The organism is Clostridium sp. 29_15 (assembly GCF_001916075.1).
Lineage (GTDB): Bacteria > Bacillota > Clostridia > Clostridiales > Clostridiaceae > Clostridium > Clostridium lentum.
Genome location: NZ_MNRT01000042.1, coordinates 1 through 112,890, shown reverse-complemented (window position 1 = coordinate 112,890; position 112,890 = coordinate 1). Strand labels below are relative to the sequence as shown.

Below are 112,890 nucleotides of genomic sequence, written 5' to 3'. Positions count from 1 at the left end.
GGGTTTTTCAACAAACTGTAAATAATAACAAGCTCCGTAGTGGAGCTTGTTATTATTTTCTTAAATCACTAAGTATTTTAGTTTTATTTTTTGTTTTGTCATCTACAGATTTAACAATCTTTGCAGGGCTTCCAGCAACGACAACTCCAGAAGGTACATCACTTATAACCACAGAACCAGCAGCTACTACAGAGCCATTACCAATTTTAACACCTTCTAATATTACTGAATTAGCACCTATCATTACATCATCACCAATTTCACAAGGAGATTTGCTTGGTGGTTCTAATACACCAGCTACGACGGCACCAGCACCTAAGTGAACTCTTTTACCAATCTTTCCTCTAGCTCCAATAACAGCATTCATATCAACCATAGAGCCTTCACCGATTTCTGCACCTATATTAATAACGGCACCCATCATTATGACAGCATTTTTACCAATAACAACTTTATCTCTAATAATTGCACCAGGTTCAATTCTTGCATCGATAGCCAGCAAATCAAGCATAGGAATAGCTGAATTTCTTCTATCATTTTCTACTCTGAAATTTTTAATTCGATCTTTGTTATTCAATATAAGTTCAGATATTTTTTCAGATTCACCATATAGTACATAAAAATTATTAGAACTATATACTTCGATATTTTCAAAATTTACATCATCTAAATTACCATTAATATAAACCTTCACAGGAGTAGATTTCTTAGATTCTTTTATAAATCTTGCAATTTCATATGGATCAGTTAAATTATAATTCATATTATCATCCTTTCTTCTTGTGAATTTGAATTAAATAGATATTATTAATTATAATAGACAAAAAAGGTAATTTAAAGAGTAAATAGAAAAAATATGAAAAAACTTTACGAATCATTGTATGTTAATGTACAATGATTTAAAGGAGATGATTTAATGAAATTAAAGAAAGGATTAGTACAAATTTATACTGGTGACGGAAAAGGAAAGACAACAGCAGCAATAGGGCAAGGGATAAGAAGTGCAGGATATGGATTAAATGTTGTAATGGTCCAATTTTTAAAGGGAGGATATACAGGAGAACTTTCAACAATAGATAAAATTGATAATTTTAATATTTTTAGATTTGAAAAAGAAAGGGATTTCGTATGGAATTTATCAAAAGCTGAAATTGAGGAATTAAAAAAAGAAATTAGAACAGGATATGAATTTATTAAGAAAATAGTTGATGAAGGTTCTTGTGATGTTCTTATTATAGATGAGATAATGGGAGCTCATTATAATAAATTTATAAGTACTGATGAGATAATATATTTAATTAAGAATAAAAAGGAATCAATGGAAATTGTTTTAACAGGGAGAAATGTTCCAATGGAAGTTATTGATTTAGCAGATTTAGTGACTGAAATGAAGATGATTAAACATCCTTTTGAAAAAGGAATAGGTGCCAGAGAAGGTATAGAGTATTAAAAGATGGTATAAACATTGGGGGAGAATTTAATGAATTTAAACTTAAAAAATGTTCAAATTTCTGGGATAAGGAAATTTTATAATGAGGTAAAGAAAATAGATGGTGCTATATCGTTAACTTTAGGGCAACCGGATTTTCCAGTACCAAAGGTAGTAAAAGAGGCATTAATAAATGCTGTAAATGAAGATAAGACAGTGTATACAGAAAATGCTGGAATATTACCACTAAGAAAAGAAATAAGCCAATATTTAATGAAGAGAGGTATTGATTATTCAGCAGATGAGATATGTATTACTGTAGGAGGTAGTGAAGCTATTTTTACTATTTTGACAGCACTTATAAATGAAGGCGATAATGTGCTTATTCCAACTCCAGCATATCCGGCATATGAAAACATTGTTAATATATTAGGTGGAAATGTTGTAAGTTATGGTTTGAATGATGATTTTTCAATTAATATTGAAAATTTAAAAGCGCTTATTAAAGAAAATCAAATAAAGGTTCTAGTCTTATCACTTCCTTCTAATCCTTTAGGAACAATATTAACAAAAGAGGAAAAAGATGAACTTATTAAAATTATTGCTAATAATAATATTTTTGTTGTTACTGATGAAATATATGAATCACTTATATATGAAGAATACTATAGTGTTGCTGAAGAAAAGGAAATATTAGATAAGGTGATATATATAAGTGGATTTTCTAAGATGTTTTCTATGACAGGGCTAAGAGTTGGATATTTTGCAGCTCAAAAGCAATTGATGGATGAAATAATGAAGGTACATCAATATAATGTATCTTGTGCAACATCTATATGTCAATGGGCCGCCTTAGAAGGTCTTAGAAATGGGTTAGATGATGTAGAGAATATGAGAAATGTCCTTAGAGAAAGAAAGGATTATGTAATTTCTGAACTCAGAAATATGGGACTTGAAGTAAATGAGCCTAAAGGTGCATTTTATGTATTCCCGTCTATTAAAAAATTTAATATGTCTTCAGAAGAGTTTTGTTTAAAGCTATTAAATGAAGAAAAGATTGCTTGTGTGCCAGGGAGTTCTTTTGGAATAGGTGGCGAAGGATATATTAGAATATCATATTGTTATTCAATGGAAGAGCTAAAAAAAGCTCTTTTGGGATTAAAAAAGTTCATTAACAAAATATGATAATAAGCGCTGCACAAATTCATTTGCAGCGCTTATTAATTAATTACCAGCAGGATTAAAATTATCGCTTGATACACCTTGTCTCTTTACTGATTTATGCTTTCTATTTGGATTGTGGTTTAAACCTTCTTCAGTTATTGGAGTCTGATAATTACATTTTTCCATACGGGCCTTTTTGTTATCAGGTTGGCTATCTTTTGTCATAATAAAACCTCCTATAAGTCTAATCAATTCCTTCAGAAAATAGTATAACCAATAAAGATACATTAATACTAAACTAGGTATTTATAAATTAAACATATACAATAAGAATATTAAATTAAAATTGTGTATTTTTAATAATATCTATAAGCCTAATACATCATCCATGTTATATAAGCCTGCTTTAGTTACATTAGCCATAAATGAACAAGCTTTTAAAGCACCGACGGCAAATACTTCTCTGGAAATTGCTTTGTGACTTAGTTCTATTACTTCACCAGATCCAGCAAAGATGATTTCATGGTCTCCAACAATTGAACCCCCTCTAACAGCGTGTATTCCTATTTCTGCTTTTTCACGTTTCTTTTCTCCATTTCTTCCATGAACATAGTAGGTATCATCAGAAATAGATTCCTTGATGGTGTCAGCCAGTAGTAGAGCAGTTCCACTTGGTGAGTCCACTTTTTGGTTATGGTGTTTTTCAATTATTTCTATATCATAATTTTGATATAGTAGAGGTGAAATTTTCCTTAGTAAAGAATTTATTAAATTAATACCTAATGACATATTGGCAGATTTAAAAATTGGAAGAGTTTTACTAGAATCTTCAATTAACTTTAAATCTTCATCAGTGTAACCAGTGGAACATAATACTAAAGGCTTTTTTGTACTAGTTGTTAAAGCTAGTAAGTCTTTTAAAGCATCAGCTCTAGAAAAATCAAGAAGAACATCGTAATGAATATTTACGTCTTCAGTATTTTTAAAAATTTTAAACTCAGATTCTTTAGGAAATTTATCAATTCCAGCAACTATTTTTAAAGATGGAAATTCGCTTATAACATTTTGTATTACATTTCCCATTTTTCCGGAACATCCACTTAATAAAATTTTAACCATTTAAAAACTCCATTCTATATTAAGCCGTAATTTTTTAAAGTACTGCATAATATTGTTTTATTTTTTTCGTCCATTTCATAAAGAGGCAATCTTAATTCTCCAACTTCTTTTCCCATCAAGTTAAGAGCAGTTTTTACTGGTATAGGATTTGTCTCCATAAATAAATCATTTGTTAGTTTGAGATATTTTAACTGCAAAGCTAAAGATTTGTTAATATCACCAGTTAAATATGACATTACCATTTCATGAACAGCTTTAGGAACTATATTTGCTAGTACAGATATAACTCCAATACCACCTAGTGCTAGAATTGCAGTAACTTGATCATCATTACCAGAATAAATATCTAATTTATCACCACATAAAGCTTTTATCTTTGCAATTTGGCTTATATTGCCACTGGCTTCTTTTACAGCTGTCATATTGGAAAGTTCAGATAATTCTAGTAAAGCTTCAGGTGTGATATTCATATTCGTTCTTGAAGGAACATTATAAAGGATTATTGGTGTGTTTACAGCATTGTTAATAGCTTCAAAGTGTTTAAATAATCCTTTTTTATTTGTTTTATTATAATAAGGAGTTATAACAAGAAGTCCATCTACACCAACAGATTCTGCAAACTTACTCATTTCAATTGAAGCAGCTGTATTATTTGAACCAGTTCCTGCAATTACAGGTATTCGTCTATTTACAGTATTTATAACAAATTGGATAGCATCTTTTCTTTCAGATTCACTCATTGTTGTAGCTTCACCGGTAGTACCACAAACTATTATTGCATCAGTACCTTCAGCAATCTGCCATTCAATTAGTTCTTTAAACTTAGGAAAGTCTATTCCATTTTCATTGAAAGGTGTTATTATAGCAACACCAGAACCTTTAAAAACTGTCATATTAACCTCCGTATAAAATAATTATTTAATTATTTCTTCTGCAATTTGTATTGCATTAAGAGCAGCACCTTTTCTTATGTTATCCCCTACAACCCATATATTTAATCCGTTATCAATGCTGAAATCTCGTCTTATTCTTCCAACATAAATTTCATCTTTTCCTGAAACTTGAAGTTGTGTAGGGTATTTAAGTTCTTTAGTATCATCATATACCACTATGCCTTTAGTTGATTCTAAAAGTTTAACTACATCGTCAAGTTCATATGGTTTTTCTAATTCTATATTTATGCTTTCGGCATGACAGTTTAGTACTGGAACTCTTACGGCAGTAGCTGTAATCCTTATGGAATCATCATGAAGAATCTTTTTAGTTTCGTTAATCATCTTTATTTCTTCTTTTGTATATCCATTATCTAAAAATACATCAATATGAGGAAGACAATTTTCTGCAATAGGGTAAGGGAATTTTTTAGGTTCTACTCCTTTTAATCCATCTTTTAAATCAGCAATACCTTGCATACCTGCACCAGATACCGCTTGATAAGTTGAATAAACGACTCTTTTAATACCGTAGGCATCTTTTAATGCTTTTAAAGGTAGCATAGCTTGAATAGTAGAACAATTTGGATTGGCAATTATACCATTGTTCCATTTAATGTCTTCCGGATTTACTTCAGGAACTACTAAAGGAACATCTTTAGCCATTCTCCATGCACTGGAATTATCAATTACTGTTGCACCATACCTTACAAAGATTGGTGCAAATTTTAAACTTGCATCTCTGCCAGCTGAAAATAATGCCAAATCTATTTTTTTATCTTTTATATTTTCTTCAGAAGTTTCATTTACTATATATTCTTTATCTCTGAACTTTAGATATTTTCCAGCTGAACGTTTTGAAGCAAAAAGATATAACTCATTTATTGGAAAATTTCTTTGTTCAAGAATTTCTAAAAATTTTCTTCCAACATTACCTGTTGCACCAACAACTGCTACATTATACATGTAAATTCCCCCTTAAATTTAAACGCTTATTAGCGTATTAATAATAAAAAATTAGAAGCTTTGAGCAAAATCACTCAAAGCTTCTAATTTTTTTATATTTTATATAAATATTTATTAGATTTCTTTAAATGATAGCTCTCCACAAAAATGTGACAGGAATACATATATTATATGAACCCCCAGTAAATAGCTGTAAAGCATAGGCTATTTACTTCGGCGATAAATCCTTTCCCATTAAATCATTGTGCTTAGCTCTTTAATAGTACTGATAAGTATCGCGCCTCTATCTTGCAATTATTTATTAGATTAGTTTGATTATATATGTTATTTATAAACAATGCAAGATTAAAATTGAAATAAATATATATAATACAATATATGTATAAAAATGTAATTTAATCTTTGAATATTTTATATTTTTATGGAGAAAATACATATATTACTTTGTAGGGGGAATAGTTATGAGCAAGACACCGCTAAAAAAAATTATAAAATCTAAAATTAAAACTAATAAAGAGCTTACAGCACAAGAACTTTTAAGAGAAAAAATCAAATATGAAATTGCTGACGAATTAGGATTAAAAGAAAAAGTTGATCAATATGGATGGGGAGGACTCACAGCTGAAGAAACAGGAAGAATAGGAGGTATTATGACCCGTAGAAAAAAAGAACTAAAAATTCCAACTAATGATGAGATACTAGGAAGAAAATAATGGATTGACTAATTAGTGGAATACATATATTATAATTCTTAGAAATTATAGATTAATGTAGAAGAAATATTTCTTCTACATTAATTTTTAAGTAGCTGTAAAATTTATAGCAAGGGGGAATAGTATGGCTTATGGAGAATTTGCTAAAATTTATGATGATTTAATCAATGAAGATATTAATTATGACAATATGATTAGCAGAATAATTGAAATATGCAATGAATATAATATTGAATACAAAGATTATCTTGATGTTGCTTGTGGTACTGGAAATGTTACTGTAAGACTAGCAAAGTATTTTAAAGATGTATATGCCGTAGATTTATCTGAAGATATGCTGAGAGAAGCTTTTAATAAATTTAAGGAAAATAGAATTAAAGGTAGGATAATTTGTCAAGATATGACTGAAATGCAGCTAAATAGGAAGTTCGATTTAATTACATCAGTTTTAGATTCTACAAATTATATTACTGACGAAGATGATTTGAAAAAATATTTCAGTTCTGTTAAAGAGCATTTAAAAGATGACGGGATTTTTATTTTTGATGTTAATTCATATTATAAGTTATCAGAAATATTAGGTAACAATATTTATACATATAGTGAAGAAGATGTTTTCTACATATGGGAAAATGTTTTTGAAGATGATATGGTTTCAATGTTTCTTACCTTCTTTGTAAAGCAAGGAGAACTTTATGAAAGATTTGAAGAGGAGCATTTTGAAAGAGCATATAGGGAAGAAGAGCTTGAAAGTGCTCTATCAAATTGTGGATTAGAGATAATAAATAAGTTTGATGGATATAGTAATAATAAGGTTCAAGCAAGTAGTGAAAGAATAGTATATGTAGTTAAAAAAATATAACTATATTAAATTTAGGAGGAAGTATAGATGGAAGATAAGATTATTAATGCGGTAGCTATGGATGGAACTGTTAGAATAATAGCAGGAACAACTACAAATTTAGTAGAAAAAGTAAGAGAAATTCATGAATGTACACCAGTAGCAGCTGCAGCACTTGGAAGAATGATTACTGCAGGAGCATTATTAGGTACTACTTTAAAATCTGATAAAGAAATTATGACATTAAGAATTAATGGTGGTGGAGAAGCAGAAGGAATTACTGTAACAGCTCATGAAAATGCTGTTGTTAAAGGATTTATTGGAAATCCTTATGGAGATAGACCATTAAACGAAAAAGGTAAGCTCGATGTAGGTGGATATGTAGGCAAAAATGGTAACCTTATAATCATAAAAGATTTAGGAATGAAAGATCCATATGTAGGCCAAGTTCCAATATTCTCAGGAGAAATTGCAGAAGATTTAGCATATTATTATACTGTATCAGAACAAACTCCATCAGCAGTATCTTTAGGTGTATTAGTAGATACTGATTATTCAATAAAGGTTGCAGGTGGATTAATAATTCAAATGCTACCAGGTGCTGAAGAACATATTGCAGATATAGTAACATTTAGATTGGAAGAAATTCCTACTTTAACTGAAATGTTAAGTGAAGGAAAGACTATAGAAGATATCTTAAACTATTTATTTGATGATATGGGATTAAAGATATTAAAAGAAACTAAGCCTGAATTTAAATGTAATTGTTCAAGAGAAAGAGTGGAAAAAGCATTAATATCAATTGGTGAAAAAGATTTAAAAGAGATATATGAAGAAGGTAAGGATGAAGAAATCAAATGCCACTTCTGTAATACTAAATATGTATTTACTAAGGAACAAATTGGAGAGTTATTAACTAAGATTAAATAATGAAAAAGGCTGCTATATTGTAGCCTTTTTCATTATTTTTTAAGAAAGATGTTTTAAGTATTTTATGCAACAAATGTTAGGGATATACGTACTATATTATAGATTATAAAACAAAGAGACTTCCTCTATCAGTAAGCTTTCCGCTTTTTAAGTAAATAGGTGTGATATTGTGATTATTAAGAAAATTTAACACTTCTTTGCCATAAGAATAATGATTTAAGTCTCCAAATAGTGCTAATTTATCGTGAGAAATCATTCCTCCAACACCACCTATAAATCCATATTCAAAACCTTCTAAGATAATATCTCCATAAGGCAATAAAAGAACATGAAAATCATCATTTGAAAGAGTCTTATATATTCCAGGATCATTAGTAATTAAAACTTTTTCTCGCAAGGGAAGAATGGAACACTTTGTATAGCCTTGCTTTACATTAATAATTTTTTTGTGAGTAATATATTTTTTAAAAGCATCATCAGAATACTTTAGGTTATGTATGAAATACTCCTTGCTATTTAGTGCGTTTATAGATATATTTTCAGGGTATTTATGGCCAAGGGTGCTAGAACTTTCAATATATTTTATATTATTTTCTTCCAGTTGTTTTTTAAACTCATCAGGCATATGCTTATTTATTAAGATTAATCTATTTTCTTTATGAAGAATATTTATTTGTATATCTACATGGCCATCAATTGCATTATACAAAGCTTTAGATTGAGGAATTTTAATTATTTTAAGCCCTAGCTTGTTTAAATTATTACATTCTTCATCTGTAGTTTTATAATCAACAAAACAAATCATTAAATTAACTCCTTTTATTTATAATATATATAAAATAAACAAAATTTATCTAAAAATCAATAAATTTAAACAGTTACTATTTATAAATGTTGAATATAGAAAACTTTTTAATACATACTATTATTAAGGAAGGAGTGAAATCCATGCTGGTAATGAAGTTAGTACACAATAATGACTTAGATTTTGTAAAAGAGTTACAAGAGTTACGACAGTTATTAAAAAAGAAGAATATAACAATGGGAATTGTTGAAAGCGGAGAGGGAAGCTCTAATATAATTAAGATAATATGTAATAATGAAAGTTATAATGATAGGATTAGAAACACTATTTATTTATATATAAGTAATATTTTGTATTCGGTAGTGGTTAAGGAATATAGAAAAAAAGAATTGTTTAATTATTTAATGGAAAACTATTTTTTCTTGAAGCAAAATGAGGTTATGGAAGTGGAAGAAAAAATAGTTAGGGTATTACAAAATGAAGAAAAAGTTACCGATGAAAAAATGTTTTATTGCATTAATAAGATAAATTGTATAATTGAAAAGATAAAGGAATGCTTAGAGGAAAATGAAGTTATAAATATTAAAGGTTTTATAACCTTTAGAATGAAAGAGCTTAGGGAAGATATTGAGTGTATCATTGATAAAATAGTTGAAGATTATATGATTGAAAAGGAATACAAAGAGTTTATAAAATTATTAAAATATTTTGTAGATATTCAGGAAAGTAAAATAGAAAAGATTGATATATATATACAAAGTGATGGGGGATATGTATTAAAAGATGGCCTTGATAATGATGTTTTTGAAGAGTTTGTCAAGGAAATATATGAATGTAAGATTGATACGGAAGCTAATGTAGAAGATATAATTATTAGTGGTCTTATTACAAATGCACCAAAAGAAGTAGTAATTCATAATAAAGACAAAGCCTTAAACTTAGAGTTTATTGATACTATTAAAAATGTATTCGGTGAGAGGGTAACTTTTTGTAATGGCTGTAGTAAGTGCTTGGCAAGTAAGTTGAAAATTTAAAAAATTAATAATTGACAACTAAAAGATAGCATGATAGAATTTAAAATGTTAAGAAGGAACTGCCGTTTCTCACCTTACGGCAAAGCTTAGTAAGGTAATACGTATGAAATTTGTATCTAGTAATATATTATTATGTCTAGATTTAGTTTGATAATAATGGATGGCAGTAATGTCATCCATTTATTATATAAAAATGCTTTTTTCATTGGTACATTTTATCGGAGGTGAACGATATCAGTAAAAATTTTACTTGTAACGAAAGTATAAAAGAAAAGGAAGTAAGAGTTATTGATGCAGAAGGTAATCAATTGGGAATACTTCAAACAAAAGAAGCTCAAAGAATGGCAGATGAGAGTGAATTAGATTTAGTTATGATCTCGCCAAATGCAAAACCACCAGTATGTAAAATAATGGATTTAGGTAAATATATTTATGAGCAAGCAAAAAAGGAAAAAGAAGCAAAAAAGAAGCAAAAAGTAACAGTAATTAAAGAAATCAGATGTGGAATCACAATTGAGGAAAATGATATTGCTATTAAAGCTAAAAATGCTAGAAAATTCCTAGTGGATGGGGATAAAGTTAAAATAACTATAAGATTTAAAGGTAGAGAAGCAGCATTATCTCATTTAGGTGTTAAAATACTTGATAATTTTGTTTCTAAACTTGAAGATGTTTGTGTAGTAGAAAAACCTGCTAAACAAGATGGAAGAAACATGACTATGGTTTTAGCCCCAAAAAAAGCATAATCTGAGAGGAGGATATTTATCATGCCAAAAATGAAAACTCACAAAGGTGCAGCAAAAAGATTTAGAAAAACAGGTACAGGAAAGTTAAAGAGAGCAAAGGCTTTCAAGAGCCACATCTTAACTAAGAAAAGCCTAAGAAAAGCGCTAAGAGAAAGAGAAACTTAAGAAAAGGTGCTTATGTTTCAACTACTCAAGAAAAAGCAATGAAGAAATTATTACCATACCTATAATTTAAGAAGGTTTAGGAGGACTAAAGAATGGCAAGAGTTAAAAGAGCGGTAAATTCACGTAAGAATCATAAAAAAGTATTAAAGCTTGCTAAAGGTTACTACGGTGGAAAGAGCAGATTATTCAAAACTGCTAACGAAACTGTAATAAGAGCTTTAAGAAATGCATATGTAGGAAGAAGATTAAAGAAGAGAGATTTCAGAAGATTATGGATAGCAAGAATAAATGCTGCTTCAAGAATGAATGGACTTTCTTATTCAAAATTCATGAATGGAATAAAATTAGCTGGTGTTGATATCAACAGAAAGATGTTATCTGAAATAGCTATAAATGATCCAAAATCATTTGCTGAATTAGTTGAATTAGCTAAGAAAAACTTAAATGCTTAATTAATACATAATGCGACTTATGTCGCATTTTTATTATATAAAAAAGTAGCATCTTTATTTATTAAGAGAGATGCTGCTTTTTTGTAATTAAAGTTTTCATTAGATAAATTAAAAAAATATACTTATACTTTTAGGAGGATAGTGTATAATAATTTGGTAAAGTATTATTTTGGTATTTAAAATTTTTGTTTAGCAGAGGTGTATATATGCAGTATAGGTTAAATAAAGGTTCTAAACTTAATCCAATGCAGATCCTTTCACTGGGATTTTTAGCAATAATACTGGTAGGTGGAATATTGCTATCATTACCTATTTCATCATCTACTGGAGAATATACTAGCTTTATTGATGCTGTATTTACTTCGACTTCAGCAGTATGTGTAACAGGACTAATAACTGTAGATACAGGAACTCATTGGAATTTGTTTGGTAAAACTGTAATTATGATATTGATTGAAATTGGTGGATTAGGATTTATGTCTTTTACTACTTTAATAGCAATTTTACTTGGTAAGAAGATAACCCTTAGAGAAAGATTGATTTTACAAAATGCAATGAATACCTTTAATATTCAAGGAGTAGTAAAAATGGTTAAATATATACTGTTATTCACCACTTCAATTCAATTAATTGGTGCACTTATATTTTGCACACAATTAATACCTGAATATGGATTAAGTAAAGGGTTATTTTATAGTATATTTCATTCTATTTCAGCATTTTGTAATGCAGGCTTTGATATTTTTGGTGGCGGGGTGAGTTTAACGACTCACAATACAAATACTGTGGTAATACTAACAGCAGCAGCACTTATAATTATAGGTGGATTAGGTTTTAGTGTATGGACAGAACTATATAATGTAAGAAGGATAAGAAGGTTTTCAGTACATACAAAAATAGTTCTACTGGTTACTGGATTCCTGGTAATAGGAGGCACTGTTTTAATGCTTTTATTTGAATATAATAATCCTGAAACCTTAGCATATATGGATGGTGGAGAAAAGGTTTTAAATTCTTTCTTTTCAGCTGTAACACCTAGAACAGCAGGATTTAATAGTATATCTACATCTGGCATGACTGGTGCTGGTAAGTTTTTAACAATGATTTTGATGATAATTGGAGGTTCACCTGGATCAACTGCTGGTGGAATAAAAACAACAACTGTAGGTGTATTAATATTAACAGTAATTTGTGTTATAAAAAGAAGAGAAGATACAGAGGTTTTTTCAAAGAAAATATCAAAAGATCTTGTTTATAAAGCATTTACCTTATTCTTTATAGGCTCAGGTCTTGTTATAGTGGTAAGTTTAATATTATCATTTACTGAAGCGGGGGCATCTTTTACAGCTATTTTATATGAAACTGTTTCTGCTTTTGGTACAGCAGGTTTGACTATTGGTCTTACACCAAATTTAAGCATCATTGGAAAAGTGTTAATTATGATGATGATGTATATTGGAAGAGTAGGACCTTTAACTGTAGTATTATCATTGACTAAAGAAAAAGTTAGAAGTGGAATTAAATATCCAGAAGGAAAAATATTAATAGGTTAGGAGAAAGTAATAATGGCAAGTGGAAAACAATTTGTAGTTATAGGTCTTGGTAGATTTGGTCAATCTGTGGCAAAAACATTATATGATCTAGGCCATGATGTATTAGCTATAGATATAGATGAAGAAGCAGTAAGAGAAATTTCAGAAAATGTAACTCATGCTGTGCAGTTAGATGCAACAGATGAAACATCTATAAAAAGCTTAGGACTTAGAAATTTTGATGTTGCAGTAATTACTATTGGTTCAAATATACAAGCGAGCGTAATGATTACACTTTTAGTTAAAGAACTTGGAATTAAATACATTATAGCAAAGGGGCAAAGTGAACTTCATGCTAAGGTATTATACAAAATTGGTGCTGATAGAGTAGTGCTTCCAGAAAAAGATATGGGTATAAGAGTAGCTCATAATTTAGTGTCTTCCAGTATAGTGGATTATATAGAATTATCATCTGATTATAGCATTTTAGAAATTAAGCCACTAAAGGTATGGGACAATAAAACTTTAAATGAACTAAATTTAAGAAGTAAATATGGAATTAATGTTATTGCCATAAAAAAAGGTGAGGAAATTGATATAACACCAAGTGCAAATGCTGTTATAGAAAGTGAAGATGTTCTGGTAGTTATTGGACCAACAAATAACTTAGGTAATTTAGAAGAAATAATTGTTAAACAGAAGTAAGAGGTGCTGCACTTTGATAGTCATTGAAAGTAAAGAAAATTCTTTATTTAAGAATATTAAAAAGCTTAAAGAAAGAAAAAATAGATCTAAAGAAAAGAAATATATTATAGAAGGTTTTAGGTTGGTAGAAGAAGGGTTTAAAGCTGGTGCAGATATTGAATGCTTAGTTATAGAAGAAGGAAATGAGCAGAAAGCAAATGAATTCTTAAAAGAATACTTAACAGTATCTAAAATTTATTTAATGAAAAAAAGTTTGTTTGGTCAGCTTATTGCTACAGAAAATACTCAAGGTGTATTAGCTGTTGTGAAGATGAATGATAGTACAGAAGAAATAAAAGGAGATTTTTATCTTTTATGTGATAAAGTTCAAGATCCAGGAAATTTGGGAACTATTATTAGAACTGCCCATGCAGCTGGTGCTTCAGGAATAATTTTAACAAAGGGTACAGTTGATATATATAATGATAAGACTATAAGGTCAACAATGGGATCAGTTTTTTATCTGCCAATTATATATGATAATGACCTTAGCTTCTTAAAGAAACTTAAAGAGGATGGTTTTAGCTTAGTTACTACATCACTTCAGGAATCAAAGGATTTCTTTCAAGAGGATTTAAGAGGTAAGGTAATATTAGGTGTTGGTAATGAAGGTAATGGCATCAGTGATGAGATATTTGCTATGGCAGATAAAAAGGTTAAGATACCTATGCCAGGTGGTGCAGAAAGTTTAAATGTGGCAGTGGCTTCATCAATAATACTTTTTGAGAAAGTTAGACAAGGAATGCTATAAAAGTATTTTTTAATAAATACTTGAAAAAAATAATCTTTATTTGTATAATAAGTTGAAAAGAATATGTAAATACTGTGAATGAGAGAGTAATTATAAGGAATATTTCAGGGAGAAAAAGTCTAAGACTGGAAGCTTTTTTAATAAAAATTATAATGAAGTTCGCTCAGGAGTACTAGTTGTGAAGTAATAGTAGTAACTAGCGGTTTAACCGTTATTTTAATTAAGAGGATATTGTACCATTTGTATAATATCAACTAGGGTGGTAACGCGGATATTCCGTCCCTTTTGGGATGAATATCCTTTTTTTTATTTACAAATTATTTTAGTTGCATAGCAATTAAATTAAAAGTATTTAATATTCGTAAGATACTGATTAAAAAAGAAGGGAGTAATATTATGGAAGAAAAATTAACCGCCATTAAAGAAGCAGCACTTAATGAAATAGCTTCAGTAGAAAATAGTGCAGCTTTAGAAGAAATTAGAGTTAAATATTTAGGAAAAAAAGGTGAACTTACTACTATATTAAGAGGAATGGGTTCTTTATCACCAGAAGAAAGACCAGTAGTTGGTAAGTTAGTTAATATAGCTAAAAATGAAGTTGAAACTAAACTTGAAGAAGTAGGAAGCAAAATAAAGGAAAAAGAAAAAAAAGCTAAACTAGCTAGTGAAGTTATCGATATAACTTTACCAGGAAAGAAACAAGTAATAGGAAAGAGACATCCATTAGATCAAACATTAGAAAGTATGAAGAACATCTTCATTTCTATGGGATTTACAATAGAAGAGGGGCCAGAAGTAGAATTAGATCATTACAATTTTGAGGCTTTAAACATTCCTAAAAACCATCCTGCAAGAAGTGAACAAGATACTTTATATATTAATGATAGTTTAGTTTTAAGAACTCAAACTTCACCAGTTCAAGTAAGAACAATGGAAAAGCAAAGCTTACCAATTAAAATGATCTCACCAGGTAAGGTTTATAGATCAGATGATGTTGATGCAACACATTCACCAATATTCTATCAAATGGAAGGATTAGTTGTAGATAAAGGAGTAACTTTTGCAGATCTTAAAGGTACCTTAGAATTATTTGCTAAGAAAATGTTTGGGGATAAAGTTAAGACTAAATTTAGACCTCACCACTTCCCATTCACTGAACCTTCAGCAGAAATGGATGCAACTTGTTTCGTTTGTGAAGGTAAGGGATGTAAAGTCTGTAAAAATAGTGGATGGATTGAAATTTTAGGATGCGGTATGGTTCACCCAGATGTACTTAGAAATTGTGGTATTGATCCAGAAATATATAGCGGATTTGCCTTTGGGTTCGGTGTAGATAGAATGGTTATGCTTAAGTATGGAATAGACGATATTAGATTATTATACGAAAGTGATATGAGATTCTTAAATCAATTCTAATAATTATAGTTATTGTAGGAGGTAAAATGCAATGAAAATACCATATAATTGGTTAAAAGATTATGCAGAAATAAATGTTGATGCATATGAATTAGCAGATAAATTAACTCTTTCTGGTTCTCAAGCAGAAGAGGTTATAATGCAGGGAGATACAATTAAGAATGTTGTAACTGGAAAAATTACAAAAATTGAAAAGCATCCTGATGCAGATAGATTAAATGTTTGTCAAGTAAATATTGGAGCTGAAGAAGAAATTCAAATTGTTACAGCTGCTACAAACATGAAGGAACAAGATATAGTACCTGTAGCTCTTCATAAATCAATATTAGCTGATGGTACCGAAATTAAAAAAGGTAAGATGAGAGGCGTAGTATCTAATGGTATGTTCTGTTCTGAAGAAGAATTAGGAATTGCTGGAGATAAACCAGTTCATGGATTAATGATTCTTCCAGAAGATGCACCATTAGGAATGGATATAAAGGAATATTTAAAATTAAATAAAGCAATAATTGATTTTGAAATAACTTCAAATAGACCGGACTGTTTAAGTATTGTTGGTATGGCAAGAGAAGCAGCAGCAACTCTTGGAACATCTTATAAAATGCCTAGCTTCAAATATGAAGTTAAAAATTCAGATAATATCAATGATGAATTAAAAGTTGAAGTTAGAGATGAATTATGTAATAGATATATGTCTAGAGGGGTTAAGAATGTTAAGATAGCTCCATCACCTTCATGGATGCAAGAAAGATTATTAGAAGCTGGAGTTAAACCAATAAATAATATGGTTGATATAACTAACTTTGTAATGCTTGAACTTGGTCAACCAATGCATGCTTTTGATGCAAGAGAAATTGAATCTGGAAAAATAGTTGTGGAAAGAGCTAAAGGCGGTGAAAAGTTCACAACTTTAGATGAAGTAGAAAGAACTTTAGATTCAGAATGCTTATGTATAAAAGATAAAGATAAGACTATTGCTTTAGCTGGTATCATGGGTGGATTAAATTCTGAAATAAAAGAAGATACAACAGAAGTATATTTTGAATCAGCAAATTTTGATGGTACAAACATTAGAGTAAATTCTAAAAAGGTTGGACTAAGAACTGAAAGTTCTTCTAGATTTGAAAAGGATATAGATCCTAATTTAGCAAAGCTTGCTATAGATAGAGCTTGTAGCTTAGTATGTGAGCTTGGTTGCGGAGAAGTTATGGAAGGAACTATCGATGTATACAACAATGTTAAAGAAGAAGGTCACTTAACTGTTGATACTAATTGGATAAATGCTTTCTTAGGAACTGATATATCAAAAGAAGAAATAAAGAAATCTTTAGATTCTTTAGATATAAAGACTGAAATAAATGGGGATATGTTAGAAATTACTACACCTACATTTAGAATTGATTTAACTATTAGAGAAGATATTGCAGAAGAAGTTGCAAGAATTTATGGATATGATAAAATTCCTACAACTGTATTTAGCGTATCTACTGAGAGAGAGCCTAAGTATAAGAAAAATATTTTAGAAGATAAAGTTATTGAAATAATGATAGGAAACGGATTAAATCAATCAATAAGCTACTCATTTGTTTCTCCTAAGGTATTTGACAAAGTTAATATACCAGCAGATAGCCAATTAAGAAATGTTGTTAAGATTAAGAATCCTTTAGGCGAAGATTTTAGTGTGATGAGAACAACAACAATTCCTTCAATGATGGAATGTTTATCTAGAAATTATTCAAGAAATAATGATTATGTTAGATTATTTGAAATTGGTAAAGTATATATTCCAAATGAAGACGAAAATCAAGTTCCAACTGAAAAAAATATATTAACTATAGGTATTTACGGAGATTGTGATTACTTAGATATGAAGGGAATTATTGAAAATCTAGTAGATGGTCTTGGAGTTGAAAAAGCCAAATATGTAAGGGAAAGTGAAAATGCTAGTTACCATCCAGGTAAGACAGCTGCATTATTAGTAAGAAATAAAAAGACTGCAGTTCTTGGAGAAGTGCATCCAGATGTAACTGAAAATTATGGTATAGATATTGATTGCTATATAGCTGAAATAGATTTAGATCAATTATTTGAAGCAGCTAAAATGACAAAATCATATAAAGCATTACCAAAATTCCCAGCTGTAACAAGAGATATAGCATTACTAGTGGATGATTCTGTATTAGTTGCAGATATAGAGGAAGCTATAAGAAAAGCTGGTGGAAATTTAGTTGAAAAAGTTCAATTATTTGATATTTACAAAGGTGAACAAATTCCAGCTGATAAAAAATCAATAGCTTATGCAATAGCATATAGAGATGAAAATAAAACATTAAATGAAAAAGATATTACGAAAGTTCATGATAAGATATTAAAAGCTTTAGAGCATAAGCTAGGTGCTGTGTTAAGATAATATTTAAACAATTATAAAAATCAAAAGCAGATTTAATTTGCTTTTGATTTTTTATTTTATTAGGTGATAATTTTAATCAGTAATTTTTATAAAACATTTTTTTATATAACCAATAGGGTGATATGATACTTTAGATTTTCGTAGTCCTAAATCACCACAGTCTTCTTGTCTATTTACATATAAAGTATCACTAAAATACATATCTAAAAATGTTCTATTTAAAAAAGAATAAATACCTTTAAAAGAAATATCACAGCGCTCAATGTGGATTATAGCTGTATCACCATATTTTTCTCCAATAGAAAAGCCTGCAAGAGTATCATTAACATAAATTGTTATGGATTTTAAATCTAATTTTTGAAAGTTTATTAATACATCCCTAATGACATCGTATTCTATTTTTAGTTCAGTACAGAGAGAGTTTTTTGATTTTTCCCATTTTTTTATTAAGTCTAAGCAGTCGTTGATTATTTTAGGGCTATTTATTTCAGATATTTTGAAAGAATAGTTTTTATTAAAGAAGTTATATAGATTTTTTTTAGCATGATACCTTTTTCCACTTAAGTTAATTAAATCTTTGGTAAGATATATATATTCATAATCTTCCGGTGTATAAACAATTTCAAATTTATGAGCACAATATTTCTTTAAATCATTAATAAAAAAGTTTTCTACATCTCCAAAAAGATAGAGTTCATGGGTGTTATTAGATAAGAAATTAGATTGCGAATTATTATTATTGTTTTTTTTATATGATAGTAATAATTCGATGATTGAATTTAGTTTATTGGGAGTGTAATTATATGGAATCATAAAAAAATCGCCATAATATTCTTCACTTTTCTTAACAATTAAGGTATTATCTATTATAGCAAAAGTGGTTTTTGATAAATTTCTCCATAAATATAATGAAGCAAAAGTGTATTCATATGAAGAAAAGTTACTTTTATAACAATAATCATTAAATGTTTCTTTATCTTGGAGAGTTAAGGTATGGAATATATCCAAGATATCATCTCCTTTGTAAAAAATAAGCCATATATTATATTTTATTAAAAAAAGATAATACGGTTAATTGAAAAGAACTTTTATAGAAAAAATCCTATGTCTAATAAGAATTTATCAAGACATAGGATTACCAAAAGCTAATATTTGAATTTTATTAATACTTCTTTAATTTCACCTTTAGAATTTTTTCTTATGCTAAAGTTTTTAATATCGCTAAATTCATGATTTAGCTGATATGTTAATTCATTGATTGTTGCTTTACATTTTTTTGAAAGTTCATTATCTTCAATAATTTCAAATCTTGATTTTTTACAAGTAGTTTCGTTTTGCTCATCATCAATTATTACATAATAATCAGAACTTTCTTCTAATACATAGTATTCTTTATTTAAAGTTAAAGTAGAACACAAATCATTATTTATACATTTTAATAACATTTTACCATACCTCCCTTTATAAATTACATTATACATTTATTTAATAAATGTTAAAATTGTAAGAATATATAAAAATATAATTATTTTCGTATATTTAATTAATTTTTTAATAATTTAATTTTTGCAACACTGTATAAAATCTTGTATAATTTATATGAATTTATTAGAACTAATGAAGTACTTATATAAATAAGGGAGATAAAAATGAGTAAATTTAAAAATAATAAACTGATAGAAAAATGTAATCAATTAAATAAAGCTATAGAGATAGTTGGTGGAAAAGAGTTTTTAAATACGAAAATAACAGATGATATTGATATGGCAGAATACATAATAAGCAGTGTTTTTGAAGGAGAAGAAGTGAAGTTTAATTTTGCTGGTGAGGAGTATAGTATTCCTGCATTATTTAAAGCAAAGCTTGAATATGAAAAAAATTTTCTAAGAAATAAAGGTAAGGCAATTGATTCAATCGTATACAAGATAAAAAAATATGATACAAGCTTAGATTCGGAAATAAGAAAATATAAGAAAAGCAGTGGAATTGAAGAATATAATAAAATATATGATATAGTAGAAAAGAGATATAGAAGAGATATCAATATGTTAGTATTAAATTCTATGGATAGTAACCTAGTAGAGAAGCTTTCAGCAGAAGAAGAGGATAAATACTATGGAGAGTATCTTACTCAAAAGAAAAAACAAATAATATATGGCGTATTTAGCAAAATGGGTATAGTTTAATCTATGCCCATTTTTAATGTTAATTAAACGCCTTCGTTTTTAAAGGATGGTACAAAATCTGTGGTGTTGGCTCCTTCTCCTTGAATAAAGCCATTTTTTACACCAATGGACAATGCATAATCTATGATAGAATCGTAATGTTTAGGATTTAATTTGCTGTTTATCTTTGGATATTTATAAGCATTATGCATAGGTACATATTGATTCATTAATGAGATATAGATATCATCATGAAATGTATTGTATAAAAGGTCAATAACTTTCTTAGAATCAAATAAAAGTCCAGGTAATAATAAGTGACGTACAATTACACCTTTTTGTATTATTCCATTATCATTAAAGGAAGGAGCACCTACTTGACGTACCATTTCCTTAATTACATTTAAAGCATTTTCACGGTAGTTGTTAATTTTTGAATATGCTAAAGCATATTTATCATCAAAATATTTAAAATCTGGTAGATAAACATCCACAAGTCCATCAAGAGCTTTAATAGTTTCTAAAGAGTCTATTGAATTAGTATTATATAGTATTGGTAAAGTTAAATTATTATTTCTTGCAATTTTAATGGATTTAATGATTTGAGGTACATAATGAGTAGGAGTAACTAGATTTATATTGTTAGCACCTTGTTTTTCAAGTTCTAGGAATATTGCAGCCAATCTTTCAATGGAAATGGTTTTACCGTTGAATTCTTGTGATATGCAATGGTTTTGGCAAAATACACATTTAAGATTGCAATGAGAAAAGAAAACAGTTCCTGAGCCATTTTTGCCAGAAACACAGGGTTCCTCCCAAAAGTGTAATTGAGCCCTGGCTACTTTTAAATGATTATCTGCTTGGCATACACCAAGATTTATATCTCTGTCAACATTACAATTTCTTATACATAAGTTGCATTTTTTTGTTTCTAAATTTATTATCAATTTTAAACACCTCATAAAAGTATATCTTTTATTAAGATTCTATCAAATTTAAATATATTTTCAATAAATTTAAAATAACTAATATAAAAATAGACAATATATGTGGCAGAATATAGTTATTCAAAGATAAATATGATATAATATCAGTAATTATAATATAATTTAGAGGTGTATTAAATGAATACTGTAACAGTTAAAATAAATGGGATGGAGTATAATTTAAAGGGAAAAGAAGATGATGAATATTTACTAAAGGTTTCAGAATATGTTGATGGTAAATTTAAAGAAGTATCAAGTAATAATAACAAATTAAGCATTAGTTCAGTTGCAGTATTAAGTGCATTAAATATAGCAGATGAACTTTTTAAATGTAATAATGAAGTTGAGGATTTACTTAAGGAAAAAAATTCTTTAGAAGAAAGAAACCTAACTTTAAAGGAAAGAATACGAGAAATAAAGCAGGAAGTTGAAGAAACTATTAAAAATAAAAATCAAGAAATGGCTTCTTTAAAAGAGATGTTGTACTCAATGGAGCAAAAGTCAAGAGAAGCTGAAATTTTAAATGATAAGGTTGCTGATTTAACTGAAGAGTTAGAAGAAAAGAGCAAATTAGAAGAATTAGTAGTGCTATTAAAGGAAAATATGGCAGTTTTAAAAAAGGAAAATGAAAATTTAGTCAAGAAAATTGAAGTACTAGAATCAAATCTTACATCTTCAGATGAAAATAATAAAAAACTAAGCATGAGCCTTCTAAATACACAAGATGAATTTTTAAAGGAAAAGAAGGAAAATAAAAAATTAAATGCGAAAATATTTGAATTAAATGAAGATATAGCTAATAAAGTTTCACTTGAAGAGTATAATAATGTATTGGATAGTTATAATGCTTTAAAGGAAAACGTTGAACAAATATCGGTGGAAAAAAGTGGAATTGAAAACATGTTAGAAGAGTTTAAAATAAATATAAATTATATTGAACTTGAAAATAAAAACCTAAAGGATAGCGAAAATGTATTAAAAGAAGTTATTTCATCAAAAGAAGATGAAATTGAGGAATATAAGAGTAAAGCATCTGTAGATGAAGAAGAGGCTAAAATTTTGAAAGATAAGATACTTGAACTTGAAGCTGTAATTGCTAAGGGAAAAGAGCAAAGAAAGGCTTTATTAAATAGGGATAAAGCTATAAAATTCCAATTACAAAACTTTAAATATAAGGTTTTAGATTTAGAGAAAAAGCTTATTGATCTACAAGTTGAATTGGCAGTGGAAAGAAGAAAAGCAAATCCATTATTAAAATAGAGTCTGTTCAGAGTGGAACAGGCTTTTAACATAAGATGAAGAATATACAAAAAAAGGAGACGTAAAAATGGAAAAGGTGGAAATACTTGCACCAGCAGGTACCATGGAAAGTTTGGTTGCAGCAATAAATAAAGGCGCTGATGCAGTATATTTAGGAGGAAATAAATTTTCGGCAAGAGCATATGCATCTAACTTCGATAATGACAATATGTTAAAAGCTGTTGATTATGCTCATAGCTATGATGTGAAAATATACGTAACATTAAACACAATTTTAAAAGAAAATGAAATTGAAGAAGCAGTAAGATATGTAGGATATCTATATGAAATTGGTGTTGATGCCTTAATTATTCAAGATTTAGGTTTATTAAAAAGAATTAAAGAAGAGTTCCCATTGATGGAAGTGCATGCATCTACTCAAATGACTATACATAATGGTGAAGCAGCAGTATATTTTAAAGATAAGGGGTTTCACAGAATAGTATTATCACGTGAGATGACATTAGAGGAAATAAAGTATATATCTAAGGATTTAGCTATTGAAACAGAAATGTTTGTTCATGGAGCTATTTGTGTGGCATATTCAGGACAATGCTTAATGAGTTCTATGATTGGTGGAAGAAGTGGAAATAGAGGAAGATGTGCTCAGCCATGTAGAATGGAATATACTTTAAAAGGGGAACACAGTGGGGAAACAAAAGGACATTTATTAAGTCCTAAAGATATGTGTACTATTGAAGATGTAGAAGACATTGTAGATACAGGAGTATACTCTTTAAAGATAGAAGGTAGAATGAAGAGAGCTGAATATGTTGCTGGAGTGGTAGATAACTATAAAAAGGCTGTAGATAAAGTATTATATAATAATAAATATGATGATCAAGCTGGAAAGAGGCAACTTTTACAATTATTTAATAGAAGTGGATTCACTAATGCATATTTAAAGAAAAATACTGGTAAAGATATGATGAGTTTTAATTCACCCAAAAACTCAGGAATATCACTGGGAGTAGTTGATAAAAATGGTGATATAGTAATAAAAGAAGATTTAAATGTAGGTGATGGTATCAGATATAGAGATAAAGGATTTACATTAAGTAAGATACTATATAAAGGTAATGAAGTAAAGAGTGCTAAAAGAGGTGATAAAGTAAAACTTTATCCAATTGATTATAAAAAAGGTGATGAACTATTTAAGAGTCTTAATAAACAATTATTTGATGAACTTGAAGAATACTTAAAGTCATACACTAAAAAGATTGCTTTAAATGCTATAGTAGATTTTTCTGTAGATAAACCTGTAACTATCAGAATAAATTATAAAGGAAATTTTTATGAAGTACAGGGAGAAGTAGTTCAAAAAGCAGAAAAGAGACCATTAGATCAGGAAAGAATTAAAGAAGCTTTAAAGAAATCAGGGGATGTTGCTTTTAAAATTGAAAATATAGAATTTGAAAACTTTGAAGATGGATTTATGAGAGTTTCTGACTTAAATAATTTAAGAAGAGATATAATTGAGAAAATAACAAAAGAAGTATGTAGAAAACATAGAAGAAAGATACCAGCTAAAGGAGAGAAGCATAAACCATCTTATGAAAAGACAAAAGTTGACGTTATTTGTAGCTGTATAACAAAAGAGCAAGTTGAAGCATTAGTAGAAATGAAGTGTCAAAATATAGCTGTAGATTTATTTAGCAGGGAAAGAAATTCCATTAAGAAGAAAGATTTAATTGAACTAGCTGAAAAATATAGAGATATTAATTTTTATCTTAAGACTTCTACAATTGTTAAAGGAGAATTTAAGAAGGTGGTTAAGACTATTGAAGAAGTTTCTTCTTATATCAAGGGTATTATAACATCTAATGTTGGTATAATAAGTGAGTTTAAAGATAAATTGTACATCATTGGTGATTATAAATTAAATATAGTTAACTCACAATCTTTAGCTTTCTATCAGGAAGATGTGGATGTTCCTACTTTAAGTTTAGAACTTAATAGAGTAGAAATCAAAAATCTAATGAAGAATGCTAATGGAAACGCTGGAGTGGTTGTGTATGGTAAGCCAGAGCTTATGATTAGTGAATACTGTCCAATTGGAAGTACATTTGGTGGAAGAACTAAGGATAGCGGATGTAATGGAATATGCTCAAAAGATAAGTTCAAATTAATAGATAGAGTAAATGAAGAGCTTAGGGTAATGACAGATTTATATTGTAGAAGTTATATTTTAAATCCAGTACCTTTAAATATAATTGATGAAATTGAAGAGTTAAAAGGATTTGGTATAACTACTTTCAGATTTGATTTTAGAGATGAAACATATAAAGAAGTTAAGAATGTAATATCAATATTAAAAAATGGTGATGATTTTGATAGTAAAGAATATACTAAAGGACATTATAGAAGAGGAGTAGAATAAAATTTATATGGTTATAATAGCAATTGTAGTTTTACTTGCAGTTTTTATTTATGGAATATTAGAAATGAATAAAAGTAGCAAAAAAATAAGTAAAGACAAAATTAGAGAATTAACCACTGCAGAGAAAAATGCTGCAGTGGGCATAGTAAAGAGTTATTGGAGAGTATCAATGATTTTATTAGCAATAATAATTGGATTTATCGTTATTATGATTTCACAGATTATTGGTAAAACAGTTATATATAGTAATGCAGTAAGCGTTATAACAATGGTATATTCTTTGATAGCTTATGTTATTATTACAATTAATAAGAAAAAAATGGAAAATGAATTTAATAAAATTATGAAATAGCAAGAGGGAGAGAGTGATGAAAGAAAGAACTCTAAGAATTTTAGAATTTAATAAAATTAAAGATAAAGTTGAAAAATATGCAATTACCTCAAGCGGAAAAGAAATGGTACATTCTCTAAAACCTTGTAAATCAATTTATGAGGTTGAAAAGAAACTTGAAGAAACAAATGAGGCATTGGAATTATTAATTACTAAAGGTGCACCTCCTTTTGAAGGATTATATGATACGAGAGAGGCCATTGAAAGAGCAGGAAAGGGAGGAGTTCTTACACCTGAGCAATTATTAAAGATTGGTGGTATGCTTAGAGTTTCACGCAGGTTTAAAGAATACATGAATAGGAAAGATGATGAAATTGCATATAAGAACTTAGAGGATTTAGCTTATATATTAACTCCTGTAAAATCTCTTGAAAATGATATTGAAACAGCAATAATATCTGAGGAAGAAATAAGTGATAAGGCAAGTGCCACACTTTATAATATAAGACGAAGCTTAAAAGAGAAAAATTCTTCTGTTAGAGAAAAGATAAATTCTATTGTAAGATCTAATTCTAAGTATTTACAAGATGCAATTTATACTATGAGAGGTGAAAGGTATGTACTTCCAGTTAAGGCTGAATATAAAGGTGCTGTTCAGGGACTTGTACATGACCAAAGTTCTACAGGAGCTACGTTGTTTATAGAACCACTGAGCCTTGTTAATCTAAATAATGAAATAAAAGAGTTAATGTTAAAAGAAAAAGCAGAAATTGAAAGAATTTTAACAGCATTGTCAGCAAAGGTTACAGAACATATAAATGAATGCGTAAATAATTCAAAGATATTAACAGAGCTAGATTTTATTTTTGCAAAAGGTAAATATGCTTCTGCTATAAATGCATTAAAGCCTAATGTTTCAAAGGATAGAAGTTTCGAAATATTTGGTGCTAAGCATCCACTGATCAATCCTAAGGAAGTAGTACCATCAGATGTATTTCTAGGTAGGGATTTTACCACATTAATGATTACAGGGCCTAATACAGGGGGAAAAACAGTAACATTAAAGACGGTAGGGCTTCTGCATTTAATGGCTTTAAGTGGCCTTTTAATTCCTGCAAAAGATGGATCTACCATAGGATTTTTTAAAGAAATATACGCTGATATTGGTGATGAACAAAGTATAGAGCAATCATTATCAACTTTCTCATCTCATATGACTAATATAGTTTCTATATTAGAAAAGGCTGATAGAGATTCACTGATAATTATTGATGAGTTAGGTTCAGGAACAGATCCGGCTGAAGGAGCTGCTTTAGCAATTTCAATTATTGAAGAGCTAAACAGTAGAGATTCAAGAGTTATGGTCACAACTCACTATAGTGAGTTAAAAGGATATGCTCTAAATACTGAAGGTGTGGAAAATGCATCAGTAGAATTTGATGTTGAAACATTAAGACCAACTTATAGACTACTTATAGGAATACCAGGAAAGTCTAATGCCTTTGAAATATCAAGACGATTAGGTTTAAATGATGATGTAATATTTAAAGCAAAGGAATATATGTCAAAGGATAATCTTCAATTTGAAGATCTTATAAGAGACTTACAAGAAAAAAGTATTATTGCTAATAATAATGCTCGAGAAGCAAGGATTTTAAAGGAACAGGCAGAAAAGTTAAAGATAGAATATGATCAAAAACTTGCTAATATAAATAAAGTACGGGAAAAAGCTTATGAGGAAGCTAGGCAAGAAGCTAAAAATATCATAAGTAATGCTAAGGATGAAGCAGATGAAATTGTAAAAGCTATTCGAGAACTAGAAAGAATGGGTATAGCTGAAGGTGGAAGAAATAGACTTGAAGAAGAAAGAAAGAAGCTTAAGGATAGTCTTGAAGCTAAGGAAGCTGCACTAAGAATTGCTAGAGAAGAAAAAGGTGAGGCAATAACAAAGGTTACATTAGGTATGGAAGCTATGTTACCTTCTTTAAATCAAAGGGTAGTCATTATATCTATGCCTGATAATAAAGGTGAAGTTCAAGTTGAAGCAGGGATTATGAAGATAAATGTTAAGCTTAAGGACCTAAGAAAAGTTGATGATGTACCTGTTAAAAAGGAAAAGAAAAAGAGAGAACTTAAATTAAATACTAAATCTATTGAAAGTAGAATTGATTTAAGGGGAATGGATTCAGAAGAAGCTTGTTATAGAACAGACAAATATCTAGATGAAGCCTATATGTGTAATTTAGGTGAAGTTACAGTAGTACATGGAAAAGGTACTGGTGTTTTAAGAAAAGCAATTAACGATATGTTAAAAAGACACCCACATGTTAAATCATATAGACTTGGTGTATATGGCGAAGGTGGAGACGGAGTTACAATTGTTGAATTAAAATAATATAAATTATTTAAAAGGCCTCTCTACTATGCTATAATTATGCATAGTAGGGAGGTCTTAGCTATGTATTTGATAAGTGCATGTTTATGTGGAGTTAACTGTAAATATGATGGTGCAAACAATTATAATGAAAAATGCAATGAATTATTTATCAGTGGGAAAGCAATATTAATATGTCCAGAACAATTAGGGGGACTTACTACGCCAAGAGTGCCAAGTGAACTTCAGGCAAAGGCAAAAGATATTCTGGAAGGCAATGGTAAAATTGTTACCAAAGAAGGAATGGATGTCACAAAGCAATTTATTAAAGGGGCAAAGGAAGTGGTGGAAATTGCAAAAAAGCTTTCTATTTCAACAGCTATATTAAAAGAGAGAAGCCCGTCTTGTGGAGTTAATTTTGTATATGATGGAAGTTTTAATGGAAATAAAGTTAAAGGAAAAGGCATTACTGCCGAAATGCTAAATGAAATAGGAATTAAGACACTAAGTGAAAAAGATTTGGAGGTACAGGGTTTAAATGTTTGATTTTTTTAAGAAAAAAAAGAAAAAAGAAAATGTTAAAATAGATGAGCAATTGAAAGCAAAGGATATTTCTGAAGCAGAGAAATCTAGTGAAAATAGCGAAAAATATATGTATGATTTTAAGGTTGCAAATACAGATTTTTATGAAAGTATTTCAGAGAAGAGTGAACAAAATTCATATATTGAAGTAAAGGAAAAAAGCTATACAGAAGAAGAAATTCATAAAATAATTGTACAGCAAATTTTAAGAGTAATAGATAGTGGCCAAGACTTTAATTCTATGCAAAGCGCTGCAGAAGAGGCTTGTAAAATTATCGGTAAAGAACATATTCAACTGATAAGCACATATATAAAAGATAAAGTATCAAAACCTACATATATGAAAGGAAAATTTGATGAATTAGGTCAATGGCCAATAGCTGTTGAAAATTCAGTATTATCGATTTTATATAGTTTTAAAGAAGATGGTGTAGATGAGTTACTAAAAATTGTTGATAATGGAGGTAACTCTTGTTTAAAAGCAATTAATTTATTATGTAAACTTGCAGGTAAAGGAATAGAAATAGAAAAGATAGTTGATTCATTAATTTATTTAATGAAGTCATTTAATGAAGAAGATAAGTATAAAGTTTTAGGATATTTTTCACAAATTAAGGGTTATGGAAAAATAGAGAGACTATATGAATTATATTATAAAAAGTTTATTTTAGAAGGTAATTTAGATGCTGCTTATGATATAATATTAAACTTAATAAATATTAGAGAAAGATACACAAGAGAACAGCTTATATTTATAAAGGCACTAGCATTATTTGATAGTGAATTAGATATGGAGATGATTTTAAAGGGTGAAAATGGAAGAGTTAGCTTTGAAAATATTGATGAGAAACTAAGAATTAAAGCAGCTATAAGTTTCTATTCACTAAACAAAATGGATAGTGAAATAAATGATAGATTATATTATTTAAAAAATAACTCTTTAGATTCTGAACTTAGAGCTTTTTTAAGTGAAACATTAGAATAATAATAAAGGATTAAGTGAAATGAATCACTTAATCCTTTATTATTTTATTCAACAGTAACTGATTTAGCTAAATTTCTTGGTTTATCAACATCACAACCTTTAAGTTTTGCAATATAGTAGGATAATAATTGAAGAGGTATTACACTTAAGAGAGGAGTTAATAAATCAATAGTCTTTGGAATATATATGACATCATCTGTGATGTTTTTTGCAGATTCATCACCATCATTAACAATGGCAAGAATATTACCACCTCTAGTGGTTACTTCTTTTACATTACTAATCATTTTATCTTTTAATCTTTCTTGAGTTAATAAGGTAATAACAGAAGTACCCTTTTCAATTAAGGCAATTGGTCCATGTTTAAGTTCGCCACCAGCATATGCTTCAGAATTAATATAAGAAATTTCTTTAAGCTTTAAGGAGCCTTCAAGAGCTACAGCGAAATCTAATCCACGTCCTAGGAAAAACAAATCTTTTTGATTAAAATGATAAGATGCATATTTTTGAATATTATCTTTATTTTTTAATAATTCATTAATCTTATTAGGAATAGCTATAAGTTCCTTCTTAATGGATTCTATTTCTGATGAAGCTAAAGTTCCTTTCACTTCTGCAAAGTGTAATGCTAATATATAGAATGCTACTAGCTGAGTTATATAAGCTTTGGTAGAAGCCACAGCAATTTCAGGCCCAGCTAAGGTGTAAAATACATCATCAGCTTCTCTTGCAACAGAAGAACCTACTACATTTGTAATGGCAAGAACTTTGGCTCCTTGTTTTTTAGATACTCTAAGAACGGCTAAAGTATCAGCTGTTTCGCCAGATTGAGATACTACAATTACTAAAGTTTTATCTGTAATTATAGGCTCTCTATATCTAAATTCTGAGGCAATATCAGTTTCAACAGATATATTTGCAAGTTTTTCTATAGCGTATTTACCTACAAGGCCAGCATGATAGGCTGTTCCGCAAGCAACAATATATATTTTATCAAATTTATCTAAGTCATTTTTTGTAAATTTAATGTTATCAAAAGAAATCTCTTTATTTAAGATAATTTTACCAGCTAAAGTATCTCTGACAGCTTTTGGTTGTTCATGAATTTCTTTTAGCATGAAATCTTCATAACCACCTTTTTCAGCAGCATCAACATTCCATGTTACATGGAAAATTTCTTTTTTGATAATTTCTTTGTTTCTAGTACGTATATCGACACCATCTTTTGTTAATATTACAAATTCATTGTCATTTAGTAAATATACATCTTTAGTATGACTTAAAACAGCAGGAATATCTGAGGCTATAAAGTATTCATTCTGTCCAATGCCTACGATTAAAGGACTATCCTTCTTTACAGCTATAAGTTTATCAGGTTCATTCTTACTTATAACTCCAATGGCAAAACTTCCTTCAAGTTTGGCTGTAGCTTTAATAACTGAATCTAATAAATCACCATTATAATAATAATCAATTAAATTTGGAATAACTTCAGTATCAGTTTCGGAATAAAAGTTATATCCTTTTAAAATTAACCATTCTCTTAGCTTTAAGTAGTTTTCGATGATACCATTATGAACTACGCTAAAAGTTATCTTTTCGTTAGAATGAGGATGAGCATTTACATCAGAAGGCTCACCATGAGTAGCCCATCTTGTATGTCCAATTCCAACTGTTCCTTTAATAGGATTAGCATTTAAACTTTGGGCTAAATTAAGTAATCTTCCTTTAAATTTACGAACTTCAATTTTATCATTTAAGATTGCTACTCCAGCAGAGTCGTAGCCTCTATATTCTAATTTATTAAGTCCTTCTAATAGTATATCAGATGCTTGGTTATATCCTATATAGCCAACAATTCCACACATATTATTCTTCCTTTCAAAAATATATTTTAGCTTTGGGAAAATAAGGTGCATTCACTTCTAAATATTGTATAATGAATTATTTTAACATTATCTAAAAAATAAATCTACTTTATTAATATAAGTATATAAATAATATATTGATATTGATACAAGGTAATACAAGATAACCTAAAATATTGATGATATTTTAGGTTATCTATATTCAAATATTTAAAATTTTTATATTTTCTACAGTAGGATCTTCAGTACCTTGAACATAGAGATTTGCTTTCTTTAAATCGTTAACATAATCTATTATGTGGGAGGTAATGATTTCACCAGGACAAAGTAGCGGAATTCCAGGGGGATATGCAAGTAAGAATTCGCCAGAAATTTTTCCAAGACTTTCGGAAAGTGGTACTGATTTTTTATCAGCATAAAATGCTTCACGAGGGTTAATAATTTTGGTAGGAATAGGGGGAATATCTAAGAAATCAGCAATAGGTTTGTTTACCCCATAGTATTCTTTGGATATTTCTTTTAAAGCTGTAAGTAATCTATCCATACCTTCTTTTGTATCACCAAAAGAACCAACAGCAAGCACATTATAAAAATCAGATAGTTCCATCTGAATAGCATATTTTTCATAAAGTATCATATCTAGTTGAAATCCAGTGATTCCCAAATTCCTACAACAAATAGTTATTTTAGTAGGATCAAAGGCAAATGAACCGGGTTTTCCAAGAATTTCTTTGCCAAAACAATAGAATCCTGGTATTTTATTAATTTCATTTCTAGTATAGTTAGCTAATTCAATGGCTTTATTTAATAAATTTTCACCATGTAATGCTATTTGCCTACGAGCGCAATCTAAAGATGCCATGAGGATATAGCTAGGAGAAGTAGTTTGTAAAAGATTAAGATTTCTTTGTACTCTATTAGGATTTATAAATTTGCTTTTTATATGTATTAATGATGCTTGAGTAAGAGAACCAATAATCTTATGAGTGCTTTGTGAACAAATATCTGCACCAGCTTCTAAGGCTGACATAGGCAATTTTCTTGAAAATGCTAAATGAGGTCCATGGGCTTCATCAACAATTAAAGGGATATGGTAGCTATGAACTATTTCAGCAATTTTTTTAATGTCTGTGGCTACTCCATAATATGTTGGATTAATTAAAAGCAATGCTTTTGCATCTGGATTATCTTTTAAAGTTTTTTCAACAGTTTTTGGTGATACACCATGGGCTATCCCTAATTTTTTATCTAATTCAGGTTGCATGAAGATTGGAATAGCACCACTTAAGATAATGCCACTGGTAACTGATTTATGAACATTTCTTGGAACTATTATTTTGTCACCATCAGATACCACTGACATGATCATAGCTTGTATTGCGCCAGATGTTCCATGAATTGAAAAGAATGAAGCATCAGCACCATAAGCATCAGCTGTAAGTATTTGGGCTTTTTTTATTGGTCCTGTTGGATGATGGAGGCTATCTACTAATTTAAAGACTGTTACATCAATTTTAAATGGATTTTCCCCAATGAAATTTTTAAATTCTTCATCTATACCAACGCCTTTTTTATGTCCAGGTACATGAAAAGGTAATGTATCTCTATTTACATACTCCATCAATGCATTAAATAAGGGAGTTTCATTTTGATCAAAGTTATACAAAAAATACACCTTCTTTCAAGTTATTGACAAATTTTTCTTAGAATGAAAATATAGATACTTTATAAAGATAGTATATGCAGAATTGTAACTTTACTACATGTTATTTTAATCAAATGCTGGTATAAAAAATAATAATGCATAAAAATAATTAAAATTGAGAATAATTACTTAAGAAAGTAATTAAGGAGGTATATATCGTGTCAGTAATCGAATTAAATAAACGAGATGGCAGTGTTGCTAAAAGTGCGAAAAAATGTCGTAAGAGAGGCAAAATACCAGGAATATTATATGGAAAGAATATTAATAACTTTATGTTTGAAATTGGAGAAATGGATTTAGTTGACGAAATTACTGCCAATGGTCAATATGGGGTTATGAATGTCAATTATAATGGCAAAGAACATAAAGCATTAATAAAAGAGATGCAGAGAGATCCTGCAACAAATAAAATAATACACTTAGATTTAGAAGAGGTATCTGCTGGAGAAAAAGTTATATCTACGGTACCAATTCATTATATTGGAGAAGAATATATAAATAAAAAAGGGATTGTTTTACAAAAAGAAAAGGATAGTGTTAAAGTTGAAGGAAATGTAGATTCTTTACCTAAATATTTAAATATCAATATTGGTACTGGTACAGTAGGCGATGTTTATAAATTTGGAGATTTGGAAATAGGCTCTGAAATTTCAATAGTGGATGATTTAAATTCAGTTATTGCGTCAGTAATTTATGAAAGAAAGAGAGTGGCTGATGATATGGAAATGGCAGCTGAAGAGAATGAAAGTTAAAATATCTTTTTAAAATATAAATTTTAAAGAATAAAATATTGATTTTTATTAAGCTACAAGTAATAATATACATGTAGCTTTTTTTTATATGATTAAAAATATTTTATAGTATAAGATGTAAGTTTAATGACTTAATTTAGGAGGTATGAGTATGATATACAAAGAGAAATTTAATGAGTGGTTAAATTCAGCAGTTGTAGCTGAAGAAGTTAAAGAAGAATTAAGGTCAATCAAGGATGAAAAAGAATTAGAAGACAGATTTTACAAAGATTTAGATTTTGGAACAGGCGGACTTAGAGGAGTTATAGGTTTTGGGTCTAATAGAATGAATGTATATACAGTATCAAAAGCAACTCAAGGTTTTGCTAATTATTTAAATAAAAGTTTTGAAGAGCCATCTGTGGCCATTGCATATGATTCAAGAAATATGTCAAAGGAATTTGCTGAAGCAGCTGCTTTAACTTTATGCAGCAATGGAGTAAAGGTATTCTTATATGAAAGCTTAAGACCTACACCAATGTTATCTTTTGCAGTTAGACATTTAAATTGTAATGGTGGTATTATGGTAACTGCTTCACATAATCCTAAGATATACAATGGTTACAAGGTTTATGATGAATTTGGTGGACAAGTAACAGATGAAAAAGCAACTATAATAATAAATGAAGTAAATAATATAAAATCTTTTGATGAAATCAAGACTATATCAAAAGAAGAAGCTATAAGGGATAATCTTTTAACTTATGTAGGTGAAGAAGTTGATAAAGCTTACTTAGAACAAGTAAAATCTTTAACAATAAGAAGAGAATTAGTAGAAAAAAATGCTAAGGATTTAAAAGTGATTTATACACCGATTCATGGTACTGGAAATATTCCAGTAAGAAGAGTATTAAAGGAATTAGGTTATGAACAAGTTCAAGTTGTTAAAGAACAAGAGTTACCAGATGGAAATTTCCCAACAGCACCATATCCAAATCCAGAAGATCCACAAGTTTTTGAAATAGCATTAGATATGGCAAAAACTTCAAATCCAGATATAATATTTGGTACAGATCCTGACTGTGATAGAATTGGAGTTGTAGTAAAAGATAGCGAAGGAAATTACAGAGTATTAAATGGAAATCAAACTGGATTATTATTAACTGAATATATTTTATCAGCATTAAAGGAAGAAAATAAGCTTCCTGAAAATGGTGTTGTAATTAAAACTATAGTTACAACAGAAGGAGCTAGAGCTATAGCTACACATTATGGAATAGAAATAATGGATGTTCTTACTGGATTCAAATATATTGGAGAAAAAATAAGAGAATTCCAAGAAGCTGGAGATAGAAAATACTTGTTTGGCTTTGAAGAAAGCTATGGGTACCTAGCAGGAGAATTTGTAAGAGATAAAGATGCAGTAATAGCTTCAATGCTTATTGCTGAAATGACTTTATTCTATAAACAACAAGGAAAGAGCTTATATGATGGATTAATAGATTTATATAATAAATATGGATTCTTTAAAGAAGGTCTTGTTTCAATAGATTTAAAAGGTAAGGAAGGACAAGAAAAGATTGCTAAATGTATCGATGAATTAAGAAATTCTTCATTACCAGAAGTAAACGGAGTTAAAATTGCTACTAAGCTTGATTATAAATTAAGCAAAGAAGAAAATTTAATTACTGGAACTGAAAGCGTAATTAACTTACCAAAATCAAATGTATTAAAATATATACTTGAAAATGGTTCTTCATTTGTTGTTAGACCTTCAGGTACAGAACCAAAAATGAAAATATACCTTGCAGTTAAAGGCTCAAGTTTAGAAGATGCACAGAAGCAATTAGAAGTATTTAAAGGTAAAGTAATGGATATAGTTAACGAAAAATTAGCATAATTAATTTTAATAAAAGCTACTGATTTTTTTCAGTAGTTTTTTTGTTGTATTAATTCATAAATATATCGCTTTTATTTGAAAGTTTTTCTATAATAATGTATTATGTAATGAGATAATTTGCAAAGGAGTGTTAATAATGGATTATAGGTCGCAAATTAAAGAAAAAATGGGGAAATTGCTATTCTTAGAAATGAATATTGAAGGTTTTAAGGAAAGCATAGGCATTCCAAAATATGTAAAATTCAAAAACAAGGATTTATATCTTCCAATAAGTACAGAATATATAAGTTCTAATATTGAAAATGAAATAAAGATTAAAAATCTTCCAATATATTATTTTATAGAAGGCATGTTCATAGCTTTTGGCTGTGATGAAAATTTAAGGTTTAATGACGATTATGAACTTATATTAGATTATATAAAAGATACTGAAAATTGTATAAGATCTTTAATATCCAAGAATGTTAATGAAGAAAAATATTTAGAGGCTTATATTTTACTTAAGGGTTATTATTATTACTCAAAAGATAATGAAGTGCTTAAGAAGCTACTTTTAGTTGGAGAAAATATTAGAGAAAAGGATAAAGAATTTGGTGAAGTATTATTAGATGATATAGAGTATTGTGAAAAAAATAAAATAAAAATAAATGATTATCATTTATATAAAGCACTTATTTTAAAGGATAATGGTGAATTTGAGAAATCTAAAATAGAATTAAACGAGTATATTAACAAAGGCGGTAATATCACTGAGGAAATAAAAGTTTTAACAAAGGATATTGATAATATTACCAAGTATGAGAAAGCTATTGAGATGCTAAATGAAGTCCCTGAAAAAAGCCTTCAGTTATTATTAGAATTGGTAGAAGAATTCGATAGCAATCCACTTATTTATTATTATATAGGTGTTGCTTTTAGGAGATTGCAAAAATTTGAAGAAGCAATTCATTACTTAAGAGAAAGTATAAAGATTGAAAGTGGAATACTGGAAGTGGTAGTAGAGCTAGGATTAAACTATGCTTGCTTAGGAGAATATGAAGAAGCACTTATATACTTTAAAAAGGCTTTTGAAGCTTCAACAGATGTTGAAATCTGTACAAATATTATTATGTGCTACATAAACTTAAAAGATATGAAGAATGCAAAATTACATCTTGCTATAGCAAAGGAATTAAATTCTGAGGATGAAATTGTAAAAGAAATAGAAAATTTAATAAGTAAATAAAGGATGAGAAATATGAAGAGGAATATGAAGGAAAATTATATTTCTATCTTAAGATATAGGATATATTCATTAAGTAAAAAGGAATGTCTAAATGAGATTTTTAAAAGAAAAAAGGTCCATATCATATCAGGAAATCCAGAAGTATTATATAGAGGGCTAGATGATAAAGTTTTATTTAATAATTTTATTAGTGATGATGCATTAATTATTCCGGATGGAGTAGGCACACAAATTGCTGCCAAGATGCTTAAAACACCTGTTAGCGAAAAAATTGCAGGAATAGAGATTATGAAGGAAATAATAACTAAATGTGAAGAAGCTGGTGATTCTATATATCTTGTAGGTGCAGAAGAAGAAACATTAAAGACATGTGTTGAAAATTTAAAGAAAGATCATCCAAAACTTATTATTGCAGGATATAAAAATGGCTTTTTTGATTTAGACAACTGTGATGAGTTATTGGCAGATATAAAGAGAAAAAAACCTAAAGTGTTATTTGTAGCAATGGGATGCCCAAGGCAAGAAAAATTTATTATTAAATATTTTAACGAGCTTCCTGTGGAAATATTTATGGGTGTTGGAGGAAGTTTTGATGTTATAGCTGATAAAGTAAAAAGGGCTCCAAGATGGATGATTAATGTTGGTTGTGAATGGGCATACAGAGTAGCTAAAGAACCGTGGAGAATAAAAAGATTAGGAAGTATTCCAAAATTCCTTTTGAAAGTAGCTAGTAGCCGAGGTAATCAGGATGAAAAGTAAAAAAATATTTAAAGCAACATTTTTAGTAATGGTAATTACCATTGTCAGTAGATTTTTAGGGCTTATAAGAGATTCGCTAGTAGCGTATTATTTTGGTGCTAGTGCTATAACTGATGCATATAAAGCAGCGGTTATGGTGCCTGAAACATTATTTACCATAATAGGACTCGGTGTTTCAACTGTCTTTATTCCTATGCTTAGTAAAATAAGATATAGGGATAGTAAAAAAAAGATGTTTGAGTTTGCCAATAATGTAATTGGTATTCTCGTAATTTTATCCTTAAGTATATTTATTTTAGGAAATATATTTACAGAAAATATAGTAAATATAATTGCACCGGGATTTTCAAGGGAAAATATGGAGTTGGCAATTAATCTAACAAGGATAAGTCTTATAAATCTTCTTTTTATGTCAATCAATGTTTGTTTTTTATCTATACTGCAAGTATGTGAAGATTTTGTAATACCATCAATCTTAGGAATGTTCTTCAATGCACCAATAATACTATACTTAATAATATTTAAAGATGTGAATATCTTAGGTGTTACTATTGCCAATGTTATTGGAAACATATTAAGAGTGGTAGTACAAATACCATCCCTTTATAGACAAGGATACAATATTAAATTTAGGTTTAAAATTAATGATAATGATATAAAGAGAATGTTTATATTATTAGTTCCAGTAATAATTGGTGCTGGTGCAAACTCTATAAATATGGTGGTGGATACTAATATTGGTTCAACTTTAGGTGTTGGAATAATGTCTAATCTTGAATATGGACAAAAGATTATATCTTTTATTAATACAGCAATTACAACTTCAATTGTATCTGTTATGTATCCATTAATGGCTAATAAATTAAATGAAAAAGATAATAAAGAATTTTTACAATATCTAGTTAAAAGTATTGTTGTTATTGCATTTATTTTAATGCCAGTTACAGCAGGAATAATGATTTTAAATAAAGATGTAGTTACAATTATTTTTGCAAGAAATCAATTTGATGCTACTGCTGTAAGATTGACATCTTTAGCTATATTAGGATATTCATTTTCAATTCCATTTACAGGTATAAGAGATATATTAAATTCATCACTATTTGCCATGGAAAAAACAAAAACTACCGCTTTTAATGGAATAATAGGTGTTGCAACAAATATTATTTTGAATATATATTTATCTAAAAGGTATGGAATAATAGGTGTTGCGTTGGCTTCATCTATTTCATCAGTGATAATAGCGTTGCTTTTATTTAGGGCAATAGTGAAATATACAGGACAAATTGATTTAAAGATTTTATTAGTAAAGTTAGCTAAAATCACATTAACAACAATTATGATGTTTTTAGCTCTTTTAGTATTTAATTATTTAACAGGAATTACAGGAGTAATTAAAATAATTATTGATGCAATAGTTGGAGCAGCATTATATGTGATAATTTCAATTGTGCTAAGGATAGAAGAACTTAATGAAGTACTAAGTATGTTAAAAAACAAAGTGGCAAAAGGGGAGAGATAATATATGAAAATTTTATTTATAGCTTGTTATTCTCCATTAATAAATAATTCTGCATCTATAGAAACACTACAGTATCTTAATAATTTAGTTAATGAAGGTAACGATATACATTTGCTTACAGTGGATTTTCCAAAGAACTCAATATATTATGATGAATATATTTTAAGCATGCTTAATCCGAAGGTTAAGATTCATAAAGTATCTGGTGGAAAGATATTTGAAAAAATAATGCCTAAGAAAGGTAATAATGGAGTAAATTCTAATAATAATTCTAGCAAATCAGCTTTAAAAGAATTATTAAAGAAAGGTAAAAAAATTATTGCCATACCTGATATGTATTTAAATTGGGCTAGAAAAGCTTCTAAAGTAGGTCTTGAATTAATGGATAAGGAAAGGTTTGATGTAATATTTTCAATGCATGAACCTCCTTCAAGTCATATATGCGCAATGTATATAAAAAAGGAAAATAAGGGTGTTCCGTGGATTACATATTGGAGTGACCCTTGGTTAAAGGATTCTACTAGAGAAAATATGGGATATATAAGACGAAAAATAGAAGGAGGATTTGAAAAAGATATTATAAATCTTGCTGATAGACATATTTTTGTTACTAAATCAAATCGTGATGATTATCTTAATAGTTATAATATACCGAAGGAAAAGACTTTCATTTTAACAAGAGGGTATGATGAAAAAGCATATGAAAAGATAAAAAGCACTGTGCCAGCAGAAAAGATAAATAAAGATAAAATAAACTTTATTTATGCTGGAGAAATTTTCTCAAAGCTTAGAAATACAAATCCTTTTGTCGAGGCATTAAAGATACTTGAGAAAAGAGATCCAGAAAGTTTTAAGAAATTAAATGTTTTATTCTTTGGTAATATTGACAATGAAGGTATGAAAAAAAATTTAGTTGATGTAACAGTTGTGGATGTTTCACCAAGGATACCTTACGACAAAGCGATATCTTATATGCTTAATGGTGATGTGCTAATGATTTTTGGTAATAAGAACTCAAGACAAATCCCTGCTAAGATTTATGATTATTTTGGAGCAGATGGAATAATATTTGTTATTTTAGGCGATGAAAATGATCCTATATTAGATGTGGTAAGAGATAAAGAAAAATGCATTGTTGTAAATAATAATCCAGAAGAAATTGTAGGTGGTATATATAAAATTTTTAATCATTTGGATAATGAAGATAAATTCCATCCGCTTAAGGAATATAAGTGGGAAAATATTTCAGGTAAACTTAATGATATATTAAAGGGGTAAAAGAATATGCATATTATGTTCATACCATCATGGTATTCCAATGTTAGAAATAAGGTTCATGGAAGCTTTTTTAAAGAACAAGCTTTAGAGTTACAAAAAGCTGGTGTTAAAGTAACAGTAGCATACAATGAAGTGTGGCCACTTACTATGCTGGGAAAAATTCATGAAGAAAAAGGTCTTAAGTATAATGTTGAAGATGGATTAAAGACATATAGATATAAAAATTATAACTATATTCCTAAGAATCCTTTAATGTTTAAAGTGTTTAACAAAAGGATGGAAAAATTATATAAAGAAATAGTGAAAAAAGAAGGAGCTATAGATATAATTCATGCTCAGTCTTCTCTATGGGGAGGAATAAGTGCTGCTTATATAGCAGAAAAATATAATATACCTTTAGTTATTACTGAACATTCCTCTGTAGAGAGAGGACCATATGTAAAGAAAAGCTATATACCATTTATTTGTGATTCTTATAAGAAAGCTCAAAAAGTGATAACTGTAGGTAATGGCTTAAAAAATGAAATAGAATCTTTAAGTGGAAGACAGGATATAGAAGTCATAGGAAATTTAGTGGATCTATCAAAATTTACTATTAAAAAAAGAATTAAAAATGAAAAGTTTATTTTCTTTTCACTGGCATTTTTAGAAGGTGAAAAAGGATTTGATACATTAATAAAGTCTTTTGCAAAGAAGTTTAAAGATAAGGAAGCAGTATTATATATAGGCGGGGATGGCAGTCAAAGATCTTGGTTAGAAGCTTTGACTGTGGAGAATGGTGTTAAAGATCAAATAATCTTTTTAGGAGCTCTTTCAAGAGATGATGTTTCAAAATGGATGAATAAATGTGACTGTTTTGTATTACCTTCTAGATATGAAACATTTGGTGTAGTGTATATTGAAGCTCTTGCCAGTGGAAGACCGGTTATAGGGGCTTTAAATGGTGGAGCAGAAGATATTATAAATAATCTTAATGGATATCTTATTCCAATAGATGATATAGATATATTGGCAGAAAAAATGATAGAAGTTTATGATAATATTGAAAGTTATGATGAAGAAGAAATAAGGATTGACTGCTTAAAAAGATTTAGTCCTAAGGTTATAGTAAATAAGATAATTTCTGTGTATAAAGAAGTTTTAAAATAGGGGGCATGAAAAATGGAATTTAAGGAAATGACCATATCAAAATTTATAGAAGATTTATCAGGTGATAAATCTTCACCAGGTGGTGGAAGTACAGCAGCTTTAGTTTCTGCACTTGCATCTAGTTTAAATGATATGGTATATTCTTTCACTGTTGACAAAAAATTATTTCAAAATCTTACAGAAGAAAATAAATCAAAAATGCTTAAATTTCAAGCTGAAACAAAAGAATTTACTAAGAATGCTTTGACTTTTATGGAAAAGGATAGAGCAGATTTTATGGCTGTTATGGATTGCTATAGACTTTCTAATGGCACAGAAGAAGAAAAGAATATTAGGAAAGAAAAGCTTAAATATGCAACGATAAAGGCAATGAATACGCCATTGGAGTTAGCAGAAAAATCTTTAGTATATTATGATAATATAAAATTTGCAATAACTTTTGGTAATAAGAATCTTAAATCAGATGGAATTGTAGCAGCTATATTGCTTAATGGTGCAATAGAAAGTGCAATTATAAATGTGTTGATAAATTATAAATCACTAAAATCATATGAGGAATTTAAAAATATTCCAGAGAGATGTAATGAAATATCTATGAAATCAAGAGTTTTAAAAGAAGAAATCTGTAGTGGATTTTATAATGAAATATAAAACAGAGGATGCTTAGCATTCTCTGTTTTACTTTTAGATTATTTTTCTGGTAAATCATTTAAAGATTTAAATTCATATCCCTCATTTTTAAGCTGAGTTATAACATCCTTTAAGACATGGGTATTGGTTTTAGATACAGCATGAAGAAGCATGATACATCCAGGATGAACTCCAGAGGTAATCTTTTTAATAGCCATTTCTTTGCTTGGCTGATTATCAATAATCCAATCTTTATAGGCAAAGCTCCAAAAAATTGTCTTATAACCTAATTCCTTTGTTTGTTTTAAAGATGTCAATGAGTATTTACCCATTGGTGGACGGAAGAATTTAGGCATTTCTGAATCAGTAATTTCTTTATAGGCATCTTCAACTTCAGTAAATTCTTTGATGAATTTTTCTTTGTCAGTAATTGAAGCCATGGAAGGGTGGTGAGAAGAATGATTACATACTAGATGTCCTTCTAAATTCATTCTTTTAATTATTTCAGGGTTTTGAATGATGTATGGTTTCACCACAAAAAATGCTGCTGGTACATTTTCTTCCTTTAAAACATCTAATATTTTTACAGTGTACCCATTTTCATATCCTTCATCAAATGTTAAATAAATTATTTTATTTTCTGTATCACCAACATAATAAGCATCGTAGGTATCTAAAAACTCAGCACTTTCTTTTGGACATTCAGGACTTTGATTATTTCCACGATTAACAAAGTACCAGTTTAATTCTGAGTTTTCTGGGGCTGATTTATTTTGAATGCTATAACTGTTGGCAGAAATAAAATTACATGCCATTAAAATTAGTAAAGAAAAGATAAAAATATTTAGGCTTTTATTTTTCACTATTAAAACCTCCTATTAAGTCTTTTAAATCTATTTTTAGTAAAAGCAGATAATATAAACATGGAAAAATTTAAAATAGTATTGATAATGAGTTAAATTAGGAATGAACTGTAAAATAAATGAGTAAAAAGAAGTAGGAGTATGTTAAAATCAAAATTTAGATTAAGTAGCCTAACAAGGGAAATTAATTATTATTTTAAAAAGCGATAATAATATTATTGTGTTGAAATAAAATTATATCTAGAGTATAATCTTAAAGTATTAGTTAAGGTAAGAAAGGAATGTACATAGATGAGATTAGGAATTGTAGGATTACCAAACGTAGGAAAAAGTACATTATTTAATGCGATAACAAAAGCAGGTGCAGAATCAGCTAACTATCCATTCTGTACTATAGAACCAAATGTTGGTGTTGTAAGTGTACCAGATAGGAGATTAGATGTATTAGAAAAAATGTATAATACAAAGAGAAAAGTCTATACTACTGTAGAATTTTATGATATTGCAGGATTAGTTAAAGGAGCTTCAAAAGGTGAGGGATTAGGAAATAAATTTTTATCTCACATAAGAGAAGTTGAAGCTATTGTTCATACAGTAAGATGTTTTAATGATGAAAATGTTGTACATGTTGAGGGAAGCGTTGATCCAATAAGAGATATTGAAACTATAAATTTAGAATTAATATTTGCTGACCTAGAAGTTCTTGAAAGAAGAATGGAAAAGGGAGTTAAGCTTGCTAGATCAGGCGATAAAAAAGCAAAGGTTGAATATGAAATAATGGAAAAAGTTAAGGCTCATTTAGAATTAAATAAGCCTATAAGAACTTTAGAAGTTAATGAAGATGAAGAAGCATTCATTAAGACTTTATTTATGATTACTTCTAAGCCGGTACTTTATGCATGTAACATATCTGAAGATGATATGATGAGCGGAAACTTAAACAATGAATATGTTCAAAAGGTTAGAGAATATGCAGAAGCAGAAAACTCTGAAATAGTAGTTGTTTGTGCTAAGCTTGAAGAAGAACTTTCAGGTTTAGAAGATGAAGAAAAAGCAGAAATGTTAGAAGAATATGGCTTAACTGAAGCTGGCTTAGATAAACTTATAAGAGCATCTTATAGATTGTTAGGATTAATAAGTTATCTTACAGCTGGAGTTCAAGAGGTTAGAGCTTGGACTATTAAAGAAGGTACAAAGGCACCTCAAGCTGCTGGTAAGATACACACTGATATTGAAAGAGGATTTATCAGAGCAGAAGTTGTGGCTTATAATGATTTAGTTGAATGTGGCTCAGAAGCACAAGCTAAAGAAAAAGGAAAATATAGATTAGAAGGCAAAGATTACGTTATGCATGATGGTGACGTAGTTAACTTTAGATTTAACGTTTAATATTTTAAATTTCCTTATAACTCTACATGGATTAATATTCATGTAGAGTTATTTTTTCGATAAAGTTGTTTTAATGTCAATAAATATAGAATAAATACTAAATAAATCTTGAAGGATACTGTAATTTTATATAGAATATATAATAGAGTGGTTAAAACGGTATAATGTAGCAGTTATGCACATATGAAACAAAATCAATTTAGTATAGAAATAATATGCAGAATTAGAAAAGGTTATAGTAACTATAGAAAATGAAAATAGTAAGTGTATAGAGTAAAAAATGTTGTAAGTATATTTGTATACTAAGTACTTAAAGCTCTGTAGCGTAAAAATGGACAGCTATAATAAAAGGAGTTAATTTTATGGAATTTAATCATATTTCAGTTTTATTAAATGAATGTTTAGAAGGATTAAATATCAAAGAAAATGGTATTTATGTGGATGGAACTTTAGGAGGTGCAGGACATTCAAGTGAAATTTTAAAGAGACTTTCGAATGAAGGAAGACTCATAGGAATAGATCAGGATACTGATGCGTTGAAAGCTGCAAAGGAAAGATTGAAAAATTATTCAAATGTTACATTTGTACATAGTAATTTTTCTAGTATAGAAAATGTTTTAAACAATTTAAATATTGATGGTGTTGATGGAATACTTATGGATTTAGGCGTGTCTTCTTATCAACTTGATGAAGGAGAGAGAGGATTTAGCTATATGAAAGATGCTCCCCTTGATATGAGAATGAATAGGGATAATGACTTTTCTGCATATAATGTCATAAATGAGTATTCAGAAGAAGATTTATATAGAATTATAAGAGATTACGGCGAAGAAAAGTTTGCAAGAAGAATTGCCAGCTTTATTGTAGAAAATAGACAAGAAAAAAATATTGAAACAACTTTAGAACTTGTTGAAATTATAAAGAGTGCTATACCTGCAAAAGCGAGAAGAGAAGGACCACATCCAGCTAAGAGAACTTTCCAAGCAATCAGAATTGAAGTAAATAGTGAACTTTCTATATTAAATAAAACTATAGAGGATGGAGTAGGAAAACTTAATAAAGGCGGTAGAATGGCAATAATAACTTTCCATTCTCTTGAAGATAGAATAGTAAAAAATAAATTTAGAGATTTAGCTGTTTCGTGTAGATGTCCTAAAGAATTCCCAGTTTGTGTCTGTGGTGAAAAAGCAAAAGTAAAAGTTATCTCAAGAAAAGCCATAGAACCTACGAAAGAAGAAGTGGATATAAATCCAAGAAGTAGAAGTGCTAAATTAAGAGTTATAGAAAAACTATAATTCTAAATAATAAATAAAATGTAGGGATGTGAATAAAATGGGTGCTAGGGAATATAATTATACAAGAGGAAACACCGCACTTGTACCTGAAAGAAAGCCGCAGTATGACAAAAACAAGAAGCAAAAAATCAAGGAAGAGTTACGAGCAAAGAAAATTAAGAAGCTTAAGGTGAATTTAATTTCAAATGTGGTGGGGATTTCAGCTTTAGTTTGTATTCTTGGTGGAATAACCTTAGCAATTGATGGGTATGTTTATGATAGGCAAAATGAATTAACAGAAATAAAAGAAGAAACAGCAGCATCATCAGATATTAATGATGCATTAAAAGTAATGTTATTAAAATATTCATCTTTAGAAAATGTTAAGAACGTTGCTGAAAATGAATTAGGCATGGTATATCCTAACAAGGATAATACTATACTGATTGATATGTCTAAAGATTATTTTTCACATATCAATGAAGAAGAAAATAAAGAAAGTTTCCTCGATAAAATTAAAGGTATTTTTAATTAGGGAATCTAAGTGATGTTTTTATTTCTTTGAAAAAATATAACTATTCATTCTCTAATTATTTAATGGGGGAATGAAAGTGAAAAAAAAGAAGTTTAAAGATCGGGCGTTGATTCAAAAGAGACTAACATTAGTAGTATGGACAATTGTGGTAGTTTTTTTTATATTAATTCTAAGATTGTCTTATATTATGATTGTTAAGAGGGATGAATATTCATCCCGAGCTGAAGAGCAGTGGACAAGTGAAGTAAGTATTGATGCAAGAAGAGGAAGAATACTAGACAGAAATGGTGTAGAACTAGCAGTTTCGGCAAATGTTTATAGGGTTGATTTTGATTTAAACTCAGTTAGGCAGTATCTTAAAAATAACTCATTAACTAATGCTGATATTGCTGGAAAAATTGCTGATGCCGTAGGCATGGAAGAAAATAAGGTTATGGAAAAACTTGAAACTAAGCTGGCTAGTGGTGCTAATGCTGGTTCTGCAACCTTGATAAGAAGGATAGAAAAAGAATCTGCTGATAAGGTTAATAACTTAAATATTGATGGTGTAATTGTTTCTCCAGATACAAAAAGGTATTATCCTAAAGGGGAATTTTTAGCACATGTTCTAGGAAGCACCAATGTTGATGGACAAGGCCTTACAGGAGTTGAACTTCAATATAATGAATATTTATCAGGTGTACCTGGCGTGAGAATTTCTGAAATTGAACGTAATGAAGAAAATTTATCTTATACTATATCTAATTTTACAGAACCTATAGATGGAAAGGATGTTACCTTAACAACTGATTCTAAAATACAAGCTATTGCAGAGAAGGTGGCTGAAAAAGGATTAGTAGATAATCAAGCTAAAAGAGTATCTATTATGGTTATGAATCCTAATAATGGAGAAATATTAGCCATGGTTAATAAGCCGGATTTTGATCCTAATAATGCTTTTGATGGATTTGAAGATTTTTCTGGTGAAACTGATGGAGAAAAGCTACAAAAAATGTGGAGAAATAGCTTGGTAAATGATACCTTTGAACCAGGATCTATCTTTAAGGTTGTGACAATGGTAACTGCTTTAGAAGAAGGAATAGCTTCTGAATCAGATACTTTTGAATGTGGAGGAAGCCTTCAAGTTGGTTCTCATACCATTAAGTGTTGGAAGACATCAGGTCATGGTAGTCAAATTTTACCTCAAATTTTACAAAATTCATGTAATGTTGGATTTATGAAGTTGGGCGAAAAAATTGGTAAAGAAACATTAAATGAGTATATTAAAAAGCTTGGATTTGGTAAAACTACAGGTATTGATTTACCAGGTGAAGCATCTGGTATAGTAAAAAAGACTGAAAGTATTACAGAATCAGATTTAGCAACTATTTCATTTGGACAAACTAATACAGTAACTGCTATTCAATATATGCAAGCATTCAATGCTCTTGCTAATGGTGGTAGTTTAATACAGCCTCATATACTTAAGGAAGTATCTCACTATGATAATACTGGTACTAAAATAGTAGATGAAACTTTTGAACCAGTAATTTCTAAAAATGTGTTGTCGGCTAAAAGTACAGCTACTTTAAGGGATTATTTGGAGAGAACAGTAAATGAAGGTGGTTCAAATAAAAGCTATATAGAAGGATATCACATAGGCGGTAAGACTGGAACAGCACAAAAGGTTAATTCAGTAACTGGAGGATATGAAAGCGGAAAGTATATTTCATCTATGGCTGCAATGGCACCTATAGATTCACCGGAAATTACAGCTTTCATAAGTATTGATGAACCAAGTAATGGAGCCTATTATGCCGGTGTTGTAACTGCACCACTTATGAAAATACTTTTGACAGATATATTCAATTATATGGATTCGGAATTTTCTGAAGACTATAATGCGGTAGCAAGGGATATTTTAATTCCAGAAATTCGTGGAAAATCTATAGAAGAAGCAAAAAAAATTTTAAAAGATGTAAATTTAGAGTATAATATAGAGGGTAGTGGGGAGAGTGTAACAAATACTCAGCCATATCCAGGTTATACAGTGAAAGAAGGAACCAAAATAACAATTTATACTGGAGATGCAGTAGATAATAATAAGGTATCTATGCCAGATTTAACAGGATTTTCAGTAACCTCAGCTGAAGATGTCCTTGACAACTTAGGTATAAAATATATCCTTGAAGGTGATGGTTTTGTTATTGATCAAAGTATTCCTGCGGGTGAAGTAATAACCACAGGTTCAAATGTTAGGTTAACTCTTAGTGATGATTATGGAGATTAACTTTTTTCATTTTTAGCATGTGGATTTACACATGCTATTTTTTATGCGAAGCATTAAAAATGCTATTGAGTAAACATTTAATGATAATTAAGGAGAGATAGAAGATGAAATTATTAGAGTTATTAAATGGTGTAGATTATAAGGTTTTACAAGGAAGCGATGAAAAGGAAATTAATAAAATACAGTATGACAGTAGAAAGATTACTGAAAATGACTTGTTTGTATGTTTAAGTGGATTTGAAGTTGATGGTCATGATTATGCAGTTAATGCAATAAAAGCTGGAGCTACAGTAGTTATGTGTGAAAAAGATTTAGATCTCAATACTATACCTGAGGAAGTAACAGTTTTAAGAGTTACTGAAGGTAGAAAAGCGTTAGCTATTATGTCTGCTAATTTTTATGATCATCCAACAAAAAAATTAAAGCTTATTGGAGTTACTGGTACAAATGGTAAGACTACTAGTGTATATATTTTAAAATCAATACTTGAAAAATCAGGAGAAAAAGTTGGACTTGTAGGGACTATAGCTAATTATATAGGAGATGAAAAAGTTAAATCAGAAAGAACAACACCTGAATCATTAGAACTTCAAAAGTTATTTAAGGATATGGTTGATAAAGGATGTAAATATTGTGTAATGGAAGTTTCATCACATTCATTAGAGTTAGATAGAGTTTATGGATGTAATTTTGAAGTAGGAATTTTCACAAATATAACAAGAGATCACTTAGACTTCCACAAGACTTTTGATAATTACTATAATGCTAAATTTAAATTATTTGAAAGAAGCAAAATTTCTGTTATAAATATTGATAATAGCTATGGTTATAGAGTATTAAATGATGTTGAAAAGTTAGGCAAAAAAACAGTAACTTATTCAATAGAAAATTCAAGTGATTTTAGAGCAGAAAATATTAGACTTGAAGAGAAAGATATACTATTTGATTGCAATAATACTTCATATAAGTTTGTTTTACCAGGTGAGTATAATATATATAATGCTTTAGGAACAATTGCTGCAGCGAAAGAATTAAATATTTCAGAAGAATGCATAAAGTCAGGACTTTTAGATGTAGTTGTACCTGGAAGATGTGAAAGAATTGGAGATAAATATGATATACCTTATGAAATAATCATCGATTTTGCACATACACCAGATGGTATGAAGAATATTTTAGAAACATTGAAATCATTTGCAAAGAACAGACTTATAGCTGTTTATGGAAGTGGTGGCGATAGAGACAAAATTAAGAGAGCTGAACTTGGGAGAGTTGGAAGTGAAATTGCTGACCTTGTTATTATAACTTCTGATAATCCAAGACATGAGGATCCAATGGCTATTATTAAGGATATAGTTGTAGGTATAGAAAAAACAAATTATCTTGCAATCGAAAATAGATCTGAAGCCATAAGATTAGCTTTAAAAATGGCTGAACCAGGTGATGTTGTTGTTTTAGCTGGAAAAGGTCATGAAACATATCAAATTAATAATGAAGGCGTGATACATTTTGATGAAAGAGAAGTTGTTGATGAAATATTATCAGGAAAGTAGAGGAAAATAGATGGAATTTTCATTTGAAGAATTGGTAAGTGCTCTTGAAGGTGAGGTAGTTATTAATAATGATTATAAAAAGTTTAAATGTACTTGTATAGATAATAGAAAAGTTACAGAAGATTGTATATTTTTTGCAATTAAAGGTGAAAAATTTAATGCTAATAATGTAGCAATAGATGTTCTTGAAAAAGGAGCATCTATTGCTGTAGTGGATGAAGTTAACTTTAAAAAGGAAGATGCTATGGGAAAAGGTATTGTAATTAAAGTAGATAATACAGTTAAATCAATGCTTAAATTAGCTAATTTCTATAGAAGAAAATTAAATCTTAAGGTTATTGGAGTTACAGGTTCTTGTGGCAAGACTTCAACAAAGGATTTAATTGCAGCTGTATTAAGTACAAAGTATAATGTATTTAAAACAGAAGGTAATTTTAATAGTGAAATAGGACTTCCACTTATGATATTGAAGCTTACATCTAAGCATGATGTAGCAGTTTTAGAAATGGGCATGAGTGACTTAGGAGAAATTAAGATATTAGCAGAAGCAGCAGAACCAGATATGGCTGTTATTACGAATATAGGTCTTTCTCATTTGGAAAATCTAAAGACGCAAGATAATATACTTAAAGCTAAGATGGAAATTGCAGAATACTTCACAAAAGATAATATATTAGTGGTAAATGCTGAAGATAAAAGGCTTAAACAAATTCATTCTGATAATTATAAAATTGAAAAAATTGGATATAATAACGAATATGATATTTACGCATCTAATATTATATTAAGAGAAGATAGTGTAAAGTTTACTGCTAATTGTGGAGATGATAAATTTGATTTTGAATTACCTATGGCAGGAAAGCATAATGTATTAAACATGATGTTGGCTATAGATATTGCAAAAAATCTAAATGTATCCCTTAAAGATATGAACGAAGGACTTTCAAATTTAAAGGCTACATCTATGAGATTAGAAACTGAAAAAACTAATAAGATTACTATTATAAATGACTGTTATAATGCTAGCCCAGATTCTATGAAATCTTCCATAGAAGTATTAATGACTAAAGCAGCAAGTAGAAGAGTTGCTATATTAGGAGACATGTACGAACTTGGAAGTAAAACGGAAGAAGCACATGAAGAGGTAGGTTCATTTGCAAAAGGTAAAATAGATTTATTAATAGTTATCGGTGAAAATGTTAATAACTATGAAAATGGATTTGGCAGTGAGCATATTAGAAAATTTGCTTCAAAAGATGATTTTTTTGAAGAAGTAGATAATCTAATTAATAAAGATGATGTTATATTAGTTAAGGCTTCTAGAGGGATGAGATTTGAAGAAATAATATCCAAGTTAAAGGAATTAAAATAAAACGAAGGAGGTGAACTGCTGCTGAGCAGTTTATATGGGGGAGACTTTAATAAATTTTGTAAGTTCTAAGTTAGGAATAGGCTTGATATTATCTATAATATTTTCATTGGTGTCTGGACCAATAGCAATTCCATTATTAAGAAAGTTAAAGTTTGGCCAGAACATTAGGGAAGAAGGTCCAGAAAGTCATTTAAAAAAAGCTGGAACGCCAACAATGGGTGGAATTCTTTTTATTTTATCCTCCTTAATAGTTATGCTTATTTTAGGGTATAAATTTAATGATAAAGCAATGATTGCTTTATATTCATTAATTGCATTTGGGTTTATTGGATTTTTAGATGATTTGTTAAAAATACTTAAAAAGCAAAGTGAAGGCTTAAAGCCAGGACAAAAAATGATATTATTATTAATATTTTCTATAGCTTTAGCTATTTACGGGTATTATAATTTAAATACTAATTTGTTAATTCCTTTTACTTCATTTGAAATACCATTAGGAATTTTATATATTCCTTTTGTGGTAATAATATATGCAGCTACAACCAATGCCGTTAATCTAACAGATGGATTAGATGGATTAGCTACATCAGTATCAATTTTAGTTTTAACATTCTTTACAATTGTATGCTTTATGATGAAAGAAACATCTTTAGCTGTATTTTGCGTAGTATTGATAGGTGGACTTATAGGATTTTTAAAATATAATGCTTATCCTGCAAAAATTTTTATGGGAGATACAGGATCCCTTGCAATTGGTGGTGCTATTTCCACTGTTGCTATAATATTAGAACAGCCGTTATTAATAATAATAGTAGGAGGAGTTTATGTATTTGAGACTTTATCAGTTATAATACAAGTTACTTCCTTTAAATTAACAGGTAAAAGAGTATTTAAAATGGCTCCTGTACATCACCACTTTGAAAAATGTGGCTGGTCAGAAATAAAAATAGTTACAGTATTTTCACTTATTACAGCAGTTTTATGTTTAATAGGATTCTTAGCATTGTAAAATAGGAGGAATGTCTGTGATATTAGACAATAGGAATCAAAATAAAAACATAGGAAAAGTCGATTTGGGAGTTTTATATACAATACTTATATTATTGGCAATTGGTGTTGTAATGATATATTCAGCAAGTTCATTTTACTCAATGTTTCACTATAATGATAGTATGTTTTATTTAAAGAAGCAGGGGATCATGGCTGTTATAGGCTTGGTGGCTATGTTTTTTATGATGAATTTTGACTATCACAGACTAAAAAAAATAACACCGAAATTATTGATAATTACTATTCCATTATTAATAGCAGTATTTTTTTTCCCAGCAGTAAATGGTGCTAAAAGATGGATTCAGCTTGGTGGATTGTCATTTCAGCCATCAGAGCTTACTAAATATGTGGTAGTATTATTTCTTGCTTTAAGCATTGATATTAAAGGTGATGGAATAAAAGATTTTTGGACTGGAATAGTACCATATCTTGCTTTATCTGGTTTTTTTGCAGCTTTAGTTTTAGCTGAAAAAAATTTAAGTATTGCAGCAATTATAATGATTGTTACATTTATCTTACTTTTTATCTCTGGTGGGAAAATTAAGCACTTATTTGGAATAGTGTTACCGACATTATTGACTTTAGCAATATTTTTTATCTTTAGTTCGGATTACAGAAGAGCTAGAATGCTTAATTTTATTGATCCGTGGAAGGATGCTGCTGGTGATGGATATCAATTGATTCAATCATTTTATGCATTAGGGTCAGGTGGTATAACTGGACTTGGTCTTGGACAATCAAGACAAAAAACATTATATATGCCTGAACCGCATAATGATTTTATATTTTCAATAATTGGCGAAGAGCTTGGGTTGATAGGATGTCTACTTATTATTTCTTTGTTTATAATTTTTATATGGCGTGGTGTACGTATAGCTATTAAAGCTAAAGACACATATGGTAAGTTATTAGCAATGGGAATTACATCTATTATTGCAGTGCAAGCTATTATAAATATAGCAGTTGTAACTGGTTCTATGCCGGTTACTGGTGTTCCAATGCCATTTATAAGCTATGGTGGTACATCGCTTGTCATTAATTTGACGGCAATGGGAATATTGTTAAATATATCTAGGCAAATTGAATCTGATGTTAGGTAAGAAGATAGGGCCTCTATTTTAGGGGTTCTTTATTATGTAAAAAATTATAATGAAAATTATAGAGTAAAATGATATTATATTAGTATAAACTAGGATAAGGATGTAAAATAAAGCAATGAATGAAGTAAAAGAATACATTAAGATTAAAAAGAAAAAAAAGGTAAGAAAAAAGATTTTTATGATTTCTACAGTAGTATTAATAATATTAATAGTTTTCTTTACTAAATCACCACTATTTAATTTAAAAACAATTACTGTGGAAGGTACATCAAATATTTCTGCTGAATCAGTGTTAGAAACTGTAAATAATAGGATAGGTAAAAACATTTTTATCTTGAACAGAAATAAAATGATTAAAGATATATTGAGTGAACCGTATTTTTTGTCAGCAAAGATAAGAATGAGTGGAATTAATTCACTAAATATAATAGTTACTGAAGAATCACCTGTTTTTTATACAAAATATGATAGTAATTTTTATATATTTAATGATAAAGGTGTTCTAATAGAAATTGCAAACAATATTGAAGGAAGAAACTTAGTTGAGATTACTGGTGTAACTACAGAGGAGCTTCAATTAGGAAAGCAGATAATCAATAATGAACATATTATTAATATACTAGGAATTTTATATCCATATATTGCTGAAAATACGGAAAGTATAAAATTTGATAGATTTGATTTATCTAAGTTATACGATATAAAAGGGTATATGGGAAAGATAGAAGTATTTTTTGGAGAAATAACTGATTTCCATGAAAAAATAAATGATGTATATAATATTATTTTAAATGGAAATGTAGGGATTACAAATGGGTATATTGATGTGAGTATTAAAAATATGCCAGTAATCAAGAAGAATGAAGAGTAGGAGGAGTTAATTTGAAAAGAGTTGCATCACAATTAGTTGTAGCTGTAGTATGCGGATTTTTAGGTTTTTTATTAACATATCAATTCAAATTGTTAAGCAAAAAGAATGAACTGACTAATTCATATGAGAATTCAGATATTTTGAAAGAAGTAGAAAGTCTTAAAAAAGAAAAAGAAGAGCTTGAAGAAGCTAATGCTACTTTCAATGAAGAAATAAAAGCTTTAGAAGAGAAAGCAACTAGTGAAGGTGAATTAGAAGCTGAGGTAAAGAAAAAGCTGGATAATGCTAGAATGCAACTAGGACTAGTGGATGTAAAAGGACCAGGTATTATCATTACTTTAACCCCTAAGACATCTATCTTTGGTACTAACACATCGGATAGCATTAGGACAATTACAGAAGATGAACTTGTATATTTAGTAAATACATTATGGTATTCAAGAGCGGAAGCTATATCTATAAATGATATTAGAATAACTCCTCAAACCGGTATAAAAAATGCTGGTTCATCAATATCTATAGGTTCTGCAGGAAGAGTAGATTCAAGTAGCGAAATTATAATTAAAGTTATAGGAGATAAGTCTAAATTAAATGTTGGAGTTAGTTATGGAGGATCTTTAGAAACAGGAGCACTAAAGAACTATACCAATGATGTTAAGAGCAGCGATGAAATAACTATTACAAAAACAACACAGACTTTAAGAAGTGATTATTTAATACCTGTACAATAGGAGTGAGATTTATGATAGCATTTATAGGATTATTATTGGGAGTTTTTTTAGGATTATTATTTGATATTAATATACCAGATAAATTTTCACCATATATGTCAGTGGCTGTATTAGCTTGCTTAGATTCAGTTTTTGGTGCATTAAAAGCTAATCTTGCTAATAAGTTCCAACCAGATATTTTTATTTCAGGTTTCTTTGGAAACGCTATTCTTGCTGCAGCTTTAGCTTATCTTGGCGATAAGCTTGGAATTCCTATTTATATAGCAGCAGTAATAGTATTCGGAGGGCGCATATTTGATAACTTTGCTATAATCAGACGTATTGTATTAGAGAAATATAAAAATAGGCAAAGGAGTGAGTAGATGAAAAACTATAAATATAAGTTTTTTATCTTTATAGCGTCACTTATTATTGGATTTTTAGCATCTAATAATTTTAATATAAATTCTATGTCAAACTTATTTAAAATGAATGCACAAGAATATAAGAATGCTTCAGAAGAAAGGAATATGCTATACGAAAGTATAAGTGATTTGAAGGAAGAAAATTATAATCTACAAGAGCAATATAATAGTTATATTAATGATGAAACTGATTCAGCTAATATTGTTGATAACATGAGTTCTCAATTAAATGATTATTATGCCATTGGGGGACTTACTGAAGTAGAGGGCCCTGGAATTGTAGTTAAAATAGAAGATGGAGATTATGATATAAATAGTGACAGTCAGGAGGAAGTAAATAGAAGAACCCTTCATGATATTGATGTTGCTATGATAATAAATGAACTAAGATATATTGGTGCTGAAGCGATAGCTTTAAACAGTTATAGAATTTTAAATAATACAGGTGTAACTTGCAATTGGGCTTTTATCGGCTTTGAAGATGAAAGCATGGAGATGGCTCCTTTTTATTTTTATGCCATTGGTAATCCTGAACAATTAGAGACAGCTATAAAAGCTGAAGGAAGTTATATTAATGAACTTATAATAAGAAAGCTAAAAGTTGAAATAAATGTTATGGAAAGTATAACTGTGTTACCTACAAAAAAGAGTTATGATTCTTTATACATGCATAGGAATGACAAATAATTGATAAAATATTTGAAAGTATATTAAAAAAATACGAAAAAAATGTTATAATTAGATAGTATTAATAAAGGAAATATATCTTTCATAAAGAAAATAATATATACTCTTATAAGAGGGGGTGATTAGGATTAGTATTAAAGATAAAATTAAGGGCTACTTGGATGAAATACCAGAAGGTGTAAAACTATTAGCCGTTTCTAAGACTAAGCCCATTTCTGATATTTTAGAAGCTTATGATGCTGGTATACGTGATTTTGGCGAAAATAAAGTACAGGAGCTTTTAAGTAAGAAAGATGAATTACCTAATGATATTAGATGGCATTTAATAGGGAAACTACAAACCAATAAAGTTAAATATATTGTGGGAAAGGTTTGTTTGATTCATTCGCTTTCAAGCATTAGATTACTTAATAAAATTGAATGTGAGTATGAAAAAAATAACTTAGTAGCCAATGTATTAATTCAAATTAATATCGGAAGAGAAGAGAGCAAGAGTGGAGTATTAGAAGAGGATATTGAGAAGTTAATTTTAGCAGTTGAAAAATGTAATCATGTTAAAGTTAAAGGTATTATGGTTATTATTCCTAAGGGTGATGAAGTTTCGAATAGATATTATTTCAACAAAAGTAAACATATTTATGATGATTTAAGTAAGAAGAGTTATAAAAATATACAGATGGAAATATTATCAATGGGCATGACCTCAGACTTTAAAATTGCCATACAAGAAGGATCAAATCTAGTTAGGATTGGGTCGGGAATATTTGGAAAAAGATAATATGAAAAGGAGAGATATAGTATGTTTGGAAAGCTAAAGGAAATAATAGGATTAGGTGAATATGATGAGGAGTTTGATGAACTAGATGATGCTGAAGAAGAGGAAAAAAATCAAATAGAGCCAATAATTCAAAATACTCATGGTACAAAGGTTGTTAATATTCATAGTAATAATACCGCAAAGATAATGGTTGTAAAGCCAACAGCTTATGAAGAGTCAAGAGAAATAGCTGAAGCTGTTAAAAGTAGAAAAATAGTTGTAATTAATACAAATAGTTTAGACACAAAAATAGCTCAAAGATTAGTTGATTTTTTAAGTGGTGCTGCTTGTGTATTAAATGCAGAATTCCAAGAAATAGAACAAAGAGTATATCTTTTATCACCTCAAAATGTTGAAGTGTCAAATGAATTAAAAAGCGAAATAAGCTCAAAAGCATTATTTAGCTGGAATAAATAGGGGGTGGTTTAAATAGGAATTATTCGTAATTTTCTTAGCATACTTGTGAATGTACTTAATATTACTATCCTTGCAGAAGTAATATTTTCATATATTCCTAATGCAAGAGCAATGAGTATTTATAATATTTTAGTTTCTATAAATAATCCTATTTTAGAACCTATTAGAAGGCTTCAAAGCATGTTTCTTGGAGACATGATGATTGATTTTTCTCCAATTGTAGCTATTTTGCTTTTAAACATGATAAGTGGAATTTTAATTTATTAAGTGGTGTATTATGATATCAAAAGAAGATCTATTGAAAAACTTTGCAAATGAAGATAAGGATTCTGTAATCAGAATTTATGATAATTTAATGTTAGCAAAAAATAAAGATATACCTGTATTTTCAAAAAATTTCTGTCCACCCAATATTTGGAGCTATTTTGTTGAGAATTTTAACAATAATAGTTTTATTGTTGAAGCTGATGGTGCTTATGATGAAGCTGATAGAAGAATAATATCATTTAATAATCAATATTTTTGTGAATATCCTTTTATTTGTCTTAAAATTACCAATAAATCGAAATTTAAAGATTTAACTCATAAGGATTATTTAGGTTCAATAATGTCATTAGGAATTGAAAGAGAAAAAATAGGTGATTTGAGAGTGGTTCATGATTATGCTGTAGTACCGGTATATGAGGATATAGCAAATTATATTACAACTTCTATGGAATTTGTAGGCAGATGTCCTGTTGAAATAGAGATTGTTGATAAAGAACATTTGCCTCAAAGTGTCTTTGAAGAAATAGTAATTAACATACCTTCACTAAGAATTGATAATTATGTTTCGAAACTTGCTAACGTATCTAGAGCTAAGGCTATTGAACTAATGCAAAATAATAAAGTTTCAGTGAACTATTGTAAGATTAAAGAAAAAAGCAAAGAAATACAGGAAAATAATGTAATAACTATTTCAGGTATAGGAAAATTTCGTACTGGCAGTATTGTTGGCAATACGAAATCTGGTAAAAATAAAGTAGTTATAAAAAAGTATATATAGATGAGGGGATATAGTAATGAAGTTAACTCCAATGGATATAAAGAACAAAGAATTCAAAAAAGCTATAAGAGGATATGCTACTGATGAAGTAGATGAATTTATGGAAGAAATAGTAGAGAATTATGAAGAAATATTTAAGGAAAATTCTAGACTTAAAGATACAGTAAGCAGAATAAGAGAAAAAGTTGAGCATTATGAAAAACTAGAAGATACAATTCAAAATACATTATTATTAGCACAAAATGCGGCTGATCAAGCAAAAGAAAGCTCTCAAAAAGAAGCTGATTTAATAATGAAGAATGCTAATGAAAGTGCTCAGAAGGTTTTAGATAAGGCTCATAATGATGTGATTGCTGTGAATGATGAGTATGAAAAGATTAAGGAAGAGTTCATTAAGTTTAGAGCTAAGTTCAGAAATTTTATGAATGCACAATTACAAACTTTTGATGAACTAGAAAAAGATTTAACTAAGAATTATAATGTTTCAGAGACAGTTGAAGATTTAGATTTAAGTTCTAAGGATATACATATTTCTGAAGAGAAGCTAGATGCAGTTGTTGGAGAGGATAATTCTAGCGAAGAAATGAAAGAAATAAAAAGTTTTTTTGCAAATAATTAATTAAAGAGACCTAAAGGTCTCTTTTAAATTTTATATAATTATAGATAAGATATTGAGGATAATTATTTAATATATTATAATGTTCAGAGAATTAATAAAAAATGGAGTTTTTGAAATGGACAATTTAATTTTTAATGTTACTGATGAATTTATAGGTGAAAGGATTGATAAATATCTTTCAATGCAAATTCAAGGTAAATCAAGATCTTTTATTCAAGGCTTAATTACAGATAAAAAAATCGATATTAATGGGTCTGAGGTAAAGAGTAATTATAAGTTACGTAAGAATGATATAATAAATGTTATTTTACCGGAACCAATTGAGTTAAATGTAACTGCTGAAAAAATAGATATTAATATTATATATGAAGATGAAGATGTAGTGGTGGTAAATAAAGAAAAAGGAATGGTTGTACATCCTGCGCCAGGTAATTATAAAGGAACATTAGTCAATGCTCTATTATACCACTGCGGAGATTTATCGGGAATTAACGGAGTTATTAGGCCTGGAATAGTCCATAGAATAGATAAAGATACTTCTGGTATATTAGTAATAGCAAAGAATGATGCAGCACATAATTTTTTAGCAGAACAATTTAAGGATCATTCAATAAGAAGAGAATATTATGCGTTAGTTGAAGGTAGGTTTAACAAAAAAGAAGGCACTATTGATAAGCCATTAGGACGTCATAAAAAAGAACGAATAAAGATGGCAATAGTTGATGATGGTAAGAGAGCTGTAACTCACTATGAAGTTTTAGAGGAGTATAATAAAGGTGTTACATTGGTAAAATGTACATTAGAAACAGGAAGAACTCATCAAATAAGAGTACATATGGCATCTATAGGTCATCCTCTAGTAGGTGATTTGGTTTATGGGCATAATAAACAAAAGATAAAGATAGAGGGTCAGGCACTGCACGCTAAAACATTAGGATTTATACATCCAAGCACAAGAGAATATATGGAATTTAATTCAGAATTACCAGATTATTTTAATGATATACTAAGAGAGTTAAGAAAATAAAGGAGCAAGTATTATGACTAAATTAAAAGCAAATTTATTAGATGAAAAAGCCATAAAAAGAAGTTTAATAAGAATTTCTCATGAGATAATTGAAAAAAACAAAGGAGTTAACGATGTTGTTTTAATAGGAATTAAGAGAAGAGGATATCCTTTAGCAAAAAGAATAGCTGAGAATATAGAACAAATTGAAGGAGTAAAAGTACCGGTAGGTTATGTTGATATTTCGTTGTATAGAGATGATATATCTGAAATACAAGATTTACCAGAAGTTAATTCTGTAGATTTAGGTGTTGAAGTAAAAGGAAAAAAAGTTATACTAGTAGATGATGTTTTATATACATGTAGAACTGTTAGAGCAGCAATAGATGCAATTATCGATGTGGGGAGACCACTTGGTATACAACTAGCTGTATTAATTGACAGAGGTCATAAGGAGCTTCCTATTAGAGCTGATTATGTAGGGAAAAACATTCCAACTTCAAAATCTGAAATCGTTGCAGTAGAAATTGAAGAAATAGATGGCAACGAATGGGTTAAAATTTACGAAGCTTAAGAGGAGATAAAAATGGAATATAATTTAATTGCAACCACAACATTTGGTTTGGAAGGAATAACTTCAAGAGAATTAAAGGCACTTGGATATGATGATTTAAAAGTTGAAAATGGAAAAGTTGAATTTATTGGTGATGAAATGGATATAGCTATAGCTAATGTTCACTTAAGAACAGCTGATAGAGTATTTATAAAAATGGCAGAATTCCAAGCTAAAAGCTTTGAAGAGCTTTTCCAAGGAGCAAAGGCAGTAAAATGGAGTGAGATAATACCTGTAGATGGTGTTATGCATGTAGTAGGAAAATCTGTTAATTCAACATTACATAGTGTTCCAGACTGTCAATCAATAGTTAAAAAGGCTATTGTAACAAGTATGAGTGAAAGCTATGGAGTAGATACTTTTAGCGAAGATGGTCCTGTATATAAAATTCAAGTGGCTATCCTAAAAGATAAGGTAACTTTATCAATAGATACAAGTGGAGCTGGTTTACACAAAAGAGGATATAGAGAAGATGCAGGAATAGCTCCGTTAAAAGAAACTTTAGCAGCAGCACTTGTTCTAATTTCAAGATGGAAAGGAGAATATGTATTAGTTGATCCTTTCTGTGGTTCAGGAACTATATTAATTGAAGCTGCCATGATTATGCAAAATATCGCACCAGGATTATGTAGAAATTTTGTATCAGAGACATGGCCTACAATAGGGGCAGATGTTTATGAACAAGTTAAAGAAGGAGCAGAAAGATCTATAAAAAATAAAGATATAAAGCTTATTGGTTATGATATTGATGGAAGAGTGTTAAAAGTAGCAAGATCTAATGCTGAAAAGGCTGGAGTTGCTAAGTATATTGAATTCCATAAGAGAGATTTTAAACAATTCTCAGCTTCAGAGCATAATGGATTTATTATAACAAATCCTCCATATGGTGAAAGACTTGGTGATAAGGAAGAAGTTGAAACATTATATAGATATCTTGGTGGTAATAAAAGAACTTTAGAAAGATGGGACTTTAATATTTTAACTTCTTTTGAAGGGTTTGAAAGACCTTTTGGTAGAAAAGCTACTAAAAACAGAAAATTATATAATGGGAGATTAAAATGTTATTACTATCAATATTTTGATAATAATTTAATTAAAAATGATGGAGATACATTATTAAATCGTATATAAGGAAAATGGGTGAATTAGCACCCATTTTTTATTCTTTCCTAATATTTAAATCTGTATAGTTTTTAGGATCTATATATAATGTATAGTTAGTATGATAGATAACCATACCTGGTTTAGCACCAGAAGGCTTTTTTAAATTTTTTACTAAAGTATAATCCACAGGAACTTTAGTAGAATTCTGAGCTTTACTATAGTAAGCAGCTAGAGAAGCAGCTTCCTCTAAAGTTGAATCAGGTATATCAGTTGCACAGATTATTACATGTGAGCCAGGTATATTTTTTGTATGAAGCCATAAATGATTTTTGCTGGCTAATTTTAAAGATAAATAATCATTTTGAATATTATTCTTACCTACATAAATATCTATTCCATCAGAAGAAATAAAATGTAATGGCTTTGATGTTTTGCTTTTCTTTGAATTTTTGTTTTGTTTTCTTTTTCTAATATACTCTGTTGTAATTAATTCATTTTTTATATCTTCAATCTCTTCATAATTATCTGCATTTTGTATATTTATTAAAACTGAATTCAAATATAGTAATTCTTCGGAGTTTTTCTCTAATTGTTCTTTGGCAGCTTCTTCAGATTTTTTTAGCTTATTATACTTTTTATAATAACTTTGAACATTTTCTGCAGGTGATTTATTAGGATCTAAATTTATAGTGATATCTTCATAGTCTTCACTATAGAAGTTATGTAATGTTATCTCTGAATCATTAGGATTTATACTATAGATAAATGATGTTAACAGGTCACCTTTAATTTTATAATCTTCCTTTGTTTTACACTTTGCAAGCATTGCATCAAGTTTTTCAGATTTTTTTAAGCAGCGGTCAATATTAGTATGGAGCAATCTCTGAAGATTTATAGATCTATTTTTTAATCTTTCTTGCTTATCTTTTTCTTTGTAGAATTTATCAAGTAAAACATTAGGATTAGGGAAATTTAGAGTTACACATTCAGCAAAACTATTTAACTTCATACAGTAAAATTCAACAAAATCTCCATTTTTAGTATAGATGTTATATTGTAAATTACTATTAAGTTGATGGATAAACTTGACAAAATAATTATAAAGTATAGTTGTTGTTATTTCATCTTCAGAGTAGGTACTAATCAAATCTTTATATAAGTTTTTTGATAATGTATTACTTACTCCAGTGAATATTTTATTAAATATCAAATTATTTAATTCTAGATTATTATTAGAGATAAATTCAGTAAAGTCTTTAAGTTGGAACTTGAATGGATTAAGCTTTGGAGAAACCGGTGGATAATTATATGTTACTCCAGGATAAAGAGTCCTAAAGCTATTAACATCTGAACCAACATGCTTGATACACTCCATAATCTTATTATCTCTTTCACGTACAAGAGATATATTACTATGACGACCCATTATTTCAACAATTAAATAATAAATGCTGTTAAATCCAAGCTCATCAGAAGATTCTATGCAAATTTTAATAAGTCTATCGCAATCAATTTGCTCAATGCCTAAAATCTTTCCACCTATAAGATATTTTCTTAATACCATTGTAAACATAGGTGCTTGAAGTGGATTTGGCTTACTTTCTTCTGTAATATGAATACGTGGATATTTAGGAGAGGATGATATTAAAAGTCTAATATTTTGCCTATTTTTTCTAAGTGTTAATATTATTTCATCTTTCTCAGGTTGATTTATTTTATCTATTTTTGAATTTATTATTGATTTTTTTAAATCTTCGACTAAACTATATAAGTAGATACCGTCTAATGCCATAAGTGTCATCCTTTCTTTATGTTAATATCTAAGGTAAGTATAACATTTATTGTAATATATATTCAATGGATTATTGTCGTTAGAAAGTATAAATAAAATACTAGTGTTAGAGAAGGGTGTAGTATGAAAAGGCGTTTTTTTTCAGTTTTAATGACAATGTTTATAACCATAATGTTACTTAATGGTTGTAACACTAATAAAGAAATAAAAAATGATGAACAAAATCAAGCAAAAAAAGAAATACAATTAGAAAATGGAGCGTGTATTAATGAAATAAGTGGTGGGTATGATATTCTTAGTATTAAAGAAAGTGAGTATAATATTATAGATAACGAAAGATTTATCTTAAGTTTTAATAAAAACTCAGCTTCATATTTATATATAAGTAATCAGACCTATTATGTTCATTATGATGGTTCCGACATTGAATTAAGGGATAAAAGTGTACAAGCACCTTTGTTTTCACCTGATGGTAATTATTTGTTTTATTTTACTAAAGACCAATATCTACAACCAGTGATATATGATCTTAAAAATTCTGAAAAACTGGATCTTAAAATTAATTGTAGTATTTCAGGGACATATGCTACATGGTTTAGCAATGAGAAGATAATTTACTATGGAGTGAAAAAGGACAGTAAAACTAGCGGTATGTTTTCATATGATTTAAAAAGCAATGAAGAAAAATTGGAAGAAGAGATAAGTGGTGGGTATGTAAGTTTTATAAAATTCTTTGGTTCAGAAGTCATTTTCTTTATAGAGAAGTATAACGGAGAAAAATCGTTAAAATCACTAAAAGTTAATGGAGATGTTGTAGCTATATCTGATAACGTTGTAGAAGTTTATGATATAGAAATAATTGATGAAAATATTTATCTATTAGGTAGAATGAGTGATAATGTTTATTCATTATATGACTTATCAAAGAATAAAAGATTAATCTTTAATTTTCCAAGTAAAGTAATATTTGAAAAAGGATTAAGCCATACAGATAATGGTGAAATACTGTTTATTGGTAATAATGATGGCAGCACTAAAGAAAAAATATATGCATATGCCAATGATAGTATATATATGATAAATTTAGATTCCGGTGATTACACATTTATTGAAATTAATTAATAGTTAAAAAGCAGTTTAGAAAAATTCTAAGCTGCTTTTTGATTATTATTAGCAAAAAGTGTTAATTATTAGTACTAGGAGGAATTAGTAAATGAATGAAGTAATGCTAAATGATATTGACATTTTAATTTCAAGAAAAATAAGCAAAAGTAAAGCGGAAAAAGCTAGGATACTTCCTTTTAAAGAGGATGGTGGAAAAGTGTATATGCTTTGTGAACTTCATGATGAAAGCATTTGTAAAGAGATGCAATTTCTCTATGGATGTACAATATGTGAAATATTTATAAGTAACGATAAGTTAAAGTATCTCATAAAGAAAGTTTTCTTTTCACAGGATAATAATAAAATTGAAGATGAAATAATTTGGGAAGCCATTGATAAGAAAGCTTCAGATTTACATTTTGAACCCTACAAGGATATAGTATATGTAAGAGTGAGGATTGATGGAATCCTTAGTCTTCTATATATAATAACTAAAGAGGAATACTCAGCTATATTATCAAGAATAAAGATTAAGTCTTCTTTAGATATCACAGAACATAGAAGGCCACAAGATGGTAAGATAACAATGGATATAGATGGAAATACATATGATTTACGTGTATCTATCATTCCAGTGGTTTTTGGTGAAAAAATAGTATTAAGAATTTTATATAATAATGGGTTTAACTATTGTATAGATAATTTGAAGCTACTTCCTAAGCAAAGACTTGAACTTGAAAAAATAATAAATAAGAATACTGGCCTAGTTATTGTAAATGGACCAACTGGTAGTGGTAAATCTACTACATTATATACAATATTAAATTATGTTAATAAAAGTGAAGTTAATGTTGTAACACTTGAAGATCCGGTAGAAGTAATAATAAATGGAGTTAATCAAATGATGGTTAATAGCAAGGAAGGAGTAAGTTTTGCAAATGGGCTTAGAAGTATAATGCGTCAGGATCCAGATGTGATAATGGTTGGAGAGGTAAGAGATGAAGAAACTGCTGTTATGGCTGTAAGAGCAGCTCTTACTGGTCATAAAGTATATACAACAATTCATTCAACAGAACCAAGAGAGGTATACTTAAGATTGGAGGAAATGGGTATAAAGAGTTATTTAATTAGAGAATCTCTTGTGGGAATAATATCTCAAAGACTTATTAAGATGCTATGTGATTCCTGTAAAGAGGAAGAAATTATAACTTATAGAGGTAGCAGAGCAAAAATATATAAAAGGGGAATTGGTTGTGAAAAATGTAATTTCACTGGTTATTTAGGGAGAGCGTTAATAATATCTATTAATGAAATCACCAAGGATGTAAAGAAAAAACTGGTTAAAATTTATGATGATAATACCATATTAACCAATATCCAAATGGTAGATAATTTAAATAATTTATTGATAAATGGTAAAATTTCTAGGCTTGATTATATGGAATTTATCGATAGAGAGGAGCTAGAGTTTGATTATGAAGGAAGTTTCAAAACGGAAGGCTAATTGGAATAGCTTATCAGTAATTGCCGATAATATAGCTAAGCTATATGGCGATGGTCTTCCTTTTGTATATATTTTTGAGTTATTGGCTGATTTGGATATAGGAGACAAATATAAACGAGCATTATTTAAAATAAAAGGAAGAATTAAAAGTGGTATTTCTTTAGAGGATGCCTTTAAAAGTCAAGGAGAGTTATTTCCTAATTTCTTTGTGGAAATGGTAGGTGTTGGTGAAAAGACAGGAAATATATCAGAAGTACTAAATGGGTTAAGTATGTTTTATGGCAAGATGGCTTTTATTAAGAAATTTTTAATTAATGCGTTATCTTATCCTTTAATAATCTTTATAAGCTCCTTAGCAGTTATTATTTTTTTAAGTATAGCAATTATACCTAACTTTAAAGAGGTATATATTTCTTTAGGCAAAGATGTGCCAAAAAGTTTTAATTTTATCATTAATCTAAAAACTTTTATTTATCACAATAAAGCTTTAAGTTGTGTTTATTTTTTCTTATGGGGAGTGGTATGTCCATATATAATTTGTAAAGTGTTTTTAAAAGAGAAATTTTTGAAGATTCTTTGTTTAATTCCTATATATAAAAGATTTGTGGAGTACATAAACATTATGCTTTTAGCAGTGGTGATAAAGAGTGGAGTAAATTTAATTAAAGGATTAGAGTTTTGTAGTGAAATACAATTATTAGGAAATAATAATACAGTAGTCAGAGAGATAAAGAATAAGGTTATATCTGGCAATGGATTAAGTGATTCTATGGCTCAAACAAAAATTTTTTCTAAATATACCTTAGCACATATAAAACTTGGAGAAGAAAGTGGGTCTTTAGATTTAAGACTTATACAAATTGAAAAATTTTTATTCAATAATATTCAAGAAGATTTAAATAAAAAGATATCCATGATACAACCATTAATTATTGTATTTATTGGTGTATTTGTATGTATATTTATTGTGGTTTTTATACTGCCTGTATTTGGAGAATTAATATGAAGTTTCATTATAAGAAGGCGTTTACTTTATTAGAATTACTTATAAGTATATCAATAATTATCGTTGTATTTTCATTGTCATTTAGAGGTAAGAAGATTTTAGACGCTACCATTAATAATATAAAGGCACATACAGCTGTAAGTAATATGTGTGATTTTTTAAGCTATAGTAAATTTTATTGTAATAAAAATAACTCATCGGTAATAATTAATTGTAGAAATAAGGGTTATGCAGAATTTGTAGATCCTAGCAAAAAATTCTCTAAAAAACTAAAATTACCTAAAGGTTTTAATTTTATTACTAACTATAGTATAAATTGCTCTAATGAAGGAGTTTTATCTTCTGGAAGTATTTATATATGTGATAGCTATAATAATTTTTATAAAATAACCATATCTGTTGGTGTTGATACTATAAATGTATATTATGGAGAATAACTATGATAAGAAAAAAAGGAAGCCTTATAATTGAAAATATGTTATCTAGTGCAATGATTATTATATTGATTTTAGGTATTTGTCAAGTTATTGTAAGCAAAGATAAATGGCATGAGATAAAAAATAAGGAAGATGAATTTACTAGAATTACCTATGCAGTAGAAGAGGAGCTTAAATATAACTTAAGTATTGAAGAAATAAAAAATTTAGCAAATAGTAATGTAATTTCTTTATCAAAGGATAATATTTTAAAATGCTTAACAACAGAAGGATTAGAAATGATTCAGAAAGGAGATGATATTGTAATTCTTATTGATAATATTGATAAGGACAGAATTAAAATTAATATCTGTTTAAGAGAAGTCTGTTATGGAAATACTGTAGAAAGTAAACGAAGTTTTGTAAAGGATAGGTTGATGGATGAGTATTACAAATAGACATGAAGGTTTTACTTTATTGGAAGTAATAATTTCATTAGGAATTTCAATGAGTTTATTATTGATAATTATAAAGGTTAATAGTGAGGTTATAAATGATTATTGTAGCAATTCTAAAGAAAGCATTTTGGAAGATAATTTTGATAATGCTATGTTAAATTTAGATAATATAATAAATGGTTATGAAGTAAGCGATATAAAAGCTGAAAATAATCAAATTATCATTAAATATGATCTTGATTTTGAAAAAGATTATTATAAAATTAGAAAAATTTTTTTTAGTAGTAATAAGCTTATGGTATCAACTATTAATCATGATTCTAAGGGGATAAGTAGCGGAAAAAATGTAATATTAAATAATGTTAAAGAATTTAATGTGTATACAAAAAAATCTTTAATATACTTTGAAATAATTACGGAATTAGGGGAAAGTAGGATTAGATGTATATAAAGAAAACAGAAAAAGAAGGATTTATTCTAGTTGAAACAATGATAATAGTAGCAGTATGTATTTTAATTTTAAATATGTATATAAAAGGAACTATATGGGATATAGAAAAAAGTTCACTTTATACAATAAATAACGATTTGCTATATATGGATGAAAGTGAGCTTGAATTTATTGATGTTGTAAAAGAAGAAATTAATAAAAATCAAGAATTAAAGGATAAAATAAAAAATGATGAATTAATTAAAGAATTGGAATATAGGTATACTAATGATGATTTTAGCTTTAATATTACTAAAGGGAAGATATTTCTTATTAAAAGTGAAAATAAAAATAAACTATATAAAAAATTAAAAGCTATTAACTTAGAAGAGGAGATAATAATTATTCCTGATTATTATAAAGCATATAATTTAATGTATTAGGAGCAAAATAATGATTAGTAAAAAATTAATTTTATTTAAGCAGTATTTTTTATATGAAGGTAAAAAGTATACTATAGATGAATTTTTTAATAATATTAATGAAATTTATAAAAACCTAAAGATAATTATAGCTGAAAATGAAATGTTTATTTCTCAGTACAAATTGGAAGATAATAATGTAACAGTATTTTTAGATAATATTATGATGAATAATGAAGTTAATAATGAAAATATTCTAACAGACTATTATTATAATAAAAGAAAAAAGATCTTATATTTATATTCATTAAATGAAGGAAAATATATAAACAAGATTGCTAATGATAAAACAATTGTTAAGGTTATACCAATACAATTCTACATAAGAAATATTTTGAAGATTGCTTTGTATAGAAAATCAAAAGTTTTGGTGATTACAAAGATACATAAAAATATTTACGCAATTATTTCTGAAAAAGGGTGCATTACTTATTCAAATATATTAACAAATGATAAAAATGTTTTGAATAATGAAATACTGAAATTTGCTAAAGATATAGAAATTATTCTTGATAAAGAATTAGAAGATTTTCTTGTGGATGACATTAAGAAGAGTTATAAAATAAGTATTAAATCTATAGGGAGGAATATTAGTGAAAAAATTTATAAAATATAAAGGTTTTTTACCACCTCGCTATGTAGATGAAAAGATAAGTAAGAATAAAAAAAATAATAAGAAAGCTATTTGGATGTTAGTAATATTAAACTTTTATATGTTACCGGTAAATTTTAGAAATGTTTTAAAGGAAACTAATGATGAGAAGATTGTTAATATAACATATTATAATGAAAATGAAAAATTAATAGAGGATATATCAAAATGGCTTGAGGTAGCATCTCTAGGTATTGATTCAATAGAGGTTAAAGAGAATAAAGGCATAGTGAGTGTACTTAATAAGGATATATTATGTGAGGTTGAAAATAAAGGATACGGAATAATTAAAATTACGCAAGAAAATTCAATTTATAAAGCCAATATTGTTAAGGATGATTAAAAATGAAAAAAGAAATAAAAGAATTAATTTTAATGGTGATAACAGTTATTTTTACTATAATCCAACTTATATTTTTCCTACAGAATACTTTAACAGCTAATAAGGAAACGACTCAATTAACTAACATATCTGAAACAAAAAATGAAGACGTTAAATTTTCAACTATTAATGATGAATTAAAAGCTTTGGAGAATGGTATTATAAGTGATATAAATGATAGCGGTGATAGCTGGAAAGTGAAGATTATATTAGATGGCAATAAAGAAGAAATTTTAAATTCATTAAATAAATTAAACAATATGGAAAAATATACAATAAATGAATATAATATTGATGGTAATAAAGGCTATTTTGCAGTTAAATTGTATTTAAATAGGAGAAAATAGAGTTTTTTTTACTCTTATTACCGAAATAATTGCATTTCTTTAGTAATTTTGATAGAATGTTTTTGTTGTATCATAAAACAACGAAAAAGGTTATGACTATTAATTTATTTTAAAGGTCATAATAACTATGAATTCAAGTTATTTTGGAGGGAAATATATGATATCAGCAGGTGATTTAAGAAAAGGTACTACTTTTGAGCATGAAGGACAAGTTTTCACAGTTATCGATTTCTTACATGTTAAACCAGGAAAAGGAGCTGCATTTGTTAGAACTAAGTTAAGAAATGTTATATCTGGAGGTGTTACAGATACAACGTTCAACCCAACAGCTAAACTTCAAGAAGCAGTAATAGAAAGAAAAGAAATGCAATACTTATATTCTGATGGGGAATTATATTATTTCATGGATCAAGAAACATTTGAACAAATTCCTTTAAACTATGAAAAAGTTGAAGAAGCTATAAAATTCTTAAAAGAAAACATGTTTGCAATTATTAAATTCTACAAAGGTGAAGCATTCTCAGTTGAAGCACCAAATTTTGTTGAATTATTAATTACACAATGTGATCCAAGTGTTAAAGGTAATACAGCTACAAATGCTATGAAGCCAGCAACATTAGAAACTGGAGCACAAGTTAACGTTCCAATGTTCGTAAATGAAGGAGATACTATAAGAGTAGATACTAGAACTGGCGAATATATGGAAAGAGTTTAGTTATAAAAAGCTAAGTTATATAACTTAGCTTTTTATTTTAATATTTCATATTATTTTAATTTTTTAGTAAATTGTTTTTAACTAGGAAATACGGGTATAATTATTAATGTAATTATTTTTCAGAAGGATGTGTAAAAATGAAGAAAATTTTTGATGAAATTAATGATTTAAGACAAGTTATTAATGACATAGATGATGAAAAATATAAAAATATTTTATCTGCAATAAGTGGTGTCGTAAATGATATGGCATTAAAAGTTGAGGAAATAATAGTAAAGCAGGAAGCTATTGAAGAAAATATGGAATACATAGGTGATGATTTAACAGATATGAGAGAAGAGTTATTTGAGGAAGTTTCATTTGATGATTTAGAAAATCTAGAAGATGAATATGAAGAAATACACTGTCATAACTGTGGTAAGCCGTTATTTGTTGAAAGAAAAGCAATAGAAAACAACTCTTCAATTCCGTGTCCTTTCTGCAATAAAAATGCAAAATAGAAAAATATACAAGAAGAAGTGATAATTAAAATTTATCGCTTCTTTTTTTACGGAATAATTTACATAAATATATATTGAAATGAATATTAATTTAATATGTGAAATAGTAATTACATGACTAAGTTTAGTGATGGAAGGAAGTGAAGTGAGTGGACAATTGCATCGAGGTATTACAGGTTTTACCGAAAAAAATCATAGAAATAATAGAAGGCAAAGTTGACACTAAGAAAATTCAAGAAATAAGGATAAAAGTTAATAAGCCAGTAATCATAAATATCAACAATGAGGAATTGGTACTTGATTATATAGTTTCAAAAGATGAACTTAAATATATCATAACTAAGATATCTAGTTACTCCTTATATGCCTTTGAAGAGGAAATGAAGCAAGGATACATTACTTTTAGAGGTGGACATAGAATTGGTTTAGCTGGACAATGTGTAATGGAAAACGGACGAGTCAAGATTTTAAGAAATATATCATCTATTAATATTAGAATATGTAAGGAGATAATTGGATCATCTAATAAGATAATGCCTTATATATCTAACTTTAATAAAGTATATAATACACTTATTGTATCGCCGCCCAAATGTGGCAAAACTACAATTTTAAGAGATATAGCAAAAAATATATCAAATGGATTTTCGCGAATAAATCTCAAAGGTAAAAAAGAAGTAATTATCGAGAAACGAAGTGAGATAGCAGGTTGCTATAATGGAATTCCTCAAATGAATGTAGGTATTAGAAGTGATGTTTTAGATAATTGCTTAAAAACAAATGGAATAATAATGGCTATAAGGAGCTTATCACCAGAAGTAATTATCTGTGATGAAAATATGATATTGACAGTGCATGGTATTGATTTGGATGATGTTAGTCGTAGGAAAAGTTTAAAAGAGCTTATTAATGATAATATACTTGAAAGGATTGTTGTTTTAAGTTCTAAAAATGGGCCTGGAACCTTAGAAAAAGTCTATAAGATACAAGAAGGAGGGCAAATTAAGTGTTTAGATATTTAGTTTTAATATGTATCTTTTTAATATGCTCATATATTGGATTTATTATTGGGGAAAGTTACAAGAAGAGAAGTATTAACCTCAAAGAATTTCAAAAAGCAATAATACTTATGAATAACGACGTAATTTATAATAACACTCCACTGATTGAGGCTTTGTATGATGTAAGTAAAAAAATAACTGGTGAATTATCTTCAATGTTTAAGGAAATTGCATCTACTTTAGAGGAAGGAAAAGCAAATAGCGTTTTTGATATTTTTAATAATATTTATGGTAAGTATGAAAATGATTTAAGTTTTAAAAAAGAAGATTATGGGATAGTATCAGATTTCTTTAGAACACTAGGTGAAACAGGGGTATTTGGACAAGAGAAAATATTTAAACTGACTTCAGAACAAGTAAAACTTAATTATCAAGAAGCTTTAAAGGAAGCCAAAGTTAATATAAAGATGTATAGGACTTTAGGGGTATGCGCAGGAGCATTAATAGTAATATTTTTCATATAAAAGGAGGAATTTAAATGGTATTTGATGTAGGCGTATTATTTAAAATTGGTGCAATGGGCATATTGCTTATAGTAATTGAGCAGCTATTAAAGGCTAATGGTAAAAATGATATTGCTGTACTGGCTAATTTGGCAGGTATAGTGATTATTTTAATTACCATAATAGGAATGGTATCCACATTATTTGATACAGTAAGAGCAATGTTTACGATGTAGGTGAGATAAATGGAGATAATTAGAATAATATCTATAGCTTTAATAGCATTATTTTTATATATATTTGTGAAAGAAAAGAAATCAGATATTGCTGTATTGATTATTTTAGCAGCCAGTATAATAATTTTGCTATATATGATCACACAACTAGGACAAATTGTATCCTTTATAAATTCAATTGCAGCGAAAGCAAATATAGATATCGTTTATATAGAAATTATTTTGAAAATACTAGCAATTGCATATCTTGCTTCATTTTGTAGTGAAATATGTAAAGATGCAGGGGCTGGAAGTTTAGCTTCTAAGGTTGAGTTTTCAGCTAAAATAATGATTTTAGTATTAGCTATACCAATATTGATGGCGGTACTTGATTCAATTCTTCAGATATTATAGGTGATTTAATGAAAATGAATAAATGCTTAAAATATTCATCAATTATTTTATTATTGATAGGGTTGTTCTTTTTTTCTTATAACAGTCAATTAGCTTATGCCGAAGATAATAATTATAATGTAATATCTAATGATGAAATAAATGGTGATTTGGAGGGACTATATGATTATATAAGCACTATGAAGAGTGATTTTGAATTAATTAATGATTTGGACCCAGTATCTTATATAAAAAATTATATAACTACAGGAAAGGGCAATTTAAGCTTTAGTAAAATCTGTGATGCTGTTATTAGCCTATTATTTAAGGAAGTAAAAACAGTATTATCTATGTGCATAACTATTGTAGTAATTGGAATAATATGCTCTCTTATTAAAAACCTTCAAAGTGCTTTTTCATCGGATAGCATATCGGAAATTGCATTTTATGCCTGTTATGCATTAATGATAATTGTTCTTACAAGAACTTTTATAATTTCCTTAGACTTGGCTAAAGATATAATAACGGAAATAAGCGGTTTTATGTCTAAATTACTTCCTATATTGGTAGTTATGTTAGGTGTGGCAGGAGGGTTTACAGAATCAGCAACAATGGATCCTATAGTCTTAGGAACAACAATAATTATACCTAAGATATATTTAAATATAATTTTACCGTTAATATTGATTACATTTGTTTTACAATTCACTAATAACATTTCAACGGAGCCTAAAATCTCTAACTTATGCAGCTTGGTGAAAAGTGCAGTATTATGGATTCAAGGATTGATTTTGACAGTTTATATAGGACTTTTGACTGTGAGAGGAATTACAGCATCAACTATTGATGCCGTAACACTTAAAACAGCTAAATTCACAATTGATAATTTCATACCTATTGTAGGTAAAACTTTTTCTGATGCAATTACTTCTGTAGCTGGATACTCCTTAGTGGGGCTTATTGTATTAATACTTATAATAATATATCCAATCATAAAGATATTTTTATCATCAATAATTTTGAAAATTTCGTCATCATTATTAGAACCTATAGCAGATAAGCGAATTACAAAAGCAGTTTTTTCCGCTGGGGATTCTTTAGTTTTAATATTGTCCAGCGTACTATGTGTAAGTTTAATGTTTTTTGTATTAATTGCCATGATGGTTTCAGCAGGTAAATTTGTAATTGGGGGATAGCTATGGAATATATTAAAAGCTTTATTGAAACATTAGTAACTATAATAATTTTATTTTCTGCAATTGAATTAATATCTCCAAACAATTCAATGAAAAAGTATATTAAATTTGTTTTAGGTTTGATTTTAATAGTAGTAATGTTAAACCCCATAATAGATTTTTTTACGGAAGGCGAAGATAAGATTGTATCTACTATTAAAGAATATGAGGGTATTTTAAGCACAGATACTGAAACAAGCTCCGATGTTGCAGCATCAAATGAAGTGGAAGATGTTTTTATAGAAAATTTAAATAAAAATTCTGCCACTGAGTTAGCAGAGAAATTTCCAGATTATAAGTTTGTATGCGATATAGATTGCAATATAGATTTAAACAATTTTAGTTATGACATAAGTCATGCTAAAATTAGTATTTCCACCAATAAAATTCAGGAGGTAGAAAAGATAGAAAAGGTTGAAATATCTAATGACAATAAGACTAATAGCCAGGCGTACAGTGATGATGAACAAAAAATATTAAGTTATGTTTCAAATATGCTTGGTATTTCAGAAGATAAAATAGAAATTTATACTGTGAGTTAATTAGGTAGGTGATTGGATGGATAATAAAAAATTAAGCGATAACTTGAAATCTTTAAGCAAAAATAAAGGCTTTATTAATGCATTAATATTTTTGCTAGTTGTTTTGTTTATATGGTTAGTTTTGACTAGTTTCAATAAGGTGAACTTTTCAAATAACAATAATGGCAATGATGGTAGTAATACTAATGGAGCATCAGAAGTAGATGCAGCTTTAAGTACTGAAAGTAATGTAAGTTTAAGTTATGAGCAGGCACAAAAAGAAGAGCTAGAGGAGATTTTAAGCAAGATTGAAGGTGTAGGTAAGGTATCTGTTATGATTCGTTTTGAAAGTGGTGAAGTTAAAGTGCCAGCAGTAGATAGTTCTAATCAGATTTCAAAAACAGTAGAAGATGATGGAAATGGTGGTATAAGAACAACAGAACAGGAGAGTCAGGGAGATACAGTGGTAATGAGTTCCAATGGTAGCAGTAGTAATCCATTTATAACTAAGACATATAATCCAGCGGTAACAGGTGTTATCATCACTGCTGAAGGTGCCACAAGTAGTAAAGTTAAATACGAAATACAGCTAGCAGTTTCAAAATTATATGATATAGGTTTAGACAAGGTTAATGTATATCCATCAACAAATTAGCATATAATTTGTTAGAAAGTATATGGGAGGAGTATATATGACAAAAAGACAATTTGCAATTATTTTTACACTGATGGCTTTAATTGTTTGTGTAGGTGTACTAGCATCTAAGCTTAATAAGGATGGATTTAATGATCCAGGAGATTTGGGTGCGGTATTGCAGCAAAATGATGATAAAACAACAGATGAGGATAAGGAAACATTGAGCACACAAGATTATTTTTATAATATGAGAGCAGCTAAAGATCAAGAGGATTCCCTTTATGTTGAAAATCTAGAATCTATTAAAAATGATGAAACTACTTCTCAAGAGCAAAAAGACATAGCAAATCAAAAGTTAATAGATAAAACTAATATAAAAGCTCAAGAAAGCAGTGTAGAACAGGATATTAAAAATCAAGGATATGAAGATGCAATATGTATGATAGATAATAATAAGGTAAAAGTTTATGTGAAGGTTGATGCGGATTTAACTAAAGAAGAATCAGGTTTAATTCAAAAATCTGTGGAAGATATAACTACATTAACTGATATTACAATACTAGCAAAGAAATAATACGTTGTCATAATTAATGTATTTTGTTATAATGTACCTATGATAAATGAGGTGTGCTAAACTGTATACCTTGAGGAGGGTGAAGTATGGAAAATATTAAGGACGAATCTACTTTAGGCGTAGTTAGAATATCTGATGAAGTTGTAAGTGTTATAGCCAGTATAGCTGCTGAAGAGATACAAGGAATAGTTGAAATTCCAACAGGAGTTGGCAATAATATATCTCAAATTCTAAAAGGTAAGAAGACTACAACAGGAAAGAGCGTAAAAGTAACCTTAGGTGAAGATGCTGCAACTATTGAATTAACTGTTGCTGTTGAGTATGGAATAAATATTCCCGAAGTGATAAGTTTAGTTCAAGAAAATGTTAAGAAGACCGTTGAAGCTATGACAGGGTTAAATGTTGAAGCAGTTAATGTAAATGTTCAAAACATATATGTTCCTAAAAAGGAACAAAACTTAGAAAAAGAAGTTTAATTGATAGCCCTCTGAAATTCAGAGGGTTTCTCATTGCAGGAGAGAAAGATAATAACTTTTAATAGACATAATGTTAATAATATTGTAATATACATATGTTTAATTAATATGATGAAAGTTTATAATAAAACTAATATATGATGTTTAGAGGATACTTAGGAGGAAATATGAAAAGAAAAAGATCAAGAGAAATAGCAATGGAATTATTATTCAGTATGGAAATAAGCAAGAATTCCTATGAACAAACTATAGAAAGCTTTATTGAAAACTACGAAATGGATTTAAAGACTATAGATTTAGAATATATAAAAGAAGTTATGAAATCTGTTACAGATTACAAAGAAGAAATTGATGAAATAATAAAAAATTCATTAATTAACTGGACTATAGAGAGAGTTTCTAAAGTTAATTTAATAATCGTAAGATTAGCAATTGCAGAAATGCTTTATATTGATGATGTTCCAGAGGTAGTTGCTATAAACGAAGCAATTGAGCTTACTAAAAAGTATTCAGATGATAAGAGTGTATCATTTGTTAATGGAGCTTTAGATAAAGCATTTAAGAATATAAAATAAATATAAGTTGTTGGGGAGTTATAGAGAATGGGAGAAATAATAAACGTTATAGATTTAGCTAAGAGCATAAAAGGGCAAATTGCTGAATTTGTTTCTCAAAGAGCAAATAATGGAGAAATTATACCTAAGATAGCATCAATTGTTGTAGGTGAAGATGGTGGATCTATTTTTTACATTAATAGTCAAGAAAAAGTGGCTAATTCTTTAGGCATATTGTTTGAAAAAATATTATTAAAAGAATCTACTACTGAAGAAAATTTAATTAATGAGATAATATCATTAAATAATAATGAGAAAATTCATGGAATTATACTTCAATTACCATTACCAAAACATATTGATGAGAAAAAGGTAATCTCATACATATCACCAGATAAGGATATAGACTGTTTAACTTATATCAATCAAGGTAAATTATATGCAGGTCACAAGAAATTCATACCATGTACTCCTAATTCTGTGGTAACAATCTTAGATAGCTTAAATATTAATCTTCAAGGAAAAGAAGTAGTTGTTGTTGGACGTAGCAATATTGTAGGTAAGCCTGTAGCTGTTTTAATGCTAGAAAGAAACTGTACAGTTACTGTTTGTCATTCTAAGACTAAGGATCTTCAAAGTGTATGTCAAAGAGCAGATATACTTATTTTAGCTATTGGCATTCCAAATTACATCGATTCTTCATATGTAAAAGAAGAAGCAATTGTTATAGATGTTGGTACATCTTCTTTAAATGGTAAAATAACTGGTGATGTTTTAATTGATGATGTTATAGGAAAAGTATCTTATATGACAAAAGTGCCAGGTGGAGTAGGAACATTAACAACTACACTTTTAATGAAAAATGTTTGTGAGGCATTGAAATAATTATGAAAATTAAAACATTATCTGTATCAGAATTGAATAGTTATATAAAAAAAATATTAGATAATGACTTTATATTAAATAATCTCTCTGTAAAAGGGGAGATTTCTAATTTAAAATATCATTCATCAGGACATATATATTTTTCTCTAAAAGATGATAGTGGTAAAATAAACTGTATTATGTTTAAGAATAAAGCATATGAATTGGCATTTAATTTAGAAGATGGTATGAATGTCATTGTAAGAGGTAAAGTATCAGCTTATGAAGCAAATGGAACTTTTCAAATATATTGCAATGAAATTGAAAAGGAAGGTCTTGGAGATTTATACATAAGATATGAACAATTAAAGAAAAAGTTAGAACTCCAAGGATATTTTGATTTAGCGAACAAAAAGCCAATTCCAAAAGAACCTGTAGCCATAGGAATTGTCACATCATCAACTGGTGCAGCAATTGAAGATATAAAAAACGTTATTAGAAGAAGAAATAGATTTGTTGATCTCTTCTTATATCCAGCACAAGTCCAAGGAAAAGGTGCTTTTAAGAGTATTATAGATGGAATTAGGTATTTTAATAATAAGAAGAACGTTGATTTAATAATTGTTGGTAGAGGTGGAGGTTCTATTGAAGAATTATGGAATTTTAATGAGGAAGCTCTAGCAGAGGAAATTTTTCATTCTGAAATTCCTATTATTTCAGCTGTAGGTCATGAAGTAGATTATACAATAGCTGATTTTGTAGCGGATCTTAGAGCTTCTACTCCTTCTCAAGCTGGAGAATTAGCTGTACCTTTAGATAGTGAGATTTATTTTACTATTAGTGAATATGAAAACTACTTAAATAAGTATATGATTGAAAGATTTAATGATGAAAAATCTAAGATTAATAATTTTTCTAGAATATTAAGTTTAAATTCACCAATGAATAAGGTTGTAAATAGTTATTTGGAAGTAGAAAAAGTAAAAGAAAAACTAGATAGTTTGCTTAATAAGAAAATTGCTCTTGAAAAACAAAAGTTAATTTCACTAAATAACGTATTACAAGCTCATAGTCCTTTAAATATTTTATCTAAGGGTTATGCTATAATAGAAGATGAAAATGGAAATATACTAAAAGAAATAAAAGATTTTAATAAAGATATGAATGTTAAAATAAACTTAAGTGATGGAATTATTAAGGGGAATTTAAAATTATTGTAGAGGAGGAGAATGCTTTGGCAAAAAAAGAAAATTATAATGAAATGCTAAATTTATTAGAATCCACTATTGAGACTTTAGAAAACAATGATTTAGGTCTTGAAGATGCTATGAAAGAATATGAAAAGGGAAGCAAATTAGTTAATAAGTTATATAAGACTCTAGCTAATTTAGAGGGTAAATTTATAACACTAAAAGAAGCTTCAGATAGGGTAAATGATCATGAAAATTAAACAATTGAAAGAATTAGTTGATAATTATCTAAGTAATTACTTTAAAAATAAAGGATCATATAATTCATTAATATATGATGCTGCTAACTATAGCTTAAATGTTGGTGGAAAAAGGATACGCCCTATATTATTTATGCTGGTATACAATATGTATAAAGGTAAAGATAAGGAAATAATTGATATGGCAGCGGCTATTGAAATGATTCATACTTATTCACTCATACATGATGATTTACCTTGTATGGATAATGATGACTTAAGAAGAGGGAAACCAACTAATCATAAGGTATATGGAGAAAATATTGCAGTGTTAGCAGGAGATGCCTTATTAAACGAAGCGATGATTTTACTTATGGATTTCTCGATAAAAAATGGAAAAGATGCACTTGTTGCTGCAAGAGAAATTGCCTATGCTGCTGGTGCAGATGGAATGATAGGTGGTCAAGTCGTAGATATCATAAACGAAGGAAAAAAAATTTCTAAAGAGGAATTAAATTATATGCATCTAAAGAAAACTGGAGAACTTATTAGAGTTTCTATAGTAGCAGGTGCAATTTTAGCAGAAGTAGACAAAAGTGAAATAGAATTATTAAATAAATTTGGGCTGAATTTAGGATTAGCTTTTCAAATTAAAGATGATATACTTGATGTAACTGGTGATGTGAAGAAATTAGGCAAGAATACTTTAGCTGATGGAAATAAATCTAATTTCATTACTATGTATGGATTGGAAGAATGCAAGGTAATGTGTGAAAATTTAACAGATGAATGTATTGCTATTTTAGAGAAGATTTCAGTTAACACAGATATCTTAAAAAAGTTAACTATAGAGCTTTTGGAAAGAGATTTTTAACAAAGGAAGGATATTTATGTCAAAGTTATTAGACAAGATTAGTTCACCAATTGATGTCCATAAGTTTAGTAATAAAGAATTAACAATACTTTCAAATGAAATAAGAGAATTCTTAATAGATAATGTTCTTAAAACTGGAGGACATTTATCATCAAACCTTGGAGTAGTTGAGTTAACATTAAGTTTATATAAAAATTTTAATTTAGAGAAAGATAAGATTGTATGGGATGTTGGTCATCAGAGCTATGTACATAAAATGTTATCAGGTAGAAAAAATCAATTTAGTACACTAAGAAAATATAAAGGAATTAGTGGATTCCCTAAGATAAGTGAAAGTGAATACGATGCCTTTGGAACAGGTCATAGTAGTACATCTATATCAGCAGCTTTAGGGATAGCAAGAGCAAGAGATATATTAAAAGAAGATTACAATGTTGTAGCAGTAATTGGAGATGGAGCACTTACAGGTGGAATGGCCTTAGAAGCCATAAATGATTTAGGCTTTAATAAAAGCAAGATGATTATTATTTTAAACGATAATCAAATGTCAATCAGTAAGAATGTTGGGGCATTATCTAATCATTTAAATATGCTTAGAGTTGCTCCTAATTATAATAAAATAAAGAATGAAATAAATCAAACGCTTAATACTTCAGTAGTTGGTAAAAGTGTTGCCAACTCAATTCATAAAATTAAAGATAGTATTAAAAATCTAGTTGTTCCATCAAAGATGTTTGAAGAAATGGGACTAAAATACATAGGTCCAATTGATGGACATGATATTGAGTTAATGAATGAGGTATTAACACGTGCTAAACAAATAGATGGACCAGTGCTTATTCATGTGATAACAAAAAAAGGTAAGGGATATGAACTTGCTGAGGAAAATCCTAATAAATACCATGGAGTATCTGGTATAAATGATAATACAGAAAAAAATAATGATAACCCTGGAATAAAATACTCACAAGCTTTTGGGGATTTTGTAGTTGCAGAAGCAGAAAAAAATGAAAAGTTAGTATGTTTAACAGCTGCAATGCCAGATGGAACTGGCCTTAATGAATTTGCTAAACTTTATCCTAATAGATTTTTTGATGTGGGAATAGCTGAAGAACATGCAACTACTTTATCCGCAGGTATGGCCAGTGCTGGTTTAAGACCAATATTTGCAGTATATTCAACATTCTTGCAAAGAGCTTTTGATCAGATTATACATGATGTTTGTATTCAAAACCTACCAGTAATTTTTGCAGTAGATAGAGCAGGGATTGTTGGTGATGATGGAGAAACACATCAGGGAGTTTTTGATTTATCATATCTATCTTTAATACCAAATATGACGGTACTTGCTCCTAAGCAAGTAGAAGAACTATCAGTGATGATGAAGTGGGCTCTAAAAGAAAATAGGCCTATAGCAATTAGATATCCAAGAGAAGGGGATTTTTATCATAAATTAACTCCACTAAGTGAAATAAAATATGGGAAATGGGAAAAGATTATAGATGGTGATAAAGTAGCTATAATTTCTGTAGGTAAAATGGTACAATATGCAATGCTTGCCAATGAAGAACTTATTAAAGAAGGAATTAATCCTACAATTATTTCAGCTTCATTTATAAAGCCTTTAGATTTAGAAATGTTGAAAGAATTAGTTGAAAATAATTATGATATCATTACAGTTGAAGATAATGTTGGCAATGGAGGATTTGGAAGCTATGTTATAGAATCATTATATAATTTAGGTTTTAAAGGCAAATTTAAATCTCTATCATATAAAGATGAGTTTATTCCCCATGGAAAAGTTGATTTGCTTTACTCAGAATATGGATTAGATTCAGTCGCAATAAAGAATACTGTTATTACAATGATTAAATAAAAAAGGAGAAACCAATGGCAGTTAAAAAGGAAAGATTAGATGTACTTTTAGTTGAAAAAGGTATATGCACTTCAAGAGAAAGAGCAAAAACAAGTATTATGGCTGGCTTAGTTTATGTAGATGGACAGAAAGTAGATAAAGTTGGAGAAAAGGTAAGTGTTGAAGCTGACATAGTTTACAGAGGAGAAAAGATGCCTTATGTAAGCCGTGGTGGATTTAAGCTTGAAAAAGCAATGAAGGAATTTAACATTGATTTAACTGATGCTGTATGTATGGATATAGGTGCTTCAACAGGTGGGTTTACAGATTGTATGCTACAAAATCATGCAAAAAAAGTATTTTCAGTGGATGTTGGTTATGGGCAATTTGCTTGGAAACTAAGAACTGATGAAAGAGTAGTTTGTATGGAGAGAACTAATATAAGATATGTAACACCAGAAGATATAGGTGAAAAACTTGACTTTGCATCAATAGATGTATCTTTTATATCTCTGAGAACTATTATGCCAGCTGTAAAAGAATTATTAAAGGATGATGGATGTGTAGTTGCATTAATTAAGCCTCAATTCGAAGCAGGAAAAGATAAAGTAGGTAAGAAGGGTGTTGTAAGAGATAAATCTGTTCATAAGGAAGTTGTTACAAATATAGTTAATTTCTTAATAGATAATGAACTGACAGTGCTTGGACTAAGCTTCTCACCAATTAAGGGGCCAGAAGGTAATAGAGAATACCTAGTTTATTTCACTAAGAACAAAGAAAGAGAAACTGATTTTAAATTTGATGTTATAGATCAAATTATTGAAGATTCACATAGCCAGCTTTAATATAGCTGGCTTTAGGTGTATTATAAATTATTAGGGGTGAGGTTATGAAGCATGTTTTAATAGCTTTAAATCCTTCTAAAGATAAAGACGGACTTATATTATATAATGTTATATCAAAGGTATCACATGAATTTGAGGGCGTTAAAATTAAAGTTTTAAATAGTTATGAACTTGCATCTAATGAAATAGATGATGATATTGATCTTGTAATTGTTTTAGGTGGAGATGGTACTATACTTAGTGTAGCACGAGATATAAATGGGTATAAAGATATTCCTATTTTAGGAGTGAATATTGGTAATTTAGGATTCCTGTCCAGTGTAGAATACGGAGAACTTGAGAGTTCTTTAAAAAAGATAAAAAAAGGCTTATATAGTAAACAGAAGAGGATACTGTTGCAATGTAATAATGGAGAAAAATCTAATGTATTAAGGGCTTTAAATGATGTGGTAATAGCAAGAGGGACTTTATCAAGAATAATTAAATTTGATATATACATTGATAAGAAACTTTATATATCGTTTAAGGGTGATGGACTTATTATTGCTACACCAACTGGTTCTACAGCATATTCTTTTTCAGCAGGAGGACCATTTATCTATCCAGATGTTGATGTTGTAACAATAACACCTATCTGTCCACATACAAAGGCAATGCAGCCTATAGTATTAAATAGCAGCTCTGTGATAGAAATCAAGGTTGATAATAACAACGAAGAGATATATCTTACTGTTGATGGACAAAAAGTCATTAAAAAGGAAGATGATGAAATAATAACTATTACGAAATCTGAACATTATGCAGAAATAATCCTTCTTGATGATTATGATTATTTTAATGTTTTAAGAAAAAAAATACTATATAACTCAGAGAAAGAAGAAGGTGAGTAGATGAAATCAAAGAGACATAATAGAATTTTAGAGATAATTAATGAAAAAGAAATAGAAACACAAGAAGAGTTAGCGGAAGAGTTAAAGGCAAGTGGTTTTGAAGTTACTCAAGCTACTATTTCAAGAGATATAAAGATATTAAAGCTCTTAAAAGTACAAAGCATGTCAGGTAAATATAGATATGTTGCTCCAACTAAGGAAGAAAGAAACCTAAATGATAAGCTTTATAGTATACTTGCTAATTCAGCTATATCAGTGGAAAAGGTTGATAAGTTTGTAGTAGTAAAAACACTAACTGGTGCTGCTTCTGCTGCTGCTGAAGCTATAGATAGCTTATATTCAGCAGACATTGCTGGAACAATAGCTGGTGATAATACAATATTTATATTAATAAGAACTGAAGAAAAAGCTTTAGAGTTAATAACAAAAATTAGAAAAATAATTTTATAAATTTAAAAGGTGGGTTATAATGCTTGTTGTTTTAAATATAAAGAATTTTGCTTTAATCCAAGAATTATCTGTTGAGTTTGGAGCTGGATTCAATATTTTATCTGGAGAAACTGGTGCTGGTAAATCGATTTTAATAGATACTATAGACTATGTATTAGGTGGAAAGTTTTCTAAAGAGCTTATTAGGTATGGCGAAGATAAAACTTATGTAGAAGCTATATTTGATATGGAAAATGATGAAATATATACGTTATTAAATGATTTAAATATAGAAAATGATGAATTATTAGTTGTATCAAGAGAAACAACTATTTCAGGAAAAAGTATAATTAAAGTAAATGGAAAAACTATTGTCTTATCACAGTTAAAAAGAATAAGAGAAAAGCTTTTAGATATTCATGGTCAACATCAAAATCAATCTTTATTAAGTAAAGGAACACATATATTATATTTAGATGAGTATAACTCTGAAAATATAAGTCCTTTATTAGAACAATTTGAAATAGTTAAAAATAGACATTCGCAGATAGAAGATAAAATCAATGAATTGAAAGGTAATGACGATAGGGAAAAGATTCTTGATTATATAAAGTTCCAAATAGATGATATTGAAAAAGCAAAGCTTAAGCCAGGTGAAGAAGAAGATTTGCGAGAACAATATAATATTTTAGCAAATGCTGAAAAGATATCTTCTAGCCTTATAAATTCATATAATTATTTAAATAATAATCCACAAGGAAATTCTGTTTTAGAATTATTATCTAAAGTTATTTCAGAATTTTCACATTCAGAAATGCATTTAGAAAAGATAAAAGATAAAAGAGTTCAAGTGGAAGAAGCGTATTATTTACTTGAAGAATCAACAAGAGATATTAGAGATATAGCTAATGAAATATATTATGATGAAAATGAATTAGCAGCAATAAATGAAAGAATATATGAAATTAGTTTATATAAGAAAAAATATGGTGATTCAATTGATGAAATACTTAAATTTTTAGAAAAGCTTAAAAATCAATATGATGAATTTATTAATTCAGAGGAAATAATACTAAATTTAAAAAAAGAATTAAGTGTTATTGAGAAAGATATGAGCGAAATAGGAGTAAAATTACATGAATTTAGATGCATGTCAGCTAAAGACTTAGAAGTAAGAATTAAAGAAGAATTATCATACGTAGGACTAGAAAAAGCTATTATAAAAATAGATGTAAATTTAAGTGAAATTGCCAATAATAGAGGATATGATGATGTTCAATTTCTAATTTCGGCAAATCCTGGTGAACCATTAAAACCGTTGGAAAAAGTATTATCTGGTGGTGAATTATCAAGAATAATGCTTGCTTTAAAATGTGTTTTTGTTGATAAAGATAAAATCCCAACGTTAATATTTGATGAAATTGATACTGGAATAAGTGGTGCCATTGGAAAGCGTGTAGGTGAAAAAATGTACCAAGTATCAGTAAAACATCAAGTTCTATGTATTACACATTTACCACAAATTGCAGCATTATCAGATAATCATTATTTTGTTTCAAAAAAAGTTGAAAATGGTAAAACATTTACTCAGATTAGAATGCTTAATGAGCAAGACAAGGTTTGCGAAATTGCAAAAATGATTGGTGGAGATAACTTAAGCGATGTTGCCATCGATAATTCAAGAGAGATGGTTAAATTAGCTAATATTAAGAAAAATGAAATAAAAAATGAATTTATTTAATACATAATACACTAATTTACTGCAAAAAATAAAATCATGGAATTTCTCCATGGTTTTATTTTTTTATATAAAATTTTTAGCTTATATAATTTTTGACTTTTATAACAACGTTACTATAGCATATAAAAATAGCTACAGGGAAAATTAAAATCAGAAGCAAAGGAGGAGATAAAATGATAAAAAAGCTTATAAAAAATTTTAGCATAATAACTGCTCCAATCTTCATTCTGGTTTTAATTGGAGTCTATAATAATTCACAAGCTGATGAATTATCTATAAAAAACCGAATGAAAGATACAACTTCATATGTAATGAATGATGTACAAAATGCAGATTCTATTGATTGTTACACTAGCTTAATAAATTCTAAAGAATTAACAACTTTGCATAAAGAAAAGAGAAAAGATATTGAAGTTTATCCTGGTGGAATAAGTATAGGCGTTAAGATAAATAATAAAGGTGCTTTAGTAGTAGGTTATTCAGATATATCAACCTATGATGGATTAAGTGAAAGTCCTGGGAAAATAGCAGGTATAGAGCTTGGAGATATTATAGAAGAGGTAAATGGAGAAAATATTGAAACATGTTCTGATTTAATAAGTAAGGTTAAAAGCTGTAGAAATGATGAGCTTACTGTAAAAATACTAAGAGGAAACTCTGAAATAACAAAAAAAGTTCCTTTAATAAAGGAAGATAATGAATATAAAATTGGTTTATGGGTAAGAGATTCTACAGCTGGTATAGGAACATTGACTTTTTATGATAAAGATAGCAAAACTTTTGGAGCTTTAGGTCATCCAATTACTGATGGAGATACTAATGTGTCATTTAATATTAAAAGTGGTACACTCCTTAGATCTTCAATTTTAAGTATTAAAAAAGGGGAAAGAGGAAATCCTGGGGAAATAAAAGGATTATTTATCAACGAAAATGAATCTATAGGTACTATAGAAAAAAATACTAGTTCAGGAATATATGGTGATGGATTAACAGAATTAATAAATCCTAATTTTAATAAAGCAATGACCGTAGCTTATCGAGATGAAATAAAGGAAGGTCATGCACAAATAATTACTACTGTAGAAGATGATGGAGCCAAAGCGTATGATATTGAGATATTAAAATTACTTCCTCAAGATGAACCAGGATCAAAGAGCATGATTATTAAAATTGTGGATCCAGTATTATTAGAAAAAACAGGTGGTATTGTTCAAGGGATGAGTGGTAGTCCTATAATACAAAATGGTAAAATTATAGGAGCTGTAACTCACGTTTTAATAAATAAACCTGATGTAGGATATGGGATATATATTGAATGGATGTTACAAGATGCAGGAGTAATTAAATAAGTAGAAAAGGCTGCTATTAGTTTTAGCAGCCTTTCTTCAATAAAATAACAAAAATATTTCAAAAAAATGTAAAAAAACTGTTATATTTATTTTTTTTATGGTATAATATACTCAATTAAATTAAAAAGTAGAAAAACAATTAATATTCAGTTTTAAAGTTTAAAATTATCTAATGAATAATTTTACCAATGAAATTAAAAATAGGTAGAAAGGGAGAGAAATATGGAAGGAAATAAAATTTCAGTTTTAATTGCAGATGATAATAAAGAGTTTTGCAGTATATTAAATGATTATTTACTAAATCAAAGAGATATAGTTGTTACAGGTATAGCAAAGGATGGAAAAGAGGCTCTAACATTAATTGAGCAAAAACAACCTGATTTAGTTATTCTTGATATAATTATGCCTCATTTAGATGGATTAGGGGTTCTAGAAAGATTACAATCAATGAATCTTGAAAAATTTCCTAGAATTGTAATTTTATCAGCAGTAGGTCAAGATATGATTACTCAAAGAGCAATTACATTAGGAGCAGATTACTATGTTGTAAAACCATTCGACATGGATATATTCACAAAGAGAATTAGAGATATGTTCAATGATAATGTTCCTTCTGAGCCGGTAAGAAGACCTGTGGCGGTAACTGCAGTAGAAACTCCAGTTCAAAAAGGACCTGTAGATTTAGAAACAGAAATTACAAACATAATTCATGAGATAGGTGTGCCAGCACATATCAAAGGGTATATGTATTTAAGAGAAGCTATAACAATGGTTGTTAATGATATGGAATTGTTATCAGCTGTAACAAAAGAATTATATCCATCAATAGCTAAGAAGTACAATACAACAGCTTCAAGAGTAGAGAGAGCAATTAGACATGCTATAGAAGTAGCTTGGGGAAGAGGACAAATAGATGCAATAAATAAACTATTTGGATACACTATTCACACAGATAAGGGCAAGCCTACAAATAGTGAATTCATAGCTATCATTGCTGATAAGCTAAGACTTAAAAATAAAGTATCTTAAATATATAAGAAAGTCAATAAAATGGCTGTTGAACAAATAATATGAAAAAATCAAATCTATTTTGTTTATAGCAACAAAGTGTATTTGATACCAACAAATAAATATTAAATCAAGTAGATAGACACTTTCTATCAGTTGGATAATTTTCAAACTGTTAGGAGGTGTTTTTTTGGCTAAAATTTTAAAAGATAAAAGAGAAGTTTTATTTATGTCACAAAATACAAGTATTGATGTTTGAACATAAATTATTAATTTATCAAAATAAAACCATTAAAATTAAATGAAATGCTGTTTTGTCACTGGGGAAATAGGATGTATTTTATTAAATTATTAAAATAATCCTAACTATGAAGTGATTTATATTTTAATATATAAAAGTATAGACTATATAATATATATTTTTTTGTAAAGAAAGGATAATTATATGAAAAAAGAATTATTAGAAAAGATAACTGACCATTTATTAACAGATATAAAGCCATCAACATATGTAAAATCAATAGAAGATGATTTATGGGGAACACCATTGCAAATAATTAATGAACTTAAAACTGTAGAACAATCACCTAAATATCATCCAGAAGGAAATGTATATAATCATGTAATGCTTGTGGTAGATAAAGCTGCACAGATACGTAGCCTGGCAAATAGTAAAAAAGAATTTATGTTAGCTTCGCTTTTACATGATGTTGGAAAAAAGGTAGCAACAAAAAAGAATATCAAAGGAAACTATACATCATACAATCATGATAAAATTGGCGAAAAAATAGTTAATGATATATTAGTTCAATACGATATTAATAATATAGAACGAGAAAAAATAGTTAATTTAGTTAAATATCATATGCATCATTTGTACATATTGAAAAGTTTACCTTATGAAAATACAGAAGAAATGATTAAAGATGTGGAGCTAAACGATATGATTCTATTGTTTATAAGTGATAGGTTAGGAAGAGGTCAAAAATGTAAAGATGATATTGAAAAGGAACTATCAGATGTAAAAACTATTATAGGGATACTAAAGAAAAAATATAATGTAGATATAGATGTTTTTGAAAAAGCATATAAATTAATAATTAAATAATAAAATGGTATTTACATATATTTAATTATGAATAACTTCATATATTACCTCATAGTATATATGGAAAGAAAAAACTGGAGGTTTAAAATGAATGTTATTGATAAATTGAATAATAGCTATAGAGAAAATAGGATATATTATTTTATGGTTTTAATTTTCTTTTGTGTTGGCATAGCATTAGGAGCTTTTATGGTTAAATATATGAATATTAATGATTCAACAGATCTGTCTAATTATTTTTCATCTTTTACAGAAAGCATACTGGTGAGCCAAGTAGAAAGTACTAAATTATTCTTTAATATATTGATTAAAATATCAATTACAGTCGTAATAATAATTATATTAGGATTTACCGTATTTGGTATACCATTTATCTTGCTAATTGATTTAATAAAGGGATTTACATTAGGCTATACATTTACTTTTTTATTAACAACTTTTAATGGTAAAGGAATCTGGTTGGCAATAGTATCAATTTTACCACAAAATATTTTTTATATTCCAAGTTTTATTGCATTAAGTATAATTTCTATTGAATTTTCCGCTACAAAACTGCGATATAAGTTCTTTAATAAAGGGACAATAAATACAATAGTAAAGAAGGAATTAATTTTTAAAATAGGGGTTTTGGTATGTATATTTATAACTGGTGTGTTTATTGAAAGCTATATATGTCCAAATTTAATGAAATTTATTGTTAGTAAAATTACTTGATAAATTTCTGAATTCCAAGAAATTTATGAGACCAAATAATAATTAAAGGTGAAATGGGGAGAGTTATGAAAGAAATAGTAAATGAATATAAAGAATATTTATTAAATAGTCACAAAAGTGAAAATACTGTTTATGCATATGTAACAGATGTAAATTTATATATAAAATACTTGAATACAAAGGATATTTACCTTGATGAAACAGATAATCTAACTGTACTTGGGTATATACAATATTTATTACAAGAAGGAAAGTCTGAACGGTCAATTAGCAGGATAGTAATAAGCTTAAGAAGCTTCTATAACTATCTTAAAGAGCATAAGATAATACGTGATATCCCTAAGATATATTATAAAAGCACAGATACTACTAAAAAACTTCCAGAGATTCTTACTGTGGAAGAAGTAGATAAAATAATAAAAATAGTAGATAAAGATTGTAATAAAGGGATTAGAGATAATGCCTTACTGGAACTTATGTATGCAACTGGTATGAAGGTGTCTGAAATAATCTCTTTACAAGTAGAAGATATTAATTTAGAACTATCATATGTCAGATGTCATGATAATAAAAATTATGAAAGACTTATTCCTATTGGCAGAAGTGCTGAAGCTGCACTTAAGGAATACCTATCCATAAGAGATATGATTGCAGCAGCAGGTGTTCATAATTTATTTGTTAATTTAAATGGAAACAAATTAACAAGGCAAGGTGTTTGGAGAATAGTTAAGGAATATTCTCATAAAGCAGGAATAAAAAAAGATGTAAATTTAAATACATTTAGGCATTCTTTTGCTGTACATCTATTACAAAATGGTGCAAATGTGAGAGCTGTACAAAAACTTCTGGGCAATCAAGTGTTAACTTATATGGACACATATTATGAAATTATTAATAATGATAAAATTAATGTGGTATATAAGAATTCACATCCTAGAGCATAGATATTATAAAAAAGGTGAATATTCTTCTATTAAAGTGGTATAATTTGTAGTATTACATGGTGAAAGCATGTATAATAAAAAATGGTTAGCAAATGCTAATTTAGATAAAGATTATTGCAGAATGGGTAACATATAAGGAGGAAAAGTAATATGAGAATGTATGACATTATAATGAAAAAGAGAAAAGGTTATGAATTATCTAAAGAAGAAATAGATTTTTTTGTTAATGGGTTTACAAAAGGGGAAATACCTGATTATCAGGTTTCTGCTTTGTTAATGACACTTTTTTTCAATGAAATGTCTAAAAGTGAGACAGCTAATTTGACAATGTCAATGGTTAATTCTGGAGATGTAATTGACTTATCTAAGATTAAAGGAATTAAGGTTGATAAGCATTCCACAGGGGGAGTAGGAGACAAGACATCAATATGCTTAACTCCGCTAGTGGCATCTCTTGGAATACCTGTAGCAAAAATGTCTGGAAGAGGTCTAGGCCATACAGGTGGAACTATTGATAAGTTAGAAAGTTTTAATGGTTTTTCTGTTGAATTGACAGAAGAGCAATTTATAAATAATGTCAATAATATTAATATTGCAATTATGGGACAAAGTGGTAACCTTGTACCAGCTGACAAAAAACTTTATGCTCTTAGAGATGTAACAGCTACTGTTGATAATACAGCTCTTATTGCTTCAAGTATCATGAGTAAGAAACTTGCTTCAGGGGCAGATGCAATCGTACTAGATGTTAAAGTTGGTGATGGTGCTTTTATGAAAACAGCAAAAGCAGCAGAAGAGTTAGCAAGTGAAATGGTTAGTATAGGGAAAGAAGTTGGAAGAAAAACTGTGGCAGTTATTTCAGATATGGATCAGCCTCTTGGTTTTGCCATTGGTAATATTCTTGAAGTGAAAGAAGCTATTGAGCTATTAAAAGGTAATGGACCTAAAGATCTACTAGAATTAACACTTACTTTAGGTGGAAATATGCTTCTTTGTGCAGAAAAAGTTTCAAGTCTTGAAGAAGGTAAAGCACTTTTAAAGGAAAATATATCAAACGGAAAAGGGCTTGAGAAGCTTAAAGAGTTTATCAAGGCTCAAGGTGGTGATGTATCACCAATAGATAATCCAGAGTTATTCCCTGTAGCAAAGTACATAATTCCTGTAACAGCAGAAAATGATGGATATATTACCAAAATTAATACTGAAGCAATGGGACTAATAGCTATGGAGCTAGGAGCTGGAAGAGCTACTAAGGATAGTATTATAGATTTAACAGTAGGGATAGTTTTAAACAAAAAACGTGGAGATAAAGTAAATAAAGGTGATGTTATAGCTTATATCCATAGTAATAAAGAAGATAATAATAAAATTGAAATGAAGATAAAAGAAAATATTATGATAAGCGCAGAGTTTAATGATAATATTCCTTTAATATATAATGTAATAAGTTAAATTTAAAAAATATGATAGAGAGAAGTAGTTCTTTCTATTATATTTTTTTTTCTTTTGGTAACACTAAGCTTGAGAGGAGGAAGAAAGATGAAAAACACGCTAATTAAGACAATATCTCTTGCTATTTTAACTTTATTATCATTTAATACATTTGTATATGCAAGTATAGGTGAGTCAGTAGATATTGGTGAAGAGTATAGCATATTATCTTCTATTACTTATGAGGAGGGAATGAATGTTGATGCAAAATCAGCCTTATTAGTAGAGCCTGTTAGCGGTACTGTACTTTATGAAAAAAACTCTGAAGAAAAATTTGCACCAGCATCTGTTACTAAAATAATGACAATGCTTTTAGCTATTGAAGCAGTTGATAATGGAAGCATTACATTAAGTGATAAGATAGTTTGTAGTGAAAACGCTAAAAATATGGGTGGAAGTACAATGCTATTAGATACTGGAGAAGTTAGAACTGTAGAAGAAATACTTAAGGGAATTGCAATTGCTTCTGGAAACGATGCAGCAGTTGCTATGGCTGAATATTTAGGTGGAAGCGTAGATAATTTTGTCTCCATTATGAATAAAAGAGCAAAAGAATTAGGTATGGTAAATACGAATTTTAAAAATTGCAATGGGTTGCCAGAAGAAGGTCATTACACAACGGCTAAAGATATTTCAATAATGTCTTTAGAATTATTAAAACATCCTTCAATTTTAAAATATACAGGTACATATATGGAAACCATATCTGAAGGAAGAAAAAGTCCCATAGAACTGGTAAATCATAATAAACTTGTAAGATTTTTTGATGGATGTGATGGACTAAAAACTGGCTATACAGAAGAAGCTAAGTATTGTATATCTGCTACAGCTGTAAGAGATGGTGTAAGAATGTTAGCAGTAATAATGGGTGCTCCAACATATAAAGTGAGAAATCGTGATGCTAGTATGCTTATGAACTATGGATTTTCAAAATATGAAGGCAAAAAAATCTTTTCAAAAGATGAAGATGTAGAAAAAATCTTTTTAGGTAAAAATACTGATAGATATTTCATAGCAAAAGCAAAGAATGACTTGACTATAGTACTTGAAAAGGGTACTACTGGAGAGCCTGAAAATAAAATTACATTAAATTCTGAAAATTCTGAAAAAGATTCTTATAAAGAAGGAGAAATTATTGGTATTTGTGAAGTTCTTGTAGGTGATAAAAAAGTAGGGGAAGTTGAGCTGTATTGCGATAGAGATGTTGAAAAAGCAAACTTATTTGAAAATATAAAATATAATTTAAAGAACTTATTTAAGGAAGGAATATAGTACATAATGAAGGGTATCTTAAGATACTCTTTTTATGAAATTTATCTTAATCATTAACAAAAGAGATATATTATACAATATTTATTATGATATAATCTAATTGGAGGTGATGGGATGAATAGAAGATTAAAGTATATATCATACATAGTATTAGCTTCAATGCTTTTTACAGGATGCTATAAAAATACATCTAATAACGATCAAAATAGCGATAAATCCACAGATAGAATAGATGTTACTATAGATGAAAATACAGGTGCTACCGAGGAAAATGGTAGTGGAGTGGTGGAAGAAGCATATACTGAATTTAATGCCCTTGGTAATACTTACTTTGGAAATAAGGGATATGAAGGTTTTAATGTCAATGATGAAATAGTTAATAGTAGCAATTATGTAAAAAATGAATATAAAGAAATAGATTTTGCAATAGATTTAGTATCACAGCACTTACTGGGAAGTGAAGATGTATATGATTTCCTAGTTTCCAGCAATGAAAATGGTGAAGTAATTCCTCTGACTGATAATGATAGAGCACAAATAGAAAAGGATTTACATAGCCTTAAAGTTGACCAATATGGTGTTTATGAAGATACTCCTCTATATTTTAATTTCATGTATGCACAATTTCTAGGTTTTGATGATGATGGAGTTAAGTTATACATTAGAGGTCATATTTCAGGGTTTGCTGTTTCTTATATCGTAACTGTATATGAACAAGAAAATAATTTAGTAGCTAAGATAATATAAAGTCAATAAAAAAGTCTTTAGGAATCCTCTTCCTTAAGACTTTTTTATTTAATGAAAATTCATAATTTATATTTGTAGTTCATAAAATTATTTATGAGTGAATTGATTAATTTATATGGATGGAATACTGTGATAAAAAAAGTTGATATTATTTCTGGATTTTTAGGAGCAGGAAAAACTCGTTTTATTAAAAAGTTAATAAATGATGATTTCTATGAAGATAAAATTGTTATTATTGAAAATGAATTTGGTGAAGTTAATATAGATAGCTCAATATTAAAGAAGTCTAAGGCTGTTATTAAAGAAATTACTGCTGGATGCATTTGTTGTGAAATTACAGGTTATTTTAAAGAAGCTCTTATGGAGTTAAATAAAAATTATGAATTTGAGTGTATAATTATTGAGCCTACAGGAATAGCTAAGCTGAGTGAAATAATTAAAACCTTTAAGGATGAAGATTTAAAAGCACTATGTAGTATTAATAATGTTATTACAATAGTTGATTGTTTAAAGTTTGATATGTATATGAATAATTTCAGAAGGTTCTATATAGATCAAATTAAATATGCGCAGCTAATTGTATTAAGTAGGATACAATTAGCTGATAAAAATACAGTTAATCATGTTAAGAATGAAATAATAAAGATTAATTCTAATGCAGAGATTTTAGATTGCATTTGGGATAAGACTAATTTAAAAGATAAAATCAATAGTACCCATATGCTTCAAAATTTTCCTATGAGTAAAATTGCCTTAAAAAATATCAAATCAGGTATTGGAAAGGTATCTACTAAAAAAGTAAATGAATCTTTTCAAAGCTTCACATTAAAGCTAAATAGAAAAATATCACCTGATGAATTGAGCAGTAAGTTTAAATTTATTGCTTCAAGTAAAAATTTTGGAACTATTCTTAGAGCTAAAGGGATAGTACAACTTTTAAATGGACAATATGGACAGTTTGATTTTTCCTTAAATGAATATAATATTGAAAAGATAGATTATAATGAGGAAAACATAATCTCCTTTATAGGAGTGAATATAAATAAGAAAGAATTAGAGTATTTCTTTAAATGAGGTATGATAATGAGAGCTGATTTAGAAATAGTATGTGGCTTTATAGAGGCTGGTAAAACAGCCTTTATAAATGCATTAAATGAATTAACAAAGATAAAGGATGAAGATACATTTATAATTTTAACAGAAGATGGACATAGCAAGATAGAAGAAAACTCAAAAGAATATAAAGTTATTTATTTTAACGATGATATATCTTTGATAGCCTCAAAGATTAAGGTAGCTATTTGTCAGTATAAACCTTACAAAATTATAATTGAGTATAATGGAACTTATACTATGGAAGAGTTTTATAAGACATATGCAGAGACTCTTAATAAGTATTGTAGATTAAAATGTGTATATTATATTATTAATGGAAAGACATTTTTATATTATTTTAAGAACTTATCGGAGTTATTTATACCATATATAGAAAATAGCAATTTAATATTGATAAATAATTGTAAAGAAATAACTAATAAAGAAATAGATGAAATATACCATATTATTTCTTCCATAAACTATAGTGGTCATATATTATTTAGTGATGATAATAGTGCTATACTTAATGAATTGAGAAAATCAAATCTGTTTTTAAATAATAAGTATAGGAAGATTAAGATGAATTTTCGTAAAAGGTTTAATTAATTAGTAAGAGATGGTGAATTAATGATTTTATTTAGACATTGGTGCTGGAGCTTTTTAGGTGTTGTTATTGAATCACTTCCATTTATAGTTATAGGAGCTATTATTTCAACAATTATACAGTTTTATATTTCAGAAGATATTATAAAAAGGATTGTTCCTAGAAGAAGAGGATTAGCTTTTCTTGTGGCTGCTTTTATAGGATTGGTTTTTCCAATGTGTGAATGTGCTATAGTACCAGTTGCTAGAAGTCTTATAAAGAAAGGTGTTCCTATTGGAATTACAATAACCTTCATGCTTTCAGTACCAATAGTAAATCCATTTGTTATTACATCAACATATTATGCATTTGAAGCTAACCTTACCATTGTATTAATAAGAGTTGTAGGAGGCATATTATGCTCCATTATTGTTGGAATGTTAATAACATATATTTTTAAAGATTCTACTATAGAAAGTATTATATCTGATGGATATCTTGATTTATCTTGTACCTGCTGCAGTAGCAATAAAAAGTATTATATATCAAAATTAGATAAGCTCATTACAATAGTATGTCAGGCTTCAAATGAATTTTTAAACATAAGCGTATATGTAATACTTGGAGCATTTATTTCAAGTATCTTTGGCAGTATTATAAACGAAGAAATTTTAAATGACTATACTTTTAACAATATACTAGCGGTGATAATAATGTTAGATATATCTTTTTTATTATCCCTATGCTCAGAAGCGGATGCTTTTGTTGGCAGTAAATTTCTAAATAATTTTGGAATTCCAGCAGTTAGTGCCTTTATGATACTAGGGCCAATGATGGATTTAAAGAATGCCATATTGACATTAGGCTTATTTAAAAGGAAATTTGCAACTATATTAATTATTACAATATTGCTGGTAGTTACAGCATTTTCTATCTGTCTTTCCTTTATAAGTTTATAGGAGGAATTATGAAAAGAATAAATTATGATGAATTAATTTTGTTTATGCTGCTAGTAATTTTAGATTTATTAATGATTGTCTTAATAGAAAGTGATGAAATACAAAATTTTATTAATGGACATATGCTTATATTTTTTAAAATTTCAGTTATAATTTTGGTTCTGTTTTCTATTTGTCAGTTTCCTAAAATTTTCACAATTCCAAGTAGGATTTATATTACTAATAAATTTTTCCCTTTAATATTCTTTGTAATAATTTTTCTTTTGTATTTTGCTTATGCTGATGATAAAGATGAAGTTATAAGTGATAGTTTCAATGATATTTTATTTATTACAGAAAATATTGATAATTATGAAGGAGATATGCTTTATTTTAAAGGATTTATATATCAAGATAAAGAAAATCCAGCCCAACTATATTTAGCTAGAGAAATGCTTACGTGCTGTCAATATGATTCAAGGATTATTAAGATTCCTCTTATAAATATGGATGAAACTATAAATGAAGAGACTTGGATAATAGTATATGGAAAAGTAATTAATGATGATGGACTAAAACTTAAAGTAGCTTGTTATGAAAAATGTTCTGAGCCCAATGATAGATTTTTGAAAGAACACTAATGTCTGCTTGTTATTTTTACTTTAGCTTGCTATTATTAAAATTGAACTAAAATAAGTGAAGGGTGGATTTGTATGGAACTTCCAAAAATTAAAGTGGCTGATTTTGAAGGTCCATTTGATTTATTATTACATCTTATAAGGAAAAATAAAATGGATATATATAATATTGAGATATATAAAATTACTAATCAATATTTACGTTATTTAGATGAAATGAAGGAAATGGATTTAGAAATAACTTCTGAATTTATCGTAATTGCTGCAACTTTAATTGAAATAAAGTCTAAAAGTTTATTGCCAAAAGTTAAAGTTGAAGATGAAAATGAAGAGGATATTGAAAATAAGCTTAAGCTAAGGCTAATTGAATATAAGCAAATAAAGGCAGTGTCAAACTTCTTTAAAGAAAGACATATAAACTCTGGGGAAATATATAGTAAAAAGCCAGAAATTATTGAAGATGAAAAATCACCTAAGTCTAATGATGATATATTTAATAATTTAACACTAATTGATTTATATAATATATATAATAATATTTTAGAAACATACCATAATAAACAAAACAATATCAATTTGGTACAGAGAAAGATATATACTGATAAGTATAAGGTAGAAGATAAAATGAAGGAGTTGTTAGATAGATTTAACAATACAAATATTATTGAGTTTAGAACTATTATTAAAGAAAGTGAATCAAAGTTAGAGACTGTTGTAACATTCTTAGCATTACTTGAATTAATTAAGTTAAGAGTTATTATTGCTTATCAAGAAGGTAATTTTAAAGAAATACTAATGAAAAGGAGAGTAGAACATGAGCAATATAGAGATTAATCAATACGAATTTGCAGAAACTTCAAGAAAAAACAAAATAAAATCTGCTATTGAAGCAATGCTTTTTGTAGCTGGAGAGCCACTAAATATAAAAGATATTTATACCAACCTTGAGCTGGATAGAAAGACTGCAAGGGAAATTTTAAATGAGATTACTGAAGAGTTTAAAGCTGAAAGTAGGGGGATAAAGCTTATTAATATAGATGATTCATATCAATTTGTTACTAAGCCAGAAAATTCAGAATTCATACAAAAGATGCTTAAAAAGAATAAAAGACAATCATTATCGCAAGCTTCTATAGAAAGTTTAGCAATTGTGGCATATAAGCAACCTATAACTCGTGTTGATATTGATGAAATCAGAGGTGTAAAATCAGAATCTGCATTACAAAGATTATTAGAGCGTGATTTGATAAAGGATGTTGGAAGACTTGAAGTTCCAGGAAGACCTATATTATATGGAACGACAGATGAATTTTTAAGACAATTTGGTTTACAATCATTGAATGAATTGCCTTCTCTTGACTTATATGAAGATAGCGATGAAAATAATTCTTTAGAGTTATTAAGTTCAGCATTAGAAGAAATTGAAGAATAATGAAAGGAAGAATATATAATCTTCCTTTCATTATTTTTTATTTTCTTTTGTGGAATCTTTATTAAAGGTCTTAATGAAATCAAAAATTTGGGGTATATAATCAACTAATTTATCCATAGTGGAATCATGATCTACATTTAAAAGTCTAACGAAATCATCTTTAATAACTAAAAATGCCACTGGTTTTACACTTACTCCTGCACCAGATCCACCTCCAAATGGATATTCACTTTCTTCTGTAGTCAATTCCTTTTCACCAAATTCACTTCCACCAGAAGCAAATCCTAAGGTTACTTTTGATATTGGAATGATACATCCTCCATCTTGTAATTCAACTACATCTCCTACAACGGTATTCACATCAATCATATCCCGTAAATTTTCCATAGTACTTCTCATTAAATTTTCTAATTCATGCTTATTGGCCATATTATTTCCCCTTTATAGGGCACCTCCTCGAATAGGTATATTACTTTTTTTTATTAAAAATAACATATATATAATTTTTGCAATATTTATAGTTAATATACACATAATTGATATATTGATAATGTACTTATCTTTAAAAATTGGGTTAAATTCATTATTAAAATTCTTTATTTTAAAAAAGGATGATAATAATTTAAAGATAATTGGGTTTAATGAATTTAAAAGTCCATAAACTATAGCTGTCCCTGCAGCATCATTAACAGAAAAATCAATATTGCTACTAATGTTAAGATATGGCTTATAACTATTATTAGATAGATTCTTAAATAATAGTTTTATAGATAATTTTTTATATCTCAACTTTTCACGATACTTTTCTTTTGATTCTTCTTTTGCATTATCACTAGAATCATACTTTTTTACCTTATCATCCTTGATGAATTTATATATTACTCCGCCATCAGAAGAAAGCAAATTTATTTTATAAAATTTTATTTCATAAAAATCTTCTAAATATTTTATAGATATCTTTAAAGGAATTGGCATAAAAATCAAGAATAAAAGCAAAAATACAATTAATAAAACAATCATAGCACCTACTCCTAACATTGTTTTATATTATTTCCTTTATAAGAAAAATTATACTTAATATTTTTTCAAAAAAGATGAGTAAAAATATCTTTTTTGAAAAAACTATTGTCATAAATGGATTTTACTAGAGGGTGATTTTATGAAATTAACCAAAGTTATATATTGCATTTTGTTTTTTACTATATTTTCCTTTGATTTATTAATGAGTCCTGTATATTCGTTAAATATTGAAGAAGATGACTTAGAAGATGATGTGGTTAATATGGAAAACGCTAATAACTTTGAAGGTAACAGATATTTAATAGACAATCTAAAGGTAGATGCAAGATGTGCTATTGCCATTGATGGTGAAACAAATCAAATTTTATTTGCACAAAATGCTTTTGAGATTGTTCCTATGGCAAGTACTACCAAAATAATGACTGCTTTAATTGCTATTAATTATGGTGATTTAGATAGAGAAGTTGTCATAAGTAAGAATGCAGCTAGTATAAGAGGATCTAAAGTAGGATATTCAGAAGGTGAAAATATAAAGATGAAAGAACTTATCTTTGGTCTTATGTTTAAATCAGGTAATGATGCTGCTATTGCTATTGCTGAAGATATAGGAGGATCTATCGAAGGGTTTTCGAAGATAATGAATGATTTTGCCAATAGTCTTGGAATAATGTGTTCTAACTATGAAAGTCCTCATGGGCTTGATAGCCAAAAACATTATTCTTCTGCTTATGATTTAGCTATACTAGCATCCAAAGCTATGAAAAATGAATTATTTAGAGAAATTTGTGGATCAAAGACTATCACAAAAGAAACTTATGGTTTTACCAGAGATTATCAAAATATCAATAAGATTTTGTGGAAGATTCCAAATGCGAATGGAGTAAAAACAGGTTATACAGGTCAAGCTGGTAAATGTTTAGTAACCTCTGTAAATCACGAAGGTAAAGACATAATAATAGTAGTATTGAATTGTGCTGACAGATGGAATCAAACTGAAAAAATATACAATCATGTATGTAGCAAATATATCTTTAAAAATGATTCTACTAAAAATTTAGTTGAATCAATGGGGATGATAAAACTTGCATCAGTCTTAGAGGAAAATGATTTTGCTTATGGATTTAAAGAAAATGAAAAAATTGAAATTGAAGTATTTGCTCTTCTTGGGGATATACATAAAGGTGATACTTTAGGAAAGCTATCATTATATGATGAAGATAAAGAAACAACAAAAACAGGTTTTAAAGCATGCAAAGATATAAGAAAAGAATGTTTTGAAAAAATTATAAGTTGATAAAGAAAAAAATATAGTAATTTTATACTATATTTTTTTCTTTCTATATAGATTTTATAAGGTATAATAAGGTAAAATTATTTTAGTAAGCTATATAAAGGAGAGAAATATATATGAGTAAAATTAATAAACTTACTACATTAGCAGAAACAAAATTTTTAAATCTATATAATGCTGAATATAGTAACAAAGGTGGCAATATAAAAAACTGGATAATAGCTTCAAGAAAAGAAAAGGAAAATCTAGAAGGGGTTTATTTGAATAATAAAGAATTACAAGATGATGCAGTTTTAATAGTACCTTTTCATAAAGAAGAAGAAAAAATAGTAGTTATTAGACAATTTAGAGTGCCAATAAACTCTTACATATATGAAATGCCAGCAGGGCTTATAGATAAAGGAGAAAGTCCTCAAACAGCAATAACAAGAGAGTTAAAAGAAGAAACAGGGCTAGATGTTATAGAAATCCTAAAAAATACAGTTAAAGGACAATTATTTTTATCACCTGGTATGACTGACGAATCTGTTACTTCAGTTTTTTGTACTTGTGGAGGTACCATAAGTAAAGCATATATGGAAGAAGACGAAGATATTGAACCAATTTTATTATCACAAAAAGAAGCACAAGAACTTCTAATAAAAGATGTAAAATTTGATATAAAATGCTATATATATTTACAGGAATTTGCAAAATCAGGAAATAAAATGTTTAAGTAGAATAATTTTTTATAATTTATATTTACTAAGTAGGTATAAATATGTTATATTATAAAAAATTATTCTAAAATATTAACAAATGAAAATTAAAGGGGGAACAATATGAAAAAAACAGGTTATGGCCTATTTACGACCATTGCAATGATTATTGGGGTTGTAATAGGTTCAGGAATATTCTTTAAAAGTGATAATATCCTTGTAGCTACCAATGGAAGTATAGCATTAGGGGTATTAGTTTTTTGTATAGCAGCAATAGCAATAATATTTGGAAGTTTAACTATTTCAGAATTAGCAGCAAGAAACTCAGAAGCAGGAGGATTAATAGCATATGCAGAGCAATCATATAATAAATCAATTGCTTGTGCTTTTGGATGGTTCCAAACATTTTTATATTTTCCAACATTAATAGCTGTAGTAGCTTATGTTGCTGGGATTTACATATGTTTATTATTTGGAATTAATGGTTCATTAGAACTTCAGATACTAATTGGATTAATAGTAATAGTAATGATTTATATATTAAATGGGCTTTCATCAAAGTTAGGTGGGCTTTTCCAAAATGCATCTACAATAATAAAATTAATACCTTTAATTTTAATTGCAATTGCAGGTATTATTTTAGGTGAGCCATCATCAATAACATCAGTTGAATTAAGTAGTGCAGTAAAATCTACAGGATGGATTGCAGCTATTGCACCAATAGCATTTTCATTTGATGGTTGGATTGTTTCTACTACAATTGGACATGAAGTAAGAGATTCTAAAAGGAATTTACCAAAAGCTTTAATTATTGCACCAATTTCTATACTTATTGTTTATTTATTATATTTTGTAGGTATAAGTATTTATGTAGGACCTGAAACAATAATGAGTCTTGGCGATGCACATGTTGATTTAGCAGCTAATAATTTATTTGGTATGTGGGGTTCAAAAATTGTTTTAGTATTTGTAATAATATCTATAATAGGAACAGTTAATGGCTTAATAATGGGAATAATAAGATTACCATATTCATTAGCCATAAGAAATATGTTTCCTAAATCAGAAATATTTGCTAATGTTGACGAAAAGACTAAAATGCCAATTAATTCTACAGTAGTAAGTTTTATAATAAGTGTAAGTTGGCTTGCAGTACATTATTTTACTACAAAAACAGGATTACTTCCTAATTCTGATATATCAGAAATTTCAATTACCATGAGCTATGTATTATATGCTTTACTATATGTTAAGGTATTACAGCTTGGTATTAAAAAAGAAATTAAAAGTATAATTAGAGGTATTATAAATCCAATTCTTGCTTTATGCGGATCAGCAATAATACTATTGGGAAGTATAGGCAATAGTTTATTCTGGATATATGCAGTAATATGCTTAGGAATATTATTAAGTGCTGTTGTATTCTGGAGAAATGTGAGTAAAAATGAATTAAGTAATAATCTTAGTGAAAATATATAGGAGACTGCCATATGGCAGTCTTTTTTTATAATTAAGAAAGTATAAAATTTTAAAAGCTGTAAAGCTAGGTATATTAATGGATTTTAAGATTTAAAACTGTAAGATTGATGCCACAAAGTGGGCGTGGCAATATCAACTTTATTATGGAATATAATGATAATAAATAATACACAAAAAATAAGAATTTTAATAACTTATATAGAGGATATTAATTTTTTTAGGAGTTAGAATGTTTAAAGAAAATATTGATTGTATAGATGCTGGTACAGAGTATTGTCCTTGTAAACTAGCGGAATCTGGAGAATGCCTTCTTTGCTCACAACTTCATGGTAGTACATTTTGTGATTGTTTAAATTGGAAAGGTGTTTGTATCTATCAGGAATTTTATTATAATGGAAATAAAGCAAAAGAAGGACGAAAAACATATAATTGCATTGTAGAAGATAGGGCTTTATATGATGATGAAGTTCTATTGATTAAGTTTAAAGCTCCTCATAAATTAGTAATAGATTTATCTAAGCCAGGAAGCTTTATTTTTATACGAACAGAAGAAAATATTTATTTTGATGTTCCTATTTCAATACTAGAGTCAGATATTGACTCTGATATTATATCTGTTATGATTGAGATTAAAGGAGTTAAAACAAAGAAGCTTCTTGAGATAGAAAAAGGTAAAAATATTACCATAAGGGGACCTTATTGGAATGGAGTTTTTGGTATTAAAAATATTAAAAATCAAAAGGACAACAATGCTATTGTCTTAGCACGGGGAATTGGTATGGCACCAATGATTCCTGTAATTAAAAGGCTTAAAGAAAATAATAATCAATTAACTGTAATTTTAGATAAATCTCCTTTCAAAGAAATTTATGTTACAGAGTATCTTAAATCATTAGAGGTAGTTCCACAGGAAATGAATTTAATTGATAAAGGTGAATTATCTGCAGAAGCAAAGGTTTCTATTAAATCACTTATTAAATATAATAATATAAATTTAATTCACATTGCTGGTGCAGATATTTTAACCTTTAAGGTNNNNATCTAGACGAATTAGAAAGAAAAGATATTTATTTATCCTGTTGTAATAATTTTAAAATGTGTTGTGGAGAAGGAGTATGTGGTAGTTGTACTACAAGATTTTCAGGGCATAGAGTAAAGAGATTCTGTAAGGTACAAGCAAATCCAAGGGACATTTTTGAAGGGAGGAGATTTATATGAAAGTTGTTGTTATTGGTGGTGGATGGTCTGGATGTGCTGCAGCAATTACTGCTAAAAAGGCTGGTGCTGAAGTTCATATATATGAAAAAACAGATTTGCTTTTAGGTCTTGGTAATGTTGGTGGGATAATGAGAAATAACGGTAGATATACAGCAGCTGAAGAACTTATTGCATTAGGAGGAGGAGATCTTATAAATCTTACTGATGTATACTGTACTCATAAAAATATAGATTTTCCGGGTCATAAGCATGCTACATTATATGATGTAAATATTATTGAAGGTAGAGTAAGAGAATATATACTTTCCTTAGACATAAACCTCCATCTAGAAAAGCGTGTTCGTGATGTTGAAATGGAAGATCATAAGATAAAAAGATTGCTATTAAGTGATGAAAGCTATGTTGATGGTGATGTTTTTATTGAAACAACAGGAACTACTGGACCAATGGGGAATTGTTTGCGTTATGGAAATGGATGTTCAATGTGTGTATTAAGGTGTCCATCTTTTGGTCCTAGAATAAGTATTAGTGAAAGATGTGGAGCCTTTGATATTCAAGGTGAGCGTAGTGGTGATGAATTAGGTGCAATGTCAGGATCATGTAAGCTTGCAAAAGAAAGTTTATCTGAAGATATTAGAAAAGAATTAAATGAAAAGGGAGTAGTGGTTCTTAAAATTCCAAAAGAGGATGTTAATTATAAAAAACTTGGTACAAAAGTATGCCAACAATATGCTTTAAAGGAGTTTGCTGAAAATATTGTGCTTTTAGACACAGGACATGCTGTGTGGTTGAATTTGCAATAATTGGAATAAATATGGAAGTAGAGAAGCTACTTTTTTTTTACGTCTCCACTTCCAATGAAATATACTGTTACATCTTGAGTATTACCATCCCATAGAATCTTATCTACTAAAACACCTATTAGGAGTCTTTGTTCATTAGAATCTAGTTCTATTATATCAGCACACTTTTCTAGTAAGCTTTCTATAAAGTCTAGGTCTAATTTCTTGTAGTTTGAATCTTCGATTTCTTTTGAGATTTTATCTAATTCTTGTTGTAACTCTTGCATTTCATTTTTAGTGGATCTTATTCTTTGTATTATTATATCATCTAGATCATCAGCAACTGCTAACTTATCTACCAAATTATTAAGAATTTTTTGTTTGTTATCCATCTCTTTTTGAATTGTATTTTGCTTTTGTTTAACATCTTTATTTTTCTTAACTGCGTCATTTTTCCTTTTTAAGCTTTGGATATAGCTTTTCTTATTTTTGCCTAGATTTTCTAGCTCTAGGAGTAATAAATTTTCTATATCATCGGTCTTAACATTTTTATTTTGACATAGTTCACTTTTGGATTTCTTTTTTAGTGAACAGGAGTAGTAAAATTGTCTTTTTCCTGTATCTTTTTTTATATTTCCATGAACTACCTGCATGTAGTTATTACAGTGGGCACAATAAATTTTTCCAACAAGTTTTGCATTGTGGGTTCTTGCTCTTTTAGGGAAGGAACCTTTATTGCCTTTAAATTGCTCTTGGACTGCAATCCATTTATCTGCATCAATTATGCCAGGACAATTACTTATTGCAGCTATCCAATTTTCTTTATCATTTGATATTTTCATTACTTTTCCGTTTCTAGTTACTTGCTTTGTTTTATTGTAGCTAAGATAGCTATGTTTGCTATCAGGTTCACCATATACATTCCATCCATCATCTTCAAGCCAACTCTTAAGTTCTGGGGAGCTTATTGCATAAACAGGGTTATTTAATATTACCTTTAATGATGTCTTTTCAAGAAGAATATTTCTATTTGATTTAATGTTATGAGAAGCAAAGTAAACTTCTGTCTTATGTAATGATCCTTCTCTTAGATAGGTATCATAAATTAAGTTAACTAATTGTAGTTCTTCATCATTTTTCACAAGCTTAACTAATTTTCTTTCATTACCTTCTTCATCAATATAAGAGGAGCTTTCACTATCAAAGCCAAGTGGAGTTCTACCTCCAGACCATTTTCCTGACTTAGCTAGTTCAACCATATTATCTCTTACACGCTCAGCAATGGTTTCACGTTCCAGTTGTGCAAATACAGAAGCTATGTATATCATAGCTCTACCCATAGGAGTAGTTGTATCAAACTGTTCCTTAATACTTATAAAGTCAACTCCATAGCTTTGAAGCTCTTCTAAGGTAGTGGAGAAGTCAGATACATTTCTACTAATTCTATCAAGCCTGTAGCATATTAAAATATCAAATTTTTCTTTCTTAATATCACTAAGAAGCTTTTGGAACTTCGGTCTGTTGATATTTCCACCAGAAAATCCTTCATCTTCATAAATGATATATTCAGGGTCATTATTTCTATAATGAGTCTCTATATAGTCCTTACACATTTGGATTTGGTTTCCTATGGAATCACCTTTACCTGTATATTTACTTTTTCTTGAGTAAATAGCAATCTTCATCTAATCACCTCGGTTTAGTATATGCAATATTATTACAAATTAAATATATTTTAGCTTTATTTTAATAAGTTCTATAGGTAAATTTTCCATAGCAGCCATTTCTTCAATTGTATGATGCTTATATTCATCAAACAATGAATCCTCAATAAGTAATTCAGCTGCAAAAGTATTCGCTGCAATCTCAAACTTTTCTTTAGAATAGAAAGTGTTACTTTCTAGATAGGTAATATTAGTCTTTGGATGGAGAATTGCATGGCCAAGTTCATGTGCTAGGACATGGCGTTCCATTATAGTATCTAGATCATCATTTAAATAGATAATCTTATTTCTCTTAAAGTACTGATACATTCCATTAACAGATGGATGTAATGGTACCCTTAAAAGAATAATATCAAGTTTATCTATAAGTTCATAAACATCTCTTGTTTTATATCGCTTAACAATTTTATTAACCTCTGTTTTTATATAGTGATTCAATATTTTATCTCCTTATAACCCTTTTATAGTTTTGTTTAATATTTAAAATAATCCTACATTGTCTTTTTATTAAGCATTACATCTTATGTTTTTTATATATTATTTCTTATATTTATTTGGTGCGTACTTCTTATTCTTTTCTTTTGCAAGGGCCATACCCATTTCCATTGCATCAAGAATGCTTAGTAAAGCCTCTGTATTCATTAACTGTTCTTTTGCAGTTTTTAAAATATCATTAACATCTTTATAATTATGATTTTCTTTTGTAGATGTAGTATTGTAAGTATCTGAAGATAGTAAATAATCAACGCTTACATTAAATACCTTAGCAATCTTTAAAAGCATATCTTTACCTGGTGATCTTCTATTTTGCTCATACATTCCTATAGTGCTAGCAGATACTCCAAGCTTTAACCCTAGTTCTTTTTGACTATAGTTTTCTATTTAAGGCTAATTTTGGAGAGGCATGTGTTGATGAGATTTTTTTTAAGAAAAAATAACACATAACGTGTGATTAAATTTTTAATTGTAACAAGAAGAAGTGTACAAGCATAGTATAGATTATTAATTTATTGGAGGCGAGATAGTGACGATTACATGTATTTATCCAGAGGATATGAGTATTTTAGAAAACAAGTTAATAGATACATTAACAGATATTGCAATACAAAAGTTTACCTCTGAGGAAATAGATTTAATTGTTGATTATCTTGAGGAAAATGATTGTAAATACTTCGATTAACTTATGAGAAAGTGGCTAATTAGCCTTAAACAATAAGAATTAACATAATAAAGAATTTGTTAAAGGGTGAAATTAATAAGTATTAGCTAATAAGCTAATTAGAAGGGGAGTGATTAAGTAATGGAATTAATTAAGATAATAGAAAGAGATGGTAGACAGTTAGTAAGCGGAAGAGAATTACATGAGTTTTTAGAAATAAGAACTAAATATAAGGGTTGGTTCCGAAGAATGGTTGAGTATGGATTTGAGGAAGAGATTGATTTTATAAGGGTGACTCAAAAAAGAGCAATCAATAATTTAAAGAATCCAGTGACCACAGTAATAGATCATGCAATTTCTATAGATATGGCAAAAGAAATATCAATGATACAAAGAACAGAAAAAGGAAAGGTAGCTAGACAATACTTTATTAACTGTGAAAAGAAACTAAAAGAAGTTAAAAAACTAAGTCCAATGGAATTAATGGAGTTACAATTTAAAGCTTTAAAGGAACAGAAAGAAAAAATAGAACAAGTTGAAAATAGAGTATATAAGCTTGAAGAGGACATGCCTTTATTTCAAATAGATTGCAAAGAGATACAAGCATTAGTTAGAAAGAAAGGTATAGAAGCTTTAGGTGGATACAGGAGCATAGCTTACAATGATAATTCACTTAGAGGAAAAGTATATAGTGATATCCAGCAACAAATAAGAAGAGAATTTGGAGTATTAAGATATGAAGCTATAAAGAGAAGTCAGCTAGAGATGGCAAAAGAAATAATTATTAATTATAAAGCTCCATTAGTGCTAGAAAATGAAATTAAATTATTAAATGGGCAGGAGTAAAATATGGAAATTAACAGAAGAAAAATTTAGTAAAATACAAGTTTCTAAAAATATGGACAAGGATTTTAGATATTAAATGCTCTGGTACACTTAAGATTTTGGAGATTAAAATATGAAAATAATATTTTTACAGGTAAAAAGACACATTGACAATCCGGCAAGATTAATCTCAATGTGTCTTGATGAAAAGTTTAATAAAACTCTCTATTTTTATTATATAATAGGGAGTTTTCTCTGTAAATAAACAGATAAACTGTTTTTTAAAGGTACTTAATTTAAGGCCTTTGAGAGCTTGTAATAGGTATTATCTTTAGAACGTTATTTAAATTTAAGAAATAAAGTTATAGGGGTAAAGGGTATGGCTATTAGAGAGAAGAGATTTCTATGTGGTAAATATTTAGAAGTAGAAATATATCCTATTTCTAAATATGAACAAAAGAAGAGTAGATCAAAGAAAAAGAAGGAGAGCAGAAAGGAACAAAAGAACTTAAATGATAAAAATGCAAGAAAGAATTTAAGAAGAAGAATTCATGCTAACTTTGATAATGGGGATTTAATAGTTAGCCTTAGTTATGATGCAGCTAATCTTCCAAATAGTGAAGAGGCTGCTATTCGTGATAGAAATAATTATATTAGGAGAATTAAAAACTTTAGGAAGAGGAATGGACTTGATGAATTAAAATATATAGCAGTTTTAGAATATAGAGAAGCTACAGATGATAAAAGAACAAAAACAAGAATCCACCATCACATTATAATATCTGGAATGGATAGAGATAAGGCAGAAGAACTATGGGGAAAGGGCACAGCTAATGCAAATAGAATGCAAGCTAATGAAAGAGGTTTTGAAGAATTAGCAAATTATCTTTCAAAGGATCCTAGAGGAAAGAAAAGATGGAGCCAATCTAAAAATATAGTTATACCATTGCCTAAGATTAATGATTATAAGTATTCAAATAAAAAGTTATATGAGCTATCACAAAACCAAGGGGAAAGAGAAGTCTTTGAGAAGCTTTATCCAGGGTTTATTTATACTTGTCATGATATTGCATTTAATGATGTTGATGGAGGGATTTATGTTTATATAAAAATGAGAAGAGTAGAGTAATTTAAAAATGTAAAAGGATCTATGGAGTTTTTATGTGAATTATTAACCTAAATAATTTATAGTTAAAAAAGAGAATAGTAGCATAAGTAAATGAGTTTTTTATTGATTAAAATTACCCAATGTATATTAAGTAGAATTTTATAATGCATAATTTTAAAATTTACAAAATTTATAAAAAAATGTATAATAAAATGGTGATTGTTAGGAGGGGGTTAGAATGTCTGTTTTTTACTCAGAAAAGGTAATAAAACAAAGAATTTCTGAATGTAACTGGTCTACATATTTAGTTGGGTTTGACTTAAAGGATGATGGGACAAAGGNNNTGGGACAAAGGAATATAGATTAAATAGTTTAATAAAAATACTTACTGATGTTATACCAGAGTTTGCATTTGGGTTTCATGATGGAACTGAAACTAAAAATACTGAACTAGTAAGTAAGGTAAGTGAGGCTGCAAAAGCAATATATAAAATAGATGAATTTCAAAAGGTAAAAGATATATATTTAAATGGCGAATATATTGAAGATGATGATTTAGCTAACAAATATTTAAGACGGGGAGAATTTGGAGAATTAATTTTACATTTAATTTTGAGGGATTTTTATTCAACTATACCACTATTATCAAAAATATTCTTTAAAGATTCTTATGGACATACTGTTCATGGATTTGATGCAGTACATATAGAGCCTACGTCAAGAACATTATGGTTAGGTGAATCCAAATTATATGAAGATGGAAGAAAAGGTGTGAAAGCTCTTATACAAGATATAAAAGAACATATTTTGAGAGATTATTTAAATGATGAGTTTGCTTTAGTTTCAAAAAAAATTAAATTATTTGATAATATTCCAGAGAAAGAATATTGGCTAGATATTCTTGGAGACAGCAATACTTTATCAGAACAATTAAATTCTATAACAATTCCACTTTTGTGTACATATTCAAGCGATAATTTTACAAAACATGAAGATGAAACCACAAAGGAATTCATAGCTGACTATGAAAGAGAGGTTAAAGAATTAAAAAGATATTTTGATGATAATAATGATCATCCGTTAAAAACACACATAAATATAATATTAATATTATTTCCAGTAAAATGTAAAAATGAGTTAATTAAGAAATTGCATTATAAATTAAGTTTATTACAGAAATTGGGTGAGTAGATAATGATTAAGGTTTTAAATCAAATAGATAGTTGTGAAAAGATAACGTGTGATGAAAGTTTTAGAATTGCAAAACTTTGTTCTAAATTACTAAGAAATCAAAAAACAGAATTAGATGGTAGAAGAGTGATTATTCATATACTTGATAATTGGGATAAAGTATGTGAAGATACTAAGGAGATATGGAGTGATCTAATTGAAGTAGCAGGCTTTTATCCTTATATTAGTAAAGAAGAAAGTATACAGGTAAAGAGTACATCTGCAAAAATAAGAACTGAGTTTTATAGATCATCTAATCTAGATGGCAAATATCTTCATGAAGAGCAAAAAAATATTCTAGATATAATTAAAAGTGGGAGAAATTTAATAGTTAGTGCACCGACTAGTTTTGGTAAAAGTTTACTTATAGAAGAAATAATATCAAGTAAAAAATATAATAACATAGTTATAATTCAACCTACATTAGCATTACTAGATGAAACAAGAATAAAGTTAAAAAAATATCAAAATCA

General features: G+C 28.4%; 117 protein-coding genes, 5 pseudogenes, 1 riboswitch and 1 other annotated feature. Of the genes and pseudogenes, 104 read left to right on the top strand and 18 right to left on the bottom strand.

The genetic code is table 11. The features are described from left to right. Window positions 1-52: 52 nt before the first annotated feature. Window positions 53-763 carry a 2,3,4,5-tetrahydropyridine-2,6-dicarboxylate N-acetyltransferase gene (gene dapD, locus BHW04_RS11335; protein WP_302699691.1) on the bottom strand — a complete coding sequence of 237 codons (711 nt, stop codon included), beginning with the start codon at window positions 761-763 and terminating at the stop codon, window positions 53-55. Window positions 764-916: 153 nt separating this feature from the next. Between dapD and BHW04_RS11330 the strand changes: the two genes are divergently transcribed. Together BHW04_RS11330 and BHW04_RS11325 are read left to right on the top strand one after the other, a co-directional pair. Continuing rightward, window positions 917-1,450, top strand: a complete 534-nt coding sequence (locus BHW04_RS11330; RefSeq protein WP_022211162.1) for a cob(I)yrinic acid a,c-diamide adenosyltransferase — start codon at window positions 917-919, stop codon at window positions 1,448-1,450. Window positions 1,451-1,480: 30 nt separating this feature from the next. Beyond that, window positions 1,481-2,614, top strand: a complete 1,134-nt coding sequence (locus BHW04_RS11325; protein WP_022211161.1) for a pyridoxal phosphate-dependent aminotransferase — start codon at window positions 1,481-1,483, stop codon at window positions 2,612-2,614. A gap of 39 nt (window positions 2,615-2,653) precedes the next feature. Here the strand turns inward: BHW04_RS11325 and BHW04_RS11320 are convergent, their stop codons facing one another. From BHW04_RS11320 to BHW04_RS11305, 4 genes are all read right to left on the bottom strand, one after another. Further along, window positions 2,654-2,818 (bottom strand): hypothetical protein, encoded by a 165-nt coding sequence (locus BHW04_RS11320; protein ID WP_022167862.1) that lies wholly within the window; start codon window positions 2,816-2,818, stop codon window positions 2,654-2,656. Window positions 2,819-2,959: 141 nt separating this feature from the next. After that, window positions 2,960-3,712 (bottom strand): 4-hydroxy-tetrahydrodipicolinate reductase, encoded by a 753-nt coding sequence (dapB, locus tag BHW04_RS11315; protein ID WP_022211160.1) that lies wholly within the window; start codon window positions 3,710-3,712, stop codon window positions 2,960-2,962. A 14-nt stretch (window positions 3,713-3,726) separates the two neighbouring features. Further along, window positions 3,727-4,605 (bottom strand): 4-hydroxy-tetrahydrodipicolinate synthase, encoded by an 879-nt coding sequence (gene dapA, locus BHW04_RS11310; RefSeq protein ID WP_022211159.1) that lies wholly within the window; start codon window positions 4,603-4,605, stop codon window positions 3,727-3,729. Between the two features lie 21 nt (window positions 4,606-4,626). Beyond that, a complete protein-coding gene (locus BHW04_RS11305; RefSeq protein ID WP_022211158.1) occupies window positions 4,627-5,610 on the bottom strand; it encodes an aspartate-semialdehyde dehydrogenase in 984 nt (327 codons plus the stop codon). A gap of 124 nt (window positions 5,611-5,734) precedes the next feature. Continuing rightward, window positions 5,735-5,904: riboswitch (Lysine riboswitch) on the bottom strand. A 167-nt stretch (window positions 5,905-6,071) separates the two neighbouring features. Here BHW04_RS11305 and BHW04_RS11300 point away from each other — a divergent pair. The 3 genes from BHW04_RS11300 to hslO all read left to right on the top strand — a co-directional run bounded on the left by BHW04_RS11300 (window position 6,072) and on the right by hslO (window position 8,094). Then, window positions 6,072-6,323, top strand: a complete 252-nt coding sequence (locus BHW04_RS11300; protein WP_022211157.1) for a small, acid-soluble spore protein, alpha/beta type — start codon at window positions 6,072-6,074, stop codon at window positions 6,321-6,323. 124 nt (window positions 6,324-6,447) lie between these two features. After that, window positions 6,448-7,185, top strand: coding sequence for a class I SAM-dependent DNA methyltransferase (locus BHW04_RS11295; protein WP_022211156.1), 738 nt, complete (start codon window positions 6,448-6,450; stop codon window positions 7,183-7,185). Window positions 7,186-7,212: 27 nt separating this feature from the next. After that, window positions 7,213-8,094 carry an Hsp33 family molecular chaperone HslO gene (gene hslO / locus BHW04_RS11290; RefSeq protein WP_022211155.1) on the top strand — a complete coding sequence of 294 codons (882 nt, stop codon included), beginning with the start codon at window positions 7,213-7,215 and terminating at the stop codon, window positions 8,092-8,094. A gap of 103 nt (window positions 8,095-8,197) precedes the next feature. Here the strand turns inward: hslO and BHW04_RS11285 are convergent, their stop codons facing one another. Then, the gene (locus tag BHW04_RS11285) at window positions 8,198-8,899 is read right to left on the bottom strand and encodes a DUF6873 family GME fold protein (protein WP_022211154.1); all 702 of its coding nucleotides are present in this window, start codon (window positions 8,897-8,899) and stop codon (window positions 8,198-8,200) included. A gap of 143 nt (window positions 8,900-9,042) precedes the next feature. On the opposite strand from BHW04_RS11285, the gene ytxC reads away from it, so the two are divergent. The 9 genes and pseudogenes from ytxC to pheT all read left to right on the top strand — a co-directional run bounded on the left by ytxC (window position 9,043) and on the right by pheT (window position 18,149). Continuing rightward, window positions 9,043-9,933, top strand: coding sequence for a putative sporulation protein YtxC (gene ytxC, locus BHW04_RS11280; RefSeq protein ID WP_022211153.1), 891 nt, complete (start codon window positions 9,043-9,045; stop codon window positions 9,931-9,933). A 224-nt stretch (window positions 9,934-10,157) separates the two neighbouring features. Further along, window positions 10,158-10,679 carry a translation initiation factor IF-3 gene (gene infC / locus BHW04_RS11275; protein WP_022211152.1) on the top strand — a complete coding sequence of 174 codons (522 nt, stop codon included), beginning with the start codon at window positions 10,158-10,160 and terminating at the stop codon, window positions 10,677-10,679. 21 nt (window positions 10,680-10,700) lie between these two features. Continuing rightward, window positions 10,701-10,909 (top strand): annotated as a pseudogene (gene rpmI / locus BHW04_RS11270) (50S ribosomal protein L35). 27 nt (window positions 10,910-10,936) lie between these two features. Next, the gene (gene rplT / locus BHW04_RS11265) at window positions 10,937-11,296 is read left to right on the top strand and encodes a 50S ribosomal protein L20 (protein WP_022211150.1); all 360 of its coding nucleotides are present in this window, start codon (window positions 10,937-10,939) and stop codon (window positions 11,294-11,296) included. Between the two features lie 206 nt (window positions 11,297-11,502). Further along, a complete protein-coding gene (locus BHW04_RS11260) occupies window positions 11,503-12,849 on the top strand; it encodes a TrkH family potassium uptake protein (protein WP_022211149.1) in 1,347 nt (448 codons plus the stop codon). A 12-nt stretch (window positions 12,850-12,861) separates the two neighbouring features. Then, window positions 12,862-13,533, top strand: coding sequence for a potassium channel family protein (locus tag BHW04_RS11255; RefSeq protein ID WP_302623400.1), 672 nt, complete (start codon window positions 12,862-12,864; stop codon window positions 13,531-13,533). Between the two features lie 13 nt (window positions 13,534-13,546). After that, window positions 13,547-14,323, top strand: a complete 777-nt coding sequence (locus BHW04_RS11250; RefSeq protein ID WP_302699685.1) for a TrmH family RNA methyltransferase — start codon at window positions 13,547-13,549, stop codon at window positions 14,321-14,323. 65 nt (window positions 14,324-14,388) lie between these two features. Next, window positions 14,389-14,610, top strand: a binding site (T-box leader). A gap of 109 nt (window positions 14,611-14,719) precedes the next feature. Beyond that, a complete protein-coding gene (pheS, locus tag BHW04_RS11245; RefSeq protein WP_022211146.1) occupies window positions 14,720-15,739 on the top strand; it encodes a phenylalanine--tRNA ligase subunit alpha in 1,020 nt (339 codons plus the stop codon). 31 nt (window positions 15,740-15,770) lie between these two features. After that, complete coding sequence (gene pheT / locus BHW04_RS11240) at window positions 15,771-18,149, top strand: phenylalanine--tRNA ligase subunit beta (RefSeq protein WP_302699683.1); 2,379 nt, start codon at window positions 15,771-15,773, stop codon at window positions 18,147-18,149. Between the two features lie 72 nt (window positions 18,150-18,221). On the opposite strand, the gene BHW04_RS11235 is transcribed toward pheT, so the two are convergent. Then, on the bottom strand, window positions 18,222-19,157 hold the full coding sequence (locus BHW04_RS11235) for a DUF2156 domain-containing protein (protein ID WP_022211144.1): 936 nt from the start codon (window positions 19,155-19,157) through the stop codon (window positions 18,222-18,224). A gap of 137 nt (window positions 19,158-19,294) precedes the next feature. Next, complete coding sequence (locus tag BHW04_RS11230; protein WP_302630631.1) at window positions 19,295-19,594, bottom strand: hypothetical protein; 300 nt, start codon at window positions 19,592-19,594, stop codon at window positions 19,295-19,297. A gap of 204 nt (window positions 19,595-19,798) precedes the next feature. Here BHW04_RS11230 and BHW04_RS11225 point away from each other — a divergent pair, with 204 nt between their 5' ends. Further along, on the top strand, window positions 19,799-20,335 hold the full coding sequence (locus BHW04_RS11225; protein ID WP_302699680.1) for a hypothetical protein: 537 nt from the start codon (window positions 19,799-19,801) through the stop codon (window positions 20,333-20,335). 23 nt (window positions 20,336-20,358) lie between these two features. Here the strand turns inward: BHW04_RS11225 and BHW04_RS11220 are convergent, their stop codons facing one another. Beyond that, window positions 20,359-21,276: a radical SAM protein gene (locus BHW04_RS11220; RefSeq protein ID WP_441294427.1), complete on the bottom strand. Its 918-nt coding sequence runs from the start codon at window positions 21,274-21,276 to the stop codon at window positions 20,359-20,361. A 162-nt stretch (window positions 21,277-21,438) separates the two neighbouring features. On the opposite strand from BHW04_RS11220, the gene zapA reads away from it, so the two are divergent. From zapA to BHW04_RS11190, 6 genes and pseudogenes are all read left to right on the top strand, one after another. Continuing rightward, window positions 21,439-22,560: a cell division protein ZapA gene (gene zapA / locus BHW04_RS11215; protein ID WP_302699678.1), complete on the top strand. Its 1,122-nt coding sequence runs from the start codon at window positions 21,439-21,441 to the stop codon at window positions 22,558-22,560. 67 nt (window positions 22,561-22,627) lie between these two features. Beyond that, a complete protein-coding gene (locus BHW04_RS11210) occupies window positions 22,628-24,979 on the top strand; it encodes a DUF3656 domain-containing U32 family peptidase (protein WP_302699676.1) in 2,352 nt (783 codons plus the stop codon). Window positions 24,980-24,986: 7 nt separating this feature from the next. After that, the gene (locus BHW04_RS11205) at window positions 24,987-25,331 is read left to right on the top strand and encodes a hypothetical protein (protein ID WP_022211138.1); all 345 of its coding nucleotides are present in this window, start codon (window positions 24,987-24,989) and stop codon (window positions 25,329-25,331) included. Between the two features lie 16 nt (window positions 25,332-25,347). Next, a complete protein-coding gene (locus BHW04_RS11200) occupies window positions 25,348-27,705 on the top strand; it encodes an endonuclease MutS2 (RefSeq protein ID WP_302699674.1) in 2,358 nt (785 codons plus the stop codon). A gap of 63 nt (window positions 27,706-27,768) precedes the next feature. Further along, window positions 27,769-28,209, top strand: a pseudogene (locus BHW04_RS11195) (DUF523 domain-containing protein); the annotation flags it as partial. A 13-nt stretch (window positions 28,210-28,222) separates the two neighbouring features. Continuing rightward, window positions 28,223-29,251 carry a hypothetical protein gene (locus tag BHW04_RS11190; protein ID WP_022211135.1) on the top strand — a complete coding sequence of 343 codons (1,029 nt, stop codon included), beginning with the start codon at window positions 28,223-28,225 and terminating at the stop codon, window positions 29,249-29,251. Window positions 29,252-29,295: 44 nt separating this feature from the next. On the opposite strand, the gene glmS is transcribed toward BHW04_RS11190, so the two are convergent. Together glmS and BHW04_RS11180 are read right to left on the bottom strand one after the other, a co-directional pair. Further along, window positions 29,296-31,119, bottom strand: coding sequence for a glutamine--fructose-6-phosphate transaminase (isomerizing) (glmS, locus tag BHW04_RS11185; RefSeq protein ID WP_022211134.1), 1,824 nt, complete (start codon window positions 31,117-31,119; stop codon window positions 29,296-29,298). A 202-nt stretch (window positions 31,120-31,321) separates the two neighbouring features. Beyond that, the gene (locus tag BHW04_RS11180) at window positions 31,322-32,785 is read right to left on the bottom strand and encodes an aminotransferase class I/II-fold pyridoxal phosphate-dependent enzyme (RefSeq protein WP_022211133.1); all 1,464 of its coding nucleotides are present in this window, start codon (window positions 32,783-32,785) and stop codon (window positions 31,322-31,324) included. Window positions 32,786-32,982: 197 nt separating this feature from the next. Here BHW04_RS11180 and BHW04_RS11175 point away from each other — a divergent pair, with 197 nt between their 5' ends. The 8 genes from BHW04_RS11175 to BHW04_RS11140 all read left to right on the top strand — a co-directional run bounded on the left by BHW04_RS11175 (window position 32,983) and on the right by BHW04_RS11140 (window position 42,039). Continuing rightward, entirely contained in the window at window positions 32,983-33,576 is a 594-nt protein-coding gene (locus BHW04_RS11175; RefSeq protein ID WP_302631581.1) for a 50S ribosomal protein L25, read from the top strand. Between the two features lie 151 nt (window positions 33,577-33,727). Further along, window positions 33,728-35,455, top strand: coding sequence for a phospho-sugar mutase (locus tag BHW04_RS11170; RefSeq protein ID WP_302631582.1), 1,728 nt, complete (start codon window positions 33,728-33,730; stop codon window positions 35,453-35,455). Window positions 35,456-35,591: 136 nt separating this feature from the next. Beyond that, complete coding sequence (locus BHW04_RS11165; RefSeq protein ID WP_302699671.1) at window positions 35,592-36,680, top strand: tetratricopeptide repeat protein; 1,089 nt, start codon at window positions 35,592-35,594, stop codon at window positions 36,678-36,680. Between the two features lie 12 nt (window positions 36,681-36,692). Continuing rightward, window positions 36,693-37,439: a WecB/TagA/CpsF family glycosyltransferase gene (locus tag BHW04_RS11160; RefSeq protein WP_022211129.1), complete on the top strand. Its 747-nt coding sequence runs from the start codon at window positions 36,693-36,695 to the stop codon at window positions 37,437-37,439. Next, a complete protein-coding gene (murJ, locus tag BHW04_RS11155; protein ID WP_022211128.1) occupies window positions 37,429-38,961 on the top strand; it encodes a murein biosynthesis integral membrane protein MurJ in 1,533 nt (510 codons plus the stop codon). The genes BHW04_RS11160 and murJ overlap by 11 nt, the downstream gene beginning before the upstream one ends. A 3-nt stretch (window positions 38,962-38,964) precedes the next feature. Further along, window positions 38,965-40,239, top strand: a complete 1,275-nt coding sequence (locus BHW04_RS11150) for a glycosyltransferase (RefSeq protein WP_022211127.1) — start codon at window positions 38,965-38,967, stop codon at window positions 40,237-40,239. A 6-nt stretch (window positions 40,240-40,245) separates the two neighbouring features. Further along, window positions 40,246-41,388: a glycosyltransferase gene (locus tag BHW04_RS11145; RefSeq protein WP_302632726.1), complete on the top strand. Its 1,143-nt coding sequence runs from the start codon at window positions 40,246-40,248 to the stop codon at window positions 41,386-41,388. A gap of 12 nt (window positions 41,389-41,400) precedes the next feature. After that, window positions 41,401-42,039, top strand: a complete 639-nt coding sequence (locus BHW04_RS11140) for a cyclodeaminase/cyclohydrolase family protein (protein WP_022212649.1) — start codon at window positions 41,401-41,403, stop codon at window positions 42,037-42,039. Window positions 42,040-42,077: 38 nt separating this feature from the next. On the opposite strand, the gene pdaA is transcribed toward BHW04_RS11140, so the two are convergent. Beyond that, entirely contained in the window at window positions 42,078-42,833 is a 756-nt protein-coding gene (gene pdaA, locus BHW04_RS11135) for a delta-lactam-biosynthetic de-N-acetylase (RefSeq protein WP_186835127.1), read from the bottom strand. A 339-nt stretch (window positions 42,834-43,172) separates the two neighbouring features. Here pdaA and ychF point away from each other — a divergent pair, with 339 nt between their 5' ends. The 20 genes from ychF to BHW04_RS11035 all read left to right on the top strand — a co-directional run bounded on the left by ychF (window position 43,173) and on the right by BHW04_RS11035 (window position 61,764). Further along, entirely contained in the window at window positions 43,173-44,270 is a 1,098-nt protein-coding gene (gene ychF, locus BHW04_RS11130) for a redox-regulated ATPase YchF (protein ID WP_022212647.1), read from the top strand. A 362-nt stretch (window positions 44,271-44,632) separates the two neighbouring features. After that, complete coding sequence (rsmH, locus tag BHW04_RS11125; RefSeq protein WP_302630618.1) at window positions 44,633-45,565, top strand: 16S rRNA (cytosine(1402)-N(4))-methyltransferase RsmH; 933 nt, start codon at window positions 44,633-44,635, stop codon at window positions 45,563-45,565. Between the two features lie 37 nt (window positions 45,566-45,602). After that, the gene (locus BHW04_RS11120; protein ID WP_022212645.1) at window positions 45,603-46,079 is read left to right on the top strand and encodes a hypothetical protein; all 477 of its coding nucleotides are present in this window, start codon (window positions 45,603-45,605) and stop codon (window positions 46,077-46,079) included. A gap of 76 nt (window positions 46,080-46,155) precedes the next feature. Further along, on the top strand, window positions 46,156-48,348 hold the full coding sequence (locus tag BHW04_RS11115) for a stage V sporulation protein D (RefSeq protein ID WP_022212644.1): 2,193 nt from the start codon (window positions 46,156-46,158) through the stop codon (window positions 48,346-48,348). 104 nt (window positions 48,349-48,452) lie between these two features. Next, a complete protein-coding gene (locus BHW04_RS11110; RefSeq protein ID WP_022212643.1) occupies window positions 48,453-49,901 on the top strand; it encodes a UDP-N-acetylmuramoyl-L-alanyl-D-glutamate--2,6-diaminopimelate ligase in 1,449 nt (482 codons plus the stop codon). Between the two features lie 10 nt (window positions 49,902-49,911). Further along, on the top strand, window positions 49,912-51,273 hold the full coding sequence (locus BHW04_RS11105; protein ID WP_302630615.1) for a UDP-N-acetylmuramoyl-tripeptide--D-alanyl-D-alanine ligase: 1,362 nt from the start codon (window positions 49,912-49,914) through the stop codon (window positions 51,271-51,273). 34 nt (window positions 51,274-51,307) lie between these two features. After that, entirely contained in the window at window positions 51,308-52,282 is a 975-nt protein-coding gene (mraY, locus tag BHW04_RS11100) for a phospho-N-acetylmuramoyl-pentapeptide-transferase (protein WP_022212641.1), read from the top strand. Between the two features lie 19 nt (window positions 52,283-52,301). Further along, window positions 52,302-53,423 (top strand): stage V sporulation protein E, encoded by a 1,122-nt coding sequence (gene spoVE / locus BHW04_RS11095; protein ID WP_441294428.1) that lies wholly within the window; start codon window positions 52,302-52,304, stop codon window positions 53,421-53,423. Window positions 53,424-53,538: 115 nt separating this feature from the next. Further along, window positions 53,539-54,294 carry a cell division protein FtsQ/DivIB gene (locus BHW04_RS11090; protein WP_022212639.1) on the top strand — a complete coding sequence of 252 codons (756 nt, stop codon included), beginning with the start codon at window positions 53,539-53,541 and terminating at the stop codon, window positions 54,292-54,294. 11 nt (window positions 54,295-54,305) lie between these two features. Further along, window positions 54,306-55,025: a DUF881 domain-containing protein gene (locus BHW04_RS11085; RefSeq protein WP_302699665.1), complete on the top strand. Its 720-nt coding sequence runs from the start codon at window positions 54,306-54,308 to the stop codon at window positions 55,023-55,025. 11 nt (window positions 55,026-55,036) lie between these two features. After that, on the top strand, window positions 55,037-55,387 hold the full coding sequence (locus BHW04_RS11080; RefSeq protein WP_302699663.1) for a small basic family protein: 351 nt from the start codon (window positions 55,037-55,039) through the stop codon (window positions 55,385-55,387). Beyond that, window positions 55,388-56,116 carry a DUF881 domain-containing protein gene (locus tag BHW04_RS11075; RefSeq protein WP_302623226.1) on the top strand — a complete coding sequence of 243 codons (729 nt, stop codon included), beginning with the start codon at window positions 55,388-55,390 and terminating at the stop codon, window positions 56,114-56,116. A gap of 127 nt (window positions 56,117-56,243) precedes the next feature. Beyond that, entirely contained in the window at window positions 56,244-56,894 is a 651-nt protein-coding gene (locus tag BHW04_RS11070; RefSeq protein WP_186835126.1) for a YggS family pyridoxal phosphate-dependent enzyme, read from the top strand. 21 nt (window positions 56,895-56,915) lie between these two features. After that, a complete protein-coding gene (locus BHW04_RS11065) occupies window positions 56,916-57,350 on the top strand; it encodes a cell division protein SepF (RefSeq protein WP_022212634.1) in 435 nt (144 codons plus the stop codon). Window positions 57,351-57,395: 45 nt separating this feature from the next. Beyond that, window positions 57,396-57,617 (top strand): YggT family protein, encoded by a 222-nt coding sequence (locus BHW04_RS11060; protein ID WP_186835117.1) that lies wholly within the window; start codon window positions 57,396-57,398, stop codon window positions 57,615-57,617. A gap of 10 nt (window positions 57,618-57,627) precedes the next feature. Then, complete coding sequence (locus BHW04_RS11055) at window positions 57,628-58,395, top strand: YlmH/Sll1252 family protein (RefSeq protein ID WP_022212633.1); 768 nt, start codon at window positions 57,628-57,630, stop codon at window positions 58,393-58,395. A 16-nt stretch (window positions 58,396-58,411) separates the two neighbouring features. Continuing rightward, window positions 58,412-59,014, top strand: coding sequence for a DivIVA domain-containing protein (locus BHW04_RS11050; protein ID WP_302623228.1), 603 nt, complete (start codon window positions 58,412-58,414; stop codon window positions 59,012-59,014). Window positions 59,015-59,129: 115 nt separating this feature from the next. Then, window positions 59,130-60,041: an RluA family pseudouridine synthase gene (locus BHW04_RS11045; protein WP_302630612.1), complete on the top strand. Its 912-nt coding sequence runs from the start codon at window positions 59,130-59,132 to the stop codon at window positions 60,039-60,041. Window positions 60,042-60,054: 13 nt separating this feature from the next. Beyond that, window positions 60,055-60,594 carry a bifunctional pyr operon transcriptional regulator/uracil phosphoribosyltransferase PyrR gene (gene pyrR, locus BHW04_RS11040; protein WP_302623230.1) on the top strand — a complete coding sequence of 180 codons (540 nt, stop codon included), beginning with the start codon at window positions 60,055-60,057 and terminating at the stop codon, window positions 60,592-60,594. 12 nt (window positions 60,595-60,606) lie between these two features. Next, complete coding sequence (locus BHW04_RS11035; protein ID WP_302699659.1) at window positions 60,607-61,764, top strand: THUMP domain-containing class I SAM-dependent RNA methyltransferase; 1,158 nt, start codon at window positions 60,607-60,609, stop codon at window positions 61,762-61,764. A gap of 28 nt (window positions 61,765-61,792) precedes the next feature. Here the strand turns inward: BHW04_RS11035 and BHW04_RS11030 are convergent, their stop codons facing one another. Beyond that, complete coding sequence (locus tag BHW04_RS11030) at window positions 61,793-63,529, bottom strand: Rqc2 family fibronectin-binding protein (protein WP_302699657.1); 1,737 nt, start codon at window positions 63,527-63,529, stop codon at window positions 61,793-61,795. A gap of 123 nt (window positions 63,530-63,652) precedes the next feature. Here BHW04_RS11030 and BHW04_RS11025 point away from each other — a divergent pair, with 123 nt between their 5' ends. From BHW04_RS11025 to scpB, 45 genes are all read left to right on the top strand, one after another. Further along, complete coding sequence (locus BHW04_RS11025; protein WP_022212628.1) at window positions 63,653-64,651, top strand: hypothetical protein; 999 nt, start codon at window positions 63,653-63,655, stop codon at window positions 64,649-64,651. A 91-nt stretch (window positions 64,652-64,742) separates the two neighbouring features. Then, window positions 64,743-66,137 (top strand): GspE/PulE family protein, encoded by a 1,395-nt coding sequence (locus tag BHW04_RS11020; RefSeq protein ID WP_302630609.1) that lies wholly within the window; start codon window positions 64,743-64,745, stop codon window positions 66,135-66,137. After that, a complete protein-coding gene (locus tag BHW04_RS11015; RefSeq protein WP_302699655.1) occupies window positions 66,109-67,143 on the top strand; it encodes a type II secretion system F family protein in 1,035 nt (344 codons plus the stop codon). Before BHW04_RS11020 ends, BHW04_RS11015 begins: the two co-directional genes overlap by 29 nt. Next, a complete protein-coding gene (locus tag BHW04_RS11010; RefSeq protein ID WP_022212625.1) occupies window positions 67,140-67,580 on the top strand; it encodes a prepilin-type N-terminal cleavage/methylation domain-containing protein in 441 nt (146 codons plus the stop codon). The genes BHW04_RS11015 and BHW04_RS11010 overlap by 4 nt, the downstream gene beginning before the upstream one ends. A 2-nt stretch (window positions 67,581-67,582) precedes the next feature. Beyond that, window positions 67,583-68,017, top strand: coding sequence for a hypothetical protein (locus BHW04_RS11005; RefSeq protein WP_022212624.1), 435 nt, complete (start codon window positions 67,583-67,585; stop codon window positions 68,015-68,017). Next, window positions 68,001-68,468 (top strand): prepilin-type N-terminal cleavage/methylation domain-containing protein, encoded by a 468-nt coding sequence (locus BHW04_RS11000; protein ID WP_022212623.1) that lies wholly within the window; start codon window positions 68,001-68,003, stop codon window positions 68,466-68,468. The genes BHW04_RS11005 and BHW04_RS11000 overlap by 17 nt, the downstream gene beginning before the upstream one ends. Beyond that, window positions 68,459-68,890: a hypothetical protein gene (locus tag BHW04_RS10995; RefSeq protein ID WP_022212622.1), complete on the top strand. Its 432-nt coding sequence runs from the start codon at window positions 68,459-68,461 to the stop codon at window positions 68,888-68,890. The genes BHW04_RS11000 and BHW04_RS10995 overlap by 10 nt, the downstream gene beginning before the upstream one ends. Window positions 68,891-68,900: 10 nt before the next feature. Then, on the top strand, window positions 68,901-69,545 hold the full coding sequence (locus BHW04_RS10990; RefSeq protein WP_022212621.1) for a hypothetical protein: 645 nt from the start codon (window positions 68,901-68,903) through the stop codon (window positions 69,543-69,545). Next, on the top strand, window positions 69,523-69,924 hold the full coding sequence (locus tag BHW04_RS10985; protein WP_022212620.1) for a hypothetical protein: 402 nt from the start codon (window positions 69,523-69,525) through the stop codon (window positions 69,922-69,924). The genes BHW04_RS10990 and BHW04_RS10985 overlap by 23 nt, the downstream gene beginning before the upstream one ends. A 2-nt stretch (window positions 69,925-69,926) precedes the next feature. Continuing rightward, a complete protein-coding gene (locus BHW04_RS10980) occupies window positions 69,927-70,310 on the top strand; it encodes a hypothetical protein (RefSeq protein WP_022212619.1) in 384 nt (127 codons plus the stop codon). Between the two features lie 157 nt (window positions 70,311-70,467). Beyond that, window positions 70,468-71,025: an elongation factor P gene (gene efp / locus BHW04_RS10975; RefSeq protein ID WP_022212618.1), complete on the top strand. Its 558-nt coding sequence runs from the start codon at window positions 70,468-70,470 to the stop codon at window positions 71,023-71,025. A 137-nt stretch (window positions 71,026-71,162) separates the two neighbouring features. Further along, window positions 71,163-71,525 (top strand): CD1247 N-terminal domain-containing protein, encoded by a 363-nt coding sequence (locus tag BHW04_RS10970; RefSeq protein ID WP_022212617.1) that lies wholly within the window; start codon window positions 71,163-71,165, stop codon window positions 71,523-71,525. A gap of 149 nt (window positions 71,526-71,674) precedes the next feature. Then, a complete protein-coding gene (gene spoIIIAA / locus BHW04_RS10965) occupies window positions 71,675-72,547 on the top strand; it encodes a stage III sporulation protein AA (protein WP_302699650.1) in 873 nt (290 codons plus the stop codon). Then, window positions 72,532-73,050, top strand: a complete 519-nt coding sequence (locus tag BHW04_RS10960) for a stage III sporulation protein SpoAB (RefSeq protein WP_022212615.1) — start codon at window positions 72,532-72,534, stop codon at window positions 73,048-73,050. The genes spoIIIAA and BHW04_RS10960 overlap by 16 nt, the downstream gene beginning before the upstream one ends. A 14-nt stretch (window positions 73,051-73,064) precedes the next feature. After that, window positions 73,065-73,265, top strand: a complete 201-nt coding sequence (gene spoIIIAC / locus BHW04_RS10955) for a stage III sporulation protein AC (protein ID WP_022167935.1) — start codon at window positions 73,065-73,067, stop codon at window positions 73,263-73,265. Between the two features lie 9 nt (window positions 73,266-73,274). Next, window positions 73,275-73,658: a stage III sporulation protein AD gene (gene spoIIIAD, locus BHW04_RS10950; protein ID WP_022212614.1), complete on the top strand. Its 384-nt coding sequence runs from the start codon at window positions 73,275-73,277 to the stop codon at window positions 73,656-73,658. 8 nt (window positions 73,659-73,666) lie between these two features. Continuing rightward, on the top strand, window positions 73,667-74,833 hold the full coding sequence (spoIIIAE, locus tag BHW04_RS10945; protein ID WP_302699647.1) for a stage III sporulation protein AE: 1,167 nt from the start codon (window positions 73,667-73,669) through the stop codon (window positions 74,831-74,833). A gap of 2 nt (window positions 74,834-74,835) precedes the next feature. Next, window positions 74,836-75,414, top strand: a complete 579-nt coding sequence (spoIIIAF, locus tag BHW04_RS10940; RefSeq protein ID WP_022212612.1) for a stage III sporulation protein AF — start codon at window positions 74,836-74,838, stop codon at window positions 75,412-75,414. Window positions 75,415-75,430: 16 nt separating this feature from the next. After that, on the top strand, window positions 75,431-76,048 hold the full coding sequence (gene spoIIIAG, locus BHW04_RS10935; RefSeq protein ID WP_302699645.1) for a stage III sporulation protein AG: 618 nt from the start codon (window positions 75,431-75,433) through the stop codon (window positions 76,046-76,048). Between the two features lie 37 nt (window positions 76,049-76,085). Continuing rightward, a complete protein-coding gene (locus tag BHW04_RS10930; RefSeq protein WP_022212610.1) occupies window positions 76,086-76,604 on the top strand; it encodes a SpoIIIAH-like family protein in 519 nt (172 codons plus the stop codon). A gap of 86 nt (window positions 76,605-76,690) precedes the next feature. Further along, window positions 76,691-77,080: an Asp23/Gls24 family envelope stress response protein gene (locus BHW04_RS10925; RefSeq protein WP_022212609.1), complete on the top strand. Its 390-nt coding sequence runs from the start codon at window positions 76,691-76,693 to the stop codon at window positions 77,078-77,080. 167 nt (window positions 77,081-77,247) lie between these two features. Next, a complete protein-coding gene (gene nusB, locus BHW04_RS10920) occupies window positions 77,248-77,655 on the top strand; it encodes a transcription antitermination factor NusB (protein ID WP_022212608.1) in 408 nt (135 codons plus the stop codon). Between the two features lie 27 nt (window positions 77,656-77,682). Next, the gene (locus tag BHW04_RS10915; protein ID WP_302699642.1) at window positions 77,683-78,519 is read left to right on the top strand and encodes a tetrahydrofolate dehydrogenase/cyclohydrolase catalytic domain-containing protein; all 837 of its coding nucleotides are present in this window, start codon (window positions 77,683-77,685) and stop codon (window positions 78,517-78,519) included. Window positions 78,520-78,521: 2 nt separating this feature from the next. Then, complete coding sequence (gene xseA, locus BHW04_RS10910; RefSeq protein WP_022212606.1) at window positions 78,522-79,718, top strand: exodeoxyribonuclease VII large subunit; 1,197 nt, start codon at window positions 78,522-78,524, stop codon at window positions 79,716-79,718. Between the two features lie 14 nt (window positions 79,719-79,732). Further along, a complete protein-coding gene (gene xseB, locus BHW04_RS10905; protein ID WP_022212605.1) occupies window positions 79,733-79,948 on the top strand; it encodes an exodeoxyribonuclease VII small subunit in 216 nt (71 codons plus the stop codon). Beyond that, the gene (locus tag BHW04_RS10900; RefSeq protein WP_302699640.1) at window positions 79,938-80,801 is read left to right on the top strand and encodes a polyprenyl synthetase family protein; all 864 of its coding nucleotides are present in this window, start codon (window positions 79,938-79,940) and stop codon (window positions 80,799-80,801) included. The genes xseB and BHW04_RS10900 overlap by 11 nt, the downstream gene beginning before the upstream one ends. Before the next feature lie 16 nt (window positions 80,802-80,817). Further along, window positions 80,818-82,677, top strand: coding sequence for a 1-deoxy-D-xylulose-5-phosphate synthase (gene dxs, locus BHW04_RS10895; protein WP_302699638.1), 1,860 nt, complete (start codon window positions 80,818-80,820; stop codon window positions 82,675-82,677). A 14-nt stretch (window positions 82,678-82,691) separates the two neighbouring features. Then, on the top strand, window positions 82,692-83,501 hold the full coding sequence (locus BHW04_RS10890; protein WP_022212602.1) for a TlyA family RNA methyltransferase: 810 nt from the start codon (window positions 82,692-82,694) through the stop codon (window positions 83,499-83,501). A 44-nt stretch (window positions 83,502-83,545) separates the two neighbouring features. Further along, on the top strand, window positions 83,546-84,391 hold the full coding sequence (locus BHW04_RS10885) for an NAD(+)/NADH kinase (protein ID WP_022212601.1): 846 nt from the start codon (window positions 83,546-83,548) through the stop codon (window positions 84,389-84,391). After that, a complete protein-coding gene (locus BHW04_RS10880; RefSeq protein ID WP_022212600.1) occupies window positions 84,392-84,841 on the top strand; it encodes an arginine repressor in 450 nt (149 codons plus the stop codon). 19 nt (window positions 84,842-84,860) lie between these two features. Then, window positions 84,861-86,561 (top strand): DNA repair protein RecN, encoded by a 1,701-nt coding sequence (gene recN, locus BHW04_RS10875; RefSeq protein ID WP_302631196.1) that lies wholly within the window; start codon window positions 84,861-84,863, stop codon window positions 86,559-86,561. A 173-nt stretch (window positions 86,562-86,734) separates the two neighbouring features. Continuing rightward, window positions 86,735-87,910: a SpoIVB peptidase gene (gene spoIVB / locus BHW04_RS10870; RefSeq protein WP_302631195.1), complete on the top strand. Its 1,176-nt coding sequence runs from the start codon at window positions 86,735-86,737 to the stop codon at window positions 87,908-87,910. A gap of 222 nt (window positions 87,911-88,132) precedes the next feature. Beyond that, window positions 88,133-88,939, top strand: a complete 807-nt coding sequence (gene spo0A / locus BHW04_RS10865; RefSeq protein ID WP_022212597.1) for a sporulation transcription factor Spo0A — start codon at window positions 88,133-88,135, stop codon at window positions 88,937-88,939. A gap of 424 nt (window positions 88,940-89,363) precedes the next feature. Beyond that, a complete protein-coding gene (locus BHW04_RS10860; RefSeq protein WP_302699634.1) occupies window positions 89,364-90,026 on the top strand; it encodes an HD domain-containing protein in 663 nt (220 codons plus the stop codon). Between the two features lie 87 nt (window positions 90,027-90,113). Continuing rightward, window positions 90,114-90,740 carry a stage II sporulation protein M gene (gene spoIIM / locus BHW04_RS10855; protein ID WP_302623685.1) on the top strand — a complete coding sequence of 209 codons (627 nt, stop codon included), beginning with the start codon at window positions 90,114-90,116 and terminating at the stop codon, window positions 90,738-90,740. Window positions 90,741-90,805: 65 nt separating this feature from the next. Beyond that, on the top strand, window positions 90,806-91,684 hold the full coding sequence (locus BHW04_RS10850; RefSeq protein ID WP_022212594.1) for a tyrosine-type recombinase/integrase: 879 nt from the start codon (window positions 90,806-90,808) through the stop codon (window positions 91,682-91,684). A gap of 150 nt (window positions 91,685-91,834) precedes the next feature. Then, a complete protein-coding gene (locus BHW04_RS10845) occupies window positions 91,835-93,136 on the top strand; it encodes a pyrimidine-nucleoside phosphorylase (protein WP_302623591.1) in 1,302 nt (433 codons plus the stop codon). Between the two features lie 87 nt (window positions 93,137-93,223). Next, a complete protein-coding gene (locus BHW04_RS10840) occupies window positions 93,224-94,447 on the top strand; it encodes a D-alanyl-D-alanine carboxypeptidase family protein (RefSeq protein WP_302699631.1) in 1,224 nt (407 codons plus the stop codon). 114 nt (window positions 94,448-94,561) lie between these two features. After that, on the top strand, window positions 94,562-95,194 hold the full coding sequence (locus BHW04_RS10835) for a hypothetical protein (protein WP_022212591.1): 633 nt from the start codon (window positions 94,562-94,564) through the stop codon (window positions 95,192-95,194). A 129-nt stretch (window positions 95,195-95,323) separates the two neighbouring features. Beyond that, window positions 95,324-96,268: a CobW family GTP-binding protein gene (locus BHW04_RS10830; RefSeq protein ID WP_302699629.1), complete on the top strand. Its 945-nt coding sequence runs from the start codon at window positions 95,324-95,326 to the stop codon at window positions 96,266-96,268. A gap of 9 nt (window positions 96,269-96,277) precedes the next feature. Next, the gene (locus BHW04_RS10825; protein WP_022212589.1) at window positions 96,278-96,898 is read left to right on the top strand and encodes a GTP-binding protein; all 621 of its coding nucleotides are present in this window, start codon (window positions 96,278-96,280) and stop codon (window positions 96,896-96,898) included. Window positions 96,899-96,919: 21 nt separating this feature from the next. Beyond that, window positions 96,920-97,834, top strand: coding sequence for a permease (locus tag BHW04_RS10820; protein WP_022212588.1), 915 nt, complete (start codon window positions 96,920-96,922; stop codon window positions 97,832-97,834). A gap of 8 nt (window positions 97,835-97,842) precedes the next feature. Further along, window positions 97,843-98,454 carry a TIGR03943 family putative permease subunit gene (locus BHW04_RS10815; protein ID WP_302631265.1) on the top strand — a complete coding sequence of 204 codons (612 nt, stop codon included), beginning with the start codon at window positions 97,843-97,845 and terminating at the stop codon, window positions 98,452-98,454. 72 nt (window positions 98,455-98,526) lie between these two features. Beyond that, a complete protein-coding gene (locus BHW04_RS10810; protein WP_302699626.1) occupies window positions 98,527-99,285 on the top strand; it encodes a segregation/condensation protein A in 759 nt (252 codons plus the stop codon). After that, on the top strand, window positions 99,266-99,883 hold the full coding sequence (gene scpB, locus BHW04_RS10805; protein WP_302699624.1) for an SMC-Scp complex subunit ScpB: 618 nt from the start codon (window positions 99,266-99,268) through the stop codon (window positions 99,881-99,883). The genes BHW04_RS10810 and scpB overlap by 20 nt, the downstream gene beginning before the upstream one ends. Before the next feature lie 30 nt (window positions 99,884-99,913). Here the strand turns inward: scpB and ytfJ are convergent, their stop codons facing one another. After that, window positions 99,914-100,312, bottom strand: a complete 399-nt coding sequence (gene ytfJ / locus BHW04_RS10800; protein ID WP_186835059.1) for a GerW family sporulation protein — start codon at window positions 100,310-100,312, stop codon at window positions 99,914-99,916. Between the two features lie 12 nt (window positions 100,313-100,324). Then, complete coding sequence (locus BHW04_RS10795) at window positions 100,325-100,903, bottom strand: DUF2953 domain-containing protein (RefSeq protein WP_302699621.1); 579 nt, start codon at window positions 100,901-100,903, stop codon at window positions 100,325-100,327. Window positions 100,904-101,165: 262 nt separating this feature from the next. Here BHW04_RS10795 and BHW04_RS10790 point away from each other — a divergent pair. From BHW04_RS10790 to BHW04_RS10770, 5 genes and pseudogenes are all read left to right on the top strand, one after another. Then, window positions 101,166-101,963, top strand: a pseudogene (locus BHW04_RS10790) (D-alanyl-D-alanine carboxypeptidase family protein); the annotation flags it as partial. A gap of 341 nt (window positions 101,964-102,304) precedes the next feature. Then, the gene (locus tag BHW04_RS10785) at window positions 102,305-102,913 is read left to right on the top strand and encodes an NUDIX hydrolase (RefSeq protein WP_186835120.1); all 609 of its coding nucleotides are present in this window, start codon (window positions 102,305-102,307) and stop codon (window positions 102,911-102,913) included. A gap of 102 nt (window positions 102,914-103,015) precedes the next feature. Further along, window positions 103,016-104,371 (top strand): APC family permease, encoded by a 1,356-nt coding sequence (locus BHW04_RS10780; protein WP_186835056.1) that lies wholly within the window; start codon window positions 103,016-103,018, stop codon window positions 104,369-104,371. Window positions 104,372-104,600: 229 nt separating this feature from the next. Continuing rightward, window positions 104,601-105,589: pseudogene (locus BHW04_RS10775) on the top strand (sulfide/dihydroorotate dehydrogenase-like FAD/NAD-binding protein). Further along, window positions 105,586-106,371: pseudogene (locus BHW04_RS10770) on the top strand (FAD-dependent oxidoreductase); the annotation flags it as partial. The pseudogenes BHW04_RS10775 and BHW04_RS10770, both read left to right, overlap by 4 nt. 47 nt (window positions 106,372-106,418) lie before the next feature. Here the strand turns inward: BHW04_RS10770 and BHW04_RS10765 are convergent. From BHW04_RS10765 to BHW04_RS10755, 3 genes are all read right to left on the bottom strand, one after another. After that, window positions 106,419-108,056, bottom strand: a complete 1,638-nt coding sequence (locus BHW04_RS10765; RefSeq protein WP_302699619.1) for a recombinase family protein — start codon at window positions 108,054-108,056, stop codon at window positions 106,419-106,421. Window positions 108,057-108,095: 39 nt separating this feature from the next. Beyond that, the gene (locus BHW04_RS10760) at window positions 108,096-108,533 is read right to left on the bottom strand and encodes an ImmA/IrrE family metallo-endopeptidase (RefSeq protein ID WP_302699617.1); all 438 of its coding nucleotides are present in this window, start codon (window positions 108,531-108,533) and stop codon (window positions 108,096-108,098) included. A gap of 99 nt (window positions 108,534-108,632) precedes the next feature. Beyond that, window positions 108,633-108,977 (bottom strand): helix-turn-helix domain-containing protein, encoded by a 345-nt coding sequence (locus BHW04_RS10755; protein ID WP_302699695.1) that lies wholly within the window; start codon window positions 108,975-108,977, stop codon window positions 108,633-108,635. A 142-nt stretch (window positions 108,978-109,119) separates the two neighbouring features. Between BHW04_RS10755 and BHW04_RS10750 the strand changes: the two genes are divergently transcribed. From BHW04_RS10750 to BHW04_RS10730, 5 genes are all read left to right on the top strand, one after another. Further along, entirely contained in the window at window positions 109,120-109,275 is a 156-nt protein-coding gene (locus tag BHW04_RS10750; RefSeq protein WP_022167717.1) for a hypothetical protein, read from the top strand. Between the two features lie 120 nt (window positions 109,276-109,395). Beyond that, the gene (locus BHW04_RS10745) at window positions 109,396-110,100 is read left to right on the top strand and encodes an ORF6C domain-containing protein (RefSeq protein WP_302699615.1); all 705 of its coding nucleotides are present in this window, start codon (window positions 109,396-109,398) and stop codon (window positions 110,098-110,100) included. Window positions 110,101-110,458: 358 nt separating this feature from the next. Next, window positions 110,459-111,208: a rolling circle replication-associated protein gene (locus BHW04_RS10740; RefSeq protein ID WP_302699613.1), complete on the top strand. Its 750-nt coding sequence runs from the start codon at window positions 110,459-110,461 to the stop codon at window positions 111,206-111,208. Window positions 111,209-111,562: 354 nt separating this feature from the next. After that, a complete protein-coding gene (locus BHW04_RS10735; RefSeq protein WP_368072959.1) occupies window positions 111,563-112,378 on the top strand; it encodes a DUF1837 domain-containing protein in 816 nt (271 codons plus the stop codon). 3 nt (window positions 112,379-112,381) lie between these two features. Next, window positions 112,382-112,890, top strand: a 509-nt coding sequence (locus BHW04_RS10730; RefSeq protein WP_368072958.1) for a DEAD/DEAH box helicase, incomplete at its 3' end; no start/stop codon positions are given.

What these genes read in the sequence shown, in the direction of transcription:
- dapD (WP_302699691.1), bottom strand. Translation starts at nt 763, where the DNA reads ATGAATTATAATTTAACTGATCCATATGAAATTGCAAGATTTATAAAA.
- BHW04_RS11330 (WP_022211162.1), top strand. Translation starts at nt 917, where the DNA reads ATGAAATTAAAGAAAGGATTAGTACAAATTTATACTGGTGACGGAAAA.
- BHW04_RS11325 (WP_022211161.1), top strand. Translation starts at nt 1,481, where the DNA reads ATGAATTTAAACTTAAAAAATGTTCAAATTTCTGGGATAAGGAAATTT.
- BHW04_RS11320 (WP_022167862.1), bottom strand. Translation starts at nt 2,818, where the DNA reads ATGACAAAAGATAGCCAACCTGATAACAAAAAGGCCCGTATGGAAAAA.
- dapB (WP_022211160.1), bottom strand. Translation starts at nt 3,712, where the DNA reads ATGGTTAAAATTTTATTAAGTGGATGTTCCGGAAAAATGGGAAATGTA.
- dapA (WP_022211159.1), bottom strand. Translation starts at nt 4,605, where the DNA reads ATGACAGTTTTTAAAGGTTCTGGTGTTGCTATAATAACACCTTTCAAT.
- BHW04_RS11305 (WP_022211158.1), bottom strand. Translation starts at nt 5,610, where the DNA reads ATGTATAATGTAGCAGTTGTTGGTGCAACAGGTAATGTTGGAAGAAAA.
- BHW04_RS11300 (WP_022211157.1), top strand. Translation starts at nt 6,072, where the DNA reads ATGAGCAAGACACCGCTAAAAAAAATTATAAAATCTAAAATTAAAACT.
- BHW04_RS11295 (WP_022211156.1), top strand. Translation starts at nt 6,448, where the DNA reads ATGGCTTATGGAGAATTTGCTAAAATTTATGATGATTTAATCAATGAA.
- hslO (WP_022211155.1), top strand. Translation starts at nt 7,213, where the DNA reads ATGGAAGATAAGATTATTAATGCGGTAGCTATGGATGGAACTGTTAGA.
- BHW04_RS11285 (WP_022211154.1), bottom strand. Translation starts at nt 8,899, where the DNA reads ATGATTTGTTTTGTTGATTATAAAACTACAGATGAAGAATGTAATAAT.
- ytxC (WP_022211153.1), top strand. Translation starts at nt 9,043, where the DNA reads ATGCTGGTAATGAAGTTAGTACACAATAATGACTTAGATTTTGTAAAA.
- rplT (WP_022211150.1), top strand. Translation starts at nt 10,937, where the DNA reads ATGGCAAGAGTTAAAAGAGCGGTAAATTCACGTAAGAATCATAAAAAA.
- BHW04_RS11260 (WP_022211149.1), top strand. Translation starts at nt 11,503, where the DNA reads ATGCAGTATAGGTTAAATAAAGGTTCTAAACTTAATCCAATGCAGATC.
- BHW04_RS11255 (WP_302623400.1), top strand. Translation starts at nt 12,862, where the DNA reads ATGGCAAGTGGAAAACAATTTGTAGTTATAGGTCTTGGTAGATTTGGT.
- pheS (WP_022211146.1), top strand. Translation starts at nt 14,720, where the DNA reads ATGGAAGAAAAATTAACCGCCATTAAAGAAGCAGCACTTAATGAAATA.
- pheT (WP_302699683.1), top strand. Translation starts at nt 15,771, where the DNA reads ATGAAAATACCATATAATTGGTTAAAAGATTATGCAGAAATAAATGTT.
- BHW04_RS11230 (WP_302630631.1), bottom strand. Translation starts at nt 19,594, where the DNA reads ATGTTATTAAAATGTATAAATAATGATTTGTGTTCTACTTTAACTTTA.
- BHW04_RS11225 (WP_302699680.1), top strand. Translation starts at nt 19,799, where the DNA reads ATGAGTAAATTTAAAAATAATAAACTGATAGAAAAATGTAATCAATTA.
- BHW04_RS11220 (WP_441294427.1), bottom strand. Translation starts at nt 21,276, where the DNA reads ATGAGGTGTTTAAAATTGATAATAAATTTAGAAACAAAAAAATGCAAC.
- zapA (WP_302699678.1), top strand. Translation starts at nt 21,439, where the DNA reads ATGAATACTGTAACAGTTAAAATAAATGGGATGGAGTATAATTTAAAG.
- BHW04_RS11210 (WP_302699676.1), top strand. Translation starts at nt 22,628, where the DNA reads ATGGAAAAGGTGGAAATACTTGCACCAGCAGGTACCATGGAAAGTTTG.
- BHW04_RS11205 (WP_022211138.1), top strand. Translation starts at nt 24,987, where the DNA reads ATGGTTATAATAGCAATTGTAGTTTTACTTGCAGTTTTTATTTATGGA.
- BHW04_RS11200 (WP_302699674.1), top strand. Translation starts at nt 25,348, where the DNA reads ATGAAAGAAAGAACTCTAAGAATTTTAGAATTTAATAAAATTAAAGAT.
- BHW04_RS11190 (WP_022211135.1), top strand. Translation starts at nt 28,223, where the DNA reads ATGTTTGATTTTTTTAAGAAAAAAAAGAAAAAAGAAAATGTTAAAATA.
- glmS (WP_022211134.1), bottom strand. Translation starts at nt 31,119, where the DNA reads ATGTGTGGAATTGTTGGCTATATAGGATATAACCAAGCATCTGATATA.
- BHW04_RS11170 (WP_302631582.1), top strand. Translation starts at nt 33,728, where the DNA reads ATGATATACAAAGAGAAATTTAATGAGTGGTTAAATTCAGCAGTTGTA.
- BHW04_RS11165 (WP_302699671.1), top strand. Translation starts at nt 35,592, where the DNA reads ATGGATTATAGGTCGCAAATTAAAGAAAAAATGGGGAAATTGCTATTC.
- BHW04_RS11160 (WP_022211129.1), top strand. Translation starts at nt 36,693, where the DNA reads ATGAAGAGGAATATGAAGGAAAATTATATTTCTATCTTAAGATATAGG.
- murJ (WP_022211128.1), top strand. Translation starts at nt 37,429, where the DNA reads ATGAAAAGTAAAAAAATATTTAAAGCAACATTTTTAGTAATGGTAATT.
- BHW04_RS11150 (WP_022211127.1), top strand. Translation starts at nt 38,965, where the DNA reads ATGAAAATTTTATTTATAGCTTGTTATTCTCCATTAATAAATAATTCT.
- BHW04_RS11145 (WP_302632726.1), top strand. Translation starts at nt 40,246, where the DNA reads ATGCATATTATGTTCATACCATCATGGTATTCCAATGTTAGAAATAAG.
- BHW04_RS11140 (WP_022212649.1), top strand. Translation starts at nt 41,401, where the DNA reads ATGGAATTTAAGGAAATGACCATATCAAAATTTATAGAAGATTTATCA.
- pdaA (WP_186835127.1), bottom strand. Translation starts at nt 42,833, where the DNA reads ATGGCATGTAATTTTATTTCTGCCAACAGTTATAGCATTCAAAATAAA.
- ychF (WP_022212647.1), top strand. Translation starts at nt 43,173, where the DNA reads ATGAGATTAGGAATTGTAGGATTACCAAACGTAGGAAAAAGTACATTA.
- rsmH (WP_302630618.1), top strand. Translation starts at nt 44,633, where the DNA reads ATGGAATTTAATCATATTTCAGTTTTATTAAATGAATGTTTAGAAGGA.
- BHW04_RS11120 (WP_022212645.1), top strand. Translation starts at nt 45,603, where the DNA reads ATGGGTGCTAGGGAATATAATTATACAAGAGGAAACACCGCACTTGTA.
- BHW04_RS11110 (WP_022212643.1), top strand. Translation starts at nt 48,453, where the DNA reads ATGAAATTATTAGAGTTATTAAATGGTGTAGATTATAAGGTTTTACAA.
- BHW04_RS11105 (WP_302630615.1), top strand. Translation starts at nt 49,912, where the DNA reads ATGGAATTTTCATTTGAAGAATTGGTAAGTGCTCTTGAAGGTGAGGTA.
- mraY (WP_022212641.1), top strand. Translation starts at nt 51,308, where the DNA reads ATGGGGGAGACTTTAATAAATTTTGTAAGTTCTAAGTTAGGAATAGGC.
- BHW04_RS11090 (WP_022212639.1), top strand. Translation starts at nt 53,539, where the DNA reads ATGAATGAAGTAAAAGAATACATTAAGATTAAAAAGAAAAAAAAGGTA.
- BHW04_RS11080 (WP_302699663.1), top strand. Translation starts at nt 55,037, where the DNA reads ATGATAGCATTTATAGGATTATTATTGGGAGTTTTTTTAGGATTATTA.
- BHW04_RS11075 (WP_302623226.1), top strand. Translation starts at nt 55,388, where the DNA reads ATGAAAAACTATAAATATAAGTTTTTTATCTTTATAGCGTCACTTATT.
- BHW04_RS11065 (WP_022212634.1), top strand. Translation starts at nt 56,916, where the DNA reads ATGTTTGGAAAGCTAAAGGAAATAATAGGATTAGGTGAATATGATGAG.
- BHW04_RS11055 (WP_022212633.1), top strand. Translation starts at nt 57,628, where the DNA reads ATGATATCAAAAGAAGATCTATTGAAAAACTTTGCAAATGAAGATAAG.
- BHW04_RS11050 (WP_302623228.1), top strand. Translation starts at nt 58,412, where the DNA reads ATGAAGTTAACTCCAATGGATATAAAGAACAAAGAATTCAAAAAAGCT.
- BHW04_RS11045 (WP_302630612.1), top strand. Translation starts at nt 59,130, where the DNA reads ATGGACAATTTAATTTTTAATGTTACTGATGAATTTATAGGTGAAAGG.
- pyrR (WP_302623230.1), top strand. Translation starts at nt 60,055, where the DNA reads ATGACTAAATTAAAAGCAAATTTATTAGATGAAAAAGCCATAAAAAGA.
- BHW04_RS11035 (WP_302699659.1), top strand. Translation starts at nt 60,607, where the DNA reads ATGGAATATAATTTAATTGCAACCACAACATTTGGTTTGGAAGGAATA.
- BHW04_RS11030 (WP_302699657.1), bottom strand. Translation starts at nt 63,529, where the DNA reads ATGGCATTAGACGGTATCTACTTATATAGTTTAGTCGAAGATTTAAAA.
- BHW04_RS11025 (WP_022212628.1), top strand. Translation starts at nt 63,653, where the DNA reads ATGAAAAGGCGTTTTTTTTCAGTTTTAATGACAATGTTTATAACCATA.
- BHW04_RS11020 (WP_302630609.1), top strand. Translation starts at nt 64,743, where the DNA reads ATGAATGAAGTAATGCTAAATGATATTGACATTTTAATTTCAAGAAAA.
- BHW04_RS11015 (WP_302699655.1), top strand. Translation starts at nt 66,109, where the DNA reads ATGAAGGAAGTTTCAAAACGGAAGGCTAATTGGAATAGCTTATCAGTA.
- BHW04_RS11010 (WP_022212625.1), top strand. Translation starts at nt 67,140, where the DNA reads ATGAAGTTTCATTATAAGAAGGCGTTTACTTTATTAGAATTACTTATA.
- BHW04_RS11005 (WP_022212624.1), top strand. Translation starts at nt 67,583, where the DNA reads ATGATAAGAAAAAAAGGAAGCCTTATAATTGAAAATATGTTATCTAGT.
- BHW04_RS11000 (WP_022212623.1), top strand. Translation starts at nt 68,001, where the DNA reads ATGAGTATTACAAATAGACATGAAGGTTTTACTTTATTGGAAGTAATA.
- BHW04_RS10995 (WP_022212622.1), top strand. Translation starts at nt 68,459, where the DNA reads ATGTATATAAAGAAAACAGAAAAAGAAGGATTTATTCTAGTTGAAACA.
- BHW04_RS10990 (WP_022212621.1), top strand. Translation starts at nt 68,901, where the DNA reads ATGATTAGTAAAAAATTAATTTTATTTAAGCAGTATTTTTTATATGAA.
- BHW04_RS10980 (WP_022212619.1), top strand. Translation starts at nt 69,927, where the DNA reads ATGAAAAAAGAAATAAAAGAATTAATTTTAATGGTGATAACAGTTATT.
- efp (WP_022212618.1), top strand. Translation starts at nt 70,468, where the DNA reads ATGATATCAGCAGGTGATTTAAGAAAAGGTACTACTTTTGAGCATGAA.
- BHW04_RS10970 (WP_022212617.1), top strand. Translation starts at nt 71,163, where the DNA reads ATGAAGAAAATTTTTGATGAAATTAATGATTTAAGACAAGTTATTAAT.
- spoIIIAC (WP_022167935.1), top strand. Translation starts at nt 73,065, where the DNA reads ATGGTATTTGATGTAGGCGTATTATTTAAAATTGGTGCAATGGGCATA.
- spoIIIAD (WP_022212614.1), top strand. Translation starts at nt 73,275, where the DNA reads ATGGAGATAATTAGAATAATATCTATAGCTTTAATAGCATTATTTTTA.
- spoIIIAE (WP_302699647.1), top strand. Translation starts at nt 73,667, where the DNA reads ATGAAAATGAATAAATGCTTAAAATATTCATCAATTATTTTATTATTG.
- spoIIIAF (WP_022212612.1), top strand. Translation starts at nt 74,836, where the DNA reads ATGGAATATATTAAAAGCTTTATTGAAACATTAGTAACTATAATAATT.
- spoIIIAG (WP_302699645.1), top strand. Translation starts at nt 75,431, where the DNA reads ATGGATAATAAAAAATTAAGCGATAACTTGAAATCTTTAAGCAAAAAT.
- BHW04_RS10930 (WP_022212610.1), top strand. Translation starts at nt 76,086, where the DNA reads ATGACAAAAAGACAATTTGCAATTATTTTTACACTGATGGCTTTAATT.
- BHW04_RS10925 (WP_022212609.1), top strand. Translation starts at nt 76,691, where the DNA reads ATGGAAAATATTAAGGACGAATCTACTTTAGGCGTAGTTAGAATATCT.
- nusB (WP_022212608.1), top strand. Translation starts at nt 77,248, where the DNA reads ATGAAAAGAAAAAGATCAAGAGAAATAGCAATGGAATTATTATTCAGT.
- BHW04_RS10915 (WP_302699642.1), top strand. Translation starts at nt 77,683, where the DNA reads ATGGGAGAAATAATAAACGTTATAGATTTAGCTAAGAGCATAAAAGGG.
- xseA (WP_022212606.1), top strand. Translation starts at nt 78,522, where the DNA reads ATGAAAATTAAAACATTATCTGTATCAGAATTGAATAGTTATATAAAA.
- BHW04_RS10900 (WP_302699640.1), top strand. Translation starts at nt 79,938, where the DNA reads ATGAAAATTAAACAATTGAAAGAATTAGTTGATAATTATCTAAGTAAT.
- dxs (WP_302699638.1), top strand. Translation starts at nt 80,818, where the DNA reads ATGTCAAAGTTATTAGACAAGATTAGTTCACCAATTGATGTCCATAAG.
- BHW04_RS10890 (WP_022212602.1), top strand. Translation starts at nt 82,692, where the DNA reads ATGGCAGTTAAAAAGGAAAGATTAGATGTACTTTTAGTTGAAAAAGGT.
- BHW04_RS10885 (WP_022212601.1), top strand. Translation starts at nt 83,546, where the DNA reads ATGAAGCATGTTTTAATAGCTTTAAATCCTTCTAAAGATAAAGACGGA.
- BHW04_RS10880 (WP_022212600.1), top strand. Translation starts at nt 84,392, where the DNA reads ATGAAATCAAAGAGACATAATAGAATTTTAGAGATAATTAATGAAAAA.
- recN (WP_302631196.1), top strand. Translation starts at nt 84,861, where the DNA reads ATGCTTGTTGTTTTAAATATAAAGAATTTTGCTTTAATCCAAGAATTA.
- spoIVB (WP_302631195.1), top strand. Translation starts at nt 86,735, where the DNA reads ATGATAAAAAAGCTTATAAAAAATTTTAGCATAATAACTGCTCCAATC.
- spo0A (WP_022212597.1), top strand. Translation starts at nt 88,133, where the DNA reads ATGGAAGGAAATAAAATTTCAGTTTTAATTGCAGATGATAATAAAGAG.
- BHW04_RS10860 (WP_302699634.1), top strand. Translation starts at nt 89,364, where the DNA reads ATGAAAAAAGAATTATTAGAAAAGATAACTGACCATTTATTAACAGAT.
- spoIIM (WP_302623685.1), top strand. Translation starts at nt 90,114, where the DNA reads ATGAATGTTATTGATAAATTGAATAATAGCTATAGAGAAAATAGGATA.
- BHW04_RS10850 (WP_022212594.1), top strand. Translation starts at nt 90,806, where the DNA reads ATGAAAGAAATAGTAAATGAATATAAAGAATATTTATTAAATAGTCAC.
- BHW04_RS10845 (WP_302623591.1), top strand. Translation starts at nt 91,835, where the DNA reads ATGAGAATGTATGACATTATAATGAAAAAGAGAAAAGGTTATGAATTA.
- BHW04_RS10840 (WP_302699631.1), top strand. Translation starts at nt 93,224, where the DNA reads ATGAAAAACACGCTAATTAAGACAATATCTCTTGCTATTTTAACTTTA.
- BHW04_RS10835 (WP_022212591.1), top strand. Translation starts at nt 94,562, where the DNA reads ATGAATAGAAGATTAAAGTATATATCATACATAGTATTAGCTTCAATG.
- BHW04_RS10825 (WP_022212589.1), top strand. Translation starts at nt 96,278, where the DNA reads ATGAGAGCTGATTTAGAAATAGTATGTGGCTTTATAGAGGCTGGTAAA.
- BHW04_RS10820 (WP_022212588.1), top strand. Translation starts at nt 96,920, where the DNA reads ATGATTTTATTTAGACATTGGTGCTGGAGCTTTTTAGGTGTTGTTATT.
- BHW04_RS10815 (WP_302631265.1), top strand. Translation starts at nt 97,843, where the DNA reads ATGAAAAGAATAAATTATGATGAATTAATTTTGTTTATGCTGCTAGTA.
- BHW04_RS10810 (WP_302699626.1), top strand. Translation starts at nt 98,527, where the DNA reads ATGGAACTTCCAAAAATTAAAGTGGCTGATTTTGAAGGTCCATTTGAT.
- scpB (WP_302699624.1), top strand. Translation starts at nt 99,266, where the DNA reads ATGAGCAATATAGAGATTAATCAATACGAATTTGCAGAAACTTCAAGA.
- ytfJ (WP_186835059.1), bottom strand. Translation starts at nt 100,312, where the DNA reads ATGGCCAATAAGCATGAATTAGAAAATTTAATGAGAAGTACTATGGAA.
- BHW04_RS10795 (WP_302699621.1), bottom strand. Translation starts at nt 100,903, where the DNA reads ATGATTGTTTTATTAATTGTATTTTTGCTTTTATTCTTGATTTTTATG.
- BHW04_RS10780 (WP_186835056.1), top strand. Translation starts at nt 103,016, where the DNA reads ATGAAAAAAACAGGTTATGGCCTATTTACGACCATTGCAATGATTATT.
- BHW04_RS10765 (WP_302699619.1), bottom strand. Translation starts at nt 108,056, where the DNA reads ATGAAGATTGCTATTTACTCAAGAAAAAGTAAATATACAGGTAAAGGT.
- BHW04_RS10745 (WP_302699615.1), top strand. Translation starts at nt 109,396, where the DNA reads ATGGAATTAATTAAGATAATAGAAAGAGATGGTAGACAGTTAGTAAGC.
- BHW04_RS10740 (WP_302699613.1), top strand. Translation starts at nt 110,459, where the DNA reads ATGGCTATTAGAGAGAAGAGATTTCTATGTGGTAAATATTTAGAAGTA.